Source organism: Streptomyces sp. NPDC006458 (assembly GCF_040612135.1).
GTDB lineage: Bacteria > Actinomycetota > Actinomycetes > Streptomycetales > Streptomycetaceae > Streptomyces.
This window is the reverse complement of the sequence record NZ_JBEXPR010000019.1, coordinates 53131-164089: the sequence shown is the minus strand read 5'-3', so window position 1 is coordinate 164089 and position 110959 is coordinate 53131. Positions and strand designations below refer to the sequence as shown.

General features: G+C 70.8%; 104 protein-coding genes, 4 tRNA genes and 1 riboswitch (1 of these 109 cut by a window edge). Of the genes, 71 read left to right on the top strand and 37 right to left on the bottom strand.

Going from position 1 to position 110959, the window contains the following annotated elements; all coding sequences use genetic code 11:
* Nucleotides 1–243 precede the first annotated feature (243 nt).
* The 10 genes from ABZZ79_RS25510 (at nt 244) to ABZZ79_RS25465 (ending at nt 9863) form a co-directional block, all read left to right on the top strand.
* Entirely contained in the window at nt 244–1164 is a 921-nt protein-coding gene (locus ABZZ79_RS25510; RefSeq protein WP_356692355.1) for a type II secretion system F family protein, read from the top strand.
* A 55-nt stretch (nt 1165–1219) separates the two neighbouring features.
* A complete protein-coding gene (locus ABZZ79_RS25505) occupies nt 1220–1486 on the top strand; it encodes a hypothetical protein (protein WP_356692353.1) in 267 nt (88 codons plus the stop codon).
* 23 nt (nt 1487–1509) lie between these two features.
* Nucleotides 1510–1962 (top strand): TadE family protein, encoded by a 453-nt coding sequence (locus ABZZ79_RS25500; RefSeq protein ID WP_356692351.1) that lies wholly within the window; start codon nt 1510–1512, stop codon nt 1960–1962.
* On the top strand, nt 1959–2387 hold the full coding sequence (locus ABZZ79_RS25495) for a TadE/TadG family type IV pilus assembly protein (protein ID WP_356692349.1): 429 nt from the start codon (nt 1959–1961) through the stop codon (nt 2385–2387). The genes ABZZ79_RS25500 and ABZZ79_RS25495 overlap by 4 nt, the downstream gene beginning before the upstream one ends.
* 26 nt (nt 2388–2413) lie before the next feature.
* Entirely contained in the window at nt 2414–2833 is a 420-nt protein-coding gene (locus ABZZ79_RS25490; protein ID WP_356692396.1) for a pilus assembly protein TadG-related protein, read from the top strand.
* 389 nt (nt 2834–3222) lie between these two features.
* The gene (locus ABZZ79_RS25485; protein WP_356692347.1) at nt 3223–6231 is read left to right on the top strand and encodes a BTAD domain-containing putative transcriptional regulator; all 3009 of its coding nucleotides are present in this window, start codon (nt 3223–3225) and stop codon (nt 6229–6231) included.
* 92 nt (nt 6232–6323) lie between these two features.
* Entirely contained in the window at nt 6324–7118 is a 795-nt protein-coding gene (locus tag ABZZ79_RS25480; protein WP_356692394.1) for an A24 family peptidase, read from the top strand.
* Nucleotides 7119–7243: 125 nt separating this feature from the next.
* On the top strand, nt 7244–8440 hold the full coding sequence (mqnC, locus tag ABZZ79_RS25475; protein WP_356692345.1) for a cyclic dehypoxanthinyl futalosine synthase: 1197 nt from the start codon (nt 7244–7246) through the stop codon (nt 8438–8440).
* Between the two features lie 67 nt (nt 8441–8507).
* Complete coding sequence (locus tag ABZZ79_RS25470; RefSeq protein ID WP_356692343.1) at nt 8508–9107, top strand: hypothetical protein; 600 nt, start codon at nt 8508–8510, stop codon at nt 9105–9107.
* 60 nt (nt 9108–9167) lie between these two features.
* Nucleotides 9168–9863 (top strand): demethylmenaquinone methyltransferase, encoded by a 696-nt coding sequence (locus ABZZ79_RS25465; RefSeq protein ID WP_356692341.1) that lies wholly within the window; start codon nt 9168–9170, stop codon nt 9861–9863.
* A gap of 24 nt (nt 9864–9887) precedes the next feature.
* On the opposite strand, the gene ABZZ79_RS25460 is transcribed toward ABZZ79_RS25465, so the two are convergent.
* Both ABZZ79_RS25460 and ABZZ79_RS25455 read right to left on the bottom strand, forming a co-directional pair.
* Complete coding sequence (locus ABZZ79_RS25460) at nt 9888–10226, bottom strand: PASTA domain-containing protein (protein ID WP_356692339.1); 339 nt, start codon at nt 10224–10226, stop codon at nt 9888–9890.
* 92 nt (nt 10227–10318) lie between these two features.
* On the bottom strand, nt 10319–10825 hold the full coding sequence (locus ABZZ79_RS25455) for a GNAT family N-acetyltransferase (protein WP_356692337.1): 507 nt from the start codon (nt 10823–10825) through the stop codon (nt 10319–10321).
* Nucleotides 10826–10872: 47 nt separating this feature from the next.
* Here ABZZ79_RS25455 and ABZZ79_RS25450 point away from each other — a divergent pair, with 47 nt between their 5' ends.
* Nucleotides 10873–12210 (top strand): geranylgeranyl reductase family protein, encoded by a 1338-nt coding sequence (locus ABZZ79_RS25450; protein WP_356692336.1) that lies wholly within the window; start codon nt 10873–10875, stop codon nt 12208–12210.
* Nucleotides 12211–12593: 383 nt separating this feature from the next.
* On the opposite strand, the gene ABZZ79_RS25445 is transcribed toward ABZZ79_RS25450, so the two are convergent.
* The gene (locus ABZZ79_RS25445) at nt 12594–13436 is read right to left on the bottom strand and encodes a C40 family peptidase (protein WP_356692334.1); all 843 of its coding nucleotides are present in this window, start codon (nt 13434–13436) and stop codon (nt 12594–12596) included.
* A 752-nt stretch (nt 13437–14188) separates the two neighbouring features.
* Here ABZZ79_RS25445 and ABZZ79_RS25440 point away from each other — a divergent pair.
* The 15 genes from ABZZ79_RS25440 to recQ all read left to right on the top strand — a co-directional run bounded on the left by ABZZ79_RS25440 (nt 14189) and on the right by recQ (nt 32451).
* Nucleotides 14189–14548 (top strand): NADH-quinone oxidoreductase subunit A, encoded by a 360-nt coding sequence (locus ABZZ79_RS25440; RefSeq protein ID WP_129307483.1) that lies wholly within the window; start codon nt 14189–14191, stop codon nt 14546–14548.
* Between the two features lie 12 nt (nt 14549–14560).
* The gene (locus ABZZ79_RS25435; RefSeq protein ID WP_003998928.1) at nt 14561–15115 is read left to right on the top strand and encodes an NADH-quinone oxidoreductase subunit B; all 555 of its coding nucleotides are present in this window, start codon (nt 14561–14563) and stop codon (nt 15113–15115) included.
* Nucleotides 15112–15846: an NADH-quinone oxidoreductase subunit C gene (locus tag ABZZ79_RS25430; RefSeq protein WP_356692331.1), complete on the top strand. Its 735-nt coding sequence runs from the start codon at nt 15112–15114 to the stop codon at nt 15844–15846. The genes ABZZ79_RS25435 and ABZZ79_RS25430 overlap by 4 nt, the downstream gene beginning before the upstream one ends.
* Nucleotides 15843–17165: an NADH-quinone oxidoreductase subunit D gene (locus ABZZ79_RS25425; protein ID WP_356692329.1), complete on the top strand. Its 1323-nt coding sequence runs from the start codon at nt 15843–15845 to the stop codon at nt 17163–17165. Before ABZZ79_RS25430 ends, ABZZ79_RS25425 begins: the two co-directional genes overlap by 4 nt.
* Nucleotides 17162–18034, top strand: coding sequence for an NADH-quinone oxidoreductase subunit NuoE (gene nuoE, locus ABZZ79_RS25420; RefSeq protein WP_356692327.1), 873 nt, complete (start codon nt 17162–17164; stop codon nt 18032–18034). The genes ABZZ79_RS25425 and nuoE overlap by 4 nt, the downstream gene beginning before the upstream one ends.
* Nucleotides 18031–19380: an NADH-quinone oxidoreductase subunit NuoF gene (gene nuoF, locus ABZZ79_RS25415; RefSeq protein WP_356692325.1), complete on the top strand. Its 1350-nt coding sequence runs from the start codon at nt 18031–18033 to the stop codon at nt 19378–19380. The genes nuoE and nuoF overlap by 4 nt, the downstream gene beginning before the upstream one ends.
* Complete coding sequence (locus ABZZ79_RS25410) at nt 19377–21881, top strand: NADH-quinone oxidoreductase subunit G (RefSeq protein WP_356692323.1); 2505 nt, start codon at nt 19377–19379, stop codon at nt 21879–21881. The genes nuoF and ABZZ79_RS25410 overlap by 4 nt, the downstream gene beginning before the upstream one ends.
* Nucleotides 21878–23245: an NADH-quinone oxidoreductase subunit NuoH gene (gene nuoH / locus ABZZ79_RS25405; protein ID WP_356692321.1), complete on the top strand. Its 1368-nt coding sequence runs from the start codon at nt 21878–21880 to the stop codon at nt 23243–23245. Before ABZZ79_RS25410 ends, nuoH begins: the two co-directional genes overlap by 4 nt.
* Complete coding sequence (nuoI, locus tag ABZZ79_RS25400; protein WP_356692319.1) at nt 23238–23849, top strand: NADH-quinone oxidoreductase subunit NuoI; 612 nt, start codon at nt 23238–23240, stop codon at nt 23847–23849. The genes nuoH and nuoI overlap by 8 nt, the downstream gene beginning before the upstream one ends.
* Nucleotides 23846–24688, top strand: a complete 843-nt coding sequence (locus ABZZ79_RS25395) for an NADH-quinone oxidoreductase subunit J (protein ID WP_356692317.1) — start codon at nt 23846–23848, stop codon at nt 24686–24688. Before nuoI ends, ABZZ79_RS25395 begins: the two co-directional genes overlap by 4 nt.
* Nucleotides 24685–24984 carry an NADH-quinone oxidoreductase subunit NuoK gene (gene nuoK / locus ABZZ79_RS25390; protein ID WP_053760538.1) on the top strand — a complete coding sequence of 100 codons (300 nt, stop codon included), beginning with the start codon at nt 24685–24687 and terminating at the stop codon, nt 24982–24984. The genes ABZZ79_RS25395 and nuoK (ABZZ79_RS25390) overlap by 4 nt, the downstream gene beginning before the upstream one ends.
* 14 nt (nt 24985–24998) lie before the next feature.
* Entirely contained in the window at nt 24999–26912 is a 1914-nt protein-coding gene (gene nuoL, locus ABZZ79_RS25385; RefSeq protein WP_356692315.1) for an NADH-quinone oxidoreductase subunit L, read from the top strand.
* Nucleotides 26913–26917: 5 nt separating this feature from the next.
* Nucleotides 26918–28489 carry an NADH-quinone oxidoreductase subunit M gene (locus ABZZ79_RS25380; protein WP_356692313.1) on the top strand — a complete coding sequence of 524 codons (1572 nt, stop codon included), beginning with the start codon at nt 26918–26920 and terminating at the stop codon, nt 28487–28489.
* Nucleotides 28486–30135 carry an NADH-quinone oxidoreductase subunit NuoN gene (nuoN, locus tag ABZZ79_RS25375; protein ID WP_356692311.1) on the top strand — a complete coding sequence of 550 codons (1650 nt, stop codon included), beginning with the start codon at nt 28486–28488 and terminating at the stop codon, nt 30133–30135. The genes ABZZ79_RS25380 and nuoN overlap by 4 nt, the downstream gene beginning before the upstream one ends.
* A 315-nt stretch (nt 30136–30450) precedes the next feature.
* Nucleotides 30451–32451, top strand: a complete 2001-nt coding sequence (recQ, locus tag ABZZ79_RS25370; RefSeq protein ID WP_356692309.1) for a DNA helicase RecQ — start codon at nt 30451–30453, stop codon at nt 32449–32451.
* Nucleotides 32452–32585: 134 nt separating this feature from the next.
* Here the strand turns inward: recQ and ABZZ79_RS25365 are convergent, their stop codons facing one another.
* Nucleotides 32586–33524 (bottom strand): M56 family metallopeptidase, encoded by a 939-nt coding sequence (locus ABZZ79_RS25365; protein ID WP_356692307.1) that lies wholly within the window; start codon nt 33522–33524, stop codon nt 32586–32588.
* A 204-nt stretch (nt 33525–33728) separates the two neighbouring features.
* Nucleotides 33729–34940 carry a fumarylacetoacetase gene (gene fahA, locus ABZZ79_RS25360; protein ID WP_356692305.1) on the bottom strand — a complete coding sequence of 404 codons (1212 nt, stop codon included), beginning with the start codon at nt 34938–34940 and terminating at the stop codon, nt 33729–33731.
* Between the two features lie 339 nt (nt 34941–35279).
* On the opposite strand from fahA, the gene ABZZ79_RS25355 reads away from it, so the two are divergent.
* Nucleotides 35280–36104 carry an HAD family hydrolase gene (locus ABZZ79_RS25355; protein ID WP_356692303.1) on the top strand — a complete coding sequence of 275 codons (825 nt, stop codon included), beginning with the start codon at nt 35280–35282 and terminating at the stop codon, nt 36102–36104.
* Nucleotides 36105–36177: 73 nt separating this feature from the next.
* Here ABZZ79_RS25355 and ABZZ79_RS25350 read toward each other — a convergent pair whose 3' ends face one another.
* A complete protein-coding gene (locus ABZZ79_RS25350) occupies nt 36178–36648 on the bottom strand; it encodes a transglycosylase SLT domain-containing protein (RefSeq protein ID WP_356692301.1) in 471 nt (156 codons plus the stop codon).
* A 5-nt stretch (nt 36649–36653) separates the two neighbouring features.
* Nucleotides 36654–36833, bottom strand: a riboswitch (cyclic di-AMP (ydaO/yuaA leader).
* Nucleotides 36834–37103: 270 nt separating this feature from the next.
* Nucleotides 37104–39137 (bottom strand): CocE/NonD family hydrolase, encoded by a 2034-nt coding sequence (locus tag ABZZ79_RS25345; RefSeq protein ID WP_356692299.1) that lies wholly within the window; start codon nt 39135–39137, stop codon nt 37104–37106.
* A 216-nt stretch (nt 39138–39353) separates the two neighbouring features.
* Between ABZZ79_RS25345 and ABZZ79_RS25340 the strand changes: the two genes are divergently transcribed.
* The 4 genes from ABZZ79_RS25340 to ABZZ79_RS25325 all read left to right on the top strand — a co-directional run bounded on the left by ABZZ79_RS25340 (nt 39354) and on the right by ABZZ79_RS25325 (nt 44021).
* Entirely contained in the window at nt 39354–40364 is a 1011-nt protein-coding gene (locus tag ABZZ79_RS25340; protein WP_356692297.1) for a polyprenyl synthetase family protein, read from the top strand.
* 432 nt (nt 40365–40796) lie between these two features.
* Nucleotides 40797–42038, top strand: coding sequence for a DUF2092 domain-containing protein (locus ABZZ79_RS25335; RefSeq protein ID WP_356692295.1), 1242 nt, complete (start codon nt 40797–40799; stop codon nt 42036–42038).
* An 86-nt stretch (nt 42039–42124) separates the two neighbouring features.
* Complete coding sequence (locus ABZZ79_RS25330; protein ID WP_356692293.1) at nt 42125–43135, top strand: ABC transporter ATP-binding protein; 1011 nt, start codon at nt 42125–42127, stop codon at nt 43133–43135.
* A 10-nt stretch (nt 43136–43145) separates the two neighbouring features.
* The gene (locus tag ABZZ79_RS25325; protein WP_356692392.1) at nt 43146–44021 is read left to right on the top strand and encodes an ABC transporter permease subunit; all 876 of its coding nucleotides are present in this window, start codon (nt 43146–43148) and stop codon (nt 44019–44021) included.
* A gap of 56 nt (nt 44022–44077) precedes the next feature.
* Here the strand turns inward: ABZZ79_RS25325 and ABZZ79_RS25320 are convergent, their stop codons facing one another.
* Entirely contained in the window at nt 44078–44659 is a 582-nt protein-coding gene (locus tag ABZZ79_RS25320; RefSeq protein ID WP_356692291.1) for an NAD(P)H-dependent oxidoreductase, read from the bottom strand.
* A gap of 251 nt (nt 44660–44910) precedes the next feature.
* Here ABZZ79_RS25320 and ABZZ79_RS25315 point away from each other — a divergent pair, with 251 nt between their 5' ends.
* The gene (locus ABZZ79_RS25315; RefSeq protein ID WP_356692289.1) at nt 44911–46467 is read left to right on the top strand and encodes a tetratricopeptide repeat protein; all 1557 of its coding nucleotides are present in this window, start codon (nt 44911–44913) and stop codon (nt 46465–46467) included.
* 120 nt (nt 46468–46587) lie between these two features.
* On the opposite strand, the gene ABZZ79_RS25310 is transcribed toward ABZZ79_RS25315, so the two are convergent.
* Nucleotides 46588–47079: a VOC family protein gene (locus ABZZ79_RS25310; protein WP_356692287.1), complete on the bottom strand. Its 492-nt coding sequence runs from the start codon at nt 47077–47079 to the stop codon at nt 46588–46590.
* Nucleotides 47080–47100: 21 nt separating this feature from the next.
* On the opposite strand from ABZZ79_RS25310, the gene ABZZ79_RS25305 reads away from it, so the two are divergent.
* Nucleotides 47101–47733, top strand: a complete 633-nt coding sequence (locus ABZZ79_RS25305; RefSeq protein ID WP_356692285.1) for a CGNR zinc finger domain-containing protein — start codon at nt 47101–47103, stop codon at nt 47731–47733.
* A 57-nt stretch (nt 47734–47790) separates the two neighbouring features.
* Here ABZZ79_RS25305 and rarD read toward each other — a convergent pair whose 3' ends face one another.
* Together rarD and ABZZ79_RS25295 are read right to left on the bottom strand one after the other, a co-directional pair.
* A complete protein-coding gene (gene rarD, locus ABZZ79_RS25300; RefSeq protein ID WP_356692283.1) occupies nt 47791–48858 on the bottom strand; it encodes an EamA family transporter RarD in 1068 nt (355 codons plus the stop codon).
* A gap of 438 nt (nt 48859–49296) precedes the next feature.
* Nucleotides 49297–50151 (bottom strand): SDR family oxidoreductase, encoded by an 855-nt coding sequence (locus ABZZ79_RS25295; protein WP_356692281.1) that lies wholly within the window; start codon nt 50149–50151, stop codon nt 49297–49299.
* An 88-nt stretch (nt 50152–50239) separates the two neighbouring features.
* Here ABZZ79_RS25295 and ABZZ79_RS25290 point away from each other — a divergent pair, with 88 nt between their 5' ends.
* Nucleotides 50240–50734, top strand: coding sequence for a helix-turn-helix domain-containing protein (locus ABZZ79_RS25290; protein WP_356692279.1), 495 nt, complete (start codon nt 50240–50242; stop codon nt 50732–50734).
* A 16-nt stretch (nt 50735–50750) separates the two neighbouring features.
* Here the strand turns inward: ABZZ79_RS25290 and ABZZ79_RS25285 are convergent, their stop codons facing one another.
* From ABZZ79_RS25285 to ABZZ79_RS25265, 5 genes are all read right to left on the bottom strand, one after another.
* Complete coding sequence (locus ABZZ79_RS25285; protein WP_356692277.1) at nt 50751–51800, bottom strand: 2-oxoacid:ferredoxin oxidoreductase subunit beta; 1050 nt, start codon at nt 51798–51800, stop codon at nt 50751–50753.
* Entirely contained in the window at nt 51793–53724 is a 1932-nt protein-coding gene (locus ABZZ79_RS25280; protein ID WP_356692275.1) for a 2-oxoacid:acceptor oxidoreductase subunit alpha, read from the bottom strand. The genes ABZZ79_RS25285 and ABZZ79_RS25280 overlap by 8 nt, the downstream gene beginning before the upstream one ends.
* A gap of 418 nt (nt 53725–54142) precedes the next feature.
* Complete coding sequence (locus ABZZ79_RS25275) at nt 54143–54802, bottom strand: response regulator transcription factor (protein ID WP_356692273.1); 660 nt, start codon at nt 54800–54802, stop codon at nt 54143–54145.
* A gap of 116 nt (nt 54803–54918) precedes the next feature.
* Nucleotides 54919–56259 carry a sensor domain-containing protein gene (locus ABZZ79_RS25270; protein ID WP_356692271.1) on the bottom strand — a complete coding sequence of 447 codons (1341 nt, stop codon included), beginning with the start codon at nt 56257–56259 and terminating at the stop codon, nt 54919–54921.
* Between the two features lie 123 nt (nt 56260–56382).
* Nucleotides 56383–57576 (bottom strand): sensor domain-containing protein, encoded by a 1194-nt coding sequence (locus ABZZ79_RS25265; RefSeq protein ID WP_356692269.1) that lies wholly within the window; start codon nt 57574–57576, stop codon nt 56383–56385.
* A 199-nt stretch (nt 57577–57775) separates the two neighbouring features.
* Between ABZZ79_RS25265 and ABZZ79_RS25260 the strand changes: the two genes are divergently transcribed.
* The 11 genes from ABZZ79_RS25260 (at nt 57776) to htpX (ending at nt 69361) form a co-directional block, all read left to right on the top strand.
* Entirely contained in the window at nt 57776–58168 is a 393-nt protein-coding gene (locus ABZZ79_RS25260) for an NADH-quinone oxidoreductase subunit A (RefSeq protein ID WP_356692267.1), read from the top strand.
* Nucleotides 58159–58836: an NADH-quinone oxidoreductase subunit B family protein gene (locus ABZZ79_RS25255; protein WP_356692265.1), complete on the top strand. Its 678-nt coding sequence runs from the start codon at nt 58159–58161 to the stop codon at nt 58834–58836. The genes ABZZ79_RS25260 and ABZZ79_RS25255 overlap by 10 nt, the downstream gene beginning before the upstream one ends.
* Nucleotides 58833–60479 (top strand): NADH-quinone oxidoreductase subunit C, encoded by a 1647-nt coding sequence (locus tag ABZZ79_RS25250; protein ID WP_356692263.1) that lies wholly within the window; start codon nt 58833–58835, stop codon nt 60477–60479. Before ABZZ79_RS25255 ends, ABZZ79_RS25250 begins: the two co-directional genes overlap by 4 nt.
* A complete protein-coding gene (locus tag ABZZ79_RS25245) occupies nt 60476–61444 on the top strand; it encodes a complex I subunit 1 family protein (protein ID WP_356692261.1) in 969 nt (322 codons plus the stop codon). The genes ABZZ79_RS25250 and ABZZ79_RS25245 overlap by 4 nt, the downstream gene beginning before the upstream one ends.
* A complete protein-coding gene (locus ABZZ79_RS25240; RefSeq protein WP_356692259.1) occupies nt 61444–61995 on the top strand; it encodes an NADH-quinone oxidoreductase subunit I in 552 nt (183 codons plus the stop codon). Before ABZZ79_RS25245 ends, ABZZ79_RS25240 begins: the two co-directional genes overlap by 1 nt.
* Nucleotides 61992–62762, top strand: coding sequence for an NADH-quinone oxidoreductase subunit J (locus ABZZ79_RS25235; protein WP_356692257.1), 771 nt, complete (start codon nt 61992–61994; stop codon nt 62760–62762). The genes ABZZ79_RS25240 and ABZZ79_RS25235 overlap by 4 nt, the downstream gene beginning before the upstream one ends.
* On the top strand, nt 62762–63139 hold the full coding sequence (gene nuoK, locus ABZZ79_RS25230; protein ID WP_356692255.1) for an NADH-quinone oxidoreductase subunit NuoK: 378 nt from the start codon (nt 62762–62764) through the stop codon (nt 63137–63139). Before ABZZ79_RS25235 ends, nuoK (ABZZ79_RS25230) begins: the two co-directional genes overlap by 1 nt.
* Complete coding sequence (locus ABZZ79_RS25225) at nt 63136–65130, top strand: NADH-quinone oxidoreductase subunit L (RefSeq protein ID WP_356692253.1); 1995 nt, start codon at nt 63136–63138, stop codon at nt 65128–65130. The genes nuoK (ABZZ79_RS25230) and ABZZ79_RS25225 overlap by 4 nt, the downstream gene beginning before the upstream one ends.
* A gap of 6 nt (nt 65131–65136) precedes the next feature.
* Complete coding sequence (locus ABZZ79_RS25220; protein ID WP_356692251.1) at nt 65137–66711, top strand: NADH-quinone oxidoreductase subunit M; 1575 nt, start codon at nt 65137–65139, stop codon at nt 66709–66711.
* On the top strand, nt 66708–68231 hold the full coding sequence (locus ABZZ79_RS25215) for an NADH-quinone oxidoreductase subunit N (protein ID WP_356692249.1): 1524 nt from the start codon (nt 66708–66710) through the stop codon (nt 68229–68231). The genes ABZZ79_RS25220 and ABZZ79_RS25215 overlap by 4 nt, the downstream gene beginning before the upstream one ends.
* Before the next feature lie 266 nt (nt 68232–68497).
* Complete coding sequence (htpX, locus tag ABZZ79_RS25210; RefSeq protein ID WP_356692247.1) at nt 68498–69361, top strand: zinc metalloprotease HtpX; 864 nt, start codon at nt 68498–68500, stop codon at nt 69359–69361.
* 209 nt (nt 69362–69570) lie between these two features.
* Here htpX and ABZZ79_RS25205 read toward each other — a convergent pair whose 3' ends face one another.
* From ABZZ79_RS25205 to ABZZ79_RS25195, 3 genes are all read right to left on the bottom strand, one after another.
* Nucleotides 69571–69972, bottom strand: a complete 402-nt coding sequence (locus ABZZ79_RS25205) for a YccF domain-containing protein (protein WP_356692245.1) — start codon at nt 69970–69972, stop codon at nt 69571–69573.
* Between the two features lie 233 nt (nt 69973–70205).
* A complete protein-coding gene (locus tag ABZZ79_RS25200) occupies nt 70206–71450 on the bottom strand; it encodes an amino acid permease (protein ID WP_356692243.1) in 1245 nt (414 codons plus the stop codon).
* Between the two features lie 101 nt (nt 71451–71551).
* Nucleotides 71552–72040 carry a YajQ family cyclic di-GMP-binding protein gene (locus ABZZ79_RS25195; protein ID WP_356692241.1) on the bottom strand — a complete coding sequence of 163 codons (489 nt, stop codon included), beginning with the start codon at nt 72038–72040 and terminating at the stop codon, nt 71552–71554.
* A 168-nt stretch (nt 72041–72208) separates the two neighbouring features.
* Between ABZZ79_RS25195 and ABZZ79_RS25190 the strand changes: the two genes are divergently transcribed.
* Nucleotides 72209–72290 (top strand) — tRNA-Tyr (locus tag ABZZ79_RS25190).
* A 172-nt stretch (nt 72291–72462) separates the two neighbouring features.
* Nucleotides 72463–72675 carry a hypothetical protein gene (locus ABZZ79_RS25185; protein WP_356692239.1) on the top strand — a complete coding sequence of 71 codons (213 nt, stop codon included), beginning with the start codon at nt 72463–72465 and terminating at the stop codon, nt 72673–72675.
* Between the two features lie 2 nt (nt 72676–72677).
* Here ABZZ79_RS25185 and ABZZ79_RS25180 read toward each other — a convergent pair whose 3' ends face one another.
* Both ABZZ79_RS25180 and ABZZ79_RS25175 read right to left on the bottom strand, forming a co-directional pair.
* Nucleotides 72678–73334 carry an SDR family oxidoreductase gene (locus tag ABZZ79_RS25180; RefSeq protein WP_356692237.1) on the bottom strand — a complete coding sequence of 219 codons (657 nt, stop codon included), beginning with the start codon at nt 73332–73334 and terminating at the stop codon, nt 72678–72680.
* 414 nt (nt 73335–73748) lie between these two features.
* Nucleotides 73749–75005, bottom strand: coding sequence for a hydrolase (locus tag ABZZ79_RS25175; RefSeq protein ID WP_356692235.1), 1257 nt, complete (start codon nt 75003–75005; stop codon nt 73749–73751).
* A gap of 346 nt (nt 75006–75351) precedes the next feature.
* Here ABZZ79_RS25175 and ABZZ79_RS25170 point away from each other — a divergent pair.
* The 10 genes from ABZZ79_RS25170 (at nt 75352) to ABZZ79_RS25125 (ending at nt 81518) form a co-directional block, all read left to right on the top strand.
* Nucleotides 75352–75424, top strand: a tRNA-Thr gene (locus tag ABZZ79_RS25170).
* Between the two features lie 46 nt (nt 75425–75470).
* A tRNA-Met gene (locus tag ABZZ79_RS25165) sits at nt 75471–75543 on the top strand.
* Between the two features lie 90 nt (nt 75544–75633).
* Nucleotides 75634–75798: a 50S ribosomal protein L33 gene (gene rpmG, locus ABZZ79_RS25160; RefSeq protein WP_003948671.1), complete on the top strand. Its 165-nt coding sequence runs from the start codon at nt 75634–75636 to the stop codon at nt 75796–75798.
* A 169-nt stretch (nt 75799–75967) separates the two neighbouring features.
* Nucleotides 75968–76420: a MaoC family dehydratase N-terminal domain-containing protein gene (locus ABZZ79_RS25155; RefSeq protein WP_356692233.1), complete on the top strand. Its 453-nt coding sequence runs from the start codon at nt 75968–75970 to the stop codon at nt 76418–76420.
* A 7-nt stretch (nt 76421–76427) separates the two neighbouring features.
* Complete coding sequence (locus ABZZ79_RS25150) at nt 76428–76856, top strand: MaoC family dehydratase (protein WP_356692231.1); 429 nt, start codon at nt 76428–76430, stop codon at nt 76854–76856.
* A gap of 158 nt (nt 76857–77014) precedes the next feature.
* Entirely contained in the window at nt 77015–77584 is a 570-nt protein-coding gene (locus tag ABZZ79_RS25145) for a TetR/AcrR family transcriptional regulator (protein ID WP_356692229.1), read from the top strand.
* Between the two features lie 85 nt (nt 77585–77669).
* A complete protein-coding gene (locus tag ABZZ79_RS25140) occupies nt 77670–79130 on the top strand; it encodes an MFS transporter (protein ID WP_356692227.1) in 1461 nt (486 codons plus the stop codon).
* A gap of 240 nt (nt 79131–79370) precedes the next feature.
* Entirely contained in the window at nt 79371–79754 is a 384-nt protein-coding gene (locus ABZZ79_RS25135; RefSeq protein ID WP_356692225.1) for a DUF3291 domain-containing protein, read from the top strand.
* Between the two features lie 140 nt (nt 79755–79894).
* Entirely contained in the window at nt 79895–80950 is a 1056-nt protein-coding gene (locus ABZZ79_RS25130; protein WP_356692223.1) for a UDP-N-acetylmuramate dehydrogenase, read from the top strand.
* Nucleotides 80951–81377: 427 nt separating this feature from the next.
* Nucleotides 81378–81518 carry a hypothetical protein gene (locus tag ABZZ79_RS25125; RefSeq protein ID WP_356692221.1) on the top strand — a complete coding sequence of 47 codons (141 nt, stop codon included), beginning with the start codon at nt 81378–81380 and terminating at the stop codon, nt 81516–81518.
* Nucleotides 81519–81521: 3 nt separating this feature from the next.
* Here the strand turns inward: ABZZ79_RS25125 and ABZZ79_RS25120 are convergent, their stop codons facing one another.
* The gene (locus ABZZ79_RS25120) at nt 81522–82553 is read right to left on the bottom strand and encodes an adenosine deaminase (RefSeq protein ID WP_356692219.1); all 1032 of its coding nucleotides are present in this window, start codon (nt 82551–82553) and stop codon (nt 81522–81524) included.
* A gap of 117 nt (nt 82554–82670) precedes the next feature.
* Entirely contained in the window at nt 82671–83897 is a 1227-nt protein-coding gene (locus tag ABZZ79_RS25115) for a pyridoxal phosphate-dependent aminotransferase (protein ID WP_356692217.1), read from the bottom strand.
* A 308-nt stretch (nt 83898–84205) separates the two neighbouring features.
* Between ABZZ79_RS25115 and ABZZ79_RS25110 the strand changes: the two genes are divergently transcribed.
* The 11 genes from ABZZ79_RS25110 (at nt 84206) to ABZZ79_RS25060 (ending at nt 98398) form a co-directional block, all read left to right on the top strand.
* Nucleotides 84206–84278 (top strand) — tRNA-Trp (locus tag ABZZ79_RS25110).
* Between the two features lie 106 nt (nt 84279–84384).
* On the top strand, nt 84385–84672 hold the full coding sequence (secE, locus tag ABZZ79_RS25105) for a preprotein translocase subunit SecE (RefSeq protein ID WP_356692215.1): 288 nt from the start codon (nt 84385–84387) through the stop codon (nt 84670–84672).
* Nucleotides 84673–84752: 80 nt separating this feature from the next.
* Entirely contained in the window at nt 84753–85625 is an 873-nt protein-coding gene (nusG, locus tag ABZZ79_RS25100) for a transcription termination/antitermination protein NusG (RefSeq protein WP_356692213.1), read from the top strand.
* Between the two features lie 168 nt (nt 85626–85793).
* Nucleotides 85794–86228, top strand: coding sequence for a 50S ribosomal protein L11 (gene rplK / locus ABZZ79_RS25095; protein ID WP_037627044.1), 435 nt, complete (start codon nt 85794–85796; stop codon nt 86226–86228).
* Between the two features lie 76 nt (nt 86229–86304).
* Nucleotides 86305–87030: a 50S ribosomal protein L1 gene (gene rplA / locus ABZZ79_RS25090; RefSeq protein WP_356692211.1), complete on the top strand. Its 726-nt coding sequence runs from the start codon at nt 86305–86307 to the stop codon at nt 87028–87030.
* A 165-nt stretch (nt 87031–87195) separates the two neighbouring features.
* A complete protein-coding gene (locus tag ABZZ79_RS25085; protein ID WP_356692209.1) occupies nt 87196–88053 on the top strand; it encodes a hypothetical protein in 858 nt (285 codons plus the stop codon).
* A 91-nt stretch (nt 88054–88144) separates the two neighbouring features.
* Nucleotides 88145–88999: a DUF1396 domain-containing protein gene (locus ABZZ79_RS25080; protein WP_356692207.1), complete on the top strand. Its 855-nt coding sequence runs from the start codon at nt 88145–88147 to the stop codon at nt 88997–88999.
* 312 nt (nt 89000–89311) lie between these two features.
* On the top strand, nt 89312–89842 hold the full coding sequence (gene rplJ / locus ABZZ79_RS25075) for a 50S ribosomal protein L10 (protein WP_356692205.1): 531 nt from the start codon (nt 89312–89314) through the stop codon (nt 89840–89842).
* Nucleotides 89843–89950: 108 nt separating this feature from the next.
* The gene (rplL, locus tag ABZZ79_RS25070) at nt 89951–90334 is read left to right on the top strand and encodes a 50S ribosomal protein L7/L12 (protein ID WP_356692390.1); all 384 of its coding nucleotides are present in this window, start codon (nt 89951–89953) and stop codon (nt 90332–90334) included.
* A gap of 578 nt (nt 90335–90912) precedes the next feature.
* Complete coding sequence (rpoB, locus tag ABZZ79_RS25065; RefSeq protein WP_356692203.1) at nt 90913–94398, top strand: DNA-directed RNA polymerase subunit beta; 3486 nt, start codon at nt 90913–90915, stop codon at nt 94396–94398.
* Nucleotides 94399–94498: 100 nt separating this feature from the next.
* Nucleotides 94499–98398 carry a DNA-directed RNA polymerase subunit beta' gene (locus tag ABZZ79_RS25060; RefSeq protein ID WP_356692201.1) on the top strand — a complete coding sequence of 1300 codons (3900 nt, stop codon included), beginning with the start codon at nt 94499–94501 and terminating at the stop codon, nt 98396–98398.
* Here ABZZ79_RS25060 and ABZZ79_RS25055 read toward each other — a convergent pair.
* On the bottom strand, nt 98377–98718 hold the full coding sequence (locus tag ABZZ79_RS25055; protein WP_356692199.1) for a hypothetical protein: 342 nt from the start codon (nt 98716–98718) through the stop codon (nt 98377–98379). The genes ABZZ79_RS25060 and ABZZ79_RS25055 overlap by 22 nt on opposite strands.
* A gap of 49 nt (nt 98719–98767) precedes the next feature.
* On the opposite strand from ABZZ79_RS25055, the gene ABZZ79_RS25050 reads away from it, so the two are divergent.
* Nucleotides 98768–99271 (top strand): DUF1707 and DUF4190 domain-containing protein, encoded by a 504-nt coding sequence (locus ABZZ79_RS25050; protein ID WP_356692197.1) that lies wholly within the window; start codon nt 98768–98770, stop codon nt 99269–99271.
* A 72-nt stretch (nt 99272–99343) separates the two neighbouring features.
* Here the strand turns inward: ABZZ79_RS25050 and ABZZ79_RS25045 are convergent, their stop codons facing one another.
* From ABZZ79_RS25045 to ABZZ79_RS25035, 3 genes are read right to left on the bottom strand one after another with little or no spacing between them, the layout of a single operon-like run.
* The gene (locus ABZZ79_RS25045; RefSeq protein ID WP_356692195.1) at nt 99344–99625 is read right to left on the bottom strand and encodes a hypothetical protein; all 282 of its coding nucleotides are present in this window, start codon (nt 99623–99625) and stop codon (nt 99344–99346) included.
* The gene (locus tag ABZZ79_RS25040; RefSeq protein WP_356692193.1) at nt 99622–99909 is read right to left on the bottom strand and encodes a hypothetical protein; all 288 of its coding nucleotides are present in this window, start codon (nt 99907–99909) and stop codon (nt 99622–99624) included. The genes ABZZ79_RS25045 and ABZZ79_RS25040 overlap by 4 nt, the downstream gene beginning before the upstream one ends.
* Before the next feature lie 24 nt (nt 99910–99933).
* Nucleotides 99934–100851 carry a peptidoglycan-binding protein gene (locus tag ABZZ79_RS25035; RefSeq protein ID WP_356692191.1) on the bottom strand — a complete coding sequence of 306 codons (918 nt, stop codon included), beginning with the start codon at nt 100849–100851 and terminating at the stop codon, nt 99934–99936.
* Between the two features lie 272 nt (nt 100852–101123).
* Between ABZZ79_RS25035 and ABZZ79_RS25030 the strand changes: the two genes are divergently transcribed.
* Nucleotides 101124–101981, top strand: a complete 858-nt coding sequence (locus tag ABZZ79_RS25030; protein ID WP_356692189.1) for a hypothetical protein — start codon at nt 101124–101126, stop codon at nt 101979–101981.
* Nucleotides 101982–102017: 36 nt separating this feature from the next.
* Here ABZZ79_RS25030 and ABZZ79_RS25025 read toward each other — a convergent pair whose 3' ends face one another.
* The 5 genes from ABZZ79_RS25025 to ABZZ79_RS25005 form a co-directional block, all read right to left on the bottom strand.
* Nucleotides 102018–102242 carry a hypothetical protein gene (locus ABZZ79_RS25025; RefSeq protein ID WP_356692187.1) on the bottom strand — a complete coding sequence of 75 codons (225 nt, stop codon included), beginning with the start codon at nt 102240–102242 and terminating at the stop codon, nt 102018–102020.
* Nucleotides 102235–104604, bottom strand: a complete 2370-nt coding sequence (locus ABZZ79_RS25020; protein WP_356692185.1) for a hypothetical protein — start codon at nt 104602–104604, stop codon at nt 102235–102237. The genes ABZZ79_RS25025 and ABZZ79_RS25020 overlap by 8 nt, the downstream gene beginning before the upstream one ends.
* Nucleotides 104591–105427, bottom strand: coding sequence for a hypothetical protein (locus ABZZ79_RS25015; RefSeq protein ID WP_356692183.1), 837 nt, complete (start codon nt 105425–105427; stop codon nt 104591–104593). Before ABZZ79_RS25015 ends, ABZZ79_RS25020 begins: the two co-directional genes overlap by 14 nt.
* A 67-nt stretch (nt 105428–105494) precedes the next feature.
* Complete coding sequence (locus ABZZ79_RS25010; RefSeq protein WP_356692181.1) at nt 105495–106556, bottom strand: hypothetical protein; 1062 nt, start codon at nt 106554–106556, stop codon at nt 105495–105497.
* Between the two features lie 165 nt (nt 106557–106721).
* Entirely contained in the window at nt 106722–107609 is an 888-nt protein-coding gene (locus ABZZ79_RS25005) for a hypothetical protein (protein ID WP_356692179.1), read from the bottom strand.
* Between the two features lie 106 nt (nt 107610–107715).
* Between ABZZ79_RS25005 and ABZZ79_RS25000 the strand changes: the two genes are divergently transcribed.
* Nucleotides 107716–108144: a hypothetical protein gene (locus tag ABZZ79_RS25000; RefSeq protein WP_356692177.1), complete on the top strand. Its 429-nt coding sequence runs from the start codon at nt 107716–107718 to the stop codon at nt 108142–108144.
* 372 nt (nt 108145–108516) lie between these two features.
* Here ABZZ79_RS25000 and ABZZ79_RS24995 read toward each other — a convergent pair whose 3' ends face one another.
* From ABZZ79_RS24995 to ABZZ79_RS24975, 5 genes are all read right to left on the bottom strand, one after another.
* Nucleotides 108517–108858, bottom strand: coding sequence for a hypothetical protein (locus ABZZ79_RS24995; protein WP_356692175.1), 342 nt, complete (start codon nt 108856–108858; stop codon nt 108517–108519).
* Nucleotides 108859–108961: 103 nt separating this feature from the next.
* Nucleotides 108962–109612, bottom strand: a complete 651-nt coding sequence (locus tag ABZZ79_RS24990; protein WP_356692173.1) for a hypothetical protein — start codon at nt 109610–109612, stop codon at nt 108962–108964.
* A 63-nt stretch (nt 109613–109675) separates the two neighbouring features.
* Nucleotides 109676–110011 carry a hypothetical protein gene (locus ABZZ79_RS24985; protein ID WP_356692171.1) on the bottom strand — a complete coding sequence of 112 codons (336 nt, stop codon included), beginning with the start codon at nt 110009–110011 and terminating at the stop codon, nt 109676–109678.
* Between the two features lie 65 nt (nt 110012–110076).
* Entirely contained in the window at nt 110077–110367 is a 291-nt protein-coding gene (locus ABZZ79_RS24980) for a hypothetical protein (RefSeq protein WP_356692169.1), read from the bottom strand.
* A 114-nt stretch (nt 110368–110481) separates the two neighbouring features.
* A protein-coding gene (locus ABZZ79_RS24975; RefSeq protein ID WP_356692167.1) for a phage tail protein crosses the window boundary here: on the bottom strand, nt 110482–110959 show its 3' portion. 92 nt of this gene lie beyond the right edge of the window; 478 of the gene's 570 nt are visible here — the last part of the coding sequence; the start codon falls outside the window, past its right edge; the stop codon is at nt 110482–110484.

Genomic DNA, 110959 nt, shown 5'->3' with positions numbered 1-110959 from the left:
CCGGAGCACGGCGATGAGCCGCATGGTGGATGCCCGGAGCACGGCGATGAGCCGCATGGTGGATGCCCGGAGCACGGCGATGAGCCGCATGGTGGATGCCCGGAGCACGGCGATGAGCCGCATGGTGGATGCCCGGACCACGGCGATGAGCCGCACGGTGGATGCCCGGACCACGGCAACGGTCCTCACGACGGACGCCCGGACCACGGCGACGGTCCTCACGACGGACGCGGAGGCACGGCGGTGAGCCTGACCATGCCGATCGTCGTCGGGGTGATCCTCGGCCTGGGCGTGTACGCCCTGATCCGCGCCCTGATGCCGACCAAGCGCAGCGCTGTCGCGCAGGTCGCCAGGATCGACGCGATGCGGGCGCGCGGGGCGGCGTACGAGTCGGCCCGACGGGGCCAGGACTCGGGCCGGTTCGCGTCGCTGCGTGCCGAAGTCGGCGTCCGGGTCGCCGAGTTCTTCGTCCAGCAGGGCTGGGAGCAGCGCTCGCTGCGGGCCGACCTGGCGGTGCTGGACCGCAGTTGGGAGAAGTTCCTCGCGACGAAGGTGCTGCTGGGGACGACGGGTCTGCTCTTCGGCCCGTTCCTCTTCGCCGTCGTCTGGACGATGGGCTTCGGCAGCAGCCCGGTCATCCCCGTGTGGCTGGCGCTGCTGTGCGCGGCCCTGTTCTTCTTCCTGCCCGATCTGGAGGTCCGGCGGGACGCCGCGGAGAAGCGCCGTGATCTGCGCCGGGTCATCGGGGCGTACCTGGACCTGGTGTCGATGAGCCTCGCGGGCGGCCGCGGTCTGCCCGAGGCGCTGCTGGCCGCCGCCGAGGTCTCCGACGGCTGGGCCACGCAGCGCATCCGCAACGCCCTCGCCGACGCCCGGATCACCGGCATCAGCCAGTGGCAGGCGCTCGGACAGCTCGGTGAGGAGCTGGGCGTGGAGGAACTGAAGGATCTGTCGGCCTCGCTGGCCCTTGTCGCGGACGACGGTGCCAAGGTCCGCGAGTCCCTGGCCTCCCGCGCCGAGACCATGCGCCACCGTGAGCTGGCCGAGATCGAGGGCAGCGCGGGCGAGAAGTCGCAGTCGATGCTCGTCGCGCAGCTGCTGCTGTGCGCCGGCTTCCTGGTGTTCCTGATCTTCCCGGCGGCGATGCGGGTGTTCCAGGTGTGATGTCTCCCTTGCCGCCCGCCCCGATCTTCAGCTGAGTCGAGAGGAAAGAACCCTCATGAACGCACCCAAGACCACGACCAAGGACTTCCGCACCGGCATCCCGGCGGTGGACTTCCTCGTCACCTTCCTGCGCGGCCGCGTGGAGCGTGCCCGCTCCGGCGAACTCGACCGCGGTGCCTCCGCGGTGGAGTGGGTCATCATCTCCGCGGTCGTCGTGGCGATCGTCGGTGTCGTCGCCGCCATCATCAACGCCGCGCTGAGCGAGGGCGCGACCAAGGTGGGCGACTGCATCAAGGGCGCGGACGCGGGCAAGACCTGCTGACGGCCGCGGGATCGACGGGGGTTGTGCTGGTGCGCGTGGTTCGCTGGTTGCGCCGCAGGAGGGAGACGCTGTCCGCCCGCGGCGACTCCGGCATGACCGCGATCGAGTTCGTGCTGCTCACGCCGGTGCTGTTCTTCATGATCTTCGCGACGGTGCAGTTCGCGCTGTACTTCTTCGCCGATCACGTCGCCCAGGCCGCGGCCCAGGCCGGCGCGCGCAAGGCCCGCGCCACGGCCGACCAGCAGCCGGGCGGCTGGCGCGCCGAGGCGCGGGACGTGGTCGACTCCTACATCGCCCAGTTGGGCCCGCAGCTCGTGCTCTCCCCGGACGTGCGGATGCTCCAGCCGGAGCAGAACACGGTCGGCGTGGAGATCACCGCGCGGGTGCCCACGGTCTTCCCCGGCCTGGACCTGACGGTGCACGCGCGGTCGTCGGGCCCGGTGGAGCGGTTCGTGCCGGAAGGGGGGAATCCGTGAGCACGCCCGAGGAACGGCCGGTACGAGCCCTGCGACCCGACGAAGGTCTGTCCACGGTCGAAGTGGTCATCCTGGCCCCGGTGATGATCCTGTTCATCCTGGTGCTGGTCGCCTTCGGCCAGTTGGTCGACGGCCGCGGCGCGATCGACGGGGCCGCCCGTGACGCCGCCCGCGCGGGTTCCATCCAGAAGGACCATGTGACGGCGATGGCCGAGGCGCGGAAGGCGGCGCGGGCGGACCTCGCGGACGTGTGCTCCGGCCCGGTCTCCGTCCGCCAGACCAGCCCCGGCTTCGAACCCGACACCTTCTTCACGGTCGAGGTCAGTTGCGAGGTACGTGGCTTGGCGATGCTGGGCCTGGACATCCCGACGACACTCTCGGCGAGCTTCAGCTCACCGCTGGACCCGTTCCGGAGGACGGCGTGAGGGCATGGATCGCCGCCCGCCGGGCGATGCTGGACGACCGCGGCTCGGGCGCGGGCGCGGTGATCATCTTTGCCCTCGTCTTCCTCTCCCTCTCGGCCTTCGTGATCGACGGCGGCATGTCCATCTCCAAGCGGGAGCGCGCGGCGGACATCGCGGAACAGGCCGCCCGGTACGCCGCCCAGGACATCGACCGCGAGGCGCTCTACGACAACGAGGGCGGCCCGGCCCCCATCAACTTCGGGAACTGCGACGCCCGCGTGAAGGCCTTCGCCCGCGAGATGGACATGACCGGCGCGGACATCGCCGCGTCGCACTGCGTGGCGGCGAACGCGGCCCAGGTCGAGGTCGAGATCCAGCTGACGTACTCCCCGGTCTTCACCGGCATGTTCTACGGCGGCGACGTGGTCGTACGCGGCCAGGCGGTGGCGGAGAACGAGGTGGGCTGACCGGGGGCCCTGCGGTCAGCGAGCCTCACCGGCGCACGAACGCCCACCGCTCGCGCGACAGCGGCAGCCGCACCGCGTAGTCCAGTGCGAACGCCCCCCACACCACCCCGGCGTCGGCCTTGAGCGCAACGCCCGCTGGGAGGAGGCCCGGTGGCAGGTGCGGCGGGTCATCGCCACGGAACCCGCCCCGGGCAAGGCGGGTTCACCTGCTCCGTCACGCGCCGGTTGTGTGGGCGTTGTGAGGAGCGGCCCGATTGTCCAGGGAAACCCGGGCTTTTCGTACGACGTGTTCGGAGTCGGCCCGCTCAGCTCCGACGCCCTCCGGAGCGACTTCCTAAGATCTCTGTAGGCTCAGTACACCCATCAGAACCCACCCCAGGACATCTCCCATGCCGCGACGCTCCAGTTCGAGTTCGACGGGAAGCCCGAGCACCCCGAGGAACCGCCCCCCGCAGCCCGTCCGGGTGCGGCGGCGCACCTTCGGGGACTTCGTGAAGGCGTTCCTCGCCTTCGTCGCGCTGGCCGCGCTGGTCCTCGGCGTGCCGCTGGGACTCGCGGCGACGTTCGGATGGCCGTTCCCTGACGGGGCACCCGGCCTGGACTGGCTGCAGCGCGAGATCTCGGTGCAGACGTTCCTCAACATCCTCACCGTCATCGTGTGGCTGGCCTGGGCGCAGTTCACCGCCTGCGTGCTCGTCGAGGTGAAGGCCGCCGTGTCCGGGGTCGGCGTGCCGGGGCGGGTGCCCGGGGCCGGACCCAGCCAGCTGCTCGCGCGGCAGCTGGTCGCCGCGCTGCTGCTGGTCGGCGCCACCGCCGCCGGCCTCACCCCGGGACTGTCCCAGCTCGGGCAGAACCTGGAGGGCAACCAGCGCCCCACGGTCGCCGCCGCCCAGGCGACGCCCGGCATCTTCGCCCAGCAGCAGGAGCAGGCCGCCTCCACCGCCGCCGCGCTCGCCGAACAGGCCGCCGACGCCGCCGCCCACACCGGCACGCCCGGCGCCGCGAGCGAGGGCGACACGAAGTACTACCGGATCCAGCCGCCCGAGGGGCGCCATCACGACTCCCTGTGGGAGGTCGCCGAACGCCACCTCGGCGACGGCCGCCGCTACAAGGAGATCTACGAGCTCAACAAGGACCGCGTACAGCCCGACGGCTCCCGGCTGTCCGAGGCCAGCCTCATCCGGCCCGGCTGGATCATGGAGATGCCCGGGGACGCCCGCGGCGGCGAACTCGTCGAGATGCCCGACGAGGCGCCCGGCGTCTCGCCCGAGGTGCGTCGGCAGATCCACGACTACGCCAGGACCGGCGACCACGCCGAGCAGCAGGGCGGCGGCCAGGGCGCGGGCGGCGAGCGGGCCGGAGGCGGCGCGGGCGAGGTGTCCCTGCCCGGGCAGCGGCCCGCCCCGGCCCCCGTCCCCGCCCCCGGGCACGACGCCGGTCAGCGGCATGCCGGACCCGAACAGCGGGCCCAGACCGGGCAGGAGGCCACCGAGACGGACGACGGCCGCTCCTTCGGCCTCCCCGAAGCACTCCTCGGCGCCCCCCTCCTCGCCGCCGGCCTGCTCGGCGCCCTCGGCCGGCGCCGCCGCCAGGCCCTGTGGCAGTCGGCGGTCGGTGCCGTCGGCGGGCGGCGCGGCATGGAGCCGCCCACCCCGACCGGCGCCGCCGCCGACGCCCAGGACGCGCTGATGGTCGGCGCCGACCCCGACGCCGTACGCCTGCTGGACCGCTCGCTGCGCGGCCTCGCCGCCGCCCTCACCGCCGAGTCGCGCCCGCTTCCGGTCGTCTACGCGGCCTGGCTGAGCAACGGCGACCTGCACCTCCAGCTCGCCCAGCCCACGGGCAGGCCGCCCGCCCCCTGGCAGCTCGGGCAGGACCAGACCTTCTGGATGCTGTCCCGCGCCGACGCCGAACGCTACGAGGACGTCGACACCGCCGCCCCGTACCCCGGCCTCGTCAGCCTCGGCACGATGGACGAGTCGCGGCTGCTGCTCAACCTGGAGGCCGTGCCCGGCCTCGTCTCGCTGAGCGGCCGTGAGGCCGACCGGGCGGCCGTGTTCGCCTCCGTCGCCGCCGAACTCGCCACCAACGGCTGGTCGGACCGCATGACCATCACCCTCGTCGGCTTCGGCGAGGACCTCACCCCGCTCGCCCCCAACCGGCTGCGCCACCTCGACGGCATCGACGACCTGATAGAAACCATGGGCGCGGAGACCCGGCAGCGGCGCGGCGCGCTCGGCGCCGCCGGACAGGACTCCGTGCTCACCGGCCGCACCGGGCCCGCGCAGCACACCCGTTGGGCGCCGCACCTGGTGCTGCTCGCGGCCCAGCCGTCCGCCGAGGACGCCCTCAGGCTCGCCGAACTCGCCGCCGACGCAGGCCGGCTCGGCATCGGCTACCTCGTCGGCACCGAGTCCGGCGATCTGCCCGGCGCCGCCTGGGAGATGGAGATCACCGACGAGGGCAAGCTGCTCGCGCCCCTCCTCGGCCTCGAACTCGCAGCCCAGCTCCTGCCGGTGCCGCAGCAGCGAGCCGTCGTCGAACTCTTCGTCGAGGCCGACCCCGGCAGCAACGGCCCCGACGGGCCCACCACCACCCCGCCGTTTCTCGTCGACATCAGCGAGCAGGGCCGGCCCGCCGTCTACGCCCGCCTCGTCGGCTCGTACGAGATCATCGGCCTGGACACCCCCGACGGCGAGCGCAGCGCGCTGCAGCACGAGGCCCTCGCCCTGCTGCTCCTGCACCGCGAGGGCGTGCACCCGCGGGTGCTGGCCTCCGCGCTGTGGCCGCGCGGCGTCACCGACGACGTACGCGACGCGCTGCTCGACCGGCTGCGCGAGTGGCTCGGCGCCGACCCCGACGGCACGCCCCGCCTCGCCACCGACTCCGCCGGGCGCCTCACCCTCGCCAAGTCCGTCGTCTCCGACCTCGACGTGCTGCGCTCGCTCTACCACGAGGCCACGCAGGGCCGGGGCGTGGACAACCGCGTCGTCCGCGGGCGGCTGCTCACCGACGCGCTCGTGCTGGTGCGCGGCCCGCTGCTCGCCGACCGGCCCGAGGGCCGCTACCGCTGGCTCACCCACGAGATCATCGACGCCCAGCTCCCGCTGCTCGTCGCGGACATCGGGCTCGCGCTGTCCGAGTTCCACCTGGAGAAGGACCGCGCGGAGAAGGCGATCGAGGCCCTGGACGCCGCCCTGCGGACGGCTCCCGCCGACGAACGCCTCTGGAACGAACTGCTGCGCGCCACCCACGCCACCGGTGACACGGCCCGCCTCACCACACTGGCCGCCGACCTCGTCGGCCGCAGCGGCGCCCGCGGCCTCCCGCCCCGCACGGAGGCCCTGCTGGACGAGTTCCTCCCGTCGTGGCGCGACAGCGTCGCGGCCGTGGGGTGAACGGACCGATGGTGAGGACGGCGGGGGCCGGCGCTGCCGGGCTCGCGAGCGCGGCGGCCTCCGGGCTGGGCGACCGCGCGGCGGCCTTGGCCGTGGCCGACACGGTCGACCTCGCCCTGTTCGTCCTCGCGGCCCTGTGGGGCGCGCTCACCGGCGCCCTGCTGCCCCGCGCCGTTCACCGCTTCGCGGTGCCGTCCGGTGAGCCGTGGCGCGAGCGGTGCCCGGGCGGGCATCCGTTGCGCGGATGGCTCGGGCGGGCGCGCTGCCGGCGGTGCGCCTCCGCCGCGGGTACGCGCCTGCGCTCCGACGCCGGGTACGTCGCCCCGGGCGCGAGGGGACCGTCGTACGGCCCCGCGGTCCTGCCCCTGGCCACCGCCACCGCACTGGTCTGCGCCGCCCTGGCCGCGGCCACCGGCACCCGTCCCGAACTCGGCGTCTGGCTGCTGCTCGCCCCCGTCGGCGTGCTGCTGGCCGCCGTGGACCTCCGGGTGAAGCGCCTGCCCGACCCCCTCACCCTGCCCCTGGCCGCCGCGGCCCTCGCCCTGCTGGGCCTCGCCGCGCTGCTGCCCGAGCACGCGGGGGAGTGGACGACGGCACTGTTCGGCGCTCTCGCCCTCGGCGCCGGTTACCTCCTGCTGCACCTGATCAACCCCGGCGGCATGGGCTTCGGAGATGTGAAGCTCGCCCTCGGCGCGGGCGCGGCCCTCGGCTGGTACGGCTGGGGGACGGTCATGCTCGGCACCTTCGCCGGGTTCCTGCTGGGCGCGCTGTACGGCGGCGCGCTCGTCGTCGCCCGCCGCGCGGACCGCAAGACGGCGATCCCGTTCGGCCCCTTCCTCATCGGCGGAGCCTTCCTGGGAGTCCTGGCCGGGGCGTACACGGCCTAGGAGGCGCGGGGGGCGCACGCGAACGCATCGGCCCGGTCACGCGCCGAGCCCCAGCCCGGCCCCCCGGAACGCCTGGCGTAGGCTGGATCAGTCCGTCCATAACCCTTGACGAAAGGGACACCTCGGTGACCGAGAAGGCCGACCTCCAGTCCGTCCTCGACCGAGCCGCCGGGGGCGGGCGCATCACCCCCGAGGAGGCGCTCGACCTCTACCGCGACGCCCCGCTGCACGCGCTGGGCGCGGCCGCCGACACCGTACGCCGCCGCCGTTACGCCGGGGTCGAGCACATCGCGACGTACATCATCGAGCGCAACATCAACTACACGAACGTCTGTGTGACGGCGTGCAAGTTCTGCGCCTTCTACGCCCCGCCCAAGAGCGACAAGGGCTGGACCCGCGACCTCGACGACATCCTGCGCCGCTGCGCGGAGACCGTGGAACTCGGCGGTACGCAGGTGATGTTCCAGGGCGGCCACCACCCGGACTACGGCGTGGAGTACTACGAGAAGCACTTCTCGGCCATCAAGAAGGAGTTCCCGCAGCTCGTCATCCACAGCCTGGGGGCGAGCGAGGTCGAGCACATGGCGCGGATCTCGAAGGTGTCCGTGGAGGAGGCCGTCCAGCGCATCCACACGGCCGGCCTCGACTCCTTCGCCGGTGCCGGTGCCGAGCTGCTCCCGGAGCGGCCGCGCAAGGCGATCGCCCCGCTGAAGGAGAGCGGCGAGCGCTGGCTGGAGATCATGGAGACCGCGCACAACCTGGGCGTGGAGTCGACGTCCACCATGCTGATGGGCACCGGCGAGACCAACGCCGAGCGCATCGAGCACCTGCGCATGATCCGTGACGTCCAGGACCGCACGGGCGGCTTCCGGGCCTTCATCCCGTACCTGTACCAGCCGCAGAACAACCACCTGAAGGGCCGCACCCAGGCCACGATCTTCGAGTACCTGCGGATGATCGCCATCGCCCGTCTGTTCTTCGACAACGTCGCCCACATCCAGGGCTCCTGGCTCACCACCGGCAAGGACGCGGGCCAGCTGACCCTGCACTACGGCGCGGACGACCTCGGTTCGATCATGCTGGAGGAGAACGTCGTCTCGGCTGCCGGTGCCAGGCACCGCTCCAACCTGATGGAGATGATCGAGATGATCCGCGGCGCCGACCGTGTCCCGGCCCAGCGCAGCACGACGTACGAGCACCTCGTCGTCCACGACGACCCGGCGAACGACCCCGTCGACGAGCGCGTGGTCTCCCACATCTCCTCGACCGCCATCGAGGGCGGCACGGCCCACCCCGAACTGAAGATCCTCGCCGCCAACTGAGCCCCGCTCCGCGCCGGGGCCCCGCTCCGCGCCGGAACGAGCCGACCGTTTGGGAACTGGTCCGGAATTGCTGACCCTTCACGTCGCCGAAGCCTCGCCCGAGGCCGTCGTGCTGGTCGACGGCGCGCACCTCGCCGCCGTCGGCCGGTACGAGGAGCTGGCCGCCGCCCACCCGCAGGCGCGCGTGCGCCACTGGCCCGGCATCCTCACGCCCGGACTGCTAAACCCGTACGGCCCGGAGCTGCTGGAGCAGACGTACCACCCGGACCCCCGTGAGGCCGACACGTACGGCACGCGGCCGATCGGCGGGCCGCGCGCGGAGGCGCTGTTCCGCGCGGACCCCGCCCGCCGGGGCGCCAGCGCGCGGCGCGGAGTGCAGCGGCTCCTGGCGCACGGGAGCGTCGCCATCGCGGGGGAGCTGCGCGAGCGGGGCGCGCTGGACGCGGTGCGGCGCGCCGGGCTCCTCGTGGGACAGCGCCCGCCGTCACTGCCCGGCCCGCCGTCCTTCTCCCCGGTTCCGCTGATCCTGCTGCCTGCCCTGCTGCCGGGCGGCCCCGCCCGTTTCGCCGTCTTCGACGTGCCGGACCGGACGGCCCTGGTGCGCGAGGGGTCCGGCACCTGTGTGGCCACGGTGCTGGGCGGCCGACTGGTCTACCGGGCGCGCTGACGCGCCCCGGCGGGAGGGCCGCTGCCCGGCCGGCGCACCCCCTGCTGCCACAATGAACCCGTGACCCGCGCATCCCTGGACAAGCAGCCGCACGAAGTCGCTTCGATGTTCGACGACGTGGCGGAACGGTACGACCTCACCAACGACGTGCTGTCCCTCGGGCAGGACCGGCGCTGGCGCAAGGAGGTCGCGAAGGCGGTCGACGCCCGCCCCGCGCAGAAGATCCTGGACCTCGCCGCCGGAACGGGCACGTCCTCACAGCCCTTCACCCAGGCCGGCGCCTACGTCGTGCCCTGCGACTTCTCCCTCGGCATGCTCCGCGTCGGCAAGCGGCGCCAGGCCTGGATGCCGTTCACGGCGGGCGACGCCACGCGGCTGCCCTTCAAGGACGACACCTTCGACGCGGTGACGATCTCCTTCGGGCTGCGCAACGTCCAGGACTTCGGCACGGCCCTGCGCGAGATGTACCGGGTCACCCGGCCCGGCGGGCGGGTCGTCATCTGCGAGTTCTCGCACCCGACCTGGACGCCCTTCCGCACGGTCTACACCGAGTACCTGATGCGCGCCCTGCCGCCGGTCGCCCGCGCGGTGTCGTCCAACCCGGACGCGTACGTCTACCTCGCCGAGTCCATCCGCGCCTGGCCCGACCAGCCCGCGCTGGCCTCGCGGCTGCAGGACGCCGGCTGGTCGGACGTGGCGTGGCGCAATCTGACGGGCGGGGTCGTGGCCCTGCACCGGGGGTTCAAGCGGGCCTGAGGACGCTTGGGGCGTCGTGAGCCGTCATCCGCCGGCGAGGCTGGGGTACGGATCGCCCGGGGCGTCCGGCTCCCGCTCCAGTCCGCCGCCCCCGGGGCGCGGCACGCGCGGCTCCCGCACGCCTCCGCCGCCCTCGCCGTCCCCGAAGTCGAACCACACCGTGACGACGGCGTCCCGCGGCACCTCCGCACCGGGCGGCGGGTACTGCCGTACGACGTAGTCGACGACGGTGAGGTGGAAGTCGGGCCGGTCGGGCGCGGAGAGCAGCACCCCGTACGCCTCGGCCTCACGGCGGGCGTCGACGGCCATCAGCCCGACGAGTTTCGGCACATGCACTTCGGGTGTTTTGCGTGTGATGCGCACAGATGTCACCCCCAGCGGTACTGGCAGGGTAACCGCCGAGGGTGCCGCCCGGAAGCGTCAAGTCGCTTTCCGTAGCAGTTGATTACCGTGTGTCACAGGTCGAGCTCGTAGCAGCGCCCCTGCTGCTTCGACTCCGGGCTGACGAACGTCTCGGCCAGCCGCATGCCGAGCCGGTCGATCACCGCGATCGAGCGGTCGTTGCGGGCGTTGACCATGGCCACCACGTCCTTCACGCCCGCCGCGCGGACCCGCTCCAGGGTCTCCCGCGCGGCGGCGGTGACGTAGCCCTTGCCCCAGTGCGGGCGGGCGAGCCGCCAGCCGATCTCGATCCGGCCCTTCGGCCCCCACTCGCCCGGCCACGGCTGGGCCCCGGTGAAGCCGATGACCTCGCCGGACTCGTCGAGCATGCTCCACAGGCAGAAGCCCAGTTCGGCGTCGTGCCGGCGCTGGCGGGCGGTCAGCTCCTCGTACGCGGACAGTTCCCAGGCCTTGCCGCCATGGAACTCCATGACATCCGGGTCGTCGAAGATCCGGTGCCATACGACGGCGTCCTCGTCGGTCGGAACGCGCAGCCGTACAGCGGGGAGAGCTCGGTTCACTGGGCAGCCCTTCAGCCGGTTGATCAATTCTGCTGCATAGACTGCCCATGTCCAGTGCCGGTCGGCACGCAGATTTCGATCCTTGGGGAGATCCCGCCGTGACCGAGCCCCTCTCCGACAACACCGCCGATGTGATCGTCGTGGGCGCGGGGCCAGCAGGCTCCACCACCGCCTACCACCTGGCCCGGGCCGGTCTCGACGTCCTTCTGCTGGAGAAGACCCAGTTCCCGCGCGAGAAGGTCTGCGGTGACGGCCTCACCCCGCGTGCCGTCAAGCAGTTGGTGGCCATGGGCATCGACGTCTCCGAGGAGGCCGGCTGGCTGCGCAACAAGGGCCTGCGGATCATCGGCGGAGGCGTCCGCCTGGAGCTCGACTGGCCGGATCTCGCCTCCTTCCCGGACTACGGCCTCGTCCGCAAGCGCGACGACTTCGACGAGCAACTCGCCCAACAGGCCCAGAAGGCGGGCGCCCGGCTCTACGAGCAGTGCAACGTCTCCGGCCCGATCGTGGACGACCGCACCGGCCGCATCACCGGCGTGAGGGCCAAGCTCGGCGACGAGAAGCGCGAAGTCACCTTCCACGCCCCGCTGGTGGTGGCCGCCGACGGCAACTCCACCCGGCTGTCCCTCGCGATGGGCCTGCACCGCCGCGAGGACCGCCCGATGGGCGTCGCGGTCCGCACGTACTTCACCAGCCCGCGGCACGGGGACGACTACCTGGAGTCCTGGCTGGAGCTGTGGGACCGCCGCGGCCCCGGCGAGGACCGGCTGCTGCCCGGCTACGGCTGGATCTTCGGCATGGGCGACGGCACCTCCAACGTCGGCCTCGGCGTGCTCAACACCTCCGACTCCTTCAAGGAGCTGGACTGGCGCGAGGTGCTCAAGGCCTGGTGCGCGTCCATGCCGGAGGACTGGGGCTACACCCCGGAGAACATGACCGGCCCGATCCGCGGCGCCGCCCTGCCGATGGCCTTCAACCGCCAGCCGCACTACACGCGCGGGCTGCTGCTCGTCGGCGACGCGGGCGGTCTGGTGAACCCGTTCAACGGCGAGGGCATCGCCTACGCCATGGAGTCCGGGCAGATCGCCGCCGAGGTCATCGTCCAGGCCCACGCCCGTGCGACGCCGGCCCAGCGCGAGACGGCCCTGCAGGGCTACCCGCGCATCCTCAAGGAGACCTACGGCGGCTACTACACGCTCGGCCGCGCCTTCGTGAAGCTCATCGGCAACCCGAAGGTCATGAAGATCGCCGCGCAGCGGGGCCTGACGCACCCGATGCTGATGAAGTTCACCCTGAAGCTCCTGGCCAACCTCACCGACCCGGTCGGCGGCGACGCCATGGACCGCATCATCAACGGGCTGAGCAAGGTGGCGCCCAAGGCGTGATGCCCGCCGGGCGCCTCTGAAGGGGCGCCCGGTTTCGCGGCGCCGCACCGCCCGGGGTCTGTCCGAATCCGGCCCCGGGCCGTCCTGACGTACGGTGCCGGGTCAGTCGCCCCTGCGTACGTGCTGGGCCGCCCCTGCGTACGTCCTGGGGCGCCCCTGCGTACGACCCGGGCCGTCCTGACGTACGGTCCCGGGTCGCCCCGACGTACGGTCCCGGACTTTCCCGGCGTACAGGGCGAGCCGGTTCCTCGGTGTACCGATCGGACCTTTACGGCCTGTCGGGCAGGTCGAACACCCGGGCGTACAAACGGTGAAGGGCCGCTGCCCCCGAGCGGCTGCGGCCCTTCACCCGGTCCTGCGTGCGCCGAAGCGCCTCGCGCGGCTCAGAGCACGCGCACCGCGCCCGAAGCCGGGTAACCGGACAGATCCTGGATGACGACGCCCTTGGACGGGTTGGCCGCGTCCAGGTACTGGCCGTCCCCGATGTAGACGCCCACGTGGTACGCGGAGCCCTTGCCGCCCCAGTAGAGGATGTCGCCGACCTGGAGGTTGGACGTGCCGACCTCCGTGCCGAACATCGACTGGTCCTGGGAGACGCGGGGAAGGTCCACGCCGACCTCGCGGAAGGCGGCCTGGACGAGGCTGGAACAGTCCCAGGCGTTGGGGCCGGTGGCGCCCATGACGTAGGCGTCACCCACCTGTGCCTTGAGGAAGGCGATGACGGTGCCCACGGAGCCGCTCGCCGGGGTCGACACGGTCTCGGACGCCGACGTGGACGTCGTGGTGAGCTCGGCCCGCTCGGCGGAGCGGGAGGCGGCCTCCTCGGCGGCGGCCCGGCGGGCGGCCTCCTCGGCGGCCTTCTTCCGGGCCTCGGCCTTCTTCTTCGCCACCGCGAGGTCCGCCCTGGCCTCCTTGGCCGCCTGGGCGGCGGCCGCGTCACGCTCGGCGGCCAGCTCGTAGTTCGCGGCGGCCAGCTCCGTGGCGTCCGCGGACTCGGCGACCTGACTGGACAGGTCGGCCGTGAGGGCGGGCAGTTCGAGCGTCTGCGTCACCGGCTCGGCGGCGTTCGCCGTGGCCGACGCACCGGCTGCCGCCATGCTGAGGACGCCACCGGCAACTCCGGCGCGCATCGCGATCGTCGAGGACGCGGTGCGGCGGGGCTTCCGGTGGCTGCGTATGTGAGCGGTGTGGGACATGAGAGCAATCGGTATCAGGGGCTCCTCCATACCTTCAAGAAACGTGTGCTGCGCCACAGTTGTTCAACCGAGGCCCCAAATACCCGGCGCACCGCTCTTTATTGACGCCGTAACGGGCATTGCGGACACACCCTTCCAAGCCTGTGATCATGGGCTTTCGTAGTTACGTCCGGATTGCCCCGCGCCTACCATTGGTTGAGACCGTTGGCCAAGCCCGGTTCTCATCCCCCCTCGCGGATGTGTCCGAGGTCACGGAACGGTCACTGGAGGGGCTGCGTCTCGCGCGGATCGGGGCCTGTCGGGCGCTCGTGAACGCGTGCACACGTCCACACCTCGCCCCGGACCTCCCTCTGATGTGTGAATGCCGTCCTCTATCAAGGGGGCACGTCCAACACCAATTTGCATGCAGACGAACCCTCTTGATATGGAGACTCCCCTCCTGAGCTGCTACGACGCGCGAAAATGTCACCTCTGGTGATCACTCGGACGCTTCGAGTACGAAGATCACCGCTCATCCGACTTCATGATCCTTCGTCAGGTGGTGGAGATCACAAAGCTTGTGGAATACCCCGTGTCGCAGATCACAGAGCCCCGGGCATAAGATGCGAGGCAGTTGGGCTTGTGACCTGCTTCACATGTTCTCGATCTTCGTCCGGGACGAACGGGGTTCAGGGGGCGGACGAGGCGGAAGTGAGCCCAGTGCAACGCTCCCCCGGCTCTGGCCTTCGCCTGAGCAGGGGGGACCCCATGCAGTCAATGCCGACTGAGAGGAGCGAGGAGCGGTGAACGCGTATGCGCCCATCCTCGTACTGGGAGCCCTCGGGGCAGGCTTTGCGATCTTCTCCGTGGTCATGGCCACGCTGATCGGTCCGAAGCGGTACAACCGCGCCAAGCTCGACGCCTATGAATGCGGCATCGAGCCGACCCCCACGCCGGCCGGCGGCGGGCGCTTCCCCATCAAGTACTACCTGACGGCGATGCTCTTCATCGTCTTCGACATCGAGATCGTCTTCCTCTACCCCTGGGCCGTCACCTTCGACGCCCTGGGTGTGTTCGGGCTCGTGGAGATGTTGCTCTTCGTGCTCACCGTCTTCGTCGCCTACGCGTACGTGTGGCGGCGCGGCGGCCTGGAATGGGACTGAGGGGCCTGGAACATGGGACTCGAAGAAAAGCTGCCGAGCGGATTCCTGCTGACCACTGTGGAGCAGGCCGCGGGCTGGGTGCGCAAGGCGTCCGTCTTCCCCGCCACGTTCGGCCTCGCCTGTTGTGCCATCGAGATGATGACCACGGGTGCCGGCCGTTACGACCTGGCGCGCTTCGGCATGGAGGTCTTCCGCGGATCACCGCGCCAGGCGGACCTGATGATCGTCGCCGGCCGGGTCAGCCAGAAGATGGCGCCGGTGCTCCGGCAGGTCTACGACCAGATGCCGAACCCCAAGTGGGTGATCTCCATGGGGGTCTGCGCCTCCTCGGGCGGCATGTTCAACAACTACGCCATCGTCCAGGGCGTCGACCACATCGTCCCGGTCGACATCTACCTGCCCGGCTGCCCGCCGCGGCCGGAGATGCTGATGGACGCCATCCTCAAGCTCCACCAGAAGATCCAGACCTCCAAGCTCGGCGTGAACGCCGAGGAAGCGGCCCGGGAGGCGGAGGAAGCGGCGCTCAAGGCCCTGCCGACGATCGAGATGAAGGGGCTGCTGCGGTGAGCGACGCGAACGGTGTGAACCCCGAGAAGGACCTGAGCGCCTCCAACCTCCCCGGCCAGCGCGGTCAGGGCGGCGAGGAGATCCGCGTCCAGCGCGGCATGTTCGGCGCCGGAAACGGCGGCGACACCTCCGGCTACGGCGGCCTGGTGCGCTCGGTCCGGCTCCCGGGACCGGCGAGCCGCCCCTACGGCGGCTGGTTCGACGAGGTGGCCGACGAGCTGGAGGGCGCGCTGGAGGAGCAGGGGCTGCTCCCCGAGAACGCGATCGAGAAGACGGTCGTCGACCGCGAGGAACTCACCTTCCACATCGAGCGCGAGCACCTGACGCGCGTCGCCCGCACCCTGCGCGACGACCCGGCCCTGCGCTTCGAGCTGTGCACCGGCGTCAGCGGGGTGCACTACCTGGAGGACAAGGGCCGCGAGCTGCACGCCGTCTACCACCTGCGCTCGATCACCCACAACCGGCTGATCCGCCTGGAGGTCAGCGCCCCCGACAGCGACCCGCGCATCCCCTCGCTCGTCGCGGTCTACCCGACGAACGACTGGCACGAGCGCGAGACGTACGACTTCTTCGGGATCGTCTTCGAAGGCCACCCGGCCCTGACGCGGATCATGATGCCGGACGACTGGCAGGGCCACCCGCAGCGCAAGGACTACCCCCTCGGCGGCATCCCCGTCGAGTACAAGGGCGCCCAGATCCCGGCTCCGGACCAGCGGAGGTCCTACTCATGAGCACGCAGCACGCAACTCCGCGCGAGACCACCGAGGGCACCGTGTACACGGTCACCGGTGGCGACTGGGACGAGGTCGTCCAGTCCGCGGCCCGCGCCGACGACGAGCGCATCGTCGTCAACATGGGCCCGCAGCACCCCTCCACCCACGGCGTGCTGCGCCTGATCCTGGAGATCGAGGGCGAGACGGTCACCGAGGCCCGCTGCGGCATCGGCTATCTGCACACCGGCATCGAGAAGAACCTCGAGTTCCGCACGTGGACGCAGGGCACCACCTTCGTCACGCGCATGGACTACCTGACGTCCTTCTTCAACGAGACCGCCTACTGCCTCGCCGTGGAGAAGCTCCTCGGCATCGAGGACCAGATCACCGAGCGGGCCAAGATCATCAGGGTGCTCCTGATGGAGCTGAACCGCTTGAGCTCCCACCTGGTGTGCATCGCCACCGGCGGCATGGAGCTCGGCGCGACCACGATCATGATCTACGGCTTCCGCGACCGCGAGATGATCCTCGACATCTACGAGCTCATCACGGGCCTGCGGATGAACCACGCCTACATCCGCCCCGGCGGACTCGCCCAGGACCTGCCGCCCGGCGCGGTGGACCAGATCCGCGAGTTCGTGAAGAAGATGAGGAAGAACCTCCCGGAGTACGACAAGCTCGCCACCGGGAACCCCATCTTCAAGGCCCGTATGCAGAACGTCGGCTACCTCGACCTGGCCGGCTGCATGGCCCTCGGCGCCACCGGCCCGATCCTGCGCTCCACGGGCCTGCCGCACGACCTGCGCAAGACGCAGCCCTACTGCGACTACGAGACATACGACTTCGACGTCCCGACCACCGACACCTGCGACTCCTACGGCCGCTTCCTGATCCGCCTGGAGGAGATGCGCCAGTCGCTCAGGATCGTCGAGCAGTGCCTGGACCGGCTCCAGCCGGGCCCGGTCATGGTCGCCGACAAGAAGATCGCCTGGCCCGCCCAGCTCGCGCTCGGCCCGGACGGCCTCGGCAACTCCCTCGACCACATCAAGAAGATCATGGGCACCTCCATGGAGGCCCTGATCCACCACTTCAAGCTGGTCACCGAGGGCTTCCGCGTCCCGCCGGGACAGGCCTACGCGGCCGTCGAGTCACCCAAGGGCGAGCTCGGCGTGCACGCCGTTTCCGACGGCGGCACCCGCCCCTACCGGGTCCACTTCCGCGACCCGTCCTTCACCAACCTGCAAGCCATGGCGGCGATGTGCGAGGGCGGCCAGGTCGCCGACGTCATCGTCGCTGTCGCGTCCATCGACCCCGTGATGGGAGGCGTCGACCGGTGACCACCTCTTCTTCCGAGCGGGGCGTGAGCCTGGGCATGCCCGAGCTGCCCGCGCCCGCCTACCCGGACGACGTCCGCGAAAGGCTGGAGCGCGACGCGCGCGAGGTCATCGCCCGCTACCCGGACTCCCGGTCCGCCCTCCTGCCGCTGCTGCACCTCGTGCAGTCCGAGGAGGGGCACGTCACCCGCACCGGGATGCGGTTCTGCGCCGACACACTCGGCCTGACCACGGCCGAGGTCACCGCCGTCGCCACCTTCTACACCATGTACCGGCGGGGTCCCTCCGGCGACTACCAGGTGGGCGTGTGCACCAACACCCTGTGCGCGGTGATGGGCGGCGACGCGATCTTCGAGGCGCTCCAGGAGCACCTGGCCGTCGGCAACGGCGGGACCACCGACGACGGCAAGGTCACCCTGGAGCACATCGAGTGCAACGCGGCCTGCGACTTCGCGCCGGTCGTGATGGTCAACTGGGAGTTCTTCGACAACCAGACCGTCGAGAGCGCCAAGCGCCTGGTGGACGACCTGCGCGACGGCCGGGTGGTCTCGCCCACGCGCGGGGCGCCGCTGTGCACCTTCAAGGAGACCGCGCGGATCCTGGCCGGCTTCCCCGACGAGCGTCCCGGGGCCGTCGAGGCGAGCGGCAGCGCGGGACCGGCGTCGCTGATGGGCCTGCGCCTGGCCAAGGGAGAGACCGCCCCCGCGCGCGTGGTCCATCCGCGCGACGGCGGGCCGCACGAGGAGCCCCACGACCGGGCCGCGCACGAGCCGTCGCCCACCGAGCACCTCAGCTCGCACGACGCGCCGCAGGACACATCGGCCTCCGACCCATCCCACCCGGCCGGGCCCAGCGCCGAGGAGGGGGAGTGATGACCTTGGCACCCGAGCTGAAAGACACCAGCCCCGAGAAGCTGCTCGCACCCGTGCTGTCGGCCTTCTGGGACGAGGACCGCTCCTGGTCCCTGGACGTCTACCGAAGGCACGAGGGGTACGAGGGGCTCCGCAAGGCGCTCGCCATGACGCCGGACGACCTGATCGCCTACGTCAAGGACTCCGGGCTGCGCGGCCGCGGCGGCGCGGGATTCCCGACCGGAATGAAGTGGCAGTTCATTCCGCAGGGGGATGGAAAGCCGCACTATCTTGTTGTCAACGCCGACGAATCGGAGCCCGGGACCTGCAAGGACATCCCGCTCCTCTTCGCGAACCCGCACAGCCTCATCGAGGGCATCGTCATCGCGTGCTACGCCATCAGGTCGTCGCACGCCTTCATCTACCTGCGGGGTGAGGTCGTCCCCGTACTGCGGCGGCTGCACGCGGCCGTGCGCGAGGCGTACGAGGCGGGCTACCTCGGCACGAACATCCTGGGCAGCGGACTCGACCTCGACCTCACCGTGCACGCGGGCGCGGGCGCGTACATCTGCGGCGAGGAGACCGCGCTGCTGGACTCGCTCGAGGGCCGCCGTGGCCAACCGCGACTGCGTCCCCCCTTCCCGGCGGTGGCAGGCCTCTACGCCTGCCCGACTGTTGTGAACAACGTCGAGTCCATCGCGTCGGTTCCCGCCATCATCCAGAACGGCAAGGAATGGTTCAGGTCGATGGGCAGCGAGAAGTCCCCGGGCTTCACGCTCTACTCGCTCAGCGGCCATGTCGCCGGCCCCGGCCAGTACGAGGCCCCGCTCGGCATCACCCTGCGCCAGCTGCTGGAGATGAGCGGCGGGATGCGACCCGGGCACCGGCTCAAGTTCTGGACGCCCGGCGGCTCCTCGACCCCGCTGCTCACCGACGAACACCTCGACGTCCCCCTCGACTACGAGGGAGTGGGCGCCGCGGGTTCCATGCTCGGCACGAAGGCACTCCAGTGCTTCGACGAGACGACCTGCGTGGTGCGGGCGGTGACCCGCTGGACCGAGTTCTACGCCCACGAGTCCTGCGGCAAGTGCACGCCCTGCCGTGAAGGCACCTACTGGCTCGTGCAGTTGCTGCGCGACATCGAGGCCGGCAAGGGCGTGATGAGCGACCTCGACAAGCTGAACGACATCGCCGACAACATCAACGGCAAGTCCTTCTGCGCCCTCGGCGACGGCGCCGCCTCGCCGATCTTCTCCTCGCTGAAGTACTTCCGCGAGGAGTACGAGCAGCACATCACGGGCCGCGGCTGTCCCTTCGACCCGGCCAAGTCGACGGCCTGGGCCGACCGTACGGAGGTGAACGCATGACAGTGACCACAAGCGCTCCCTCCGGAGGAGGCGACGCGGCGGTCCCGCCGGAAGATCTCGTTGCGCTGACGATCGACGGCATCGAGATCAGCGTGCCCAAGGGCACCCTGGTCATCCGGGCCGCCGAGCAGCTCGGCATCGAGATTCCCCGCTTCTGCGACCACCCCCTGCTCGACCCGGCCGGCGCCTGCCGCCAGTGCATCGTCGAGGTCGAGGGCCAGCGCAAGCCGATGGCGTCCTGCACCATCACCTGCACCGACGGGATGGTGGTCAAGACCCACCTCACCTCGCCGGTCGCCGAGAAGGCCCAGAAGGGTGTGATGGAGCTCCTGCTCATCAACCACCCGCTGGACTGCCCGGTCTGCGACAAGGGCGGCGAGTGCCCGCTGCAGAACCAGGCCATGTCGCACGGCCACTCCGAGTCCCGCTTCGACGGAAAGAAGCGGACGTACGAGAAGCCCGTGCCGATCTCCACCCAGGTGCTGCTGGACCGGGAACGCTGCGTGCTGTGCGCGCGCTGCACCCGCTTCTCCAACCAGATCGCCGGCGACCCGATGATCGAGCTGCTGGAGCGGGGCGCGCTCCAGCAGGTCGGCACCGGTGAGGGCGACCCGTTCGAGTCGTACTTCTCCGGCAACACCATCCAGATCTGCCCGGTCGGCGCGCTCACCTCGGCGGCCTACCGGTTCCGCTCCCGGCCCTTCGACCTGGTCTCCTCGCCGAGCGTGTGCGAGCACTGCTCCGGCGGCTGCGCCACCCGCACCGACCACCGGCGCGGCAAGGTCATGCGGCGCCTGGCGGCGGCGGACCCCGAGGTCAACGAGGAGTGGATCTGCGACAAGGGGCGCTTCGGGTTCCGGTACGCGCAAGCGCGGGACCGCATCGAGACGCCGCTCGTGCGCGACGCCGAGGGCAGGCTCGTGCCCGCGTCCTGGCCGGAGGCGCTCCAGGCCGCGGCCGAGGGGCTGCTCGCCGCGCGCGGCCGGGCCGGTGTGCTCACCGGCGGCCGGCTGACCGTCGAGGACGCCTACGCGTACAGCAAGTTCGCGCGCGTGGCGCTCGACACCAACGACATCGACTTCCGCGCACGCGTGCACAGCAGCGAGGAGGCCGACTTCCTCGCCGCCCGGGTCGCCGGACGCGGCCGTGACCTCGACGGCACGGGCGTCACCTACACCTCGCTGGAGAAGGCGCCGGCCGTGCTGCTGGTCGGCTTCGAGGCCGAGGAGGAGGCCCCCGGAGTCTTCCTGCGGCTGCGCAAGGCCTGGCGCGGGCACGGCCAGAAGGTGTTCTCACTGGCCACCTACGCCACCCGAGGACTCCAGAAGGCGGGTGGCACGCTGCTGCCGGCCGCTCCCGGCACCGAGACCGAGTGGCTGGACGCGCTCGCGAGCGGTGTCGGCCTGGAGGAGCCGGGCGGTCGGTGCGCCGAGGCGCTGCGCGCCGACGGTTCCGTGATCGTCGTCGGCGAGCGGCTGGCAGCCGTCGCGGGCGGGCTCACCGCCGCCGTCCGGGCCGCCTCGGCGATCGGCGCGCGGCTGGTGTGGATCCCGCGCCGGGCCGGTGAGCGCGGCGCGATCGAGGCGGGTGCGCTGCCGTCGCTGCTGCCCGGCGGACGTCCGGCCACCGACCCGCGCGCGCGGGAGGAGGTCGCGGCCGCCTGGAGCGTCGCCGAACTCCCGCACCGCTACGGCCGCGACACAGGCCAGATCGTCGAGGCCGCGGCCTCCGGCGAACTGCGGGCCCTGCTGGTGGCCGGTGTGGAGATCGCCGACCTGCCCGACCCGGCACGCGCGCGTGAGGCACTGGACGAGGTCGGCTTCCTGGTGTCGCTGGAGCAGCGGCCGAGTGAGGTCACCGCGCACGCGGACGTCGTGCTGCCGGTGGCCGCGGTCGCCGAGAAGGCCGGCAGCTTCCTCAACTGGGAGGGCAGGGTGCGCTTCTTCGAGGCCGCGCTCAAGCCCGAACAGATGACCCGCCGCCTGGCCCCCGCCGACGCGCGGGTGCTCCAGATGCTGGCCGACGCCATGGACGTCCACCTGGGCCTGCCGGATCTGCGGACGGTGCGCGCGGAGCTGGACCGGCTGGGCGCGTGGGACGGGTCGCGGGCCACCGAGCCGCGGGAGTCCGGCGGTGTGCTGCCCCGGCCCGCGGCCGGGGAGGCCGTGCTCGCCGGGCACCGGCTGCTGCTGGACCTGGGTCTGCTCCAGCGGGGCGACGAGGCGCTCGCCGGGACGCGGCACGCGGCCCACGCGCGCGTGTCGGCGGCCACGGCCGTCGAGGCGGGTGTGCGCGAGGGCGAGGTCCTGGTCGTCGCCGGCCCCTCCGGCACCGTCGAACTGCCGCTGGAGATCACCGAGATGCCCGACCGCGTGGTCTGGCTGCCGCTGAACTCCGCCGGCCGGGGCGTCGCCTCCGACGCCGGGGCGCGGCCCGGCTCCCTCGTCCGTATCAGCCCGGCGGCCTCCGTCGGCGAGGCCCCCAAGGAGGTGGAGGCATGAGCCCGTTCCTCGCCGCTGAAGACCTCTCGCTGTTCGGCAGCGACCCCTGGTGGCTGGTCGCGATCAAGGCGGTGTTCTGCTTCGCCTTCCTGCTGCTGACCGTGCTGCTCGCCATCGTCTGGGAGCGCAAGGTCGTCGCCTGGATGCAGTTGCGCATCGGCCCCAACCGGCACGGTCCGTGGGGCATGCTGCAGTCGCTCGCCGACGGCATCAAACTGATGCTGAAGGAAGACCTGGTCGTCAAGCGCGCGGACAAGGCCGTCTTCATCCTCGCGCCGATCATCGCGACAGTCCCGGCCTTCATGGCGATCGCGGTGATCCCCTTCGGCCCGGCCGACAACCAGATCTCGATCTTCGGCACCCGCACCTCGATGCAGCTCACCGACCTGCCGATCGCGATGCTCTACATCCTCGCGGTCGCCTCGGTCGGCATCTACGGCATCGTGCTCGCGGGCTGGAGCTCCGGCTCGACGTATCCGCTGCTCGGCGGTCTGCGCAGCTGCGCGCAGATGATCTCGTACGAGATCGCGATGGGCGCCGCGTTCGCCTCGGTGTTCCTCTACTCGGGCTCGATGTCGACGTCGACCATCGTCGAACAGCAGGCGGACCGCTGGTACATCCTGCTGCTGCCGGTGTCGTTCATCATCTACATCATCACCATGGTGGGCGAGACCAACCGGGCGCCGTTCGACATGCCGGAGTCCGAGGGCGACCTGGTCGGCGGCTTCAACACCGAGTACTCGTCGATCAAGTTCGCCCTGTTCATGCTCGCCGAGTACGCCAACATGGTGACCGTCTCGGCCGTGTCGGTGACCCTCTTCCTGGGCGGCTGGCGGGCACCGTGGCCGGTGAGCACCTTCTGGGAGGGCGCCAACCACGGCTGGTGGCCGATGCTCTGGTTCCTGGTGAAGGTGCAGTTGCTGCTGTTCCTCTTCATCTGGCTGCGCGGCACGCTCCCGCGGGTCCGCTACGACCAGCTGATGAAGCTCGGCTGGAAGGTCCTCATCCCGGTCTCGCTGGTCTGGCTGATGCTCGTCGCGACCGTGCGGGCCCTGCGCAACGAGAACTACGACTTCGCCGACATCGCCCTGTACGTCGGCGGCGGTGTGATCGCCCTGCTGTTGCTCTCCTTCGTCGCGGACATCTTCCGCGGCGGCCGGGACGGGCAGGCGGAGGCGGCGCCCGCGGACCGCGCCCCCTTCGACCCGATGGCGGGCGGATTCCCCGTGCCGCCGCTGCCCGGACAGGAGCTGCCGGCGGCGCCGCGCAGGCGCCCGCGCCGGGAGCGGGAGTTGATTGTCAGTGGCGGGTCGGATACTGCCAGTGACGGATCTCTGGATGGAAAGGAGGCGTCCGATGGCTGAGGAGCCCAAGGAGACCGCGCAGTCGAAGCCCGGTTTCCAGAACCCCGTGGCCGGCTTCGGCGTGACCTTCAAGGCCATGTTCAAGAAGCGGCTGACCGAGCAGTACCCGGAGCAGGAGAAGACCACCGCTCCCCGCTTCCACGGACGGCACCAGCTCAACCGCCATCCGGACGGCCTGGAGAAGTGCGTCGGCTGTGAACTGTGCGCGTGGGCCTGCCCCGCCGACGCGATCTACGTGGAGGGCGCGGACAACACCGACGAGGAGCGCTACTCCCCGGGCGAGCGGTACGGCCGCGTCTACCAGATCAACTACGCCCGCTGCATCCTGTGCGGCCTGTGCATCGAGGCGTGCCCCACGCGCGCGCTGACGATGACCAACGAGTTCGAGCTGGCCGACTCCAGCCGGGCCAACCTCATCTACACCAAGGAGCAGTTGCTCGCCGGTCTCGACGAGGGCATGGTCGACAGCCCGCACGCCATCTACCCCGGCATGGACGAACAGGACTACTACCGGGGCCTGGTGACGGAGGCCGCGCCCGGCACCGAGCAGCAGGCCGCCGTGTCCAAGGGCGAGGAGCCCACGGAGCGGGAGGTGGACGTATGAGCACGCAACTCGCCGCCTACACCACCTCCGGCGGAGAGGCCGTCCAGTTCTGGATCCTCGGCACGGTCGCGGTGATCGGCGCCCTGTGCACCGTCCTGATGAAGAAGGCCGTGCACAGCGCGCTCTGTCTGGCCGGCACCATGATCATCCTGGCGGTGTTCTACCTCGCCAACGGCGCGTACTTCCTCGGTGTCGTGCAGATCATCGTCTACACCGGCGCCATCATGATGCTGTTCCTGTTCGTGGTGATGCTGGTCGGTGTCACCGCGGCGGACTCCGTGAAGGAGACCATCAAGGGCCAGCGCTGGCTGGCCCTGCTGTGCGGCCTCGGCTTCGGCATCCTGCTGATCGCCGGCATCGCCCACGCCTCCCTGACGCAGTTCAACGGCCTCGGCCAGGCGAACGCGAACGGCAATGTGGAGGGGCTGGCGTCCCTCATCTTCACCAAGTACGTCTTCGCATTCGAGATCACCGGCGCCCTGCTGATCACGGCCGCCGTCGGCGCGATGGTGCTCACCCACCGCGAGCGCACCGAGCGCGCCCGGACCCAGCGCGAGCTGGCCGAGCAGCGGGTGCGCGAGGGCAGGCACCTGCCGCCGCTGCCGGCGCCCGGCGTGTACGCCCGGCACAACGCCGTGGACGTCGCGGGCCTGCTCCCCGACGGCACCCCGTCGGAGCTCACGGTCAGCAAGACCCTGCGCGAGCGCGGCCAGATCCGGGACGTCTCGGCGCAGGCACTCACCGATCTGAAGGCCATCGAGCAGCGCGCCGAGGAGCGCCTGGAGCGTGGCGAGATCGAGCCGCCCCACTTCAAGCGGACCGAGGAGGCGTCGAAGTGAACCCGGTCAACTACCTCTACCTCGCCGCCCTGTTGTTCACGATCGGCGCCACCGGCGTGCTGATCAGGCGGAACGCGATCGTGCTGTTCATGTGCATCGAGCTGATGCTCAACGCCTGCAACCTCGCGTTCGTGGCCTTCTCCCGGATGCACGGCAATCTCGACGGCCAGATCATCGCCTTCTTCACGATGGTCGTCGCCGCCGCGGAGGTCGTGGTCGGGCTCGCGATCATCGTGTCGCTGTTCCGTTCCCGCCACTCGGCCTCGGTCGACGACGCCAGCCTGATGAAGCTGTAAGGGGTCGCTGAATCGTGGAGAACCTGATCGCGCTGCTCATCGCGGCGCCTCTGCTCGGAGCGGCCGTACTGCTGTGCGGCGGCCGGCGGCTGGACGCCGTCGGCCACTGGATCGGCACGGCACTGGCAGCCGCCTCCTTCGTGTTCGGCCTCGTCCTGTTCACCGATCTTCTGGGCAAGGACGCCGAGCACCGCACCCTGACGCAGCACCTGTTCACCTGGATCCAGGTCGGCGACTTCCAGGCGGACGTCGCCTTCCGCCTCGACCAGCTGTCGATGACGTTCGTGCTGCTGATCACGGGCGTCGGCTCGCTGATCCACCTGTACTCGGTCGGGTACATGGAGCACGACGAGCGGCGCCGCCGCTTCTTCGGCTATCTGAACCTGTTCCTCGCGGCGATGTTGCTGCTGGTCCTCGCCGACAACTACCTGCTGCTGTACGTCGGCTGGGAGGGCGTCGGTCTCGCCTCCTACCTGCTGATCGGCTTCTGGCAGCACAAGCCCAGCGCGGCCACGGCCGCGAAGAAGGCCTTCCTGGTCAACCGCGTCGGCGACATGGGCCTGTCGATCGCGATCATGCTGATGTTCACGACGTTCGGCACGTTCGCCTTCGGCCCGTTGCTCGGCACGCACGAGGAGCCCGGCCTGGTGGCCGACACCAGCGAGGGCCGGCTCACCGCCATCGGCCTGATGCTGCTGCTCGCGGCCTGCGGCAAGTCCGCCCAGGTGCCGCTGCAGTCCTGGCTCGGGGACGCGATGGAGGGCCCGACCCCGGTCTCGGCCCTCATCCACGCCGCGACCATGGTGACCGCGGGCGTCTATCTCATCGTCCGCTCCGCGGCGATCTTTAACGGGGCTCCGGACGCGCAGCTGGTCGTCACCATCGTCGGCGCGGTCACGCTGCTGTTCGGTGCGATCGTCGGTTGCGCGAAGGACGACATCAAGAAGGCGCTGGCCGGTTCGACCATGTCGCAGATCGGCTACATGGTCCTCGCCGCGGGCCTCGGCCCCATCGGCTACGTCTTCGCGATCATGCACCTGGTGACGCACGGCTTCTTCAAGGCCGGGCTGTTCCTCGGCGCCGGTTCGGTCATGCACGGCATGAACGACGAGGTGGACATGCGCAGGTACGGCGGACTGCGGAAGTACATGCCGGTCACCTTCGTCACCTTCGGCCTCGGCTACCTCGCCATCATCGGCTTCCCGGGGCTGTCCGGCTTCTTCTCCAAGGACAAGATCATCGAGGCGGCGTTCGCCAAGGGCGGCACCGAGGGCTGGATCCTCGGCGGCGCGGCCCTGCTGGGCGCGGCCCTCACCGCCTTCTACATGACGCGCGTGATGATCATGACGTTCTTCGGCGAGAAGCGCTGGCAGCCCGACGAGCACGGCCATGAGCCGCACCCGCACGAGTCGCCGAAGATCATGACGATCCCGATGGTCGTCCTGGCCGTCGGCTCGGTCGCGGCAGGCGCGTTCTTCAGCATCGGCGACCGCTTCCTGACCTGGCTGGAGCCCGTCACCGGGCACGAGCACGGCGACGCGCCGCTCAGCGCGGGCGCGATCACCGGTGCGACGGTGGCCTGCATGGTCATCGGCGTGGCTGTCGCCTGGGGCCAGTACGGCCGCCGTCCGGTCCCGGCCGTCGCCCCGCGCGGCTCGCTGCTCACCCGGGCCGCCCGCCGCGACCTGTACCAGGACGACTTCAATCACGTGGTCCTGGTCCGCGGCGGCGAGCACCTCACCCGGTCCCTGGTCTACGTCGACCACACCCTGGTCGACGGCGTCGTCAACGGCACGGCTGCCTCGGTCGGCGGCCTCTCCGGACGGCTGCGCCGGCTGCAGAACGGCTTCGCGCGGTCGTACGCGGTCTCGATGTTCGGCGGTGCGGCGCTCATCGTCGCCGCGACCCTGCTGATGAGGGCGGTCTGATACCGATGTCCTTTCCCCTGCTGACAGCGACGGCGGCGCTCCCGGCCCTCGGGGCGGTGGCCACGGCCGCCGTGCCCGCCGCGCGCCGCACCGCCGCCAAGTGGCTGGCGCTGCTGTTCTCGCTGGCCACACTGGCCCTGGCCATCGGCGTCCTGGTTCGCTTCGATCCCGACGGCGACCGCTACCAGCTCACCGAATCCCACTGGTGGATCAAGGAGTTCGGGGTCCGCTACGAACTGGGCGTGGACGGCATCGGGGTGGCGCTGATCGCGCTCACGGCCCTGCTGATCCCGTTCATCGTCCTCGCGGGCTGGCACGACGCAGACCCGCTGGAGACCGGCAGCAAGCGGTGGCGGCCGACGCAGGGCTTCTTCGCCCTGATCCTCGCCGTCGAGGCCATGGTGATCCTCTCCTTCGAGGCCACCGACGTCTTCCTCTTCTACATCTTCTTCGAAGCCATGCTCATCCCGATGTACTTCCTCATCGGCGGCTTCGGGGACCGTGCCCACGAGCACGGCGAGGAGGTGGCCTCGACGCAACGGTCGTACGCGGCCGTGAAGTTCCTCCTCTACAACCTGGTCGGCGGTCTGATCATGCTGGCCGCGGTGATCGGTCTGTACGTGGTCGCCGGGAACTTCTCGCTCCCGGAGATCGCCGAGGCCCGGGCCAACGGAACGCTGGACATGGCGACCAGCACCGAACGCTGGCTGTTCCTGGGCTTCTTCTTCGCCTTCGCGGTGAAGGCCCCGCTGTGGCCACTGCACACCTGGCTGCCCAACGCGATGGGCGAGGCCACCGCCCCGGTCGCCGTCCTCATCACCGCGGTCGTCGACAAGGTGGGCACCTTCGCGATGCTCCGCTTCTGCCTCGGGCTGTTCCCGGAGGCCTCGAAGTGGGCGACGCCCGCCATCCTCGTCCTCGCCCTGATCAGCATCATCTACGGGGCGCTGCTCGCGGTCGGCCAGCGGGACATCAAGCGCCTGGTGGCGTACGCGTCGATCTCGCACTTCGGCTTCATCATCATGGGCATCTTCGCGATGACCACCCAGGGCCAGTCCGGCGCGACCCTCTACATGGTCAACCACGGCATCTCGACGGCCGCGCTGATGCTGGTGGCCGGCTTCCTGATCTCGCGGCGCGGCTCGCGGCTCATCGCCGACTACGGCGGTGTGCAGAAGGTCGCCCCGGTGCTCGCGGGCACCTTCCTGATCGGCGGCCTGGCGACGCTGTCGCTGCCGGGGCTCGCGCCGTTCGTCAGCGAGTTCCTGGTGTTGGTCGGCACGTTCGCCGAGTACCCGGTGGTCGGCATCATCGCCACCTTCGGCATCGTGCTCGCCGCGCTGTACACCCTCGTCCTCTACCAGCGGACGATGACCGGCCCGGTGAAGACCGAGGTCGCCTCGATGCCCGACCTCAGGCTGCGTGAACTCGCCGTGGTCGCACCTCTCGTGGTGCTGCTGATCTTCCTGGGTGTCTATCCGAAGCCGTTGACGGACATCGTCAACCCGGCGGTCGAGCACACCATGTCCGATGTACAGAAGAAGGACCCCCAGCCCGAGGTGGAGGCGGCCAAGTGAGCGCAACAGCCGTCCACAGCCTGTGGACAACCGCGGCCGACCCGATCTCGAAGATCGACGCGCCGAAGATCGAATACGGGCAATTGTCGCCCACCCTGATCGTCGTGGGCGCGGCGCTCATCGGGGTGCTGGTCGAGGCGTTCGTGCCACGCAAGTCCCGCTACTACGCCCATATGTTCGTCTCGGTCGTGGCCCTGGCCGCCGCGTTCGCCGCGGTCGTGGCACTCGCCGCGGACGGGTACGGCACCACCAAGGCACGCGTCGCGGCCATGGGCGCGATCGCGGTCGACGGCCCGGCGCTGTTCCTCCAGGGCACGATCCTGCTGGTGGCGCTGGTCTCCCTGTTCACCTTCGCCGAACGCCGGCTCGACCCGCTGACGCACGGCAACCGCGTCGACTCCTTCGCCGCGCAGGCCGCCGCCGTGCCGGGCAGCGAGAGCGAGCAGGCCGCGGTGAAGGCCGGGTTCACCACCACCGAGGTGTTCCCGCTGCTGCTGTTCGCGGTCGCGGGCATGCTGCTGTTCCCCTCGGCCAACGACCTGCTGACGCTGTTCGTGGCCCTGGAGGTCTTCTCGCTGCCGCTGTACCTGCTGTGCGCGCTGGCCCGCCGCAAGCGGCTGATGTCGCAGGAAGCGGCCGTGAAGTACTTCCTGCTCGGCGCGTTCGCCTCCGCGTTCACGCTGTTCGGCATCGCCCTGCTGTACGGCTACTCCGGCTCGATGTCGTACGCGACGATCGCGCAGGTCGTCGACGGCTCGGTCCCCGAGGTCAGCCCGGCCCTGGCCGGCACCATGGGCAACGACGCGCTGCTGCTGGTCGGCTCCGCGCTGATCATGATGGGCCTGCTGTTCAAGGTGGGCGCGGTGCCGTTCCACATGTGGACGCCGGACGTCTACCAGGGCGCCCCGACGCCGGTGACCGGCTTCATGGCGGCCGCGACCAAGGTCGCCGCCTTCGGCGCCCTGCTGCGCATCCTGTACGTCGTGCTGCCGGGCCTGCGCTGGGACTGGCGGCCGGTGATGTGGGGCGTGGCCGTCGTCACCATGCTGGGCGGCGCGATCGTCGCGATCACCCAGACGGACATCAAGCGTCTGCTGGCGTACTCCTCGATCGCGCACGCGGGGTTCATCCTCGCGGGTGTCATCGCGACCACGCCGGACGGCGTCTCCTCCGTCCTCTTCTACCTGGCCGCCTACTCGTTCGTGACGATCGGCGCGTTCGCGGTCGTCACGCTCGTACGGGACGCCGGTGGCGAGGCGACGCATCTGTCCAAGTGGGCCGGTCTCGGCCGGCGTTCCCCGCTGGTGGCGGCCGTGTTCGCGGTATTCCTGCTGGCCTTCGCGGGCATCCCGCTGACCTCGGGCTTCGCCGGGAAGTTCGCCGTGTTCAAGGCGGCGGCGGAGGGCGGCGCGGCCCCGCTGGTGGTGGTCGGTGTGATCTCCTCGGCGATCGCCGCGTTCTTCTACATCCGGGTGATCGTGCTGATGTTCTTCAGCGAGCCGCGGCCGGAGGGCCCGACCGTCGCCGTGCCGTCGCCACTGACGATGACGGCGATCGGCGTGGGCGTGGCGGTCACGCTGGTGCTCGGTGTGGCGCCGCAGTACTTCCTGGACCTGGCGGGCCAGGCCGGAGTGTTCGTGCGCTGAGCCCGGCATGCCCGTGGGCCCCGGTTCCCCGCATGGGGGCCGGGGCCCACGCGCGTCCGGTCAGGGGGCCGGGTCCGCCGGTCAGGTCATGTTCGGGTTCGTCGGGCTGAACAGCCCGTCGGGGTCGGGCTCCAGCGCCGGCCCGCACCGGCCACGACTGACCGCTCGCGGACCGCCAGGTGACGGGGCCGTTCGCGCCGCACACGGAGAGTGGCGGCGTTCACCCGAACGGGTCTGTGGATAACTCAAGGGGCTGTCGGTGCGGGCGCCTATCGTGGACGCAGTGGTCGAGACACGGCGTACGGGGGCACGGCGATGGGCGGGACGGGCGGGATCAGCGAGATGACAGGGGTGACCGGGGCACCGGCGGCGACCGAGAGCGAGGCACTGGCCACGCTGCACCGCGTGTTCGGCTATGGCGTCTTCCGCGGCGAGCAGGAAGCGATCATCGAGCATGTGGTGGCCGGCGGTGACGCCGTGGTCCTCATGCCGACCGGCGGCGGCAAGTCGCTGTGCTATCAGATCCCGGCGCTGGTCAGACCCGGCACGGGCATCGTCGTCTCGCCGCTGATCGCGCTCATGCAGGACCAGGTCGACGCGCTGCGGGCGCTCGGGGTCCGGGCCGGGTTCATCAACTCCACGCAGGACTTCGACGAGCGGCGCCTGGTGGAGGCGGAGTTCCTCGCCGGTGAGCTGGACCTGCTCTATCTGGCGCCGGAGCGGCTGCGGCTGGACACCACGCTGGAGCTGCTCGGCCGCGGCAAGATCTCGGTGTTCGCGATCGACGAGGCGCACTGTGTGTCCCAGTGGGGCCACGACTTCCGGCCCGACTACCTCGCGCTGTCACTGCTCGGCGAGCGCTGGCCGGACGTGCCGCGCATCGCGCTCACGGCCACGGCCACCCGGGCCACGCACCGGGAGATCACCGAGCGGCTGCGCATGCCGGCCGCCCGTGACTTCGAGGCCAGCTTCGACCGGCCCAACATCCAGTACCGGATCGTGTCCAAGGCCGAGCCGAAGAAGCAGCTGCTGAGCTTCCTGCGCGAGGAGCACGCGGGCGACGCGGGCATCGTCTACTGCCTGTCGCGCAACTCCGTCGAGCGCACGGCCGAGTTCCTCTCCGCCAACGGCGTCGAGGCAGTGCCGTACCACGCGGGCCTGGACGCGGGCACCCGCGCGGCCCACCAGGCCCGGTTCCTGCGCGAGGACGGCCTGGTCGTGGTGGCGACCATCGCCTTCGGCATGGGCATCGACAAGCCCGACGTGCGTTTCGTCGCCCACCTCGACCTGCCCAAGTCGGTGGAGGGCTACTACCAGGAGACGGGCCGGGCCGGCCGGGACGGACTGCCCTCGACGGCCTGGCTGGCCTACGGGCTCAACGACGTCATCCAGCAGCGCAAGCTGATCCAGTCCGGTGAGGGCGACGAGGCGCACCGCCGCCGGGCCGCGGCCCACCTGGACGCGATGCTCGCCCTGTGCGAGACCGCGCAGTGCCGGCGCGCACAGCTGCTCACCTACTTCGGCCAGGACCCCGACACGGCGGGCTGCGGCAACTGCGACACCTGCCTGACCCCGCCCGAGACCTGGGACGGCACGGTCGCGGCGCAGAAGGTGCTGTCGACGGTGGTGCGGCTCCAGCGTGAACGCGGGCAGAAGTTCGGCGCCGGGCAGATCGTCGACATCCTGCTCGGCAGACGCACCGGCAAGGTGATCCAGTTCGACCACGACCAGCTGTCCGTGTTCGGCATCGGACAGGAGCTGACGGAGGCCGAATGGCGCGGTGCCGTCCGCCAGTTGCTGGCGCAGGGGCTGCTCGCCGTCGAGGGGGAGTACGGCACGCTGGTGCTCACCGAGGAGAGCGGGTCGGTGCTGCGGCGCGAGCGTGAGGTGCCGCTGCGCAAGGAGCCCAAGAAGCCCGCCGGGTCGCGGTCGGGCTCGTCCTCCGGCCGCGGCGAGCGCAAGCCCAAGGCCGCGGCGGCCGAGCTGCCCGAGGAGTTGCAGCCGGTCTTCGAGGCGCTGCGTGCCTGGCGCGCGGAGCAGGCCCGCGAGCAGGGCGTCCCGGCGTACGTCATCTTCCACGACGCCACGCTGCGGGAGATCGCCCTCGCCCGGCCCGCCTCGGTGCGCGAGCTCGGCTCCATCGGCGGGGTCGGCGAGAAGAAGCTCGCTACCTATGGGGAGGGCGTGCTCGCGGTGCTGGCCTCGCTGGACGGCGAGCCCGGCTCGGCCGGTCCGGGCGATCAGGACGCGGCGGCGCCGGACGACTGGCCGGAGCTTGACGACGAGCCGGAGCCGGAGCCGGACGACTGGGCGTAGGCCCGGGAGCCGTGGGAGGCGCGGCAGCGCGGAGGTACCGGCAGGGCGACGGGGCCGGTGCCGCTGTGACCGATTGCTGTGACCGATTGCTGTGGCCGGTCGCCGTGGCCTCCCGCTGTGGCCGGACGACCTGGTCAGTTCAGTGCGGTCAGCCCCGGCGCGAAGGTGATCAGCAGCGGGAGCAGCGGCACCAGGGCCGCGACCGTCGTCGTCAGGGCACGGCGGCCGAGGTCCAGACGGGGCGGCGGCTGGAGCAGGCGGTCCACGCGCTCGCGCAGCAGGCGGTTGCTGGAGGCGCAGGACAGGACGCCACGGTGCTGGTTCAGCTCGATCAGGGCCAGGGCCGCGGTCAGATGGCCGCACCGGCGGGAGGCCGTGTCGTCGGCGGCGAGCTCCACCAGACGGCGGGTCTGGTCGCAGAAGTGGGCGAACAGCGGCACCCGGGGAAAGCCGGTGGCCAGGGCCGTCGACAGATGCAGCAGCCAGTCGTGGTGGGCGCGGGCGTGCCCGCGTTCATGGGTGAGCACGGCGTCCAGCTGATGGTCGGTGAGGCGGTGCAGCGCACCGGTGGTGACGACCAGCTGGGGCGGGCTGCCCGGCATCCACCAGGCGTCGGGGTACTCGTCCTCCAGCACCAGCAGGGGCCCGCGGGCGGCGGGGAGCCCGGCGGGCAGGTCGGGGGCGCGCTCGCGCAGATGTTCGCGGGCCAGTCCGCGCCGCCGGCGGGCCTCCACCAGCTCACGGGCCAGCATCGCGGTGGTCCAGGCGGCCCCGCAGGCCAGCAGGACGGTGATGGCGGTCGCCCAGGGCGGGGCGGCGGAGAGGTCGTAGGCGGCCGTGACCTCGGCGGGTGCCGGGGCGAAGACATGGACGCGGACGGTCTGGAAGACGGCGGCGGCGCTCAGCGTGAGAGCGGCGAGGCAGCACAGCAGGACGGTCGCGACGAGGCACTGCCACACCCACAGTGCGACCACGGGCTCCCGCTCGGGCCAGGCGGCCCGGGTCAGCGCGCGGGGAACCGGCACGGCGGCCGTCAGGGCGAGAACGCCCAGCAGGAGCAGGCAGACGGTCATGCCACGGGCTCCGGATCCTGATCGGGAGTAGGGCGGGTGTGCGGTGCCTCGGTGTGCGCGCGGGGGATCCGCTCGCCGCCAGTATGACGGCGGCGAGCGGTGTGCGTAAGGAATCGGGCGGGAGGGGATCCGGGAGCGGCCGGAGCCCGCCCGCTCCCGGACCGCCCGGCCTCTGCGGATCCCGGTTCAGTCCGCGAACCCGGTTCAGCCCGCCACGATCCGCCCGGTGACCTCGCCCAGGCCCACCCGGACGCCGTCCGGGCCGGGGGCCCAGGCCGTGAGGGTGACGATGTCGCCGTCCTCCAGGAACGTGCGCTTGCCGTCGGGGAGTTCGAAGGCGTCGCGGCCGTTCCAGGTCAGCTCCAGGAGGGAGCCGCGCTGGGCCTCGGCAGGGCCGCTGACCGTGCCGGAGCCGTAGAGGTCACCGGTGCGCAGGGAGGCACCGTTGACGGTCATGTGGGCCAGCTGCTGGGCGGCGGTCCAGTACATGGTGGAGAAGGGAGGTTCGGAGATGAGCTGACCGTTGACCGCCACGGAGATGCGCAGGTCGTAGCCGTAGGGCTCCTCGTCGGCGTCGTCGAGGTAGGGCAGCAGGGGGTGGGTGCGCTCCGGGGCGGCGACGCGGGCCTCCTCCAGGGCCTCCAGCGGGGTGATCCACGCCGACACCGAGGTGGCGAAGGACTTGCCGAGGAAGGGGCCGAGGGGGACGTACTCCCATGCCTGCAGATCGCGGGCGGACCAGTCGTTGAGCAGGCACAGACCGAAGACGTGGTCGCGGAAGCCGGCCAGCGGCACCGGGCTGCCCATCGTGGACGGCGTGCCGACGACGAAGCCGACCTCGGCCTCGATGTCCAGGCGCACGGACGGGCCGAAGACCGGGGCGGGGTCGGCCGGGGCCTTGCGCTGGCCGGAGGGCCGTACGACGTCGGTGCCGGAGACCACGACCGTGCCGGAGCGGCCGTGGTAGCCGATCGGCAGGTGCTTCCAGTTCGGGGTGAGGGAGTCCTCGGCGTCGGGACGGAAGATCTGGCCGACGTTGCGGGCGTGGTGCTCGGACGCGTAGAAGTCGACGTAGTCCGCGACCGTGAAGGGCAGGTGCAGGGTCACCGAGTCGAGCGGGTGCATCAGGGGCTCGACGGTCTCGCGGTAACTGGGCACCGTCACCCACGCGGTGAGCGCGCGCCGGACGTCCGACCAGGCGGTGCGGCCGGCGGCCAGCAGCCGGTCCAGGGACGGCTGGGCGAGCAGCGCGGCGTAGGGGGAGCCGAGGGCCCGGGCCGCCGCGCCCGCGTCGAGGACGTGGTCACCGAGCCGGACGCCGACGGTCCGCTCGTGCGGGTCTCTGGTGGAGAACACGCCGTACGGAAGGTTGTGCGGACCGAAGGGGTCGCCCTCGGGGACATCGAAGGGGGGCATGCGGTTCTGCCTCACTCTCGTGCGTGCCGTGTGCGGTGCCGTGCGCTCGCGTGCCGCGCGTTCGGACGGCACGTGACTGGGCCACACGTTACGGCCGAGCCGACCGGCGTGGTCAGGCGGAGCCACCGGAGATTCCCGGCCGCGTCGAAGCACGTCGAAGCCTGTCGAACCGCGTCGAACCGTGCCGGGCCACCGTGCCCGACGATCCGGTCGGCCCCACTTGGGGGTGAAATGCCTGAGCGCGAAAGGGAGTTGAAGAGGCGTGTGAGCTCGAAGAGGCGCATGGCGTAGTCCGGATCACGCGGGGTCGCAGGGGCGCGGTGTCCGTATTCTCTGATCATGGCCGCACCCACCGAATATGCCGACCGCACCGCCTTCTCGCTCGTCGCCACCGATATGGACGGCACGCTGCTGCGCGGCGACGACACTTTCTCCGACCGGTCGCGTGCCGCTCTGGCGCTGGCGGAGGCCGCCGGCGCCCGGCATCTGGTGGTGACCGGACGGCCGGCTCCGAGGGTGCGTCCGCTGCTGGAGGAGCTGGGCAGTACGGGCCTCGCGGTGTGCGGACAGGGCGCGCAGCTCTACGACGCCGGTGCGGACCGGCTGTTGTGGTCCGTCACCCTGGACCGGGAGCTGGCCGAGACCGCGCTCGGCAAGATCGAGGCCGAGGTGGGGCAGGTGTACGCGGCCGTGGACCAGGACGGCGTCGACGGTCTCACGCTCATCGAGCCCGGCTACACGATGCCGCACCCCACCCTGCCCGCGCTGCGCGTCGAGCGCCGGGACGACCTGTGGTGCGAGCCGATCAGCAAGGTGCTGCTGCGCCATCACGCCCTGGGGGACGACGAGTTGGCGACGGTCGCGCGTTCGGTGGTGGGTTCGCTGGCCACGGTCACCATGTCGGGGCCCGGCACGGTCGAGCTCCAGCCGTGCGGTGTCACCAAGGCGACCGGCCTGGCGCTGGCGGCCCGGCATCTCGGCCTGAGCCCGCGGGACACCATCGCCTTCGGGGACATGCCCAACGACATCCCCATGTTCGACTGGGCCGCGTACGGCGTCGCGATGGCCAACGCCCACCCCGAACTCAAGGCGGTGGCGGACGAGATCACCCGCTCGAACGAGGACGACGGCATCGCCGTCGTCCTCGAACGGCTCTACGGCTGACTTCCGATTGGATCCGGGTGAATCCGGGTCAGGTCGGATATATCGCTCGGATCGTAGGAGTCGGCCGGAGAGATCAGTAGGCGCCGAAGACGTTGTCGATGGAGCCGTAGCGGGCGGCCGCGTAGTTGCAGGCGGCGGTGATGTTGGCGACCGGGTCGTACGGGTCGAACGCGGTGCCGGGCACGTGGTACGCCGCGAAGGTCGGGTCGATGACCTGGAGCAGGCCCTTCGAGGGCGTGCCGGCGGCGGCGTTGGAGTCCCAGTTGTTGATGGCGAGGGGGTTGCCCGAGGACTCGCGCATGACGTTGCGGTAGATGCCGTCGTAGGTGCCCGGGATGCCGTGCTGGGCCATGACGTCGAGCGACTGACGGATCCAGCCGTCGAGGTTGCTCGGGTAGACGGTCGCGGCCGTCGTGGCCGTGGGGGCGGCCGAGGCGGTGGTCGCGCCGACGATCGGCAGCGCGAGCACGGCGGCGCCGACACCGGCGGCGGCGAGGGCACGGGCGAGACGGGGGCGGCGGTTGGCGTGCGAGTTCGCAGGCATGGGGGTGTTCCTCTCCGGCGCCTGCGAGGTGAGCTGTCGGGTTCGGGCGGAAAGGTGCCCGGCCGTGCCCGTTTCGGACATGGCTTCACCCCGAGCCGTACCGCGCCTCGTACCTGGTACGACGTTCGGTCCGGCGACCTGCCTGGGTCCCCCGCTCCTGCCGCTGCATTGGTCGTCGGATGCTGTGGGCGGCGGCAGGATTCGGCGTCCGCCCGGCTGGCGGAACGTATGCGACAGCGCATGACCGAAACAAGTGCTGAATTCACACAAAGAACCGACCCGGCATGATCCAAACCCTTTGGTGCACTTGATCCTTTTTGGCGGTTTCCGCGCAATCGCAGGGCGGGGAGCCCCTCGTGGCGTCCGGGAGGGCGGTCCGGTGTGCGGCCCCGGCAGTGAGCCAACTCACCGCCAGCGCAAGAGCGGCAATTCGGACATCAAGCCCCAACTCCGTCTCAACCGACCGTCCGTGGGATCCGCTTCTCCCAGGTGCGGTGGAACACCACCTCGCCGCCCTCCGTGCAGACCACCTCGTCGGAGGTGACGAAGTCCGCACCCTCGCAGGCGATCTCCGAGCGGACGCGGACCGTGACGTCCCAGGACAGGTCGGGCCGGTGCAGCCGGACCGACCACCTCGCGCGCGTGCGGGCGGACAGCGGGTCGTCGGCATGGATGGCGCAGGTCTCCAGCGCCTCCTGGGTGACGTCGAGTCCGTCGGGGTACGCGCGCGTGCCGTCCGGGCACGGGTCGGTCTCCAGCCGCCACTCGCCCTCGGCCACGTCCCGCACCACCAGCCGTTCGGGCCGTGGCTCGTCCAGCGTGGCCGGATGGCTCACCCCGAGCGGCTCGGCCTGCTCCGGCTCCGCGAAGCCGACCTCCTCGCGCACCTCCCGGCTGCGCACCGGCAGCTCCAGGGTGCTCCCCGCCGGGTCCAGGGCGAATCCGGCCGCCGACCCCGGCCGGGGCCAGACCCAGGGCCAGTACGCCGAGGACACCGCCAGCCGGATGCGGTGGCCGGGCGGGAAGGCGTATCCGGTGGCACCCAGCTCGAAGGACACCGGCTCCTGGGGCAGGCCCGCCGCCAGGCTCAGCACTCCCCGCGTCACCAGCGTCGACGACCCGTCCGGCGCCACGTCGCACAGCCGGGCGGCGACCTGCCCGAGCGGCTCCTCGCCGGTCAGCCGCAGCCGCACCCGGGGCAGCCCCAGCACCCAGGTCTCCTCGCCCACCTCGAACTCGAAGCACGCCGACCGCGCGTCCTCCTCGCGCTGGTCGGGCGGCAGATCGGCGTCGTGGCCGACGGGCCGGAAGCGTCCGGCGTCCAGGCCGGTGTGCATCGGGGACCGTACGGCGACGGGGGCGCCCTGGAGGGCGTACGTCACCTGGGTCACGTTCGGCGAGGGCCAGCCGGGCTCGCCGGCCCAGCGGCCGGGCAGTACGGCCTGGACCGTGGCCGGGCGGTGCGAGTCGACGACGTACGCCCGCAGCGGCGGGTCGTCGAGCACGCCCGTGTCGGTGTCCTTGAGCCAGTGGTCCCACCAGCGCAGGGTCTCCTGGAGGAAACCGACGGCCGGGCCGGGCGGCAGGCCGCGGTCGGGGTACTGGCCGCACCAGGGGCCGATCAGCCCGCGGACCCGGTCGCCCGGGAGGCGTTCCATCAGCCGGAGCACCGCGTCGCGGTCCGGGTCGTGCCAGCCGCCCACGGCCAGGACGGCCGCACGGATGCCGTTCCCGTCCGCCCCGTTCCCGTCCGCCCCGGTCCCATCCGCCCCGGACCCGTCCGGCTCCCCGCTCGGGCCGGCGTGGTCCGCGCGCCCCCCGTCAGGGGGCCACGGGGCGCCCGTGACCTCGCGTTCCAGCCGGCCGGAGGCGAAGGGCTCGACCGCTTCCAGGCGCTTCAGCCACAAGTCGCGCCAGGCGGGTCCGACGTAGCGCGGATCGGGCGGGCGGGTGACCAGGGCGAGCGCCGCCGCGCTGCGCGACAGCAGATCCTCGGCCCCGGGGGAACCCCCGAGGGAGCGCGGTTCGTTGTCGGGGTGGTCGAGCGGGGAGCAGACCGCGACGACCGCCTTGAGCGGCTCGGGCGCGAGGGCCGCGATCCGGAGGGAGAGGGTGCCGCCGCGGAAGATGCCGAACGCGCCGACCCTGCCGTCGCACCAGGGCTGCGCCGCCAGCCAGCGCACCACGTCCGCCCCGTCCGCCGCCTCCGTCGCCGGGTGGCCGTCCGCGGGCAGCCCCTCGCTGTTGCCGTACCCGCGCGCGTCGACCCGTACGGACGCATAGCCGTGACCCGCGTACCAGGGATGGCGCTGCGCGTCGCGGGCCGCGGTGGCATCGGTCAGCCGGTCCGGCGCGTACTCCAGCAGTGCCGGGACGGGCCCGCCCGTCATGGGGCGCCACGCGCGCGCGAACAGAAGCGTCCCGTCCGGGAGCGGGATGCGCAGATCCTCGTGAGTGATCTCGCGGGGGAAGGACGTACGGATATGCATGGCGTGATCCCTGCGGGCCCCGTTCGGGTAAGTCGATAAATGTCCGTTCTTATCGGTTGATCAGCAACATACCGGCCGTGCCGCAATACCGCCCGGCCTGCGGGGTGGGTGGCAGCAGTGATCGAATCGTGACCGGATACGCTGACTTGAGTGATGGCAGCGACCTATCGACAAACCGCGTAATCACCGGTGGACACCAGCAGACAGGAGACCCTCGTGACCGTCGTCGGGCCGTTCGGGCTGAGCGTGCGGGACCAGGCTCTGGAAGCCGATGTCCAGGCCGGATTGACGGCAGTCGAGGAGGGGTTGCTTGAGGCAACCAAGAGTGGGGTCCCCTTCATCACCCAGGCCGCCCAGCATCTGATGCGGGCGGGCGGCAAGAGGTTCCGGCCGCTGCTCGTAATGCTCGCCGCCCAGTTCGGCGACCCCTACGCGCCCGGCGTCGTGCCCTCCGCCGTGGTGGTCGAGCTGACCCACCTCGCCACGCTGTACCACGACGACGTGATGGACGAGGCGGCCGTGCGCCGCGGGGTGCCCAGCGCCAACACCCGCTGGGGCAACTCGGTCGCCGTCCTCACCGGCGACTTCCTCTTCGCCCGCGCCTCGCACATCCTGGCCGACCTCGGGCCGGAGGCGGTCCGCGTCCAGGCCGAGGCGTTCGAGCGCCTGGTCACCGGCCAGATCCTGGAGACGGCCGGCCCCGCCGACGGCCGCGACCCCGTCGACCACTACCTCGACGTGCTGAGCGGCAAGACGGGCTCGCTGGTGGCCGTCTCCTGCCGGTTCGGCGCGATGATGTCCGGCGCCGACGAGACGCACGTCGACGTGCTGACCCAGTTCGGCGAGCGGCTCGGCGTCGCCTTCCAGCTCGCGGACGACGTCCTCGACATCGCCTCCGACTCCCGGGAGTCCGGCAAGACCCCCGGCACCGACCTGCGCGAGGGCATCGCCACCCTGCCCGTGCTGCGGCTGCGAGAGCGGGCCGCCCGGCTGGGGCTCGCCGAGGACCGCGCCCTGTGCGAGCTGCTCGACTCCGACCTCACCGACGACGCCCGGCACGCCGAGGCGCTCGCCGCGCTGCGCGAGCACCCGGCCCTGGAGCACGCCCGCCGCGACACCGTCCGCTACGCCTCGGAGGCGCGGGCCGCGCTCGCCCCCCTGCCGGAGTGCGACGCGAAGGCGTCCCTGGTGGAGCTGTGCGACGCGGTGGTGGACCGGGCGGGCTGACGGCCGACCCGGGGTTCCGCGCCTGGTCGTCCCGGCCGGGTTTCCGCGTTCCGTCGTCGGGACCGGTCGCGGTTCCGCGCTTCGTCGTCCCGGCCTGGCGGGGTCCCACCGTGCGTCATCCCGAAGGACCGGCGTTCCGCGCCTCGACCTCTCGACCTACCGAAGTCCTGCCTCCCCGCCATCCCGAAGTGCCTGTCCAAAGGCGGCGCGTCCGCGACCCCTACGGGTCGGGGGAGGCGCGGCCCTCGCGTGTCATACCGCAGGAGTACGCGGAGTTGGCTCCGCGGAGTGACGCGTCGCCACCCCCGGTTTGGTCTGATGGAGACCACACGGAAAACACCACTCCTCACCGATTCGGGTGAGAATGGCGGCTCAGGGTGAACAGTGCGCATCGAGCTGAACGGCCGCCGCCGACACGGAGGTAGGGCACACATGGCACCGTACGAATCCGACGAGACCACGGCCGCCTCGGAGGCCGACGGCCCGAGCGCGGGCCGACGCAGGGCCACGCGGTACATCGTCCCCGTCGCGGTGACCGGCGTGGCGGCGGCGACCATCGGGCTCGTCCCCGCACTCGCCAGTTCCGGCAGCCCCGACCTGCCGAAGATCAGCGCCGAACAACTCGTCCAGAACATCGCCGAGTCGGACACCGAGCAGCTGTCCGGCACGGTCCGGATCAACACCGACCTCGGCCTGCCCGACCTCGGCGGACTGGAGAGCGGACTGCTCTCCGGCGCCGCCCGGGGCGCGGAGGGCGGCGACGGCTCCGCGGCCGACCCGTCGGCCCGGCTCACCGAGCTGGCCACCGGCACCCACACCCTGCGCGTGGCCGCCGACGGCCCCGACCGCCAGAAGCTCTCGCTGCTTCAGGACGCCGCCGAATACAGCGTCATCCACAACGGCAAGGACGTCTGGGGCTACGACAGCCGGTCCAACGAGGTCCACCACTCGACGACCGCCGGGTCCGGCGAGCCCGAGGACGTGCCCGCCACTCCCAAGGACTTCGCCGAGGAGGCCCTGAAGGCGGCCGACGACACCACGTCCGTGACCGTCGACGGCACCGCCCGGGTCGCCGGCCGCGACACCTACAAGCTGCTGATCAAGCCCAAGCAGTCCGGCACGACCGTCGGCGCGATCAGCGTCGCGGTGGACGCGAAGACGTGGACGCCACTGAAGTTCACGCTCACCCCGTCCAGCGGCGGCGCGGCCGTCCTGGACGTCGGCTTCACCCAGGTCAGCTTCGCCCAGCCGGCCGCCTCCACCTTCGACTTCACGCCGCCCGAGGGCGCGAAGGTCACGGAGGAGGGCGAGGCCGGGCACGACGCCCCGAAGGCCTCCCAGGACGGCGACTTCGAGCACTTCGAGAAGGGCCTGAAGCCGGGCGCCGAGGACGAGTTCGCCGAGGGCGACGGCGGGCCGCGGACCATCGGCGAGGGCTGGAACACGATCGCCGTCCTGGACACCGGCGGCGAGGGCGTACCGTCCGGCGACGAGATGGGCGGCCAGTTCGGCGGCTTCCTGGACTCCCTCGGCGACAAGGTCAACGGCAAGTTCGGCTCGGGCACGGTGTTCAAGACCCGCCTGATCAACGCCCTGATCACCGACGACGGCAAGGTCTACGTCGGCGCGGTCACCAAGGAGGCCCTGGTGAAGGCGGCCGATTCGCAGGGATGACAGCAGGGACGACAGTGGTGGCGGGCGGACGCGCGCGGCAATAAGTACCGTACGCGTACGACGAGTCGAGGGAGCCGGGGGAGCCCATGCGCGCAACGCCCGCCACACAGGGGCACGGGAGCGAGACGGCCGCCGGCGCCGGCCCGGGTGCCGATGTCGACGCGGCGGGCGGAGTGATCGTCACCCGCGCTCTCACCAAGCGCTACCGCGGCGGGCAACTCGCCGTCGACGGACTCGATCTGACCGTCCCGGCGGGCAGCGTCTTCGGCTTCCTCGGCCCCAACGGCTCCGGCAAGACCACCACGATCCGCATGCTGATGGGTCTGATCGAGCCCACCTCGGGGACGGCGCAGGTGCTGGGGCGGCCCATGCCCCGGGCCGCACGGACCGTGCTCCCGCAGGTGGGCGCCCTGATCGAGGGCCCGGCGCTGTACGGCTTCCTGTCCGGCCGCGACAACCTCCTGCGGTACGACGCCGCCGACCCCACCGCCGACCCGCGCACCCGGCGGGACCGGGTCAGCGCGGCACTGGTCCGGGTGGGGCTCGCGAGCGCGGCGGGCAAGAAGGCGCGGGCCTACTCCCTCGGTATGAAGCAGCGGCTGGGCCTTGCCGCGGCCCTGCTCCAGCCGCGCCGGCTGCTGGTGCTGGACGAGCCGACCAACGGGCTCGATCCACAGGGCATGCGGGAGATCCGCACCCTGATCAGGGAGCTGGCCGCCGACGGCACGACGGTGTTCCTCTCCTCCCACCTCCTGGACGAGATCGAGCAGGTGTGCACGCACGCGGCCGTGATGGCCCGGGGCCGGCTCATCACCCAGGGCGCGGTCGCCGACCTCGCGGCCGGGGCGCGCGGGCGCCTTGTCGTCACGACGCCGGACGCGGCGGACGCGGCCCGGGTGCTGAAGGAGCAGGGCGTGGGTGATGTGGTCGCCGACGGGGACCGGGTCACGGGCGAGCCGCCCGAGCGGGAACTCGCGGAGATCAACGCCTCGTTGGTGAGGGCGGGGGTGCGGGTGCGCGGATTCGGTGTGGAACGGGCCTCGCTGGAGGAGGCGTTCGTGGCGCTGACGGGGGAGGGGTTCGATGTCGCGGGCTGACCTGACGGCCATGACGCCGGGCGGTGTGTCCGCCGCCAGTACACCCACCTTCCTGTGGAGTCTGGGCCTGCTGCGCAGCGAGTTGGTGACGACGTTCCGGCGCTGGCGCACGCTCGCCCTGCTGGGCGTGCTGGCCGCCGTGCCGGTGCTGGTCGGGATCGCGGTGAAGATCGAGACCAGCGACGGCTCCGCCGTCGGTGGCGGGGGCGGCGAGGGACCCGCGTTCATCTCGCAGATCACCAACAACGGCCTGTTCCTGGTGTTCACCGGGCTCGCGGCGACACTGCCGTTCTTCCTGCCGATGGCCGTCGGGGTGGTGGCGGGGGACGCGCTGGCCGGAGAGTCCAACGCGGGCACGCTGCGCTATCTGCTGGTCGCGCCCGCAGGCCGCACCCGGCTGCTGCTCACCAAGTACGTGACGGTGATCGCCTTCTGTCTGGCGGCCACGCTCACGGTCGCGGTCTCGGCCCTGGTGGTCGGCGGCCTGCTCTTCCCGATGGGCGATCTGACGACCATCTCGGGGACCCGGATCAGCTTCGCCGAGGGCCTCGGCCGGGCCGTGCTGATCGCCCTGGTCGTGGCCGCTTCACTGCTCGGGGTCGCGGCGCTCGGCCTGTTCGTCTCGACGCTGACCGGCAGCGGCATCGCCGCGATGGCGACGACCGTGGGCCTGCTCATCACCGTGCAGATCCTCGACCAGATACCCCAGCTGAGCGCCCTGCACCCGTACTTCTTCTCCCACCACTGGCTGTCCTTCGCCGACCTGATGCGCGAACCGGTCTACTGGGAGGACCTGCGCAGCAACCTCGGCATACAGGCGCTGTACGCGGCGGTGTTCGGCTCGGCGGCGTGGGCGCGGTTCACGACGAAGGACATCACGGCGTAGGGGCCGCCCGACGGCGCAGGGCGTCGGCGCGGCGAGGTAGGTCCCGCGTCGTCCGGTCACTGCTCGTACGGGAAGCGGGCGAGGGGCGCGTCCTGGGCGAAGAAGGTCTTGGCGCGGGCGAGGGCGTCGGTGTCGGCGAGCACGTCTCCCGGCTTGCTGCCGTTGCCGAGCAGAACGCCACCGAAGCGCATCCTCATGTACGCCGCGGAGTTGTTCAGGGTGCCGATGAGCGGCTCGGCGACCTCGGTCTCCTCGTGCGCGAGCGCGGTGACGCCCCACAGCGTGCGTCCCGCCATCGTGGCCCTGAAGTCCGCTTCGGGGACGCGCAGCCAGGCCGACCAGTGGTCGAGGTAGCGCTTGGCGTGCGCGGAGAGGGAGTACCAGTACAGAGGTGAGGCGATGACCAGGTCCGTCGCGGCGAGAGTGGCGTCGAGGAGCAGCCCGACATTGGGGTTCTCGCCGCGCTCGCGGTCGCCGTCGTGCCGCAGGTCCTCGAAGTCGGGCAGGGGGTGGTCGGCCAGATGGATCCAGCGCTGTTCCACGCCCTCGGGGAGTTGCTCGGCGGCCCTGCGGGCGAGCAGTTCGGTGTTGCCGTCCGCGCGGCTGCCGGTCGTCAGGAAGAGGAAGCGGCGGGTCATGGGTCCCCCAGGTGGTCTGTGCTCAGGTCGGGAAGGCCGGAAGGCCGGGAAGGCCCCTGCATCGTATGCACATGCATCAAAATCTTTCCAGTGGCATCGGCGGAGCCAGGGCCTCCGGGGCGCCCGGGGAGCCCGCCCCGGCTCTTGGGACGAGGCTGTGACGTCGTGGTGACGTGTGGACGAGCCGTGAGCGGAGAGACTCGACGGTGCGTGTCCGGCGGCGTTCGCGGACAGAGGGAGTGGGGGAACCGATGACACCGACCAGCCGCGGCGACCAGCGGGAGCAGCACGACGTCGCCCAGGCGCCGACCGCCGGACCGGTGGAGCCGCTCGACGTCCGCGTCACCGCGACCGGCGCCTTCGTCGAAGGGGTTCGGGTGGCCGCGGGCTCCGGCGAGGAGATCCAGCGGGCCGTCCTGAAGCACCTCCAGACCATCGCCCGCACCTCGGGCCACCCCGTCCTCGCCATGGTCCACGACGAGCGCATCGGCTACGTCGTTCCGCTCCAGGTCGCCCCGGACGGCGCGAGCAGTTTCACGGCGGACCCGGTCCGGGTGCGACGGGAGACGCCGAAGGCCGAGGCCCTGGGAGGTGCGGCCGCACCGGCGACCCCGGGAGGCGTCGGCCGGCCCCGGGGCCCGGAGCGGACGCGGACCGAGGCGCTCGGCGGGGAGACCCGGCGCGCTGAGCCGTCGCAGGCCCAGCGCGTGGAGCCGTCGCCGGCGCAGCGCGTGGAGCCGTCGCAGGCCCAGCGCGTGGAGCCGTCGTCGGCCGAGGGCTTCGGCCCGCCGCCGATGATGGCCGGACGGTCCCGCGGCGCCGAGCCGTACGGCCCCCAGCCCCAGACCCCGCCGCCCCCGCCGGCCGCCTCGCCCTACGCCCCGCACTCGCACCACGCCCAGCCGGACGCGCCGAACCCCTACCTCCAGCCGACGGCCCTCCCGTGCCCGGAGCCGGGCCCGCACATCGCGACGCCACCGACGCCGACGGCCCTCCCGTGCCCGGAGCCGGGCCCGCACATCGCGACGCCACCGACGCCGACGGCCCTCCGACCTGAGCCGGGTCTTCGGCCTGAGCCGGGTCTTCGGCCTGAGCCGGGTCTTCGGCCTGAGCCGGGTCTCCGACCTGAGCCGGGGCTTCGACCCGAACCCGCCCCCCGCCCCATCCCGGAGCCGCCGAGCACCCCCGCGCACCGCCCCGCCACCGGCACCCCGACCCCGCTCGCCCCGTTCGTCTCGACGCTGCTCACCTCGTCCACCCCGGCCCCGTCCACCTTGCTCACCCCGACCCCGCCCCGAGGCTTCGACGCCATAGCGGAGGCCGTGCTCGACGACGAACCGGGCGTCGCCACCGGGCCCCTCGCGGAGCCCATGGCGCGGATCAGTGAGGCCGTGCGGTCGGGACAGGTGGAGTTGGCCGCGACGCTGGCGGGACGGGCGCTGGCGGGGGCCCCGCTGGAGCCGGAGCACCCCGAGGTGCTGCGGCTGCGGGAACTGACCGCGTACATCGCCTACTTGGCCGGTGAGGGCGAACGCGCCCTGGGCCTGTCGCTCGACCTGGCCCGGGTGCACCGGCGCCGGGGAGACGCCGACGCGGCGTACGGCAACGTGCAGAGCGCCGCGATGGCCTGGCGCGCGGTGCGCGATCCGCAGGACGGGCTGCGGCTCGGCCGTGAGTTGATAGACGTGTGGACGGATCTGGCGGCCGAGGGCGGCCCCGCCGCTGCCGACCTGGAGGAACTGGAGTCGGCCCACGCCCGCATGGTCCGCCTCACCGACCGGGCGGCCCGGGGCGGTGCCCGGCCCTAGGGCCATCAGGCCTCCGCCCCGGCCCTCACCGCAGGGCTCACACAGGCCCCCGGCCCTCACCGCAGGGCTCACACAGGGCCCCCTGCCCTCACCGCAGGGCTCACACAGGGCCCCCTGCCCTCACTGCACGCAGAACTCGTTCCCCTCCGGATCCGTCATGACCACCCACTGTCCGGACGGCTCCTTCACCTCCCGCAGCACGTTCGCCCCGAGCCCCCGCAGCCGGGCCACCTCTTCCTCGCGCAGCCCCTTGCCGGGATGCAGGTCCAGGTGGAGTCGGTTCTTGCCGGACTTGGGCTCGGGCACGCGCTGGAAGAGCAGTCGCCGACCCAGGCCGGTGCCGCTGTCCGGTTCGACGGGGTCCTCGGGATGCCGTACGGCGACCAGGTCGCGGAAGGCGAGGCGGGCGTGGTACTCGACGACCGCCTGGCGCGGCAGCGCGCCGAGCTCCAGGAGCCGCTCGATGAGCGCGTTGTTGTCCTCGACCTCGTAGTGCAGCGCGGCGGCCCAGAAGTCGGCCTGTGCCTGTGGGTTCCCGCAGTCGATGACGAGCTTCCAGTGGACGGGCGCCGGGGTGGGCGCCCCCTTCTCGTGTGCTTCGGTGTCGGTCACGTAACCACTTATATTGGTTACGTGACCGATAGTGCCCGGGAAACGCCGGAACTCCCGCCGAAGACGCCCGGCCTGACCCTGATCTCCCACGAGGGCAGGCCCTACCGCTTCGACCCCGGCGCCCTGTGTCTGGAACTGCTGCCCACGGGCGGTCCGGGTGCCTTCGCGCGCTACGAGGTGCTGCACGAGCCCGCCGACCTGATGGCCTGGGCGCGCCGCAGCCGCCTCGCGGACGGCCTGGACCTCGCTGTCGGCGAGGGCGAGCTGAGCGACGCCCGTGTCTTCCGCGACGCGTTGTTCCTGCTCACCGCGGACCGCGCGAACGGCCGCCCGCTCCAGCCGCGCCACCTGGAGATCGTCAACGCGGCCGCGGCCGAGCCGCCCCTCGTCCCCTGTCTCGCCCCCGACGGCTCACCCGCCTGGGCGCCGGGCGCCACCGGCACCCGGCTGCTGTCCACGCTGGCCCGTGACGCGATCGACCTGTTCAGCGGACCGTACGCCGACCGTATTCGCGAGTGCGGCGCCCACGACTGCTACCTGCTCTTCGTGGACACCTCACGTCCGGGCCGCCGCCGCTGGTGCGCCATGGAGCACTGTGGCAACCGCGAGAAGGCCCGCGCCCACCGCGCCCGCAACGCGACCGGGCCGACGTAGGGGTAGCGGTCGGGGTCGGCTGTCAGCTCCAGCCGCGCCCGGACCCGCCCTGCGCGGTCACGGCGTGGCATCCAGGGGCTCGGCCGTGCCCGAAGTCGTCGCCGTGCCCGAAGTTGCCGTTCCCGAAGTCGCCGGGCCCGAAGCCGCCGTCGGTTCGGCCCCGGCCGCGGGCGCGGTCGCCACGGCTCCTGCCAGGCCTGCGGCGGCCTCCGCCGTCCCGGCCCGCAGCGTCCGGGCCGCCCGCCGTGCCGTGCGCAAGGCGTCCCAGGTCAGCAGCGTCAGCGCCAGCCAGACCAGGGCGAAACCGGCCCACCGCGCGGGCGGCATGGCCTCGTGGAAGTAGACGACGCCGAGCAGGAACTGGAAGACGGGGGCGAGGTACTGCAGCAGCCCCAGTGTGGACAGCGGCACGCGGATCGCGGCGGCGCCGAAGCAGATCAGCGGGATCGCCGTCACGACGCCGGTCGCGGCCAGCAGGGCCGTGTGCCCGGCACCCTCGGAGGCGAAGGTCGACTCTCCCTGGGCGCTCAGCCAGAGCAGATAGCCCAGCGCGGGCAGGAACTGGATCGAAGTCTCGGCCGCCAGCGACTCCAGCCCGCCGAGGTTCACCTTCTTCTTCGCCAGGCCGTACGTGGCGAAGGAGAAGGCCAGGACGAGTGAGATCCACGGCGGGCGGCCGTAGCCGACCGTGAGGACGACGACCGCGAGGAAGCCGGTCCCGACGGCCGCCCACTGCGCGGGCCGAAGCCGCTCCTTGAGGATCAGCACACCCATCGCGATGGTGACCAGCGGGTTGATGAAGTAGCCGAGGGAGGACTCGACGACCCGGTCGTTGTTCACGGCCCAGATGTACATGCCCCAGTTGATGGCGATCACGGCTGCGGCGACGGTGACGAGCGCCAGCCGGCGCGGCTGCCCCACCAACTCGCCGAGCCACTGCCACCGTCGTAGGACGGCGAGCACCACGGCGACGACGGCGAAGGACCACACCATCCGGTGGGCCAGCACCTCGACCGCACCGGCGGGTGCCAGCAGCGGGAAGAAGAGGGGGAACAGCCCCCACATCCCGTAAGCCGCGAAGCCGTTCAGCAATCCGACACGCCGCTCGCCCTTCGACTCGCCCACGGGCCCTCCTCACTAGCCGCCGTCACCGCTGGGACGAAGGTAGCGCCGAGCACCCCCGCGTGTCATGTCCGTATCGCCATACGGTCATGACAGATGAGAGTGCGCGTCGGAACAACACGTCGGCCAGCCCCCGGCCCCCGGCTCGCGACCCCCGGCCCCCGGCTCGCGACCCCCGGCCCCCGATCCGGCCCCGGGTTCCCGGCCCCGGCTCCCGGCCCCGGCTCCCGGCCCCGGCCCCGGCCCCCGGGCCTTGACTCCCGGCCCCCGGCTCCAAGCCACGCCTCCGGCCACGCCGGGCCCAGTGACCCAGCCGGGCCCAGTCACCCGACCGGACCCAGTGGCCCAGCCGGACCCAGTGACCCAGCCGGGCCCAGTCACCCGGCCGGACCCAGTGGCCCAGTGGCCCAGTGACGCGCAGTCGCCCAGCCCAGTCGCCGGTCAGGCCTTGAGTGCCGCAGCGACCGCCTCCGAGAGCGGCATCGTCGGACGCCCCGCCAGCCGGGACAGATCCCCGGTCGACACGACCAGCTCGCCCTTCTCGACGGACACGTCCACCCCGGCGAGGATCCCGGCGAACACCTCGGGCAGCCCGGCGCCGGTCAGGATGCCGGCGAACGCCTCGGGCGGGACGGAGGTGTAGGCGATCTCGCGCCCGGTCTGCCGGCTCAGCTCGGCCGCGTACTCCGCGAAGCCGAAGGACTCGTCGCCGCCCAACTCGTACGTCTTGTTCTCGTGGCCCTCGCCGGTCAGCACGGCGACCGCCGCGGCCGCGTAGTCCGCGCGGGAGGCGGCGGAGACACGGCCTTCACCCGCGGCCTGCACCACGGCCCCGTGCGCGAGAACCGGGGCGAGGTTCTCGGTGTAGTTCTCGAAGTACCAGCCGTTGCGCAGCAGCGCGTAGGGCACTCCGGAGGTCACCAGGATCTCCTCGGTGGCGCGGTGGTCGTCGGCCAGCGCGGCGGTCAGGCTGCCCGGGGCGCTGGTGTAGGCGAGCAGGGCGACCCCCGCGGCCCGGGCGGCCTCGATGACGACCTTGTGCTGGGCCGGGCGCCCCTTGTCGAACTCGTTCCCGGAGATCAGCAGCACCTTGTCGCCGGCCGCGAACAGCCCGTCGAAGGTCTCGGGGGCGTTGTAGTTCGCGACGGCCAGCCGCACGCCGCGTTCGGCGAGGTCGGCGGCCTTCGTCTTGTCCCGCACGACCGCGGTGATCTGCTCCGCCGGGACCTTCTCCAGCAGCTGCTCCACGACGTGACGGCCGAGCTTTCCGGTGGCGCCGGTGACGACGATGCTCATGATTGCGATCTCCTTCGGTGTCTGTGCCACTCACCCTAGGAGGGGTACTAACTTTTCGTAAGTACCCACTTTGAAGTAAGGTACTGGCATGGGAGTAAGCAGCTCGAAGATCTCACCGGCCGAGGCCGAGGCCATGTGCCCCTACCGCCTGGTGCTGGAGCACGTCACCAGCCGCTGGGGCGTCCTGGTGCTGATCGCCCTCATGGAACGCTCCTACCGGTTCAGCGAACTGCGCCGGGAGATCGGCCGGATCGGGCGGGGCGTCAGCGAGAAGATGCTCACCCAGACCCTCCAGACCCTTCAGCGCGACGGCCTGGTCCTCAGGGACGCCAAGCCGGTCATCCCGCCCCGCGTCGACTACTCGCTGACCCCGCTGGGCCGCGAGGCCGCCGAGCAGGTGCGCGCCCTCGCCCTGTGGACCGAGCGCCGGATGCCCGACGTCGAGGACGCGCGCACGGCATACGACGAGGCGCGCACGGCATACGACGAGGCGCGCACGGCGTACGACGAGGCGCGCGCGGTCACCGACGAGGCGCGCACGGCATACGACGAGACCCGGGCGGAGTCCGCCCGGGTCTCGTGAGACGGCCTTCGCCGGATCAGCCGACGACGGTCCAGGTGTCACCCCCGGCCAGCAGCGCGGCCAGGTCGCCCTTGCCGTGCTGCTCCACGGCCGTGTCGAGCTGTTCGGACATCTGGGTGTCGTAGACCGGCCGCCGCACCGAGCGCAGCACGCCGATCGGCGTGTGGTGCAGGGTGTCGGGGTCGGCCAGCCGGGACAGCGCGAACGCGGTGGTCGGTGACTCCGCGTGGGCGTCGTGCACCAGCACCTGCGCCTCGTTCTCCGGCGTCACGGTGATCACCTTCAGATCACCCGTCGCCGGGTCCCGTACGACGCCCCTGGCGAGGCCGGCGCCGAAGCGGACCGGCTGCCCGTGCTCCAGCCGGATCAGCGCGTCCGCGGCGGACTCCCTGTCCTTGAGCGCGTCGAAGGCGCCGTCGTTGAAGATGTTGCAGTTCTGGTAGATCTCGATCAGTGCCGTGCCCGGGTGGGCGGCGGCCTGCCGCAGCACCTCGGTGAGGTGCCCCCGGTCGGAGTCGATCGTGCGGGCGACGAAGGAGGCCTCCGCGCCCAGGGCGAGCGACACCGGGTTGAAGGGCGAGTCCAGCGACCCCATCGGCGTGGACTTGGTGATCTTGCCGACCTCGGAGGTGGGCGAGTACTGGCCCTTGGTGAGTCCGTAGATCCTGTTGTTGAAGAGCAGGATCTTGAGGTTCACGTTGCGGCGCAGGGCGTGGATGAGGTGGTTGCCGCCGATGGAGAGGGCGTCGCCGTCACCCGTGACCACCCACACGCTCAGGTCCTGGCGGGAGGCGGCCAGGCCGGTCGCGATGGCGGGGGCGCGGCCGTGGATGGAGTGCATCCCGTAGGTGTTCATGTAGTAGGGGAAGCGGGAGGAGCAGCCGATGCCCGAGACGAAGACGATGTTCTCGCGGGCGAGGCCGAGCTCCGGCATGAAGCCCTGCACGGCGGCGAGGATCGCGTAGTCACCGCAGCCGGGGCACCAGCGCACTTCCTGGTCGGACTTGAATTCCTTCATGGACTGCTTGGCCTCGGCCTTGGGGACCAGCTTCAGTGCCTCACTCATCGATGGCCTCCTTCAGAGCCTTGGCGAGCTGCTCCGCCTTGAACGGCATGCCGTTGACCTGGTTGTACGAGTGCGCGTCCACCAGATACCTGGCCCTGATGAGCGTGGCGAGCTGGCCGAGGTTCATCTCGGGGACGATGACGCGGTCGTAGCGCTCCAGCACCTCGCCGAGGTTGGCGGGGAACGGGTTGAGGTGACGCAGATGCGCCTGCGCGATCTCCTGCCCAGCCGTGCGCAGCCGTCTCACCGCCGCCGTGATGGGGCCGTACGTCGAGCCCCAGCCGAGCACCAGCGTGCCGGCCGTCCCGGCGGGGTCGTCGACCTCCAGGTCCGGGACCTCGATGCCGTCGATCTTGGCCTGCCGGATGCGGACCATGAAGTCGTGGTTGGCGGGGTCGTAGGAGATGTTGCCGGTGCCGTCCTGCTTCTCGATGCCGCCGATGCGGTGTTCCAGGCCGGGTGTGCCGGGGACCGCCCACGGCCGCGCGAGGGTCTGCGGGTCCCGCTTGTACGGCCAGAAGACCTCGGTGCCGTCCTCGGCGGTGTGGTTGGGGCCCTGGGCGAACTGCACGCGCAGGTCGGGCAGCTCGTCGACCTCCGGGATGCGCCAGGGCTCGCTGCCGTTGGCGAGGTAGCCGTCGGAGAGGAGGAAGACCGGGGTGCGATAGGTCAGCGCGATCCGGGCCGCCTCGACCGCGGCGTCGAAACAGTCCGCCGGGGTGCGGGGGGCGACCACCGGCACCGGCGCCTCGCCGTTGCGCCCGTACATCGCCTGGAGCAGGTCGGCCTGCTCGGTCTTGGTGGGCAGGCCGGTGGAGGGTCCGCCGCGCTGGATGTCGACGATCAGCAGCGGCAGTTCCAGCGACACGGCCAGGCCGATGGTCTCCGACTTCAGCGCCACACCCGGACCGGACGTCGTCGTCACCGCCAGCGAACCGCCGAAGGCCGCGCCCAGGGCCGCGCCGATGCCGGCGATCTCGTCCTCGGCCTGGAAGGTGCGTACGCCGAAGTTCTTGTGGCGGCTCAGCTCGTGCAGGATGTCCGAGGCCGGGGTGATCGGGTACGAGCCCAGGAACAGCGGCAGGTCCGCCTGACGCGAGGCCGCGACCAGGCCGAACGCCAGCGCCAGGTTCCCGGAGATGTTGCGGTAGGTGCCGACCGGGAAGGCCTTCGAGGCGGGGGCGACCTCGTAGGAGACGGCGAAGTCCTCGGTGGTCTCGCCGAAGTTCCAGCCCGCGCGGAACGCGGTGAGGTTGGCCTCGGCGATCGCGGGCTTCTTGGCGAACTTCGCCCGCAGGAACTTCTCCGTGCCCTCCGTCGGCCGGTGGTACATCCACGACAAGAGGCCGAGCGCGAACATGTTCTTGCTGCGCTCGGCCTCTTTGCGGGTCAGGTCGAAGTCCTTCAGGGCCTCCACCGTCAGTGTGGTCAGAGGGACGGGATGGAGGTGGTAGCCGTCGAGGGAGCCGTCCTCCAGCGGGTTGCTGTCGTAGCCGACCTTCTGCATCGCCCGTTTGGTGAACTCGTCCGTGTTGACGATGATCTCCGCGCCGCGTGGCAGATCGCCGACGTTCGCCTTCAGCGCGGCCGGGTTCATCGCCACCAGGACGTTCGGCGCGTCACCCGGGGTCAGGATGTCGTGGTCGGCGAAATGCAGCTGGAACGAGGAGACGCCGGGGAGGGTGCCGGCAGGGGCGCGGATCTCGGCGGGGAAGTTCGGCAGGGTCGACAGGTCGTTGCCGAAGGACGCCGTCTCCGAGGTGAAGCGGTCACCGGTGAGCTGCATACCGTCACCCGAGTCCCCCGCGAACCGGATGATCACCCGGTCGACACGCCGGACGTCCTTCGCCCCGGCCGGTTTGCGCTGCTCTCCTACGACGGTTCCGTCTGCCTGCTCCACTGCGCTGCTGACCTTGCTGGTCACTGAACTGGACCTCCTTCGAGGCGGCTGTCGGGGACCGGCCTTCCCACAGGCCTTCCCAGGACCAACCCTACGTCCGTGGCACTTGCTCTCCCGTGACCATCGCACGATGATCACCGCACTCGTTGAACTCGTTGAACTCGTTGAACTTCGATGTACTCGATGAACTGGATGGCCGGACTCGTCGAACACGATGATCGGACTCGACGATCACCAGTGCGGGTGCGATGACCACTGCCGGCGCGATCACCCGGCCCCGGGTCTGACGCCGGACCCGGGGTCGAACGTCGGACCCGGGGTCGAACGCCGGCCGCGAGACCGGCCACGGCCCCGAGACCGGCCACCGGCCCCGAGGCCGCCACCAGCCCTGAGTCGGACCCCCGGCCCGAGGCCGATCACGAGCCCGAGGCCGGATCACGCTTCAGGAGTTCAGATACGTCAGCACGGCCAGCACCCTTCGGTGGTCCCCCTCGCTCGGGGACAGGCCGAGCTTGAGGAAGATGTTGCTGACATGCTTCTCGACGGCGCCGTCGCTGACCACGAGCTGCTTGGCGATCGCGGAGTTCGTCCGCCCCTCGGCCATCAGCCCCAGCACCTCCCGCTCCCGTGGGGTGAGCCCCGCGAGGACGTCCTGCTTGCGGCTGCGCCCGAGCAGCTGCGCGACGACCTCCGGGTCCAGCGCCGTACCGCCCTCGGCGACCCGGACCACGGCGTCCACGAACTCGCGCACCTCGGCCACGCGGTCCTTGAGCAGATAGCCGACGCCGCGGCTGGACCCGGCCAGCAGTTCGGTGGCGTAGCGCTCCTCCACGTACTGCGACAGCACCAGCACACCGAGGCTCGGGTGTGCCTGCCGCAGCCGCACCGCGGCCCGTACACCCTCGTCGGTGTGCGTCGGCGGCATCCGTACGTCCGCGACCACGACGTCGGGCAGCGCGCCCTCCGTGTCCAGCTCGGTGATGGTCTTGATCAGTGCCTCGGCGTCCCCCACTCCGGCGACCACATCGTGGCCGCGGTCGGTCAGCAGCCGGGTCAGGCCCTCCCTGAGCAGCACCGAATCCTCGGCGATGACCACTCGCACCCTGCGCTCCACGTCGTTCGGCCCCCCACACCCGGTTTCCTGGTACGGCTCTCAAGCATTCCAGGAAACGGGGCGCGGCGGGGTGCGGAAAGGGCAGGTGCCGACTCGGCGGCTGCTCAGCAGCGCCAGGGCAGCTCCGCCGTCACGGTCGTGGGACCGCCGGCGGGGGAGTCCACGACGAGGATCCCGTCGACCGCGTCGAGCCGCTCGGCGAGACCGGCCAGACCGGAGCCCGCGGAGGCCTCGGCGCCGCCGACGCCGTCGTCGGTGACCTGGAGCATCAGCCGGTTCTCCACCCGCCACACATCCACCGAAGCCGACCGGGCCCGCGCGTGCTTGCTGATGTTCTGGAGCAGCTCGGAGACGGTGAAGTAGGCGATGCCCTCGATCGCGGGCGCGGGCCGCGAGGGCAGGTCGACCTCGACCGTCACGGGGACCGTGCAGCGTGAGGCCACGGACGACAGGGCCGCGTCGAGGCCGCGGTCGGTCAGGACGGCCGGGTGGATGCCGCGGGCCAGGTCCCGCAGTTCCTGGAGGGCGGTCTTCACCTCCCCATGCGCCTCGTCCACCATTCGGGCCGCCGCCTGCGGGTCCTCGGTCAGCTTCTCCTTCGCCAGGCCCAGATCCATGGCCAGCGCGACCAGCCGGGCCTGTGCCCCGTCGTGCAGATCGCGCTCGATGCGCCGCAGGTCCGCGGCGGCCGTGTCGACCACGACCCCACGGTCCGACTCCAGCTCCACCACCCGCGCCGACAGCCGCGACGGCCCCAGCAGCCCGTGCACCAGACCCCGGTCGACCATCGTCACCGCCCGCACGATCCACGGCGTGGCCAGTGTGACCAGCAGCCCGGTCAGCGCCGTCACCCCGATCTCGAACGGGTTGTCGAGATAGACCGAGTGCGTCTCGTCGCCGTACAGCTGAATCCCGTCCTGACCGCCGTACATGGGGAAGACCCAGAACCACAGCGGGTACGTCAGCATCATCCAGCCGTACGACCAGAAGGCCACCGCCACCGTGAAGGAGAACACCGCCCACGGCAGGTGCAGCACGGCGTACAGCAGCTGCCGCCAGGACGAGCCGCTCTTGAACACGGCGCCCATCCACGCCATCAGGCCGTCCCCGCGTCCCCGCAGCGGCTCCGGGTCGGCCACGGGCGTGCGCAGCAGGGCGCGGGCCCGCGCCCGCTCCAGCGCGCCGAGCCCCCGGCAGCCGGCGAGGGCCGCCGCCAGCACCGGGATGCCGAGGAAGGTCACCAGCAGACCGGCGCCGAGCGACACCATGGTGATGGCGTAGGTGAAGGTCAGCGCGCTGATCGGCAGGCCAAGCATCACGTACGCCAGTTCTCGCCAGTGCCGCGCCTCGAACGGCGCCCGCAGCCCGGCCGGCAGTCGGCGCCGGTCGCCGTACCGCCCGTGCTCCTGCCCGTATCCGGTGTCCCCGTACCGCGTGGTGGCCATCGTCCGCCGTCCGTTTCTTCTCAGCCGCTTCCGGATGTGCTGTCCTGCGTCCAGCCTGTCGGTCCGGCGCGCCGCGGACCATGGAGTCCGTCGGCCTGTCGGGAGGGGGGTTATCCCCACCCCTCAGTGCCGGCCGGGCACCTCGGTGCGCGAGCGCCAGGGGAACTCGGCCGTCACGGTGGTCGGGCCGCCCTGCGGGGACTCGACGACGAACAGGCCGTCGACCGCGTCCAGCCGTTCCGCGAGACCGCGCAGCCCGCTGCCCGCGTCCAGCCGCGCGCCGCCCCGGCCGTCGTCCTCGACCTGGATGAGCAGCCGGTCCCGCACCCGCCACACGTCGACCGAGGCGGACCGCGCCCGCGCGTGCTTGCTGATGTTCTGCAGCAGTTCGGAGACGGTGAAGTAGGCGATCCCCTCGATCGCCTCGGCCGGCCGCGAGTCCAGGTCGACGGTCACCTTCACCGGGACCGTGCAGCGCGAGGCGACGGACGACAGGGCCGCGTCCAGGCCGCGGTCGGTGAGCACGGCCGGGTGGATACCGCGGGCCAGGTCCCGCAGTTCCTGGAGCGCGAGCTTCACCTCGCCGTGCGCCTCCTCGACCATCACGGCCGCCGAGTCGGGGTCCTCCAGCAGCTTCTCCTTGGCGAGGCCCAGCCCCATCGCGAGGTTCACCAGCCGGGCCTGCGCCCCGTCGTGCAGATCGCGCTCGATGCGCCGCAGATCCGCGGCGGCCGTGTCGACCACGACCCCGCGGTCGGACTCCAGTTCGGCGATACGGCGTTCCAGCTCGTCCGAGGGCGACAGCAGCCCACGCACCATCGCCCGGTCCGCGTTGGCCAGACCCCGCGCCAGATACGGCAGCACAGGCCACAGCACGAACAACGACACCAGCGTCAACGTGAAGGTCAGCACCCCCCACGGCAGCCGGATGAAGTCATACAGCAACGTCCGCCAGCCCACCGGGTCCTTCAGCATCATCCACAACTGCTGGAGGAACCCGCCCCGCCCGCGCCACGGCATCGGCGACGGCTCGTCCACCCGCACCCCGAGCAGCGCCCGGGCCCGCGCCCGCTCCAGCTTGCCCAACTGCCGCGCACCCATCAGACCCGCCGCGAGCAACGGGAAGCCGATCACGGTCACGGTCAGGAGGGCGCTGGTGAACACCACGGTCGTCACATAGACGAAGCCCAGCAGTGCCGACGGAAGGTTCGCCAGGAGATGCGCGATCTCCTTCCAGGTGTGCGCGTCGTAGGCGGGACGCGGCGGCGGCAACGGCTCGGCCGTCTCGGTGCCCGCGGACGGAGTACGTTCGGTCATACGGCTCAGCCTGCCCGTCCGCGCCTCCCCACGCCATGAGGTGGACCGCCCGGTGCTGCGGGGGAAAACCCCACCCCCACATCTCAAGCCGTGACGGGCTGCTTACGGTCTCTTTATCAGGGCCTAGACTCCCGTGCGTACAGATCGTCGAACAGAGGTCGTCGTCGAGGGTCGAGGGCCAGGGAGTGAGGGGACGGACGTGCGGGAACCGACCGTCGTCGCGGCGGACTACTTCCAGTCCTATTCGGTCGTCGGGCTGCTCGTCGCCGTCGGCGTGCTGTTCGTCGGCGTCGCCTTCGGGGCCGGCCGCCTGCTTCGGCCCGTCGTGCCCACCCCCGAGAAACTCCTGACCTACGAGTGCGGCGTCGACCCGGTCGGCGAGGGCTGGGCCCACACCCAGGTCCGCTACTACGTCTACGCCTTCCTCTACGTCATCTTCGCCGTCGACTCGATCTTCCTGTTCCCGTGGGCCACGGTGTTCGCGGCCCCCGGCTACGGGGCGACCACTCTCGTCGAGATGTTCATCTTCCTCGGCTTCCTCGCCGTGGGTCTGCTCTACGCCTACAAGAAGGGGGTCCTGACATGGACGTGACCCCTGAGCCGGTCCTGCTGCCCGAGCCCAAGCGTCTCGGTGTCCTCTCCCGGCTGGCCCCCGAACCCATGAAGGTCGTCCTCAACTGGGGCCGCCGCTACTCCCTCTGGGTCTTCAACTTCGGCCTCGCCTGCTGCGCGATCGAGTTCATCGCCGCGTCGATGGCCCGCCACGACTTCATCAGGCTCGGCGTGATCCCCTTCGCCCCGGGCCCCCGCCAGGCCGACCTCATGGTCGTCTCCGGCACGGTCACCGACAAGATGGCCCCGGCCGTGAAACGCCTCTACGAGCAGATGCCCGAGCCGAAGTACGTCATCTCCTTCGGCGCGTGCAGCAACTGCGGCGGCCCCTACTGGGACTCCTACTCGGTGACGAAGGGCGTCGACCAGATCATCCCCGTCGACGTCTACGTCCCCGGCTGCCCGCCCCGCCCCGAGGCCCTCCTCCAGGGCATCCTCAAGCTCCAGGAGAAGATCGCCCGCGAGTCCCTGACCGAGCGCTACGGCACACCGGCCCGCCCCTCCGCGGCGGCCCTGCAGAGCGGACTGGTCAGGCCGCCGGTACCGGAGGAGGGGTCCACGCCCCCCGCTTCGGCTCCCGCTCCGGACCCGGGCTCGGGTGAGGCCTCCGGCACCGGCCCGGACTCCGCAGAGGAGGGCACCCGATGACCACGCCCGTCGGCTGGCTGCCCGCCCCGGCGGAGGACCTCTTCGGCCCCGAGGCCACCGCCGAGGAGTCCTACGACGTCCTCACGGTCGACGTCCCCGCCGCCGCCTGGATCCCAGCCCTGCGCACCGCCCGCGACGAGCTGGGCTGCACCTACTTCGACTGGCTGAGCGCGGTCGACGAACCCGGCACCGGCTTCCGCGTGTCCGCCCACGTCGTCGCCCTCTCCCCGGTGCAACGCCTGCTGCTGCGCACCACCGTCCCGCACGAGTCGCCCACCCTCGCCTCCGCCGTGGACGTCTACGCCGGTGCCACCTGGCACGAGCGCGAGACGCACGAAATGTTCGGCGTGACCTTCGAAGGCCACCCCGGCCTGGACCACCTCCTTCTCCCGGAGACCTTCGAGGGCCACCCCCTGCGCAAGGACTTCGTCCTCGCCGCCCGAGTCGCCAAGGCCTGGCCCGGCGCCAAGGAGCCGGGGGAGTCCGACCACGGCGGCCCCAAGCGCCGCCAGATGCTCCCGCCCGGCGTCCCCGACCCCAACGACTGGGGCCCGCTCAAGGGCCAGCTCCCCCCTGCCCCGGCCCGCCCGGCCCGAGGCGCGGCCCGCCCCGCCGGCGAACGCCCGGCCCGCCGCGCCCGCACCGCCTCGGACGGCTCGGCCAGCCAGACGACCCCGGCGACGGAGGACACCGCCGCCGCCCCCGCGGCACCCCGCACCCGGCGTGCCCGGAGCGTCCCGGACGGCTCGGCGTCCCAGCGACCCCAGGCCACGGACGCCCCCACCACGGAGGCACCCGCGCCCGAGGCCGACCCGTCGGCAGCGGGCACCGCCACCCCGGCCGCCCCGGCTGCCGCTGCCGCCCCTGCCGCTCCGGCGGGCCCCCGCCGCGCCCGCAGTGTCTCGGGCGGCTCGGCCTCGCAGCGCGCCACGACCGAGCCGGCCCCGGCGGAACCGAAGCCCGCCGAACCCACGGCCCCGCGCAGCGCCGACGCCCCCTGGCACCACGCCCGCCCGGCCTTCGACGAACCGCACCGGGACACGGAGGGAACGGGGTCCGTCCCCGAGGGGACCGGGGCCGAGGCGACCGGGCCGACCACTGAGGAGTCCGGAGGGCCGGGTTCCGAGGCGTCCGGGCAGACCACGGAGGAAGCCGGGCCGACCGCCGGGTCCGGAGGGCCGGGTTCCGAGGAGTCCCGGCCGACCACCGAGGAGTCCGGAGGACCGGGTTCCGAGGAGCCCCGGCAGACCATCGAGGAGTCCCGGCAGACCACGGAGGTAGCTGGGCCCACCACCGAGGAGTCCCGGCCGACCACGGAGGAAGCCGGGCCCACCACCGAGAAGTCCGGAGGACCGCGTTCAGAGGAGTCCGGGTCGAACACCCAGGCACCCGCGCCGCAGGACGCACAGGAGCCTGAGGGCCCGGCGGTGCAGGCACCGTCGACCGACGCACACGAACCTCAGGCCGAGGCGCCGGAATCGTCGGCAGAGGCGCCGGAATCGTCGGCCGAGCAGGCTCGGACGCCCGAAGCTTCCCGCCCCGACACTCCCAGCCCTAAAAACCCGAGCCCCAAAACCCCGAGCCCGCAAACCCCGAGCCCCGATACCCCCAACCCCGAAGACCCCGCAGGAGGCCCGCAGTGAACGGCGCGCTCGACGTCGCCCTGCGACTCCTGGTCATCCTCGTCGTCTTCCTGGTCTTCCCGCTGATCATCGGCCAGACCGAGCACAAGGTGATGGCCCATATGCAGGGCCGCCTCGGCCCGATGTACGCGGGCGGCTTCCACGGCTGGGCCCAGCTCGTCGCGGACGGCGTGAAGTTCGCGCAGAAGGAGGACGTGGTCCCGGCGGGCGCGGACCGCCGGATCTTCCAGCTCGCCCCGGCCGTCGCCCTGCTGCCCTACCTCCTTGTGCTGCTCGCCATCCCGATCGGCTCCGGCGAAGGAGCCGTCGGCCAGGTCATCGACGCGGGCGTCTTCTTCGTCCTCGCGGTGATGGGCGTCGGCGTCCTCGGCTCACTCATGGCCGGCTGGGCCAGCGCCAACAAGTTCTCCCTCCTCGGCGGTCTCCGCACCGCCGCGCAGCTCCTCGCCTATGAACTGCCGATGCTGCTCACCGCCGCCTCCGTGGCGATGGCGGCCGGCACCGTCTCCCTCCCCGGCATCCTCGACGCCTTCGAGTGGTGGTGGCTGCCCTGGCAGATCGTCGGCGCGATCGTCTTCTTCGTCGCCGGCCTCGCCGAACTCCAGCGCCCGCCCTTCGACATGCCGGTGGCCGACTCGGAGATCATCTTCGGCGCGTACACCGAGTACACGGGCCTGCGTTTCGCACTCTTCCTCCTCGCCGAGTACGCGGGAATCGTCGTCCTGTGCGGCCTGACCACCGTCCTGTTCCTGGGCGGCTGGCACGGCCCCTTCGGCGCCGACGGCCTCGGCTGGGTGTGGACCCTGCTGAAGACGGCCGTCCTCGCCTTCCTCGTCATCTGGCTCCGCGTCACCTATCCCCGCCTGCGCGAGGACCAGCTCCAGAAGCTCTCCTGGACCCTTCTCGTCCCCCTCTCTCTCGCTCAGATCGCCCTCACCGGCATCGTCAAGGTGGTGATCTCCTAGTGGCCCCCATTCCGGGCTCCGGCCTCGCCAAGGGCCTGGCCGTCACCCTCCGCACGATGACGCGCAAGTCGGTCACCGAGCAGTACCCGGACGTCCAGCCCGAACTCCCGCCCCGTACCCGCGGTGTGATCGGCCTGTTCGAGGAGAACTGCACGGTCTGCATGCTCTGCGCCCGTGAGTGCCCCGACTGGTGCATCTACATCGACTCCCACAAGGAGACGATCCCGGCGGCGACCCCGGGTGGCCGCGAGCGCAGCCGCAATGTGCTCGACCGGTTCGCCATCGATTTCTCGCTGTGCATGTACTGCGGTATCTGCATCGAGGTCTGCCCCTTCGACGCCCTGTTCTGGTCCCCGGAGTTCGAGTACGCCGAGACCGACATCCGCGAGCTCACCCATGAGCGGGACAAGCTCCGCGAGTGGATGTGGACCGTGCCGTCCCCGCCCGCTCTCGACCCGGGTGCGGAGGAACCGAAGGAGCTCGCCGCCGCCCGCAAGACGGCGGAGAAGCTCGCCGCCGCCCAGACCGAGCCGCAGGAGGGAGACGCGTGAGCTTCGTCTCCGTCGCCGTGAGCACTGGCCCGACCGCGCTCACCACGGTCGCCGCCGACTCGCACGGCTTTCTCTCTCCGACCGGCGTGGAGATCGCGTTTCTCCTCGTCGGCCTGGTCACCTTCGGCGCGGCGCTGGTCACCGTCACCACCCGGCAGCTGGTGCACGCCGCCCTGTGGCTGGTGGTCACCCTCGGCGGTCTCGCTGTCGAGTACCTCCTGCTCACCGCCGAGTTCATCGCCTGGGTGCAGGTGCTGATCTATGTCGGTTCCGTCGTCGTCCTCCTTCTCTTCGGTCTGATGCTCACCAGGGCCCCCATCGGCCGCTCCCCGGACGCCGACTCCGGCAACCGCTGGGCCGCCCTGGCCGTGGCCGTCGTCGCCGCGGCCGCCCTGGTCTGGGTGGTCGTCGACGCCTTCCGCACCACCTGGATCGACCTCGACGGCGCCTCCGCCGGCTCCACCGCGGTCACCGGCGAGGCGCTCTTCCAGAACTGGGTCCTGCCCTTCGAGGCCCTCTCCGTCCTTCTCCTGGCGGCCCTGGTCGGGGCGATCGTCCTGTCCCGCAAGGCGAAGGCGGAGTCGAGCTCTCCCCCTGTGAACTCCCGGGCCACCGCCGGTGGTTCCCCCTTCGTCCCGGATTCCCGTAATCACCCGATAGGGCGAACGAAGCCTGCGGCAGGGGGCGGGCCGACGGGGCGAACGGGCCAGGCCGAGCAGACCTCGGCGGAGCGGACCACCCCGACCGAGCAGGAAGGCGCCCGCTGATGCACCTCGCCTATCCCGCGGTACTCTCCGCCCTCCTCTTCTGCACCGGCCTGTACGGCGTCCTCGCCCGCCGCAACGCGATCCTGGTCCTGATGTCGGTCGAGCTGATGCTCAACGCCGTCAACCTCAACCTGGTCGCCTTCGACGTCTGGCTCAGCCGCACCGCCGAGGAGACCCTGCACTCCGGCCAGGCCCTGACTCTGTTCACCATCGCCATCGCCGCCGCCGAGATCGGCATCGGCCTGGCGATCGTCCTCGCCGTGTACCGCAACCGCGGCACCGCGGACATCGACAGGCTCCGCGACACCGCGGAGGGCCACGAGCCCGAAGAACCCGAGGCCACCGCGGCCGGCGAGAAGGCTGAGGCCACCGCGTGACCACGACCACCCTCGCCGTCCTCGTCCCCCTCCTGCCGTTCCTCGGAGCCGTCGCCGGACTGCTCCTCGGCCGCACCGCCCCCGGCTTCGTCCGACCGCTCGCCGTCCTGCCGACCCTCGCCTCCCTCGTGCTGGCCGCCCTGGTCGCGGCCCGTCAGGGCGGGGACCAGGCCGTCGACGCGGCCACCGAGCTCACCCCGACCGGCTCGATCCCCATCGAACTCGCCCTGTACGTCGACGGCTTCGCCGCCCTGGTCGCCGTACTGGTCACGGTCGTCGCGACCTGCGTGCAGATCTACTCGACCGGCTATCTGCGCGACGACCCGCGCTACCCCTCCTACGCCGCGCTCGTGTCGCTGTTCACCTCCGCCATGCTCCTGGTCGTCTACACCGGCGACCTGATGGTGCTGCTGGTGGGCTGGGAAGTCATGGGCATCTGCTCCTACTTCCTGGTCGGCCACTACTGGGAGACCCCCGAGGCGCGCGCCGCCTCCCTCAAGGCCTTCCTGGTGACCAAGCTCGGTGACGTCCCCTTCCTGATCGGCCTGTTCGCCCTGGCCACCGACGCCGGGTCGTTCCGGATCACCAAGGTCCTCGGCGCCGTGGCGAGCGGCTCGCTCGACCACCCGACCCTGATCGGCCTGCTGCTCCTCGCGGGCGTGGCGGGCAAGTCGGCGCAGTTCCCGCTGCACACCTGGCTTCCCGACGCGATGGCCGGCCCCACCCCGGTCTCCGCGCTGATCCACGCCGCGACCATGGTCGCCGCCGGTGTCTACTTCGTCGCCCGGCTCCTCCCCGTCTTCCAGGCGTCCGCCGCTGTGCTGGTCACCCTCGCCGTGATGGCCGCCGTGACGATGGCCGGCTCGGGTCTGGCCGCGCTCGCCCAGGACGACATCAAACGCGTCCTCGCCTACTCGACGATCGGCCAGCTCGGCTACATGACCGGCGCCCTCGCCGTCGGCGACCGCGGCGCCGCCGTCTTCCACCTCCTGTCCCACGGCGCCTTCAAGGCGCTGCTGTTCCTCGCGGCCGGCGTGATCATCCACGCCGCCGGCACCAACTCACTGGCCGCCATGTCCCGCATGAGCCATCTGCGCGACCGCGTCCCCGACGCCTACTGGACGATGACCGTGGCGCTCCTCGCGCTCGCCGCGATCCCGCCGTTCAGCGGCTTCTTCTCCAAGGAGTCCGTCCTCGGCGCCGCCGAGCACGTCTCCACCGGGCACACCGAGGCCGCCCCCGCCGCGGCCGGCTGGATCGTCCTCGTCTCCGCCCTGCTGACCGCCGTGCTCACCGCGGCGTACGCGATGCGCCTGTGGCTGCGGACCTTCCGCGGTCAGGGTGCCGAGGCCCCCGACCACGGCCGTCAGCCGCTGACGATGACCGTGGTGCTGTGGGTGCTCGCCGTGCCGTCCCTCGCGCTCGGCGGCCTCGCCTACCGGGTGCTGCCCGACTGGTTCGACGGCAACGACCTCGCCCCGACCCTGACCACCTCCGTCCTCGGCACAGGTCTCGCCCTCGCCGGCGCTCTGGTCACCTACGCCGCCTGGCGGCACACCGCACCCCTCGCCGCGCGCGTGCCCCTGGGCGCGGTCGCCGCCCACCCCGAGGGCGACGCCGGGCTCGTCGAGGCCGAGGCCATCGCGAGCCACGAACCCGCCTACGGCGACGTGGCCGGCGCCCCCGACCCGGCCGACCCCGGACGGCTGCTGCTCGGCCCGCTGCACCCGCACGCGGCCGTCGGCTTCCACCTCGACGCCGTGTACTCGGCGCTGTTCGTCCGCCCGGTCCAGGGCGGCGCGAGCCTCGTCCGGTTCCTCGACCGCGAGGTCGTCGAGACCTATGTACGCGGTGCGGGCGCCCTACCCCGCTGGCTGGGGGCCGCCGTACGCCGCGCCCAGACCGGCAATGTGCAGACCTATGTGAGCGCCCTGCTCGCCGGCACCGTCGTCCTGGCGGTCGCCGTCGTCCTCGTCGCCACGGGAGCGTGAGCAGGCGTGATCGATATCAACGAGTCAGTGATGCAGTTCCTTCTGGCGTTCGTCGTCGTCGGCCCGCTCCTCGGCGCCGCCGCCGCCCTTCTGCCCGCCCCGCCGGGACTGAAGGGGAAGTCGCCCGAGCAGGCGGTGCTCCGCCACGGCGTCACCGTCACCGGCGTGGTCCTCCTCGCCGCGATCGTCCTCGCGCTCGGCTTCGACCACGACCACCCGTCGAAGATGCAGGCGAGCACGGACCTCAGCTGGATCCCCGCACTCGACGTGCGCATCCACCTCGGCGTGGACGGCATCTCCCTCCCCCTTCTGGTCCTGACCGCGCTGCTGACCTTCCTCTGCGCGCTCTACAGCTACTTCAAGATGCCCGCGGGCCCGACCCCGAAGGCGTTCGTCGCGCTGCTGCTCGTCCTGGAGTCCGGCACCCTCGCCACCTTCGCCGTCCTCGACCTGCTGCTGTTCTTCCTCGCCTTCGAGATGGTCCTGATCCCGATGTACTTCCTCATCGCCCGCTGGGGCGGCGAGGCACGGGCCGCGGCCGCCTGGCGATTCATCCTCTACACGCTGCTCGGCTCCGTGGTCATGCTGCTCGGCCTGCTCCTGATCGGACTCGACGCGGGCACCTTCGACATGGTGGCACTCGCCACTGACAACGGCCGGTCGCTGACCACGTCCGTGCAGGTCATCGCCGTACTGGCGATCGGACTCGGACTCGCGGTGAAGACCCCGATGTGGCCGCTGCACAGCTGGCTCCCGGACGCCCACACCGCCGCCCCGACCGTCGGCTCGGTACTGCTGGCGGGCGTGCTGCTGAAGATGGGCACCTACGGGTTCGTCCGCATCCTGCTGCCGATCGCCCCCGACGGATTCCGGGAGTTCGCGCCGTACCTGGCCGCCTTCGCGGTCGTCGGCATCATCTACGGATCGCTCGCCTGCCTGGCCCTCGCCAAAAGCGGCGCGAAGGGCGACCTGAAGCGGCTCATCGCCTACTCGTCGGTCGGCCACATGGGCTTCGTGCTGCTCGGCATCGCCACCATGACCCCGACCGGCGTCAACGGCGCCCTGTTCGCCAACATCGCCCACGGCCTCATCACCGGCCTGCTGTTCTTCCTGGTCGGCGCCCTGAAGGACCGCACCGGCACCACCGACCTCGACACCCTCGCCGAGGAGACCGGCGCCGCCCTCTACGGCAAGGCCCCACGCCTGGGCGGCCTGCTCGCCTTCGCCGCGGTCGCCTCCCTAGGCCTGCCGGGACTCGCCGGATTCTGGGGCGAGATGCTGGCCCTGTTCGGCGCGTTCGAACCGGCCGAGGGCCTCAGCCGCCCCGCGTTCCTCACCTTCATGGCGATCGGCGCGTTCGGCACCCTGCTGACCGCCGCGTACCTGCTGATCGTGGTCCGCCGCGTCTGCATGGGCGCCCTGCCGCAGGACGCCCCGCGACTGACCGACGTACGGACGTACGAGTTCGCGGCCTGGACCCCGCTCGTCGTCCTCACCGTCGTCGCCGGCCTGTGGCCCAAGACCCTGCTCGGCCTGACCGACCCGGCCGTGCAGCAGCTCCTCGCAGGAGGCACCCGATGAGCTCCCCGGTCCAGACGCAGGCCGTCAGCCTGGTCCAGGACGTCGACTGGCTCGCCGTCGCGCCGCCGACCGTCGCCGCGGTCGTCGCGCTCGCCGTGCTCGTCGCCGACCTGTTCCTCGCCGACGGCAGGAAGGCCCTGCTCGGCTGGGTCTCGGTCGCGGGCCTCGCCGCCTCGACCGCGCTGCTGCTGCCCCTCCTGGACGGCGACCGCTCCACCTTCTGCCTCACCGGCGACCCCGGCGCGTGCAGCTACACGGCGGACCGCTTCACGCTCGTCATCCAGTTCCTCGTGCTCGGCGGCGCCCTCCTCGCCGCCCTGCTGTCCGTCACCGCGCTGAAGGACTCACGAGGACAACTCCCTGAAGGGGAGTTCTGGTTCCTGCTGCTGTCCTCCGCCGCCGGTGCCGCCCTGCTGCCCGCCTCCCGCGACCTGGCGACCCTGATCGTCGCACTGGAGGTCGCCTCCCTGCCCGCCTTCGCCCTGGTCGGCCTCCGCCACGGCGACCGGCGCTCCTCCGAGGCGGCCCTGAAGTTCTTCCTGTCCTCGGTCACGGCCACCGCCGTCAGCCTGATGGGCATCAGCTTCGTCTACGCCGCGACCGGCACCCTGTACCTCACCCGGATCGCCGAACGCATCCAGGACGTCGACGGCCAGTTGCAGACCCTCGTCCAGACCGGCGTGGTCCTCACCCTCGTCGGCTTCGCCTTCAAGACGGCCGCCGTACCGTTCCACTTCTGGGTCCCTGACACGTATGTGGGCGCGCCCCTGCCGGTCGCCGCCTATCTGTCGGTCGTCGGCAAGGCCGTCGGCTTCTCCGGCCTGATCCTCGTCACCGTCATCGCGCTGCCCTCCTACGCCGACGTCTGGGGCCCCGCCCTCGCCGGGCTTGCCGCGCTGACCATGACCATCGGCAACGTCGGCGCCCTGCGCCAGCAGACCACGCGCGCGTACAGCGCCGTACGCCTGCTCGCCTGGTCCTCGGTCGGTCAGGCCGGCTACCTCCTGGTCCCGATCGCCGCCGCCGCGTACTCCGACGACGCCGAGCACGCCGTCGGCTCCACCGTCGCCTACGCCCTCATGTACGGCGTGGTGAACCTGGGCGCCTTCGCGGTGGCCGCGCTCGTGGGCCGTACGCACGCCCTGAACCGGGTGGCGGACTACCGGGGCCTGTACGCCAGGAACCCCCTCACGGCGCTCGTCCTGGCGTTCTTCCTGCTCTGCCTGGCCGGCCTGCCGCCCGGCATCATCGGCCTGTTCGCCAAGGTCACCGTCTTCTCGGCGGCGGTCGACGCGGGCCTCGGCTGGCTCGCCGTGGTGATGGCGGTGAACGTCGTGATCGCGCTCGTCTACTACCTCCAGTGGACCGCCCTGCTGTTCCGTGCCCCCGAGGGCGAGCCCGGCCGCCACGCCGTCCCGGCGCCCCTCACGGCGGCGATCGCGCTCACGGCGGTCGTCGGCATCGCACTGTCCGGCGCACCCCAGTTGGTGCTGCGTTTCGCCGACACGGGCCTGTTCTAGAGCGACTGGCCTGTCCTCAGGCACCGACCACCTCCAGGGCCGCCCCGCCGGAAGGGCAGGGCGGCCACCCCAAGCCAGCGCGACGCGGCACTCACCCGTACGGCTGACCCCCGCCGCCACGCGCCCGGCGCGCACAAGGGAACTAGTGGCTCTCGCCTCGCGTTGTCCAAAACGGGAGGGTCCACTGGACGTGTCACCACGGCACCAGTGGCATCGGAGATCACGCAGCAAAGGGTTCCCCTGCCGCACCACTTGGAGGGCGTACCGTGCACCGCCGGCACAACGGGCTCAGGACCGCAGTACTCCTCGGGGGACTGTCCGCGCTCATCATCGTCATCGGCAGCTTCTTCGGCCGTACGGGACTGATCGTCGCGGTGGTGATCGCCCTGGGCACGAACGCGTACGCCTACTGGAACAGCGACAAGCTGGCGCTACGCGCGATGCGTGCCCGCCCGGTGAGCGAGTTCGAGGCACCCGCCCTGTACCGCATGGTCCGCGAGCTCTCCACCCAGGCCCGCCAGCCCATGCCCCGCCTCTACATCTCCCCGACGGAGGCACCCAACGCCTTCGCGACGGGCCGCAATCCGCGCAACGCCGCCGTGTGCTGCACGGAAGGCATCCTGCGTCTGCTGGACGAGCGCGAGCTGCGCGGTGTCATCGGCCATGAGCTCAGCCATGTCTACAACCGCGACATCCTCATCTCGTCGGTCGCCGGAGCCCTCGCCTCGGTGATCCTCTTCCTGGTCAACTTCGCCTGGCTGATCCCGATCGGCCGCTCGGACGACGACGACGGCCCCGGCCTGCTCGGCCTGCTCCTGATCATGATCCTGGGCCCGATCGCGGCCTCTCTCATCCAACTGGCCATCAGCCGCTCCCGCGAGTACGAGGCCGACGCCTCCGGGGCCCAGCTCACCGGTGACCCCCTCGCCCTCGCCTCCGCCCTGCGCAAGCTCGAAGCGGGCACCAAACAGCTCCCGCTGCCGCCCGAGCCCCGGATCGAGACCGCGAGCCACATGATGATCGCCAACCCGTTCCGGCCCGGCCAGGGCATGTCCCGAATGTTCTCGACCCACCCGCCCATGGCGGAGCGCATCACGCGCCTCGAACGGATGGCGGGTACTCGAAGATGAAGCTCATCCTGAGGGCAGGCCGAATCTCCGGGAGAGGGACCTGTTCCACGTACGTGGGCGCCGCATTCACGCGGCTCCAGGTGTCGTCGGACGTTTGGGCGTTGAAGTGCTTCGAAGACGACCGCGCGCGAGCGAACCGACCATTCTCCGCCTCCACCGGTTCGCTGGGGTCGTCAACGGTCCCACCGGTTCGCTGGGGTCGTCAACGGTCACCTGCCTCCGAAGCCCTGGTCTGTCGGCACCACTTCACGTCCCAATGGCATGAGCGAGATCGGGATCAGCTTCAGGTTGGCCCAGCCGAACGGGATCCCGATGATCGACAGGAACAGCGGGATGCTCGTGGCCAGGTGGGCCAGGGCCAGCCACCACCCCGCGAAGATCACCCAGATCACGTTCCCGATGAACGAGCCGGCTCCAGCGCCCGGCCGCTCCACCGTGGTGCGGCCGAACGGCCAGAGGACGAAACCTGCGATGCGTAGGGACGCGATGCCGAATGGGATGGTGACGATCAAGATGAAGCAGATCAGCGCGGCGATGAGGTAGCCGATCGCCATCCAGATGCCGCAGAAGACGACCCAGATGATGTTCAGCAGCAGGTTGAACAGCTTCATGATCGATACCTCTCCAGGTGGGTCCGCCCGAGACTGTCCTGCTATCACCAGTATCAGCAGGTCACGCCTTCAGGCAGAACCGGAGCGCCCTTGCAGCGCGATCGGGAACGTACGGAGATGACCCCGTCCGGCGTCACGGCGTCCAGGATCGGCCTGTGACGGACAGGCCGTTCCGCGTCTACCGAGGCGGGTGCTGAGGCGCGGGATCGCACCTCAGGAGGCCGCACAGGGCCTTAGCCCACCCGCCCCCGCACCCCGTACACGACCGCCCCGGCCGCCAGCACCCCCGCCCCCACGAGCACCGAGCCCCCCGGCAGCGAGAAGGCCAGCACGGCGCAGCCCAGCAGACCCAGCACCGGCAGGGCGCGGGCGCGCGGGGCCGGGTCGAGGGTCCAGGCGGAGGCGTTGGCGATGGCGTAGTAGGTGAGCACGCCGAAGGAGGAGAAGCCGATCGCGCCCCGCAGGTCGGCGCTCGCGGCGAGGACGGCGACGACCGCGCCCACGGCGACTTCGGCGTGGTGGGGGACCTGGAAGCGGGGGTGCACGGCGGCGAGTTGACGCGGCAGATGACCGTCACGGGCCATCGCCATGGTCGTGCGCGAGACACCGAGGATCAGCGCGAGCAGCGAGCCCAGCGCGGCGACGGCGGCCCCCACCCGCACGACCGGCACCAGCCCCGGCATCCCGGCCGCGCGCACAGCGTCGGCCAGCGGCGCACCAGCCTGTCCCAGCCGTTCCCGGCCCAGTACGGCCAGCACCGCGACGGCCACGCACGCGTACACGGCCAGAGCGATGCCCAGGGCGAGGGGGATCGCGCGCGGGATGGTGCGCGCCGGGTCCCGCACCTCCTCGCCGAGCGTGGCGATCCGCGCGTACCCGGCGAAGGCGAAGAACAGCAGTCCGGCCGCCTGGAGGATGCCGTCCAGACCGTCCGAGGCGCCGATGTCCAGGTGGGCGGCCGTGGCGTCACCGGAGCTCAGGCACACGACCACCACGAGGGCGAGGACGGCCAGCACGACGGCGACGATTCCCCGGGTCAGCAGGGCTGACTTCTGCAGGCCGCCGTAGTTCACGGCGGTCAGCGCGACCACCGCCGCGACCGCGACCGCGTGCGCCTGCCCCGGCCAGACGTACGCCCCGACGGTGAGCGCCATCGCCGCGCAGGAGGCGGTCTTGCCGACGACGAAGGACCAGCCCGCGAGATAGCCCCAGAAGGGCCCGAGCCGCTCGCGCCCGTACACGTACGTGCCGCCGGACGCGGGGTACAGCGCGGCCAGCCGGGCCGAGGCGAGGGCGTTGCAGTAGGCGACCACGGCGGCCAGCGCCAGCCCGATCAGCAGCCCGGAGCCGGCCGCTCGCGCGGCAGGGGCGAGCGCGGCGAAGATCCCGGCGCCGATCATCGAGCCGAGCCCGATGACCACGGCGTCGCCCACACCGAGCGTGCGGCGCAGGCCGGCGGGACCGGAAGGGTGCGTCATGCGGCGCACCCTAGCGAAGCGGATCGAACACCTGGTTCACCTACGAGGAGGGCGGGCACCCCGGGTGCTGCCCGGATGCCCGCCCCGCACGACCGGTGGGGTCACCGGTAGTTGACGAACTGAAGTGCGAAGTCGAAGTCCTTGCCCTTCAGCAGCGAGATGATGGCCTGGAGGTCGTCACGGCTCTTGGAGCTGACGCGCAGCTCGTCGCCCTGGACCTGGGCCTTCACGCCCTTGGGGCCCTCGTCGCGGATGATCTTCGCCACCTTCTTGGCGTTCTCCTGGGAGATGCCTTCCTCGATGGACGCGAAGATCTTGTACTCCTTGCCGGAGAGCTGGGGCTCGCCCGCGTCCAGCGACTTCAGCGAGATGCCCCGCTTGATGAGCTTGGACTGGAAGACGTCGAGGATCGCCTTGACCCGGTCCTCGGAGTTCGCCTCCATGAGGATCTTCTCGCCGGACCACGCGATCGAGGCGCCGACCCCCTTGAAGTCGTAGCGCTGCGAGATCTCCTTGGCGGCCTGGTTGAGTGCGTTGTCGACCTCCTGCCGCTCGACCTTGGAGACGATGTCGAAACTGGAGTCGGCCATGACGTGTGGCTCCTTGCTCGGATGCGGTGTGTCGCCCTGCGGATAAGCCCCAAGCCTAGCGATCTCAGCACTGATCAATCGGGTGGCGAAGCACCCCCTGGGATCAGGTATTGTTTACGTCGTTGCCACGGAGCGCCGCTGGAAAGCGGCTCCGAGCAGCGAACCCATGGCGGTGTGCCCGAGTGGCCAATGGGAGCGGACTGTAAATCCGTCGGCTTAGCCTACCCAGGTTCGAATCCTGGCGCCGCCACACTGAGGAAGACCCTCTCCGTGCAGACGGAGGGGGTCTTTCTCATTCTCCGTGCCGACGCGCTGCCGCGCCCACGCGCCGACCGCCTTGTGTCGTCGATCACCCGCCGTGACACCGGAACCGGTGACCGCCGGGCCGGGTGGTTGTCAGACCCCCCGGGCACACTGATCACATGTCGTCCCGTCGCAGGAACTGCCCCGAGTGCCGTCGTGAGATCGCCGTCGTCGCCGGACGGTTCGCACGGCACGACCCGCCCGGGGTCCGGGAGAGCGCTCGGCTCGTCTCGTGCCCCGGATCCAGACGGCCGGCGCAGCTCGGGGCGGTGCAGCCGTCGTTGGACGGTTACGCCGTCCCCGAGTTCCCGGGGCAACTGCCGCTGTTCTGAGGTCAGTTCCCGGCCACGGACTTCACCGCGACCGAGGCCGGGGTCGAGCCGCCGATCAGTTCCAGCGTCAGGCCGGCCGTCGCCGGGGTGTCGACGAGTTCCGCGAGCACGGCGGCCACGTCGTCGCGGCTGACCGCGCCGCGGCCGGTGTGGGCCTCCAGGCGGACCAGCCCGGTCCCGGGGGTGTCCGTCAGCGAACCGGGGCGCAGGACCGTCCAGTCCAGGGCCTCCTGACGCTGCACATGGGCGTCCGCCTCGCCCTTGGCGCGCAGATACACGTCGAAGATCTCGTCACCCTCATGCCGCGGGTCCGCGCCCATCGAGGACACCAGCAGGAAACGCCGTACGCCCGCCCGGACCGCCGCGTCGGCGAACAGCACGGCCGCGCCCTTGTCCACGGTGTCCTTGCGCGCGGCCCCGCTGCCCGGTCCCGCGCCCGCCGCGAACACCGCCACGTCCGCGCCCTGGAGATGCGCGGCGACGCCCTCCACCGTGGCCGACTCCAGGTCCAGCAGCACCGGTTCGGCGCCCGCCGCCCGCAGGTCGTCGCCCTGCTCGGGCTTACGGATGATGCCCGCGACCTCGTCACCGCGCGCGGACAGGAGCTTCTCCAGCCGCAGCGCGATCTGACCATGCCCTCCAGCGATGACAATGCGCATGTCTCCGACCGTACGCCCGAAACCCCCGCCACGCCGCGCGACTCGAACGCCAGTACACCCCACGCACACCCGCACCACCGCACGAGCCGCACGAGGCCCACACACACCCGCGCCGCCCGACGAACCCGCGCGCCGCCCCGGCCCGCGCACCGCCCGCCGCCCCACGAGCCCGCGCCCGACGAACCCGCGCACCGCGCGCCCCTCCAGGAACCGCGCGCCGCGCCCCGCCCCCCGAATCCGCACCCCAGGAACCCGCACCCGAGAACCCGGAACCCGCGCGCCGCCATCCCGCACCCCCCGAGCCCGAACCCGACGAGCCCGAACCCGACGAGCCCGAACCCCACGAGCCCGAACCCCTCGAACCCGCGCCCCGCACGTAACCCTCCGTCACAGGACCCCCGCCCCGGCCCCCGCCTACGACAACTCCCCACGCCCCTGCCGCGGCAACCCCAGTTCCGCGGCCACGGTCGAGTTGCAGTACTCCCGCACCGCGCTGGTCCGCGCCACAACGCGCCCCCGGTGGATGACGATCCGGCTGTACGCCAGGGACAGCGCGCCCGACAGCCGGTCGCCGCGCAACGCGAGGAGTTCGGCCGGGAAACCCGCCTCGACCCGGACCTCGGGCAGGCCCAGTACGGCACGGGCGGAGGCGCTGACGGTGTCGTAGGCGTCCTCGGGGCGCAGGCCGTAGCGGGAGGACAGCAGGTACGCGGCCTCCAGAGGGTCGCCGCGGCCCACCGGGTTGGAGACGTCCCGCAGCGCCCCGCTGCCGGCCGCGAGGCGCACCCCGGCCGCGCGCAGCAGGCGCACCGGGGCCGTGCCGCGGCGGTCGACACCCGCGCAGCCGCCCTGCGGCAGGCACACCACGCCGACCCCGGCCGCCGCGAGCTGGTCGGCCGTGCGGGAGGCCGCCTCGGTGGGCAGTCCGGCCAGGCCGGCGCAGGGACTCAGCGTCACGCCGGGCCGCAGTCCGCCGGCCATCGCGGCGAGCCGGGCGAGCCGCGCCGGGTCCACGGCGTCGGTGTGCAGGTCGACCGGGCAGCCGTGCTCGGAGGCGATCTCCAGGACCGCCTCGGCGTAGCCCGTCGGGTCGGGGTCCAGGTCGGGGCAGCCGCCCACCACGGAGGCGCCCATCTTCACCGCGTCCCGCAGCATCGCGAGCCCGTCGGCGCCGGCCACGCCGGTCAGCAGCCGCGGCACGGCCACGGTGGTCAGTTCGGCGAGCCCGTGCAGTGAGCGCCGCGCCTGGAGGACGGCGCCCAGCGCGCCCAGCCCCTGCACGTCGCCCACGCGCACATGGGCGCGCAACGCGGTGGCCCCGTGGCCGAGTTGCAGCAGAGCCGCCTCGGTGGCACGGCGCTGCACGTCGTAGGGGTCGTAGGAGACGGGTCCGTCCTCGTCGGCGGTGAGCGCGGTGTCGCCGTGGGCGTGCGGCTCGGCGGGGGCGGGCAGCAGGAGGTAGCCCCCGAGGTCCACGCGCGCCCCGGAGCCGCGGGCGGTGCCGCCGAGGCTGCCCGCCGTGCCGACGGCCTCGATGCGCCCGCCGCCCAGCCGTACGTCCACGGTCCGGCCGTCGGTCAGCCGGGCCCCGCACAGCAGCAGCGAGTCGGCCTGCCCCGAGGGGCCGGGCGAGGGCGACGAGGGCTGCGGCTGCGGCTGGCTGTCGGGCATCGCACTCCCAGGGCTCGGGACGAAGGCGCTCGGTGCGCAGGACACAGGGCGCGGGACGAAGGCGCTCCCCGCGCGGGACGCGGGGCTCGGGGCGGCGGAGATCAGGAGGCTCACCCCCGGCATCCCCGCGTGACGCGGCAAGATCACACAGAGTGAGTCGAGCCTAGGGCGGCCGTCGTCCCACGGCCGGGAGGAGCGCAATAGTCGTACCGGTGTGGCCCCAGGTGGAAGCGGGTGACGGGTGGGACCCGAAGGGCTGCCGGGAGCGGTGCGGACAGGGGTCGCGAGGCCCCCTGAATACGGATTTGGGTGAACGGCCGCGGACCGTGTAATGTCTTCATCGCTCGCCCCAATAGCTCAGTCGGCAGAGCGTCTCCATGGTAAGGAGAAGGTCAACGGTTCGATTCCGTTTTGGGGCTCTGGTGAGAGAGGTTCCCGTCATAAGACGGGAACTGATCACATCAAAGCGGTGTAGCTCAGTCGGTAGAGCAAGCGGCTCATAATCGCTGTGTCACCGGTTCAAGTCCGGTCACCGCTACTAACAGTAGCCGATTCGGGGGTCGGTCCTTCGATCGGCTACTCTTTCTTGCGTTGAACCAAGCCTATCCGTTCGTCAAGGAGCACTCACGTGGCTGCCACCGACGTCCGCCCGAAGATCACGCTGGCCTGCGTGGAGTGCAAGGAGCGGAACTACATCACCAAGAAGAACCGGCGTAACAACCCGGACCGTCTTGAGATGAAGAAGCACTGCCCGCGTTGCAATGCGCACACCGCGCATCGCGAAACGCGCTGACTCAGTTTCACGTACGAGGCCGCCCCCGCTGTTTCAGGGGGGCGGCCTCGTGCCATTTCGGCCGCACCCGCCGCGGAGCCGCACTGCCGCACAGCGCTTCGGCAGTGACGTCGGGCCGGAGCGGCGACACCTTGTTCGACCACAGCTGAGACCAGGAGGCGCCGATCCCATGGCACTCGACCAGTCCTTCGTGGGGCGCACCTACGCGCCCACCGAGCCCTACGAGGTGGGCCGGGAGAAGATCCGGGAGTTCGCCGAGGCCATCGGTGACTCCCATCCGGTCTACACGGACCCGGAAGCCGCGAAGGCGTTCGGTCACGCCGATGTGATCGCCCCGCCGACCTTCGTGTTCGCGATCACGTTCAAGGCCGCCCGCGACGTCGTCCACGACCCGCAGCTCGGCCTGGACTACGACCGCGTCGTGCACGGCGACCAGAAGTTCGCCTACACCCGCCCGGTGCGCGCCGGTGACCGGCTGACCGTGACCTCGACCATCGAGCGGATCAAGTCGATGGCCGGCAACGACTTCGTGGACATCCGCGGAGAGGTGCACGACGAGGCCGGCGAGCACGTCGTGACGGCCTGGACCAAGCTCGTGGCCCGCGCGGCCGAGGAGGCGTGAGCAGCAGATGACCGCGAAGATCGCCTACGCCGACGTCGAGGTCGGCACCGAACTGCCCGCGCAGACCTTCCCCGTGACGCGCGCCACCCTGGTCCGTTACGCGGGCGCCTCCGGTGACTTCAACCCGATCCACTGGAACGAGAAGTTCGCCCGGGAGGTCGGGCTGCCGGACGTCATCGCGCACGGCATGTTCACCATGGCCGAGGCGGCCCGTGTGGTCACCGACTGGGCCGGTGACCCGGCCGCGGTGCTGGAGTACGGCGTCCGCTTCACCAAGCCCGTGGTCGTCCCCAACGACGAGCGGGGGGCCGAGATCGAGGTCACCGGCAAGGTCGCGGCCAAGCTGGACGACAACACCGTCCGGGTGGACCTCCTCGTGACCAGCGGCGGTGAGAAGGTCCTCGCCATGCCGCGCGCGGTCGTGCGGCTGGCCTGACCGAAGTGCGAAAGCACACGAGGGCAGCGGCACCGAAGCCCCGAAGCGTCTGAGCGCAGAAGCTTCCCGAAAGGGCGTCCTCCCAGGTGAGGGCGCCCTTTCGGTATGGCCGGGGTCTCCGCTTGACTAAGTTAGTGATTGAGTACTAACTTTGCAGCATGGTCAGGATGAGCGCAGAGGAGAGACGCGAGAGCGTCATCCGCGCGGCGACGCTGGAGTTCGCCCGCGGCGGGTACCACGGCACGTCCACCGACACGATCGCCAAGCGCGTAGGCGTCTCGCAGCCGTATCTCTTCCGGCTCTTCCCCGGCAAGAAGGCGATCTTCCTGGCGGCGGCCGAGCGGTGCGTGGAGGACACCATCCGCACCTTCCACGAGGCGGCCGAGGGGCTGGAGGGCGGCGAGGCGCTGCATGCGATGGCCAACGCCTACACCAAGGTGATCGCGGAGCGGCCCGAGCTGCTGATGATGCAGATGCAGATGTACGTCGCCGTGGCCGCCGCCGAGCAGGAGGGCGACCAGGAGCTCGGTGAGGCGGTGCGGGCCGGCTGGACCCGGCTGTGGGACACCGTCCACGGGGCGCTGGGCGCGGAGGTCGACGACACGACGACCTTCCTCGCGCACGGCATGCTCATCAACTGCCTGGTCTCCATGGGCTTCCCGCCAGGGCACCGGGTGTGGGAAGGGCTGTATCCGTCGGCCCGGCTCAAGGGCCGGCTGGAGAAGTAGCGGTCGGAGTGAGGAGGCCAGGGCCTTCTCATGTCCACGAAAGTTAGTCAGTAATAACTAATCAAGAACATCCTCTGGGGGAGCGATGTCACAGCACAGCGAACCGAGCGCCCGGGCAGGAGGAGTCGGCTGGGCCCTCGTCATCACCGGCGTCGCGGGGTTCATGGCAGCCCTCGACAATCTGGTCGTCACCACCGCCCTGCCCTCCATCCGCGAGGACCTCGGCGGCGGGCTGCACGACCTGGAATGGACCGTGAGCGCCTACACGCTCACCTTCGCCGTGCTGCTGATGTTCGGTGCGGCGCTCGGTGACCGCTTCGGCCGCCGCAGGCTCTTCGCCGTCGGGCTCTCGATCTTCACGCTCGCCTCCGCCGCCGCGGCCCTCGCGCCCGGCATCGACTCGCTGATCGCCGCCCGCGCGGTGCAGGGCGTCGGCGCGGCCGTGATGATGCCGCTCACCCTGACCCTGCTCACCGCGGCCGTGCCGGCCGAGAAGCGCGGCATGGCGTACGGCATCTGGGGCGCGGTCAACGGTCTCGCCGTCGCCTCCGGGCCGCTCATCGGCGGTGCGCTCACCGAACACGTGTCCTGGCAGTGGATCTTCTGGCTGAACGTCCCGCTCGGCATCGCCCTGCTGCCGCTCGCCCGGCTGCGGCTGGCCGAGTCGTACGGCAGCGGTGCCCGGCTCGACGTGACCGGCACACTGCTGGCCAGCACCGGACTCTTCGGGATCGTCTACGGCCTGGTCCGCGGCCCGGTCGACGGCTGGACCGGACAGTCCGTCCTGCTCGGCCTGTTCACCGGGTCGGCGCTGCTCGCCGCGTTCGTCCTGCACAGCGGCCGCGCGAAGAACGCCATGCTGCCGATGCGGCTGTTCCGCTCCCGCGCCTTCTCCGGGATCAACGCCGCGAGCATGCTGATGTACCTCGGCATGTTCGGCTCGATCTTCCTGCTCAGCCAGTACCTCCAGGGCGTGCTCGGCTACTCGCCCACCGAGGCGGGCCTGAGGATGCTGCCCTGGACCGGCATGTCCGTGCTCGTCGCGCCCGTCGCCGGCATCCTGTCCGACCGCATCGGCGGCCGCCCGGTCGTCGCCGCCGGTCTCTTCATCCAGGCCACCGGCCTCGCCTACCTCTCCGTCGTGGCCACCGCCGACGCCTCCTACGGCTCCCAGCTGCCCGGCCTGGTGCTCAGCGGCATCGGCATGGCGCTGTTCTTCGCACCCGCCTCCGCCCTGGTCATGGCCAGCGTCACGGCCGAGGAGCAGGGCGTCGCCTCCGGAGCCAACAACGCCCTGCGCGAGGTCGGCGGAGCGCTCGGCATCGCGATCATGTCCTCGATCTTCTCGGCCCAGGGCGGCTACGAGTCCGCCCAGGCCTTCGTCGACGGCCTGCGTCCCGCCATCGCCGTCGGAGCCGCCGTGCTGGCCCTGGCCGGTCTCGCGGCCCTGGCGGTCCCCGCCCGGCGCGGCGCCGTCCTGGCCATGGCCGAGGCGACCGGACCCGAGGAACCGTCGAAGGTCCTCGAAACGACCGCGTCCCGCTGACCGGGCACCGACCGGGAATTCATGATCCCGTCGGACTGTCCGATCCCGTTGACGGGTATCCCGCCGACCGGGACGGCGAAAGTCTCCGGCCCCACGACCAGCCGTCCGTACGACCCGCCCGCTGCCTTCCCCGACCCGCCCCCCAGCTTCCCCCGACCCGCCCCCCAGCTTCCCCCGACCCGCCCCCCAGCTTCCCCCCGACCGGCGACCCGTCTCGCCCCACGTGACAAGGAGCCCGACATGCCCACCCTGCCCTGGACCGTGCCGAACACCCCGCCGCAGGCCACCGAGGCCCATATCTTCGCCTCGCGCTTCGAGACCAAGACCTTCTGGGGCGCGCTCAAGTTCCTCGCCCTTACGCCGGGCGTCTGGCGCCAGGTGAGCAAGGCGCCCGGAGCCTACGGGGCCACCCTCAAGGCGCAGCCCCTGAAGCGCACCTTCTGGACGCTGTCGGCCTGGGAGTCGGCCGACGCCCTCAAGACGTTCGCCCGCTCCGGCACCCACGCCCCCACCTCGCGCGGCCTGGCCACCGAGATGCGGGACGTGAAGTTCGCCACCTGGACCGTGCCGTCCGACAGCCTCCCCATCCGCTGGCCGGACGCCCAGAGCCGCCTGACCAGCTGACCGGCACGCGCGCGTGCAGCACCCGAAGACGGACGGCCCCACCACACAGGCGGGGCCGTCCGTCCGTGTGGCGCGGGCGGCGGGGCACCCCGGCGCGCACCGCGCATCCGCTGTCGTAGGCGTCTCGTAGTCTTGGGCGCGTGCTGGAACTCCACGACGCCCCCCTCGCCCCGCTGACCACCTTCCGGCTGGGCGGCCCCGCCACCCGGCTGGTCACCGCGACGACCGACGCCGAGGTGATCGACGTCGTGCGCGAGGCGGACGCCACCGGCACCCCGCTGCTGGTGATCGGCGGCGGGTCGAACCTGGTCATCGGCGACAAGGGCTTCGCCGGCACCGCCCTGCGCATCGCCACGCGCGGCGTGGAGCTCTGCGGCACCCGGCTGGAGCTGGCCGCGGGCGAGGTGTGGACGGACGCGGTCGCCCGCACGGTCGAGGCCGGCCTCGCGGGCATCGAGTGCCTGGCCGGCATCCCGGGCTCGGCGGGCGCTACGCCGATCCAGAACGTGGGGGCGTACGGCCAGGAGGTCTCCAGGACCGTCACCGAGGTGATCGCCTACGACCGCCGCGCGGGCGAGACGGTCGCGCTCACCAACGCCGAGTGCGCGTTCTCCTACCGGCACAGCCGCTTCAAGGCCGACCCCGAGCGCTATGTCGTCCTGCGCGTCCGCTTCGAGCTGGAGGACGCGGGCGGCCTCTCGGCGCCGATCCGCTACGCCGAGACGGCCCGGGCCCTCGGAGTGGAGCCGGGGGAGAGGGTGCCGCTCGCGGACGCCCGCGAGACGGTGCTGAAGCTGCGGGCGGGCAAGGGCATGGTGCTCGACGCCGAGGACCACGACACCTGGTCCGCCGGGTCGTTCTTCACCAACCCGATCCTCACCGACACCGCCTTCGCCGCCTTCCACGCGCGCGTGCGCGAGCGCCTCGGCGACGGCGTCGAGCCGCCCGCCTACCCGGCGGGGGAGGGGCACACCAAGACCTCCGCGGCCTGGCTGATCGACAAGGCCGGCTTCACCAAGGGCTACGGCTCCGGCCCGGCCCGTATCTCCACCAAGCACACCCTCGCCCTCACCAACCGCGGCGAGGCCACCACCGAGGACCTGCTGACCCTCGCCCGCGAGGTCGTCGCCGGAGTGCGCGAGGCCTTCGGCATCACCCTCGTCAACGAGCCGGTGACGGTCGGCGTCAGCCTGTAGCCGCAGGTCGCCGGGGGTCACTCGCGTGCGCGCGCCCTCGGGGAGCGCAGGGGGCCGACCTCCGTCGCGCCAGAGGAGGCGCATCGGGTTGGGGCACCCGTGCGGGGCGCAGGACGACGTCGTACGGCCGTGATCGCGGTCGTCATCGCCATGGCGGCCGCGCTCGCCACCGGGTGCGGCGGACGCGCCGAGGACACCGACGGCCCAGGCACCACCGGCGCCGAGGGGTACGCGACGGTCGCGAGCATCGCCGAGTCGATCGCCCCGGACGGCACCACCGTCCGCGTCAGCTCCGAGGGGCCAGGACCACCGTGCATCTCTACGACGACATGCGCCGCCCGGTGTGCGGGCGGTTCGAGACCCAGGGCAGCGGCGAGGCCCTGGTCACGACCGGCCACGTCAGGGTCGAGTACGCACTCGCCTCCGGGTGGGTGGCCACGGCTCCGAGAAGGCCGCCGACGCCCTGCGGGCCGCCCCGGACCGGGGACGGTTCGTCGAGCACCACGAGGTCCTCTACGCCCACCAGCCCGACGGCGGGAAGCCGACCCTGCCGCTCAGCGGTCTGTGACCCTCAGCCGGTCAGCCAGTCGTCCACCCCCGCCAGCAGCTTCGCCTTCGTCTTCTCCGGCGCAGCCGAGGCGCGCACCGACTGACGGGCCAGTTCCGCCAGCTCCTGGTCGGTGAAGTCGTGGTGCCGGCGGGCGATGTCGTACTGGGCGGCGAGACGGGAGCCGAACAGCAGCGGGTCGTCGGCGCCCAGCGCGAGCGGGACCCCGGCCTCGAACAGGCGACGCAGGGGTACGTCCTCGGGCTTCTCGTAGACGCCCAGGGCCACATTGGACGCCGGGCACACCTCGCAGGTCACGCCCCGGTCGGCGAGGCGCTTCAGCAGCCGCGGGTCCTCCGCCGCCCGCACCCCGTGCCCGATCCGGTCGGCGTGCAGATCGTCCAGGCAGTCGCGGACCGAGGCCGGGCCGGTCAGCTCGCCGCCGTGCGGGGCCGACAGCAGGCCGCCCTCCCGCGCGATGTGGAAGGCGCGGTCGAAGTCCCGTGCCATGCCCCGGCGTTCGTCGTTCGACAGCCCGAAGCCGACCACGCCGCGGTCGGCGTACCGCACCGCGAGCCGGGCCAGCATGCGCGCGTCCAGCGGATGCTTCATCCGGTTCGCGGCGACCAGCACCCGCATGCCGAGCCCGGTGTCCCGCGAGGTCGTCTCCACCGCGTCCAGGATGATCTCCAGCGCCGGGATCAGCCCGCCCAGCCGCGGCGCGTACGAGGTCGGGTCGACCTGGATCTCCAGCCAGCCCGAACCGTCCCGGACGTCCTCCTCGGCCGCCTCGCGCACCAGCCGCTGGATGTCCTCGGGTTCTCTGAGGCAGGAGCGGGCCGCGTCGTACAGCCGCTGGAAGCGGAACCAGCCGCGTTCGTCCGTCGCCCGCAGCTGCGGCGGCTCCCCGCTGGTAAGCGCCTCCGTCAGGGCCTCCGGCAGGCGCACGCCGTGCTTGTCGGCCAGCTCCAGCACGGTACCCGGCCGCATCGAGCCGGTGAAATGCAGGTGCAGATGGGCCTTCGGCAGTTCAGAGACATCACGTACACGCTCCATTCGCCGATCCTGCCGTACGCCGTGCATGTCCCGGTAGCGGTTTCCCCCTATGAGGTCCTGCCCGCACAAAGAAACAGGGCCCCGCCGGATCGGCGGGGCCCCGCGAAGAAGGGAACGTCAGTCCCTGGCCTCCGCCAGCAGCTTCTGGACGCGCGAGACGCCCTCGACGAGGTCCTCGTCACCGAGCGCGTACGACAGACGCAGGTAGCCCGGAGTGCCGAAGGCCTCGCCCGGGACGACCGCGACCTCGGCCTCCTCCAGGATCAGCGCGGCCAGCTCGACCGTGTCCTGCGGGCGCTTGCCGCGGATCTCCTTGCCGACCAGACCCTTGACCGACGGGTAGGCGTAGAAGGCGCCCTCGGGCTCGGGGCAGTACACGCCCTCGATCTCGTTGAGCATCCGCACGATCGTCTTGCGGCGGCGGTCGAAGGCCTCCTTCATCTTCTCGACGGCCGACAGGTCGCCGGAGACGGCCGCGAGGGCGGCGACCTGGGCCACGTTGGAGACGTTGGAGGTGGCGTGCGACTGGAGGTTGGTCGCGGCCTTGACCACGTCCTTCGGGCCGATGACCCAGCCCACGCGCCAGCCCGTCATGGCGTACGTCTTGGCGACACCGTTGACCACGATGCACTTGTCGGCCAGCTCCGGCACGACCACCGGCAGGGAGTGGAACTCCGCGTCGCCGTACACCAGGTGCTCGTAGATCTCGTCGGTCAGGACCCACAGGCCGTGGTCCGCGGCCCAGCGGCCGATCTCCTCGATCTGCTCGCGGGTGTAGACCGCGCCGGTCGGGTTGGAGGGGGAGACGAAGAGCAGGACCTTGGTGTTCTCGGTGCGGGCCGCCTCCAGCTGCTCCACGCTCACGCGGTAGCCGGTCGTCTCGTCCGCGACGACCTCGACGGGGACGCCGTCGGCCAGCCGGATCGACTCCGGGTAGGTCGTCCAGTACGGGGCCGGGACGATGACCTCGTCGCCCGGGTCGAGGATCGCGGCGAACGCCTCGTAGATGGCCTGCTTGCCGCCGTTGGTGACGAGGACCTGGGAGGCCTCCACCTGGTAGCCGGAGTCCCGCAGCGTCTTGGCGGCGATGGCCTCCTTCAGCTCGGGCAGACCGCCGGCCGGCGTGTAGCGGTGGTACTTCGGGTTCTTGCAGGCCTCGACGGCCGCCTCGACGATGTAGTCGGGGGTCGGGAAGTCCGGCTCACCCGCGCCGAAGCCGATCACCGGACGCCCGGCGGCCTTGAGGGCCTTGGCCTTGGCGTCCACGGCAAGGGTGGCGGACTCGGAGATCGCGCCGACGCGGGCGGAGACCCGGCGCTCGGTGGGAGGGGTTGCAGCGCTCATGGGGCCCATCGTTCCAGACCCGAAACCCGCCCGGCACACGGGTTTCACGTACTGAACCGTGGTGGACCGCCGTGTGAACAGTTGTCCGGACGCCACGGTGGTGGAAGTCGGGCCGTGGCGGCCGTGCCGGGTGATCTTCCGGCTGACTTCCGGCGATCTTTCGCGTTCCAGGCCCCCACGGAGCGCTTTCTGTTCGACGACCGGCTCAGGACCACGTACACTCACACCTCGTTGGCCTTCAGCGGCCCGCACCGCACGCGGCGCACACCTTGCACCCGTCCGGATGCGGTACGTTGGGGGACACGTGAAGGGTCGTAGCTCAATTGGTAGAGCACCGGTCTCCAAAACCGGCGGTTGGGGGTTCAAGTCCCTCCGGCCCTGCTACACACTCCGCCAGGATGTGTGCGCAGGTACGTACAGCATTGCACTCGCCGTGCGGCTCAGACCGGGCGCGGCACGGCCACGACCCGGGACCAGGTGAGGACGAATGACGGACGCCGTGGGCTCCCTCGACACGCCTGATGCCCAGGACGAGGTGCCTGAGTCCAACAAGAAGGCGCGCAAGGGCGGCAAGCGCGCCAAGAAGGGCCCGCTGAAGCGTCTCGCGCTCTTCTACCGCCAGATCGTCGCGGAACTCCGCAAGGTGGTCTGGCCCTCACGTAACCAGCTGACCACGTACACGACCGTCGTGATCGTGTTCGTGCTCATCATGATCGGCCTGGTCACCGTGATTGACTATGGACTCGACCACGCAGCCAAGTACGTCTTCGGCTGAGCCAAGAGCGAAGGGCGCCGCGGTTACCGGCGCCCCTTTCGCATGTTCCACCCCTATGTATCCAGGAAGAAGCAGCCACCGTGTCTGACCAGAACCTGAACGACGCCATCGAGCCCGATGAGTCGGTGGACGACGAGCTCGACATCGTCGAGGGCGCGGACGAGGACCTGGACGAGTTCGAGGCTGCCGATGCCGAGGCGGGCGAGGCCGCCGAGGAAGCCGCTCTGCACGTCGAGGACGTCGAGGACGACGAGGACGAGGACGACACCGCGGAGGCGGAGGCCGACGAGGCCGATGCAGCCGAGGAAGAGGCCGAGGCCGAGGAGGCCGAGCCCGTCGACCCCATCACCGCCCTGCGCGAGGAGCTGCGCACCCTGCCCGGCGAGTGGTACGTCATCCACACCTACGCCGGCTACGAGAACCGCGTGAAGACCAACCTGGAGCAGCGCGCGGTCTCCCTGAACGTCGAGGACTACATCTTCCAGGCCGAGGTGCCGCAGGAAGAGGTCGTCCAGATCAAGAACGGCGACCGCAAGACGATCCGTCAGAACAAGCTCCCCGGCTACGTGCTGGTGCGCATGGACCTGACGAACGAGTCCTGGGGCGTCGTCCGCAACACCCCCGGCGTCACCGGCTTCGTGGGCAACGCCTACGACCCGTACCCGCTGACCCTGGACGAGATCGTCAAGATGCTCGCCCCGGAGGCCGAGGAGAAGGCGGCGCGCGAGGCTGCCGAGGCCGAGGGCAAGCCGGCGCCGCAGCGCAAGGTCGAGGTCCAGGTCCTGGACTTCGAGGTCGGCGACTCGGTCACCGTCACCGACGGCCCGTTCGCCACGCTCCAGGCCACGATCAACGAGATCAACGCCGACTCCAAGAAGGTCAAGGGCCTGGTGGAGATCTTCGGCCGCGAGACGCCGGTCGAGCTGAGCTTCGACCAGATCCAGAAGAACTGACCCCTTCTGGGCACGACACTTCCGAACAGGTCGGACGAGCCGTCTAGGCTCGTCTGACCTGCTCGGTTTTTGGCCGCGCATCCATACCCGTTATCGTTGTGCGGTATGCCTGCGTCCGGGTGATTCCCGCACACGGGCAGGACCCGAATCGAAAGGACCCGGAGAGCTATGCCTCCCAAGAAGAAGAAGGTCACGGGGCTCATCAAGCTCCAGATCAACGCCGGTGCGGCGAACCCGGCCCCGCCGGTCGGCCCCGCGCTCGGTCAGCACGGCGTCAACATCATGGAGTTCTGCAAGGCCTACAACGCCGCGACCGAGTCGCAGCGTGGCTGGGTCATCCCGGTGGAGATCACGGTCTACGAGGACCGCTCCTTCACCTTCGTCACCAAGACCCCGCCGGCCGCGAAGATGATCCTCAAGGCCGCGGGTGTGGAGAAGGGCTCCGGCGAGCCGCACAAGACCAAGGTCGCCAAGATCACCGAGGCGCAGGTCCGCGAGATCGCCACCACCAAGATGCCCGACCTCAACGCCAACGACCTGGACGCCGCCGCGAAGATCATCGCCGGCACCGCCCGTTCCATGGGCATCACGGTCGAGGGCTGACCCCCAACCTTCCAGCAGAAGTGGTGGGGCCTGCTCGGCCCGGACCACGACTCCTAAGAAAACCCCAGGAGCAGTAGTGAGCAAGCGCAGCAAGTCTCTCCGCGCTGCGGACGCCAAGATCGACCGGGATAAGCTCTACGCCCCGCTCGAGGCCGTCCGTCTCGCCAAGGAGACCTCCACGACCAAGTTCGACGGCACCGTCGAGGTCGCCTTCCGTCTGGGTGTCGACCCGCGCAAGGCCGACCAGATGGTCCGTGGCACCGTGAACCTCCCGCACGGCACCGGTAAGACCGCCCGGGTCCTGGTCTTCGCGACCGGTGACCGTGCCGAGGCCGCTCGTGCCGCGGGCGCCGACATCGTCGGCGCCGATGAACTCATCGACGAGGTGTCGAAGGGCCGTCTGGACTTCGACGCCGTCGTCGCCACCCCGGACCTCATGGGCAAGGTCGGCCGCCTCGGCCGCGTCCTCGGCCCCCGTGGTCTGATGCCGAACCCGAAGACCGGCACCGTCACCCCCGACACCGCCAAGGCCGTCACCGAGATCAAGGGCGGCAAGATCGAGTTCCGCGTCGACAAGCACTCGAACCTGCACTTCATCATCGGCAAGACGTCGTTCGACGACACCAAGCTGGTGGAGAACTACGGCGCGGCCCTGGAGGAGATCCTCCGTCTGAAGCCGTCCGCCGCCAAGGGCCGCTACATCAGGAAGGCCGCCATCAGCACCACGATGGGCCCCGGCATTCCGGTCGACTCGAACCGCACCCGCAACCTCCTCGTCGAGGAGGACCCGGCAGCTGTCTGACCGGGCCGAGCCCCCGAGGCTCGCTGAAGTCGGTTCACGGGCCCCGCACCTGCTCTCAGGTGCGGGGCCCGTTCCCGTTCCAGGAACCCGCGCCTCGGCGAGCCCGTTCTCGCTCCAGACGCCTGCGCTAGCGTGCGGGCAGCCGACCGGCACGGGGGAGGACGCATGACCGGCAGGACCAGGCGGGGCCGGGTGCTGCTCGGGGCCCTGCTGCTCGCGGGCGCGGCCGGGTGCACCGGCGCCGGCGACCCGGCGCCACAGGCCACCGAGCGCCGTACGGCCACAGCGCAGCCCGCCGCGGTCGCCGCGCTGCGGGCCGCCGAGCGGGCCACCGGACGGGCCGGTTCGGCGCGCGTGGAGTCCAGCACGGCCCTGGGCACGGACGTCTCCATGACCTCGGCCGGCACGCTCGCCTGGGACGGCGGCCTCACCGGCGCCCTCACCATCACCTACACCGGCGGCAGCATCGCCGAGACGATGCGCGCCCTGGGCACCACCTCGATGCAGGCCCGCTATCTGCCCGACGCGTACTACGCGCGCATGGGGGACGCCTTCGCCGCCAAGGCCGGTGGCCGGCACTGGATCCGCTACGCCTGGGACGACCTGGCCGGGCTCGGCGGGGCCTCCGGCGCCTATCTCGCCGAGCAGATCCGCGAGGCCGCCCCGCAGCAGGCCGTGAAGCTGGTACTGGCCGCCGGGGACGTGCGCCGGGTCGCGGTGGAGACGGTCCGCGGCGAGCGCACCACCCGCTACAGGGGGACGGCACGCGCCGCCGAGGTCACCGACCCCGGACTGCGCGAGCGTCTGAGGCGGGCCGGTGTCACCGAGCAGACCGTCGACGTATGGGTCGACGGCGAGGGGCTGCTGGTCAAGAAGGTCGAGCAGGACCGCACGGCGACCGGGCGGGTCACCCAGACGTGCTTCTACGGCGACTACGGCGTGCGGGTGAGCGTGGCGCCGCCCCCGCCAGGCGACACCCAGGACTTCAAGGACCTGATGACACCGGGCCCGGCCGCCTCCTGAGGCCGGGAACAATTCGGAGGCCCCGGCCGGAGCCCTCGGCTACGCTCCGACGCGGACTGTGTATCTGCCATCTTTTCCGTGGGGGGAATCCATGGCCCTTTCCGTACGTACGCGTGGCGGGACCGTGGCCGCGGGGCTCGCGGCGGTGCTGCTGGCCGGCGCGGTCGGCTGTTCCGCGGGCACCGACGAGTCGCCGGAGATGGAGCCGGCCGCGGCCGTCGCCGCGGCCGCGAGGAACGCCGACGACATCAAGACCTTCGAGTACCGCATGAAGGGCTCCGTGCCCGGCCAGGGCAAGGTCACGGGGACCGCGTCGATGAGCGTCGAGCCGCTCGCGATGAGCATGCGGATGACGGTCGACGGCGCGACGGCCGAGGAGAGCGGCGAGGTCGAGATCCGGCTCGTCGGCAAGGCGATGTACCTGGGCGGGGGAGCCGAGGCCGCCGAGGAGATGGACGGCCGGAGCTGGCTGAAGTTCGACATGTCCGCTCTGGACCAGGCGGGCGGCGCGGACTCCGCCGGGCTCGGCGCGGCCCAGGCCGAGCGGAACCCGGCCGCGGAGTCGGCGTTCATGACCGGCGCCGAGGACGTGGAGAAGGTCGGCACCGAGAGCGTCGACGGGGTGCGGACCACGCACTACCGCGGCACGGTGAGCCTCGACGACCTGCGGGCCGGGCTGAAGGACGAGGACGCCCGGACCCGGGAGCGGCGGGAGAGCAGCATCGACCGCTACGAGGACCTCGGTGTCGAGACGATGACGATGGACATGTGGGTGGACGGCGAGCACCACACCAAGCAGTTCCGCATGCGTGGTGACGCCGACCAGGGCCCGCTGGACCTGACCATCACCTTCCTCGCCGTCAACGAGCCGGTGAAGGTGACCGCCCCGCCCGCGAAGGACACCATGGACCTCGCCGAGATGATGGGTGAGCTGGGCGAGAGCTGAGCCCCCGGGACCGCGTACGACGATCCCGTACGACCGGATTTGCCTGTGGGCGATCCGGTCACGTACTCTCCTCAAGAAGCCAAAGACCGCTGGTCGTTGCCGTGCGCTCGCGAGAGGGCGCGGTGGCCGAAGGATCCGCTGTAAATGCGGGCGACCCGCGCAGGTGACTGTGGAAGAACTCCCGGAGTGCACGCGCAAGCCGTGCGCAACCGGTCGAGTCCGCCCCGTGCGCCTGCGCCGGGGCGTTTCGTTTTCCCCAGTCCTCCTTCGGGTCCGCGCGGTCCGAATCACCCGGAAGGAGGCCGAGGCTCTATGGCGAGGCCCGACAAGGCTGCCGCGGTTGCCGAGCTGACGGACAAGTTCCGTAGCTCGAACGCCGCCGTGCTGACCGAGTACCGCGGTCTCACCGTGGCGCAGCTCAAGACGCTGCGTCGTTCGCTCGGTGAGAACGCCCAGTACGCCGTGGTGAAGAACACGCTGACCAAGATTGCGGCCAACGAGGCCGGGATCACGCTGGACGACCAGCTCTTCGCTGGTCCGACGGCCGTCGCCTTCGTCACCGGTGACCCGGTGGAGTCGGCGAAGGGTCTGCGTGACTTCGCCAAGGACAACCCGAACCTCATCATCAAGGGCGGTGTCCTTGACGGTAAGGCGCTGTCCGCCGATGAGATCAAGAAGCTCGCGGACCTCGAGTCCCGCGAGGTTCTGCTCGCCAAGCTGGCGGGCGCCATGAAGGGCAAGCAGACGCAGGCTGCGCAGCTCTTCCAGGCGCTTCCGACGAAGCTCGTCCGCACCGTGGACGCCCTTCGCGCCAAGCAGGACGAGCAGGGCGGTGCCGAGTAATTCGGCTCGCATCATGATCGCCGCCTGACGGCAGCGGTCGTAGCGGGCCGAACGTACGCCCGCCATTCATGTACATCCGGCACCCGCCGAATTAGTGGAAGGAAAGCCATCATGGCTCTCACCCAGGACGAACTGCTCGCCGAGTTCGAGTCGATGACCCTGATCCAGCTCTCCGAGTTCGTGAAGGCGTTCGAGGAGAAGTTCGACGTCACCGCCGCCGCCGCGGCCGTCGTCGCCGCCCCGGGTGCCCCGGGCGCCCCGGTCGAGGTCGTCGAGGAGAAGGACGAGTTCGACGTCGTCCTCACCGGCGCCGGCGAGAAGAAGATCCAGGTCATCAAGGTCGTGCGCGAGCTCACCTCCCTGGGCCTGAAGGAGGCCAAGGACCTGGTCGACGGCACCCCGAAGCCGGTCCTGGAGAAGGTCAACAAGGAGGCCGCTGACAAGGCCGCCGAGGCCCTCAAGGGCGCCGGTGCCTCCGTCGAGGTCAAGTAAGACCTTCACGGGTCCGCCAGGGACTCATGCGAGCTGATTGCGGCCCGAGAGGGCTGTAACGCTGACGCACCGAAGAGCGATCATCCATCCGGGTGGTCGCTCTTCGGCGTTCCCGGAGGGGCGGTCGCGGTTGCCTTGCACCCGGTACGGCGGGCGGTATGGTGATCTTCGTCGTGTCTTCGAACGTCCTGGTTCCGGCCAGGGGGCCTTGACGAACCGCACGCAGCGCGCAATTCTCAGGACGCGTCGTCACAACGGTCCGAATCCGAGGCATGGATCGACGGCGAAGAGGGCAGTATCAACGTGCGTTGAGGGCGTGGCCTTGTCGCAGGGGTTGAGAACAACGAGGGTTCGCGAAAACCCGCACTGGACATCAGTGTGCCAAGTGGCTACACTGACCCTTTGCGCTGCCTGTTAGCTGTCCCCTGCCCGTCACCAGGGGTCTGCCCTCACCTCGGCATTGTTGTTCAGACTTCTCCGACCTGGCCAAAGAGCCAAATCGGGAAGAGTCTGTCTCTTTGCGTGAGTGAGGGGCCGGTACGCGCGTAGTGAGTCCGAGCCCTCGGAAGGACCCCCTCTTGGCCGCCTCGCGCACTGCCTCGACCGCGAATACGAACAATGCCGCCAGCACCGCCCCGCTGCGCATCTCCTTTGCAAAGATCAAGGAGCCTCTTGAGGTTCCCAACCTGCTCGCGCTGCAGACCGAGAGCTTTGACTGGCTGCTCGGCAACACCGCCTGGCAGAGTCGGGTCGAGGAGGCTCTGGAGAACGGACAGGACGTCCCCACCAAGTCCGGACTGGAGGAGATCTTCGAGGAGATCTCCCCGATCGAGGACTTCTCCGGGTCGATGTCGCTGACCTTCCGCGACCACCGCTTCGAGCCGCCGAAGAACTCGATCGACGAGTGCAAGGAGCGCGACTTCACGTACGCCGCGCCCCTGTTCGTGACGGCCGAGTTCACCAACAACGAGACCGGCGAGATCAAGTCCCAGACGGTCTTCATGGGCGACTTCCCGCTCATGACGAACAAGGGCACCTTCGTCATCAACGGCACCGAGCGTGTCGTGGTGTCGCAGCTGGTCCGTTCGCCGGGTGTCTACTTCGACTCCTCCATCGACAAGACGTCCGACAAGGACATCTTCTCCGCCAAGATCATCCCGTCCCGGGGTGCCTGGCTGGAGATGGAGATCGACAAGCGCGACATGGTCGGTGTCCGTATCGACCGCAAGCGCAAGCAGTCGGTCACCGTTCTGCTCAAGGCGCTCGGCTGGACGACCGAGCAGATCCTGGAGGAGTTCGGCGAGTACGAGTCCATGCGCGCCACCCTGGAGAAGGACCACACCCAGGGCCAGGACGACGCGCTGCTCGACATCTACCGCAAGCTGCGTCCGGGCGAGCCCCCCACGCGTGAGGCCGCGCAGACGCTGCTGGAGAACCTGTACTTCAACCCCAAGCGCTACGACCTGGCGAAGGTCGGCCGCTACAAGGTCAACAAGAAGCTGGGTGCGGACGCCCCGCTGGACGCGGGCATCCTGACCGTCGAGGACGTCATCTCGACGATCAAGTACCTGGTGAAGCTGCACGCCGGCGAGACCGAGACCGCCGGCGACAACGGCGACACGATCGTTGTCGAGACGGACGACATCGACCACTTCGGCAACCGTCGTCTGCGCAGCGTCGGCGAGCTCATCCAGAACCAGGTCCGCACCGGTCTGGCCCGTATGGAGCGCGTCGTCCGCGAGCGCATGACGACCCAGGACGTCGAGGCGATCACGCCGCAGACCCTGATCAACATCCGGCCGGTCGTCGCCTCCATCAAGGAGTTCTTCGGCACCAGCCAGCTGTCGCAGTTCATGGACCAGAACAACCCGCTGTCCGGGCTGACGCACAAGCGTCGTCTGTCCGCGCTCGGCCCGGGTGGTCTGTCCCGTGAGCGGGCCGGCTTCGAGGTCCGTGACGTGCACCCGTCGCACTACGGCCGCATGTGTCCGATCGAGACCCCCGAGGGCCCGAACATCGGTCTGATCGGTTCGCTGGCCTCCTACGGCCGGGTGAACGCGTTCGGTTTCGTCGAGACCCCGTACCGCAAGGTCGTCGACGGCCAGGTCACCGACGAGGTGGACTACCTGACCGCCGACGAAGAGGACCGGTTCGTCATCGCGCAGGCCAACGCCGGTCTGACGGACGAGCTGCGTTTCGCCGAGGCCCGTGTCCTCGTGCGCCGCCGTGGCGGCGAGGTCGACTACGTCAGCCCCGAGGACGTCGACTACATGGACGTCTCGCCGCGCCAGATGGTGTCGGTCGCGACCGCCATGATCCCCTTCTTGGAGCACGACGACGCCAACCGTGCCCTCATGGGCGCGAACATGATGCGCCAGGCCGTTCCGCTCATCAAGGCGGAGGCCCCGCTCGTCGGCACCGGCATGGAGTACCGCTCCGCCGTCGACGCCGGCGACGTCGTCAAGGCCGAGAAGGCCGGTGTGGTCCAGGAGGTCTCCGCGGACTACATCACCACCGCCAACGACGACGGCACGTACATCACGTACCGCCTGGCCAAGTTCGCCCGCTCCAACCAGGGCACCTCGGTCAACCAGAAGGTCATCGTCCTCGAGGGCGACCACGTCATCGAGGGCCAGGTCCTCGCCGACGGTCCCGCCACCGAGAACGGCGAGATGGCCCTGGGCAAGAACCTGCTCGTGGCGTTCATGCCGTGGGAGGGTCACAACTACGAGGACGCGATCATCCTGTCGCAGCGCCTCGTGCAGGACGACGTCCTCTCCTCGATCCACATCGAGGAGCACGAGGTCGACGCCCGTGACACCAAGCTCGGCCCCGAGGAGATCACCCGGGACATCCCGAACGTCTCCGAGGAGGTCCTCGCCGACCTCGACGAGCGCGGCATCATCCGCATCGGTGCCGAGGTCATCGCCGGTGACATCCTCGTCGGCAAGGTCACCCCGAAGGGCGAGACCGAGCTGACCCCCGAGGAGCGCCTGCTGCGCGCGATCTTCGGTGAGAAGGCCCGTGAGGTCCGTGACACCTCGCTGAAGGTGCCGCACGGCGAGACCGGCAAGGTCATCGGCGTCCGCGTCTTCGACCGCGAGGAGGGCGACGAGCTTCCCCCGGGCGTGAACCAGCTGGTCCGCGTCTACGTCGCCCAGAAGCGCAAGATCACCGACGGTGACAAGCTCGCCGGCCGTCACGGCAACAAGGGCGTCATCTCCAAGATCCTGCCGATCGAGGACATGCCGTTTCTGGAGGACGGCACCCCGGTCGACATCATCCTCAACCCCCTCGGTGTGCCGTCCCGAATGAACCCGGGACAGGTTCTGGAGATCCACCTCGGCTGGCTCGCCAGCCGCGGCTGGGACGTCTCCGGTCTCGCCGACGAGTGGGCCCAGCGCCTGCAGAACATCGGCGCCGACCAGGTCGCCCCGGGCACCAACGTCGCCACGCCGGTCTTCGACGGTGCGCGTGAGGACGAGCTGGCCGGTCTGCTCCAGCACACCATCCCGAACCGCGACGGCGAGCGCATGGTGCTCCCGACCGGCAAGGCGCGGCTGTTCGACGGCCGCTCCGGTGAGCCGTTCCCGGACCCGATCTCGGTCGGGTACATGTACATCCTCAAGCTGCACCACCTGGTCGACGACAAGCTGCACGCCCGCTCGACCGGCCCGTACTCGATGATCACCCAGCAGCCGCTGGGCGGTAAGGCCCAGTTCGGCGGCCAGCGCTTCGGTGAGATGGAGGTGTGGGCGCTGGAGGCGTACGGCGCCGCGTACGCCCTCCAGGAACTGCTGACCATCAAGTCCGACGACGTGACCGGCCGCGTGAAGGTCTACGAGGCCATCGTCAAGGGCGAGAACATCCCCGAGCCCGGCATCCCCGAGTCCTTCAAGGTGCTCATCAAGGAGATGCAGTCGCTCTGCCTGAACGTGGAGGTGCTGTCCAGCGACGGTATGTCCATCGAGATGCGTGACACCGACGAAGACGTCTTCCGCGCTGCGGAGGAGCTCGGCATCGACCTGTCCCGGCGCGAGCCGAGCAGCGTCGAAGAGGTCTGACGGGAGTCCGGTTCGGGGGACCAGTGATGGTCCCCCGGCCGGCCCCAGGACCCCCGTTTCAGACCCCAAGACTTACAACCCTGAGAGGGATTGACGCATAGTGCTCGACGTCAACTTCTTCGACGAGCTCCGGATCGGTCTGGCCACCGCTGACGACATCCGTCAGTGGAGCCACGGCGAGGTCAAGAAGCCGGAGACCATCAACTACCGCACCCTGAAGCCGGAAAAGGACGGACTCTTCTGCGAGAAGATCTTCGGTCCGACCCGGGACTGGGAGTGCTACTGCGGCAAGTACAAGCGTGTCCGCTTCAAGGGCATCATCTGTGAGCGCTGTGGCGTCGAGGTCACGCGCGCCAAGGTGCGCCGTGAGCGGATGGGCCACATCGAGCTGGCCGCCCCCGTCACGCACATCTGGTACTTCAAGGGCGTCCCGTCGCGTCTGGGCTACCTGCTCGACCTCGCCCCGAAGGACCTGGAGAAGGTCATCTACTTCGCGGCGTACATGATCACGTACGTCGACGAGGAGCGCCGCACCCGCGACCTGCCCTCGCTGGAGGCCCACGTCTCCGTCGAGCGTCAGCAGGTCGAGCAGCGCCGCGACGCCGACCTGGAAGGCCGCGCCAAGAAGCTCGAGTCCGACCTGGCCGAGCTGGAGGCCGAGGGCGCCAAGGCCGATGTGCGCCGCAAGGTGCGCGAGGGCGCCGAGCGTGAGATGAAGCAGCTGCGCGACCGCGCGCAGCGCGAGATCGACCGTCTCGACGAGGTGTGGAACCGGTTCAAGAACCTCAAGGTCCAGGACCTGGAGGGCGACGAGCTGCTCTACCGCGAGCTGCGTGACCGCTTCGGCACGTACTTCGACGGCTCGATGGGTGCCGCGGCGCTGCAGAAGCGACTGGAGTCCTTCGATCTCGACGAGGAGGCCGAGAGGCTCCGCGAGATCATCCGTACCGGCAAGGGCCAGAAGAAGACCCGTGCGCTCAAGCGCCTGAAGGTCGTCTCCGCGTTCCTGCAGACCAGCAACAGCCCCAAGGGCATGGTGCTCGACTGCGTGCCGGTCATCCCGCCGGACCTGCGTCCGATGGTGCAGCTGGACGGTGGCCGCTTCGCGACCTCCGACCTGAACGACCTGTACCGCCGTGTGATCAACCGCAACAACCGTCTGAAGCGCCTGCTGGACCTGGGTGCTCCGGAGATCATCGTCAACAACGAGAAGCGCATGCTTCAGGAGGCTGTTGACGCCCTCTTCGACAACGGTCGTCGCGGCCGCCCGGTGACGGGCCCCGGCAACCGCCCGCTGAAGTCCCTCAGCGACATGCTGAAGGGCAAGCAGGGTCGATTCCGTCAGAACCTGCTCGGTAAGCGAGTCGACTACTCGGCGCGTTCCGTCATCGTCGTCGGCCCGCAGCTGAAGCTGCACCAGTGCGGTCTGCCCAAGGCCATGGCGCTGGAGCTCTTCAAGCCGTTCGTGATGAAGCGCCTGGTCGACCTGAACCACGCGCAGAACATCAAGAGCGCCAAGCGCATGGTGGAGCGCGGCCGCACGGTCGTGTACGACGTCCTCGAAGAGGTCATCGCCGAGCACCCGGTTCTGCTGAACCGTGCTCCCACCCTGCACCGCCTCGGCATCCAGGCCTTCGAGCCGCAGCTGGTCGAGGGCAAGGCCATCCAGATCCACCCGCTCGTCTGTACCGCGTTCAACGCGGACTTCGACGGTGACCAGATGGCCGTGCACCTGCCGCTGTCCGCGGAGGCGCAGGCCGAGGCCCGCATCCTGATGCTGTCCTCGAACAACATCCTCAAGCCGGCCGACGGCCGTCCGGTGACGATGCCGACCCAGGACATGGTCCTCGGTCTGTTCTTCCTCACCACCGACGGTGAGGGCCGGGACGTCAAGGGCGAGGACCGTTCGTTCTCGTCGGTCGCCGAGGCGATCATGGCGTTCGACGCCCGTGAGCTCTCGCTCCAGTCGCGCGTGGACATCCGCTTCCCGGTGGGCACCATCCCGCCGCGTGGCTGGGAGCCGCCGGTGCGCGAGGAGGGCGAGCCGGAGTGGCAGCAGGGTGACAGCTTCACGCTGAAGACCACGCTGGGCCGTGCGCTCTTCAACGAGCTGCTGCCCGAGGACTACCCGTTCGTCGACTACGAGGTCGGCAAGAAGCAGCTCTCCCAGATCGTCAACGACCTGGCCGAGCGCTACCCGAAGGTCATCGTGGCGGCGACGCTCGACAACCTGAAGGCGGCCGGCTTCTTCTGGGCCACCCGTTCCGGCGTCACCGTCGCCATCTCCGACGTCGTCGTCCCCGAGGCGAAGAAGGAGATCGTCGCCGGGTACGAGGCCAAGGACGAGAAGGTCCAGAAGCAGTACGAGCGCGGTCTGATCACCAAGGACGAGCGCACGCAGGAGCTCATCGCGATCTGGACCAACGCGACCAACGAGGTCGCCGTGGCGATGAACGACAACTTCCCGAAGACCAACCCGGTCTCGATGATGGTGAACTCGGGCGCCCGAGGCAACATGATGCAGATGCGTCAGATCGCCGGTATGCGTGGTCTGGTGTCGAACGCGAAGAACGAGACGATCCCGCGTCCCATCAAGGCCTCGTTCCGTGAGGGTCTGTCCGTGCTGGAGTACTTCATCTCCACGCACGGTGCCCGTAAGGGTCTGGCGGACACCGCTCTGCGTACCGCCGACTCGGGTTACCTGACCCGTCGTCTGGTCGACGTCTCCCAGGACGTCATCATCCGCGAGGAGGACTGCGGCACCGACCGTGGTCTGCGTCTGCTGATCGCCGACCGTGGCGAGGACGGCTCGCTGATCAAGGCCGAGGACGTCGAGACGTCCGTGTACGCGCGCTGCCTCGCCGAGGACATCGTCGTGGACGGCCGTGTGCTGGCCCCGGCCGGTACCGACCTGGGCGACGTGCTCATCGACGAGCTCATCCTCAACGGCGTCGGTGAGGTCAAGACCCGCTCGGTCCTGACCTGTGAGTCCGCCGTCGGCACCTGCGCCATGTGCTACGGCCGCTCGCTGGCCACCGGCAAGCTGGTCGACATCGGTGAGGCCGTCGGCATCATCGCCGCCCAGTCCATCGGTGAGCCCGGTACCCAGCTGACGATGCGTACCTTCCACACCGGTGGTGTGGCCGGTGACGACATCACCCAGGGTCTGCCGCGTGTCGTCGAGCTCTTCGAGGCCCGTACCCCGAAGGGTGTCGCCCCGATCTCCGAGGCCCAGGGCCGCGTGCGGATCGAGGAGACCGAGAAGACCAAGAAGATCGTCATCACGCCGGACGACGGCAGCGACGAGACGGCGTTCCCGATCTCGAAGCGCGCCCGGCTCCTGGTCAGCGAGGGCGAGCACGTCCAGGTGGGCCAGAAGCTCACCGTGGGTGCCACCAACCCGCACGACGTGCTGCGCATCCTGGGTCAGCGCGCCGTCCAGGTCCACCTGGTCGGCGAGGTCCAGAAGGTCTACAACTCGCAGGGTGTGTCGATCCACGACAAGCACATCGAGATCATCATCCGGCAGATGCTCCGCCGCGTGACGATCATCGAGTCCGGCGACGCCGAGCTGCTGCCCGGCGAGCTGGTCGAGCGCTCGAAGTTCGAGCACGAGAACCGTCGTGTGGTCCAGGAGGGCGGTCACCCGGCCTCCGGTCGTCCGCAGCTCATGGGTATCACCAAGGCCTCGCTGGCGACCGAGTCCTGGCTGTCGGCGGCGTCCTTCCAGGAGACGACCAGGGTTCTGACGGACGCGGCGATCAACGCCAAGTCCGACTCCCTGATCGGCCTCAAGGAGAACGTCATCATCGGTAAGCTCATCCCGGCCGGTACGGGTCTGTCCCGCTACCGCAACATCCGGGTCGAGCCGACCGAGGAAGCGAAGGCCGCGATGTACTCGGCCGTCGGCTACGACGACATCGACTACTCGCCGTTCGGCACGGGCTCCGGCCAGGCCGTCCCGCTGGAGGACTACGACTACGGTCCGTACAACCAGTAAGTCCGCTTGAACTGAAGGGCGGTCACCCTGCGGGGTGGCCGCCCTTCGGCGTTGTCCGGGCCGGCCGCCGGCCAGGTCCTGTCGGCGGTGGAGGCGTTCCGTACGCGCAGGCCCGGGGTCTCGCTCAGCCGCAGATGGACGCCGCTTGTGCTGCTGGCCACCACGTTCTGCACCGACAGCCCGAGGTCCTCCGGCAGCACGCCGAGCGCCGAGGAGTACGCCTTGATGTAGAGGCTGCCGAAGTAGTAGAGCGGTGCGAAGGGACATGGCGGGCAGTCTGTGCGCCGGGGAACCGGCCCGCACCCGGTGCCGGTCCGCACGGCTGAGCGGCATGATGGGTAGGCACGGTCTCTCGGGAGGTGCTCTTCGGTGTCGTACCCCGCATGGCAGCCGTGGGGCGGGCAGCCTGCCCCCTCCATGCTCGCCTCCACCGCCGACCGCGAACGCGCGGTCGACGTCCTCCGAGCCGGTTTCGCGGAGGGACGTCTGGAGCGCGACGAGTTCGAGCAGCGGGTGGAGCGGGCGTACACCGCCCGTACCGTCGGCGAGCTGGCGCTGCTCGTCGCCGACCTGCCGCAGGGGCCCCTGGCGCAGCAGCCTGCCGTGCCCGCGACGTTCGTTGCGTCGGCCCGGCCGAGGACCAACGAGAAGGCCGTGGCGGCGGCGGTCTGCGGGGGGCTGGTGTTCTTCACCGCCGGGCTGACGGGGGTTCCGGCGGTGGTTCTCGGGCATCTGGCCCGGAGGGAAGTCAGACGCACGGGGGAGAGCGGTGACGGGCTCGCGCTGACCGGACTGATCCTCGGATGGGTGGCGATCGGGGCCTGGGCGGTCGCGCTGCTCTTCTTGTTGACCTTGATCGTCGCGGTCGGGTAGGCGTACGGCACCGAAGCGTTGTTGACGCGGCTGATCGGTGGGTGGCTGCCCTTGGCATTCCCGGCGGGCTTCTCAGCGCGCGGTCAGCCCCCAGACCGTGAGAGCGGCCGTCGCCACGGCGGCCAGCGCGCCGATGCTGGCCAGGGGCCAGCGGGAGCGCTCCAGGGCGTCCAGCCGCTCTTCGTGGTTCGCCAGCTGCCTGTCGGTCTGGTCGCTGCGCTGGACCAGCAGCGCGAGCGAGCCGTCGACCCGGGCGAAGCCGGCCTCGACGGCTCCGCGCAGCCGCTCCAGCTCCAGTGCGACGGTGGTCGGGTCGGAGAAGGAGGACGGGGAAGGGGAGGACGGCTCGTTCATGCTTTCCTCCGCTCCCTGCCTGCTTCCGCGCGCGCCTCGGCCAGGGAGAGCGGCTCGGCGTCCGTGCCGGTGGGGACGCCCGTGCGCAGCCAGGCCGGGAGCAGGGCCTGGACGGACGGTGCGGCCATCACCCGGGTCACGGCCGCGGCGACGGCCAGGGCCCCGGCGGCCCGGGGGAGCGTGGCGGGGACGCCCGCGGCGGTGACGAGGGTCGGCAGCACGACACACAGCCCGACGGCGGTTTGCAGCACGGTGCGGAGGGTGCGCTTGGCGGCCTCTGACATGGGGACCTCGCTTCTCGGGGAGATTCAGGAGCTGTACGGGACTTTCAGCGCGGCCCAGGACGAGGGGCCCGGCCAGCCGTCGGCGCCGGAGCCCTGGTAGCCGAGCTTGCGCTGCCAGGCGGCGTACGACTCACGGTCGGCCTTGCTCCAGTGGGAGCTCGGCCCCACGCGGTAACGGCCGCAGCCTTCGGCCACGAGCCGACGGCCCATCGCCGCGATGATCGGGGAGTCGGGCTCGGACTTGAAGAACGAGACGCCGGGGAACGGCTGGTAGCGGGGCGGCCGCGGCCGCCGCGGAGGCTCGGGGCGCTTCTCGCCGCCCGTCCCGGAGGCGAGCCGGGTATGGATGCCCCGGCGCATGCCGGTCATGGAGAAACCGCGGGGGTCGCTCTTCCAGTCGCTCCACTCCAGGTGCCCGATGACGGACTTGGCCCCCCATCCGTGGGCCCGGCAGAGCGCTGCCGCGACCCGCTCGACGGCGTCGAGCTGCTCGGCGGGCCAGGGGTCGTGGCCGTCCCCGAGGTTGACGCACTCGAAGCCGTAGAAGCGGGAGTTGCCGTCGACGGCTCCCGCGCTGCCGTCGTGCTCGCGCGGGGTCGGCGGGCGGTCCCCGTACGTCTCGGTGATCACGGCCTGGAGGACCGACGGATCGCCGCCGCCCGCGTGATTGGCGCGGCCGTTGCCGACGAGGTGGACCGTGCCGTCCTTGGCGATGACCCCGTGGCAGAGCGGGCCGGGGAGCGTGGAGTGGCCATTGAAGCACAGGTCGACGGTGGAGCTGGTGCCGGAGGTGACGGTGTGATGGATGATGACGCCATTGACCGGGCCCCAACGTCCCTTGTGGTTACGGCTGTTGGTGCGCCAGCCGGCGTGCTCGACGATGGTGACGCCCTCGGCCCGCAGCGCGGAGACGAGGGCTTCGGCGGAAAGGGGTGTGGCCATGGGAGGTGCCTTCCGGTGGGCTCGGCTGGGGGTGAGGTGGCCTGACTCCTGGCCGTTTCGTGGGTCGGACCCGCGGCGGGTCCGGACACGACCCGCGGTTTGTCATATGCGTGGAGTAAGATCCGTCCGTCCTTTCGTCTTTCGATGATTTGTGAACGCTTGTGATTCATAAGGAAATTGAGGGTTAGTCAAACGGCGGAGGGGCGGCGACGGGGCAACCGTCGTCGCCGCGGGGCGCGACGAGGTAGGGAAACGAGAGCAAGGCCTACGGAGTGGACGGAGACGCGAGCAGCGCGGGACACCAGCAGGTGATCGACTGGCTCGAACAGGCCCCCGATCTGCCGCATCTCATCGCCCGGGTCTCCGAACTCGTACACCGCCTCGGCTACGCACCCGAGGAGCTCGTCGTCCTGCCCCGCGCCGAGCTGGACCGGCGCGAGCTGGCCGCCTACCGCGCGGGCTGGGCCGATGTGGTGGAGGAGCGGCTTCCGCCTGTGCGACGCGCATACGAGGAGCGGATCACCGCCGCCTACCTCCAGGGACATTCCGACGCCCGCACCGGTCTCAGGCCGCGTCGGGCCCGGCGCCCCGAGGCTGAGGTCCGGCGCCCCGAGGCCGAGGAGGGCGGCGAGGTCATATCGCTGCCCTACGTCCAACTCCTCAACCCGCCATCCGAGTTGACGCGGATGGAAGAGCATGGGGAGCGCGAGCGGACCTTGATCGACGAGGCCCGCGTTCCCTCTCCCCGGGCTCCCGCGGCGAAGGACAGGCCCTTGTCGGCCGGCGCCGGAGACGCTGCCGCGCCCGACATCCTGCTGTCAGCCCGTGAGATGCGTGAGAAGAAGGCGGCGTCCGCGCGGCGGCGGTCAGTGGTCCGGCGCAAGGGGCGGGCAAGCGTGCCCCCGCTGCCACGGCCCGCCGAGAACGGGGCGGCCAGGCGGGACGAGGGCCGTTCGGGAGAGTCTGCGGGGCAGCCCCCTCCGTCCCAACAGGAGCCGCCGCCCCCCGCCCGTGCGGGAGGCGAGCAGCGGCCCCTCCTGTCGGACAAGGCCCGTGCCCTGGCCGACGATTTGGAAGGCAGGGCCTCCGGTCGCCGTCGCGACGATCACCGGCCGGGGGCACCCGGGTAAGGCTGAGGTGGTGGCCGGCCGGGCGAGACCGGTGACTCACACCTCCGGCGGCGGTGGCGGGTCGGCCGGAGGTCCGGGGGCAGTGCCGCGCGTCGGGGCACCGCCGGTGCCGGTGGGCGCGGCGATCACCTCGGGCACTTGCGGATCCGTGGGCGGCTCGGGCTCCACGACCACCGGAGGGAGAACGGTCACCTGCACCAGGGCGGGCTCGCCGGGCAGCGGCTGCGTCGTCTGAGTCGGCTCGGGTGTCGTCTCAGACATGAGCGGACTCCTTGATCTGACCCCAGGTGAACCCGGACGCGGTCAGCGCGGCGAGCGTCGGGAAGGCAGCGGTCACGGAGGAGTACGCGGACAGGGTCACGACCACCGGATCGGCCGCGGCATCGGGAGTGAGACCTGCGTCGGCGGGCGACCCGTTGGGCTGCGTACCTCGCAGGGTGAGTGTCTGCCGTACGCCGGCGTCCGCAGTCGCCGTTGTGTTGATCCCGACTACCCAGGCCAGGGTGTCCAGCCGCGTGCCCGAGGTGTCGGTCAGCCGTATGACGTCGCCGAGCTGGACGCGGGGGTCGTACAGCACCTCCACGTCGCCGATGACCGGCACCGGGTAGGCCCCGGCGTTGCAGAGCGCGCTCGCGATGGCCTGGGCGGAGGGCAGGTCCTGGATCCAGTCGGTGGTCTCACCGGTGTGCTGCTGGCGGCCGTAGAAACTCTCGCTCGCGGTCCCCGCCTCGTAGGCCGTGGCCTTGCGTTCCACGGGGTCGGCCTGGGGCTTCAGCGTCAACAGGTACACCGAAGGGGTGCCGTCCTTCTTCGCCGTGTAGAGCGGCTGGGAGGTGCGGTTGGTGAAGCGCACCACCAGGTAGCCGTCCTCGCGGCGGGTCAGCACGTCGACGGCGCCCTTGACCGCCGTCGTGCCTGCGGGGGTGGTCGCGAAGCGGACCTGTGAACCGTTCGTGGTGACCGAGTCGTCGTCCGTGAGGGGCGGCCCGATGTCGAACTCCTCCTCCGCCATGACGTACGACACGGTCAGCGTGCCGTAGGTCGGGATGGTACGCACCTCTGTGTCGGTGTAGGTGGTGCCCGCACTGGTGCCGAAGTCCTCCCAGACCTTGGCGGGCTGGACGACGTAGTTGCGGCAGGCGTCGATCTCCTCGGTGAGGGTGAGCGCGGCGATGTCGCGCACTGAGGTGAGGCTGAGGTCGGCCTGCGTGGGCACGGTGCCGAACCGGGTGTGGTTCCGCCAGCGGAAGACACCCCGCTCGTCGAACTCGGCCGTCGACATCGTCGCCTTGGCGATCTGCCCGAGAACCTCCCACTGCGACCCCGACACCCGCGGCACCGCGTGCAACGGCATGATCGCGTCGTCGAGTTCGGCGCCCTTGGTCCAGGTGCCGGTCTGCGCGAACACCGACGACGTGGGCATGGCGGTCAGCCCGCTGGTGAGCTGGACGCCTTCCACGGCCATGTCGGTGACGAGCTTCAGCTCCCGCAGCTCGGCCGCGTCCTGGCGGCCGTAGCTCTCGACGAAGGTGGCGGGCGAGCCCAGGTAGTGGGTGCCGTCCGGGCTGGTCAGCCGGGGCTGCACGGTCGGGTGCACCGATGTGTCGGTGCCGCCCGTGGTGTCGAACAGGGCGCCGATGTGCCAGGGTCCCGTCAGCGCGCCGCGCAGCCCCGTCCAGCTCCACTCGAAGTACCAGTACGCCCCGTCGACCGTGGCCGAGTACATGCGCACGGTGCCCGCGGCGAAGTTGACCTCCATGCGCAGGGAGCCGCCCGCGTTCCCGGTGCGGTCCAGGATCAGTTCCAGGGTGACCGTGTCCCCGGTCCCGACGGCCGGATTGACCCAGGCCTCCGCGAACAGACGTGATCCGGGCACGGTGATCCGGGAGCGCGGGAACCAGCTCGCGGTGAGGCCGGTCAGTCCGGGGCGCGGCAGCAGCGCCATCTCGTGCGGGGCGCCCTCCCGGGTCCAGGTGTACAGGCGGTCGCGCGGCACGGTCTCCGGCTGGCCGTACGGTGTGGCGAAGCCGCCGTGCAGGGTCGCGTGGACGAGGGTGAGCGGCTGGCCCGGGACGAACTCGGGGTAGCGGGCCGGCGGCGAGGTGAGCACTCCGCCCTGGCGCAGCAGTTCATCCACGCACCAGGTTGCGGTGGCGACCGGGTGCCCCGTGCGGAACCCGGCGTACGGCTTCGGCAGCAGCGCGGGGCCGCGCAGCCGCTCGGCCCCGTCGAGGGCGGTGATCTGCACGGTGTCGGTGCCGGCCTGCGCCGAGCGGGAGCGCACCGTGCCCCGGAAGGCGGGCAGCGTCGTCGGGCCCACGCCGCCGCGCTGCACCACGGACTGCCCAGGGCGCGTCATGTCGCCGGTGGTCCGGTCGGCCCACGGGGCGTACAGCTCGGGCGCCGACACCCCGCCCGTACCGGACAGTTGGAGCTGCAGCTGAGCGGAGGACGAGCCGGAGAACGCGCGCATCGCGGCCGGCAGGTCGGTCGCGTACGACCGTTCCACCGACCAGGACTGCACCTGCGCGGAGACGTCCTTGCCGCCGACCCGAGTGGTGTTCTTGGCGGTGCGCTCTCCGGTGGCGAGCGCCGCGGTGGTGGCGTCGTCAGCCTGCTGCACTGGACACCTCCACGAGGTCGAGGCTGAAGTTGCGGAACGGCAGCGGGCGGCCGGGGGTGTCGCTGTAGCCGGTCACCGCCATCGGGGGCAGTCCGTCGCCGGGGATTCCGTCCTCCGCCGTACCGCCGTAGGTGAGGCAGGCGCCGGCGAGGGAGTGGGTACCGGCGGTGCCCGGCTTGGCCGTGGGCGTAACGTAGGCGGCGAGCGCCGGGACGGTCCCGGACACGAGGGCGCCGGTCGCCGTGGACGAGCTGAGGTAGCTGCCGTCGGCCTTCTTGTAGTCGAGGCCGACGCTCACCGTGCCGAGTGCCGCGAGCGCGGTCGGGGCGCGGAAGGAGACCTTCAGTCCGGGCGAGACGGGGAAGCCTTTGTCCGTGAAGGGGCACCTCCAGGCGACCGCGCTGGTGGTGTCGGCGGCGGTGAAGACGAAGGTGCCGGGGGCGGTCGTGCTCTCGGCAACGGCTCCGGTGGTCCCCGTACGGAACCACTGGGCGAGCCCGGTGATGTCGGTCGCACCGGTCACACCGAGCCCGGCGGCATGGCCCGCGCCGAGGACGTTGCCGGCGGCGGGGTCGACCACGAACACCGGCGAGGAGCCGCCGACCCGGCGGGCGAGACGGTCCAGGGCGCGGGCGTGGACGGGGGCGAGCAGGTCCCAGGACAGCTTGAGACGGCGGACGGGGGCCAGGTTGCGGGTGACGGTGACCCGGCCGCCGAGTGACTTGAACTCGCTCACGCCGAGGTCGGCGCTGCGGTCGAAGGACTTGGCGGCCTGGTCGATCTCGGTCATGGAGCCGGGCGGGCCGATCCAGAGGTTTCCCATGAGGACTCCTGAAGGCATGAAAAAAGCCGACGGGTGACCGTCGACCGGGGAAGTGCGGGGGATTCGGTTATCGCCGGGCGAGCTGCCGTCCGCCCAGGAACACGGCGCGGGCGATCTGCTGCGAGTCGACCTGGACGATGATCGGGCGGTCGGCCAGCCTCTCCACCGCGGAGGTGAGGGTGCGCAGTCCGCCGCCGTGCCCGAGCATGCGCTCCAGCTTGGACAGCGGGATGACGGCCTCGTGCTCGCCGGCCTCGCCGAGGAGCGCGAGGGTGCCGCCGGAGCGGGCCTGGACGACACCGCCGGCGGCGAGGTGCGGGACCGGCACGTGCAGGCTGGGGAAGCCGAAGGAACGGCCGCCGTACTTGGGTACCCAGTCGGGGATGCTGATGTGGATGCCGGCCAGCGCGCCGAGCAGTCCGTTCACCGCGACGGCGAGACCGGTGATCGGGGCGAGCATGGCGTTGCCGAGGCCCCTGAGTATCGGGCCGGCGTTGCCGGCGAGTCCGCCCACCGCCGTCCCGATGGTCTTCATGGCGTACGAGACACCCTGCCGGAGCAGCGCGGTGACCTTGTCCATGTTGACGAACTGGGCGATGAGCGGGGTCAGCAGGGTCATCACCAGCCCGAAGGGGCTGGCGGCCATCGCCAGGTTCAGCCCCTTCTGCGCCAGCGAGGCCCCCTTGAGCCCCTTGCCGAGGCTGCCCATGGACGTTCCGCCCTTGTCGGCGTTCTTCGCGGCCCTGCCGACGGACTTCTCGACGGCCCCGGCCTGGGTCTTGACGTTCTTCAGCTCACTCTGGGCGCCCTTGGCGGAGGACTTGAGCTTGTCGAGGGAGGACTTGAGCTTGTCGGCGCCGGCACGGGCTTTGCCGAAGCTGGTGTTGGTGTTATTGGAGGTCGTCTTGACCTTGTCGAGACCGGTGCCGCTCTGGGTGGCGGCGGTCTTGAGCTTGTTCAGGGAGGTGTTGAGCTGGTCGGAGCCGGTCTTGACCTTGGTCAGCGATGGAGCTGCCTGACCTGCGCTGGTCCGTATCTTGGTGACGGCGGTCGTGGTGCTGCCCGCCGCCTGTCGCAGCGCGCCCAGACTGCTCGATGCGTTGCCGAGGGCGGTCCGAAACCTGTTCACGCCGGCTGTCGTCTGGTTGAGAGATTCTCTCAAACCCATTTCTCTGGCTCCGATTCGTTGTGAAGCGGGGTGTGATCACGCCTGGTTTGCGGCGTTCTTCAGTGACCCCTCGAATGCATCCGGGCATTGTTGGCTGGGGCACCTCATGCGAGCAGATCGCGGTCGTCAGGCCGGGGAGGCGGAGCCGCCGGTGAGGGAATTGGCGGCGCCGGTGGTGGCGGAGGCCAGGCGCTGGAACGCGCCCCGGAGGGTGTCAACATTGTTGTTGAGTTCCTTGGCCGCGTTGGTGATGTCTCGGAAGGTCTGGGGCTTGGGCAGATTTTCGGGCTTGTAGTTCTGCATCTTCGTGTTGAGCTCGCCTATGGCCCCGGCAACCTCCCTGACGGACTCGGCGGGGTTGGTGGGGGTGAGGACGTCCTTGAGTTTTCCGATCGCCGCGGCAATCTTTTTGATCGTCGAGGGGGACTCCATGTTCCGGGTGGCACTGTTGAACAACCGGATCTCCGGAGTGAGGCCATTGAGTGCGCTGGTGAGTTCGGTGAGCAGCTGGGGCGTGAGCCCGTGCGGGTTGATGGCGACGGAATTCATGGCGTCCATCTCGACGCGGGTCATGAATTTTGGGAATCCGGTCTCGTTGACGGCCGGAAGTCGACCCGCCAGCCGTGGATCGCCAGCGGGGGTATTCCGGTTCCGGTAGGCCGCCGAGAGCCTTTCGAACGCTGTACCGAAGAGTCTTCCGAAGTCCAGCAGCTTCCCGAGTAGGAGCGCGGCGAAGGCGCCGAAGGCGAGCACCAGCTTGCTGCCCCAGTTCTCGCCGTCCTTGATAGCGCCGAAGAGGTCCTTCAAGCCGAGCGCTTCGAACAGTGATTCAAAAATGTTCTTGCTGGTTTCCGGTCCCGCCTTGATGGCCTTCAGAACGGATTCGGTCTTGTCGTCCAGCTGCTTCTTGGTGGCCGCCTGGTTCGGCGGGGAGATGAGATCCTTGACGGTCGTGACGTCCTTCTGGACTTCCCCGACCTTTTTCAGGATTTCGTCTTCCTTGGCCTCGGACATCAGTGTCTCCAGATGGAAGTGAGTGTTGACGAAGGGAGACGCCCGCTGATATTCTGCGCGCGCGCATATTTCAGGCGAAGGGGTGGGAATGAGTAATATCGCAGGTGTGGGATTGGTCCTGATGGGTCTGGGTGCGCTGATTTGGTTCCTCGACCTCGGCGGACTTCTTGAGTTCCTGAAGCTGCGGAAACTGAAACGGCGCGGCGTGCAGGGCGAAGCCGTCTCCACGCTTCACGACTGGATCGAAGGCCGACAGCGCGTCTACTACGACGTCCTTCTGCCGGGGGCGTCGCCCCAGAGCCGGCCGCCCAGGTTTGTCGAGATCGGTGTGGAGCCGCGAGGGCCGGTGGGCACCGTCGTGCCGGTGGTCTACGACCGGAGGAGGGCGAGCCGGGCCCGGACGGGGACGCTCGCGGACATCGCCGACATGGACATGTCCGGGGAGGGGGACAGGGTGGTGATCTTCTGGGTTCCCGGACTGGCCTGCGTGGTCGTCGGCGCGGTACTCCTGGGTCTCGGGGTTCTCTTCTACTGACCCGGCGGTGATGTCGAGCTGACGCTCGGCTGGGGCGGCCCGGCCGCAGCGGTGAGCTGGATCTTCGGCTACGTCCGTTCGTGGTGAAGGCAGAATTGTAACGTCTAGATTCCGGGTCTCAGTGGGTGAACTCATCCATTTCGAAGAACACCTGGAATATGCGGTTCCCGGCAAAAGCAAGGACCGGCGGGGAGTTTTCCGGGGGAAGGTTTGGGAGTAGCCGGCCTCCCGGAATTCGCCGCTCGTGCCGGTTGCGAGAGCGCGTACGGGGCGTTGCCGGTGGTCGTGCCGAAAGGGCGCGTCCCAGCAAATCTGCGACGCCAGTAGACCTTTTCCCTTTTGCGGTGCCGCCCGTTCCCGGATTCCAGGCCGTCAAGACCGTTCGTCCTCCGGGTGCGGGCGGGCCGCGGGTGTGCCGGACGGGTGGGGTAAGGGGAGAATCTCCGCCGCGGCGGGCTGGTGGGGCTGGGGTCGCGCCTGTGCGGGTAACCCCGCCCCGGCTTCAGCCCAGCGGCGTTCATCGTGTTCGCCGCGGTCCTGCCAGCCGTGTGCGTACGCGGTGAACTCCCGCTTCTCGATCTCCGACCTGGTGGTGATCACCAGGTCGGGCGGCAGGGGCCGGCCCTTGAAGCGCGCGGCCAGGGCGTGCTGAAGTTCCTGGGCCGCCGCCATGGCCTCGGCCTCGCCCCACAACGTCCCGTCTTCCCTCGTCACGACCCCCACCCTCCCGTGTCGCTCAGTATTCGAACACGCGAGCGATAACTGCTCGGCACAGTACCTCACACACACGCCTGGGACCGGAGTCGGCGTAGTGGTTTCAGGCCACCTCGTACGTGCCGCCGATCCGCATCACGCTGCCGCTGGCCCAGGACGCGCCGAGCAGTCCCGAGCCGCCGATCTGGTCGAGGTCGGGCGAGGAGGTCGACGTCGGGCCCCAGACCGTGTACGACGTGGCACCCGTGCTCGCCGTCGGCTGGCAGGAGAGCATCGCCCGGAGGGAGCCGATGCTCGCCACGCCCTGGAACTGCGGCAGGCCGCCGAGCGCGCCGGCCGTGACCGGCAGGCTGAAGGTGTAGTTGGGGCCGCCGAAGGTCGTCGTCGACCCGAAGGTCACCAGGGTGGTGAAGTGGCAGACCTTGCCGACCACCGCGTACTTGCCGGTCATCGTGCCGTTGCCGATCGAGGGAGCGGAGGGGTCGGCGGACCAGGTGGGGGTGTACGTGTTCCAGGCGCCCAGCGCGATCCATGCGGAGCCGGTGTAGTAGGTGAGCGTCCCCGGTGTGGACAACCAGGCAACCATCCCGGCCACCGGGGTGGTGACCGCCGAGTCCCGGTCGGTGGCCGTCGCGTAGCGCAGGATCGTACGGCTGTCGATGCCCTCCGCGAGCGACTGGAGGTGGAGGGGCAGGTTCGCGGTGTCGGTGGGCTGCGGGTACGGCAGGCCGCTGAGCGGGGTGTAAAGGGTCATGGGTGCATCACTCCTGCGAGGGGATGGGATCGAAAGCCGGATCGATCTCGGTGTCCCCGGCTCTCAGCTGAAGAACCGGACCAGTTCGGCGGGGCTGGGGTTGCGGACCTCGGCGGGGTCCTCGGCCTGCGGCGCGGGCGTCTGCTCCGCTCCCGGTCGCGGCACCGGCTGGGGGTACTCCAGTGGCTCCGCGTCCTCGTCGCGGTTGACGGTCGCGAACATCCAGTTCGCCTCGGCGAGTTGGTCGACGGCGGCCGCGAGCAGGTAGTCCGTGACCGCCCAGTCGGTCGCCTCGCCGTGCGTCTCGCGCAGGGTCGCGCTGTCGCGTGGCAGATGCCTGACCAGCACCGCGAGCCGACGTGAGGAGAGCCGGCCGCGGTGCCAGTCCAGCAGGTCCACGCCGTAGTGGCGGAGCAGGTCCGCCTCAAGGGCCTCGGCGTGCTCGTCGACGAACTCGCCGAGGCTCAGCCTTCCCCCAGGCCGAGCCCGGTCTCCTTGCCGTACGCCTCAAGGATCGCGGCGATGTCCTGCAGGGTGACGTCGTGCCGGTCGAAGCGCTCGAACTGGGCCTCGCCCAGCAGCACGCGGAGCAGGCCGTCCACGTCGTTGTCGTCGAGGTCGCGCAGCGCGCGGGCGGTCTTGCGGGTCAGCTCGGTGGGGAGCGTGAAGGTGTCGCCGTCGAGGGCGAAGGACCAGGCGCGGCCGAGGGCCTCCTGGCGCTGTGCCCGGGCGGCACTGACGTCGAATGCCGGCATGTTCAACTCCTGGGTGTGTAGCAGGGGTTCGTCTGGTGGGCAGGGGGAGAGGGTGCGGGCGGGCCGGGCCCGGGGCCGGAAAACCCCGGTCCCGGCCCGCCCGCGGGGGAGGGGTTACGCGTACGCCGGGTCCTTCATCAGGAAGGTGGCCAGCGGCGTGACGTCGTCGACCGCCATGGCGGTGAAGGTGACGCCGAGCTTGATGGGGGCGGTGCGGGTCAGCGACAGTTCCTCGGACTCTGTGACCTGGCCGCGCGGGATGATGAAGCGGTAGGTGATGGCGCTGCCGTCGGTGAACTCGATGCCCAGCGCCTTCTCGTTGTTCTTCGGGTTGGACGCCAGGTTGTACTTGTAGATGCCGGAGCCGGCCGACGTCTCGGTGATGGGGTCACCGCCCATGAAGAAGGGCAGCGTGTCCTCGTTCAGCTGGAGCAGCTGGAACTTCGCGGTCAGGTCGCGGTCCGAGTAGATGAACCGGGCCGGAGAGACCGACTGCCAGGTGTCGACGGGGTCCAGCTTGTCCTTCTTGGCCAGCTTGATGCCGTCGGTCGAGGTGTAGCCGAGGTCCTTCCACGCGGCTGCCCAGGCGGCG

Bases quoted from the DNA above. Each gene is read 5' to 3' on its own strand.
- ABZZ79_RS25505 (WP_356692353.1), top strand. From the start codon at position 1,220: ATGAACGCACCCAAGACCACGACCAAGGACTTCCGCACCGGCATCCCG.
- ABZZ79_RS25490 (WP_356692396.1), top strand. From the start codon at position 2,414: ATGCTGGACGACCGCGGCTCGGGCGCGGGCGCGGTGATCATCTTTGCC.
- ABZZ79_RS25485 (WP_356692347.1), top strand. From the start codon at position 3,223: ATGCCGCGACGCTCCAGTTCGAGTTCGACGGGAAGCCCGAGCACCCCG.
- ABZZ79_RS25450 (WP_356692336.1), top strand. From the start codon at position 10,873: ATGTCCAGTGCCGGTCGGCACGCAGATTTCGATCCTTGGGGAGATCCC.
- ABZZ79_RS25445 (WP_356692334.1), bottom strand. From the start codon at position 13,436: ATGGAGGAGCCCCTGATACCGATTGCTCTCATGTCCCACACCGCTCAC.
- ABZZ79_RS25435 (WP_003998928.1), top strand. From the start codon at position 14,561: ATGGGACTCGAAGAAAAGCTGCCGAGCGGATTCCTGCTGACCACTGTG.
- ABZZ79_RS25425 (WP_356692329.1), top strand. From the start codon at position 15,843: ATGAGCACGCAGCACGCAACTCCGCGCGAGACCACCGAGGGCACCGTG.
- ABZZ79_RS25410 (WP_356692323.1), top strand. From the start codon at position 19,377: ATGACAGTGACCACAAGCGCTCCCTCCGGAGGAGGCGACGCGGCGGTC.
- nuoH (WP_356692321.1), top strand. From the start codon at position 21,878: ATGAGCCCGTTCCTCGCCGCTGAAGACCTCTCGCTGTTCGGCAGCGAC.
- nuoI (WP_356692319.1), top strand. From the start codon at position 23,238: ATGGCTGAGGAGCCCAAGGAGACCGCGCAGTCGAAGCCCGGTTTCCAG.
- ABZZ79_RS25395 (WP_356692317.1), top strand. From the start codon at position 23,846: ATGAGCACGCAACTCGCCGCCTACACCACCTCCGGCGGAGAGGCCGTC.
- ABZZ79_RS25380 (WP_356692313.1), top strand. From the start codon at position 26,918: ATGTCCTTTCCCCTGCTGACAGCGACGGCGGCGCTCCCGGCCCTCGGG.
- recQ (WP_356692309.1), top strand. From the start codon at position 30,451: ATGGGCGGGACGGGCGGGATCAGCGAGATGACAGGGGTGACCGGGGCA.
- ABZZ79_RS25365 (WP_356692307.1), bottom strand. From the start codon at position 33,524: ATGACCGTCTGCCTGCTCCTGCTGGGCGTTCTCGCCCTGACGGCCGCC.
- fahA (WP_356692305.1), bottom strand. From the start codon at position 34,940: ATGCCCCCCTTCGATGTCCCCGAGGGCGACCCCTTCGGTCCGCACAAC.
- ABZZ79_RS25355 (WP_356692303.1), top strand. From the start codon at position 35,280: ATGGCCGCACCCACCGAATATGCCGACCGCACCGCCTTCTCGCTCGTC.
- ABZZ79_RS25350 (WP_356692301.1), bottom strand. From the start codon at position 36,648: ATGCCTGCGAACTCGCACGCCAACCGCCGCCCCCGTCTCGCCCGTGCC.
- ABZZ79_RS25345 (WP_356692299.1), bottom strand. From the start codon at position 39,137: ATGCATATCCGTACGTCCTTCCCCCGCGAGATCACTCACGAGGATCTG.
- ABZZ79_RS25335 (WP_356692295.1), top strand. From the start codon at position 40,797: ATGGCACCGTACGAATCCGACGAGACCACGGCCGCCTCGGAGGCCGAC.
- ABZZ79_RS25330 (WP_356692293.1), top strand. From the start codon at position 42,125: ATGCGCGCAACGCCCGCCACACAGGGGCACGGGAGCGAGACGGCCGCC.
- ABZZ79_RS25325 (WP_356692392.1), top strand. From the start codon at position 43,146: ATGACGCCGGGCGGTGTGTCCGCCGCCAGTACACCCACCTTCCTGTGG.
- ABZZ79_RS25320 (WP_356692291.1), bottom strand. From the start codon at position 44,659: ATGACCCGCCGCTTCCTCTTCCTGACGACCGGCAGCCGCGCGGACGGC.
- ABZZ79_RS25315 (WP_356692289.1), top strand. From the start codon at position 44,911: ATGACACCGACCAGCCGCGGCGACCAGCGGGAGCAGCACGACGTCGCC.
- ABZZ79_RS25295 (WP_356692281.1), bottom strand. From the start codon at position 50,151: ATGAGCATCGTCGTCACCGGCGCCACCGGAAAGCTCGGCCGTCACGTC.
- ABZZ79_RS25290 (WP_356692279.1), top strand. From the start codon at position 50,240: ATGGGAGTAAGCAGCTCGAAGATCTCACCGGCCGAGGCCGAGGCCATG.
- ABZZ79_RS25285 (WP_356692277.1), bottom strand. From the start codon at position 51,800: ATGAGTGAGGCACTGAAGCTGGTCCCCAAGGCCGAGGCCAAGCAGTCC.
- ABZZ79_RS25270 (WP_356692271.1), bottom strand. From the start codon at position 56,259: ATGGCCACCACGCGGTACGGGGACACCGGATACGGGCAGGAGCACGGG.
- ABZZ79_RS25265 (WP_356692269.1), bottom strand. From the start codon at position 57,576: ATGACCGAACGTACTCCGTCCGCGGGCACCGAGACGGCCGAGCCGTTG.
- ABZZ79_RS25255 (WP_356692265.1), top strand. From the start codon at position 58,159: ATGGACGTGACCCCTGAGCCGGTCCTGCTGCCCGAGCCCAAGCGTCTC.
- ABZZ79_RS25250 (WP_356692263.1), top strand. From the start codon at position 58,833: ATGACCACGCCCGTCGGCTGGCTGCCCGCCCCGGCGGAGGACCTCTTC.
- nuoK (WP_356692255.1), top strand. From the start codon at position 62,762: ATGCACCTCGCCTATCCCGCGGTACTCTCCGCCCTCCTCTTCTGCACC.
- ABZZ79_RS25215 (WP_356692249.1), top strand. From the start codon at position 66,708: ATGAGCTCCCCGGTCCAGACGCAGGCCGTCAGCCTGGTCCAGGACGTC.
- ABZZ79_RS25205 (WP_356692245.1), bottom strand. From the start codon at position 69,972: ATGAAGCTGTTCAACCTGCTGCTGAACATCATCTGGGTCGTCTTCTGC.
- ABZZ79_RS25200 (WP_356692243.1), bottom strand. From the start codon at position 71,450: ATGACGCACCCTTCCGGTCCCGCCGGCCTGCGCCGCACGCTCGGTGTG.
- ABZZ79_RS25195 (WP_356692241.1), bottom strand. From the start codon at position 72,040: ATGGCCGACTCCAGTTTCGACATCGTCTCCAAGGTCGAGCGGCAGGAG.
- ABZZ79_RS25185 (WP_356692239.1), top strand. From the start codon at position 72,463: ATGTCGTCCCGTCGCAGGAACTGCCCCGAGTGCCGTCGTGAGATCGCC.
- ABZZ79_RS25180 (WP_356692237.1), bottom strand. From the start codon at position 73,334: ATGCGCATTGTCATCGCTGGAGGGCATGGTCAGATCGCGCTGCGGCTG.
- ABZZ79_RS25175 (WP_356692235.1), bottom strand. From the start codon at position 75,005: ATGCCCGACAGCCAGCCGCAGCCGCAGCCCTCGTCGCCCTCGCCCGGC.
- ABZZ79_RS25155 (WP_356692233.1), top strand. From the start codon at position 75,968: ATGGCACTCGACCAGTCCTTCGTGGGGCGCACCTACGCGCCCACCGAG.
- ABZZ79_RS25150 (WP_356692231.1), top strand. From the start codon at position 76,428: ATGACCGCGAAGATCGCCTACGCCGACGTCGAGGTCGGCACCGAACTG.
- ABZZ79_RS25145 (WP_356692229.1), top strand. From the start codon at position 77,015: ATGGTCAGGATGAGCGCAGAGGAGAGACGCGAGAGCGTCATCCGCGCG.
- ABZZ79_RS25140 (WP_356692227.1), top strand. From the start codon at position 77,670: ATGTCACAGCACAGCGAACCGAGCGCCCGGGCAGGAGGAGTCGGCTGG.
- ABZZ79_RS25135 (WP_356692225.1), top strand. From the start codon at position 79,371: ATGCCCACCCTGCCCTGGACCGTGCCGAACACCCCGCCGCAGGCCACC.
- ABZZ79_RS25120 (WP_356692219.1), bottom strand. From the start codon at position 82,553: ATGGAGCGTGTACGTGATGTCTCTGAACTGCCGAAGGCCCATCTGCAC.
- ABZZ79_RS25115 (WP_356692217.1), bottom strand. From the start codon at position 83,897: ATGAGCGCTGCAACCCCTCCCACCGAGCGCCGGGTCTCCGCCCGCGTC.
- secE (WP_356692215.1), top strand. From the start codon at position 84,385: ATGACGGACGCCGTGGGCTCCCTCGACACGCCTGATGCCCAGGACGAG.
- rplK (WP_037627044.1), top strand. From the start codon at position 85,794: ATGCCTCCCAAGAAGAAGAAGGTCACGGGGCTCATCAAGCTCCAGATC.
- ABZZ79_RS25085 (WP_356692209.1), top strand. From the start codon at position 87,196: ATGACCGGCAGGACCAGGCGGGGCCGGGTGCTGCTCGGGGCCCTGCTG.
- ABZZ79_RS25080 (WP_356692207.1), top strand. From the start codon at position 88,145: ATGGCCCTTTCCGTACGTACGCGTGGCGGGACCGTGGCCGCGGGGCTC.
- rplJ (WP_356692205.1), top strand. From the start codon at position 89,312: ATGGCGAGGCCCGACAAGGCTGCCGCGGTTGCCGAGCTGACGGACAAG.
- ABZZ79_RS25045 (WP_356692195.1), bottom strand. From the start codon at position 99,625: ATGAACGAGCCGTCCTCCCCTTCCCCGTCCTCCTTCTCCGACCCGACC.
- ABZZ79_RS25040 (WP_356692193.1), bottom strand. From the start codon at position 99,909: ATGTCAGAGGCCGCCAAGCGCACCCTCCGCACCGTGCTGCAAACCGCC.
- ABZZ79_RS25035 (WP_356692191.1), bottom strand. From the start codon at position 100,851: ATGGCCACACCCCTTTCCGCCGAAGCCCTCGTCTCCGCGCTGCGGGCC.
- ABZZ79_RS25025 (WP_356692187.1), bottom strand. From the start codon at position 102,242: ATGTCTGAGACGACACCCGAGCCGACTCAGACGACGCAGCCGCTGCCC.
- ABZZ79_RS25015 (WP_356692183.1), bottom strand. From the start codon at position 105,427: ATGGGAAACCTCTGGATCGGCCCGCCCGGCTCCATGACCGAGATCGAC.
- ABZZ79_RS25005 (WP_356692179.1), bottom strand. From the start codon at position 107,609: ATGTCCGAGGCCAAGGAAGACGAAATCCTGAAAAAGGTCGGGGAAGTC.
- ABZZ79_RS24990 (WP_356692173.1), bottom strand. From the start codon at position 109,612: ATGACCCTTTACACCCCGCTCAGCGGCCTGCCGTACCCGCAGCCCACC.
- ABZZ79_RS24980 (WP_356692169.1), bottom strand. From the start codon at position 110,367: ATGCCGGCATTCGACGTCAGTGCCGCCCGGGCACAGCGCCAGGAGGCC.